Source organism: Streptomyces sp. NPDC002623 (assembly GCF_053592635.1).
Genome location: NZ_JBSFWB010000004.1, coordinates 270,584 through 384,600 on the forward strand (window position 1 = coordinate 270,584; position 114,017 = coordinate 384,600).

At 69.9% G+C, this 114,017-nt stretch carries 101 protein-coding genes and 4 tRNA genes; 53 read left to right on the forward strand and 52 right to left on the reverse strand.

The genetic code is table 11. The annotated features are described in order from the left end of the window. Window positions 1-169 precede the first annotated feature (169 nt). Entirely contained in the window at window positions 170-1,828 is a 1,659-nt protein-coding gene (locus ACWD4O_RS09280; protein ID WP_451278943.1) for a globin domain-containing protein, read from the forward strand. A 42-nt stretch (window positions 1,829-1,870) separates the two neighbouring features. Here ACWD4O_RS09280 and ACWD4O_RS09285 read toward each other — a convergent pair whose 3' ends face one another. The 5 genes from ACWD4O_RS09285 to ACWD4O_RS09305 form a co-directional block, all read right to left on the reverse strand. Beyond that, entirely contained in the window at window positions 1,871-2,353 is a 483-nt protein-coding gene (locus tag ACWD4O_RS09285) for an NUDIX domain-containing protein (protein WP_451278945.1), read from the reverse strand. An 88-nt stretch (window positions 2,354-2,441) separates the two neighbouring features. After that, window positions 2,442-3,347: a LysR family transcriptional regulator gene (locus tag ACWD4O_RS09290; RefSeq protein WP_451278947.1), complete on the reverse strand. Its 906-nt coding sequence runs from the start codon at window positions 3,345-3,347 to the stop codon at window positions 2,442-2,444. A 229-nt stretch (window positions 3,348-3,576) separates the two neighbouring features. Further along, a complete protein-coding gene (locus ACWD4O_RS09295) occupies window positions 3,577-4,734 on the reverse strand; it encodes a cystathionine gamma-lyase (protein WP_451278949.1) in 1,158 nt (385 codons plus the stop codon). Further along, complete coding sequence (locus tag ACWD4O_RS09300) at window positions 4,731-5,222, reverse strand: low molecular weight protein-tyrosine-phosphatase (protein ID WP_451278951.1); 492 nt, start codon at window positions 5,220-5,222, stop codon at window positions 4,731-4,733. The genes ACWD4O_RS09295 and ACWD4O_RS09300 overlap by 4 nt, the downstream gene beginning before the upstream one ends. A gap of 7 nt (window positions 5,223-5,229) precedes the next feature. Further along, window positions 5,230-5,607 carry a phage holin family protein gene (locus ACWD4O_RS09305; protein ID WP_451278953.1) on the reverse strand — a complete coding sequence of 126 codons (378 nt, stop codon included), beginning with the start codon at window positions 5,605-5,607 and terminating at the stop codon, window positions 5,230-5,232. A gap of 58 nt (window positions 5,608-5,665) precedes the next feature. Between ACWD4O_RS09305 and ACWD4O_RS09310 the strand changes: the two genes are divergently transcribed. The 4 genes from ACWD4O_RS09310 (at window position 5,666) to ACWD4O_RS09325 (ending at window position 7,989) form a co-directional block, all read left to right on the forward strand. Then, window positions 5,666-5,983, forward strand: coding sequence for a cupin domain-containing protein (locus ACWD4O_RS09310; protein WP_358802225.1), 318 nt, complete (start codon window positions 5,666-5,668; stop codon window positions 5,981-5,983). A gap of 184 nt (window positions 5,984-6,167) precedes the next feature. Then, entirely contained in the window at window positions 6,168-6,380 is a 213-nt protein-coding gene (locus tag ACWD4O_RS09315) for a DUF5326 family protein (RefSeq protein WP_351907652.1), read from the forward strand. 198 nt (window positions 6,381-6,578) lie between these two features. Next, on the forward strand, window positions 6,579-7,442 hold the full coding sequence (locus ACWD4O_RS09320; RefSeq protein WP_451278955.1) for an IclR family transcriptional regulator: 864 nt from the start codon (window positions 6,579-6,581) through the stop codon (window positions 7,440-7,442). 100 nt (window positions 7,443-7,542) lie between these two features. Then, window positions 7,543-7,989 carry an SsgA family sporulation/cell division regulator gene (locus ACWD4O_RS09325; protein ID WP_020130693.1) on the forward strand — a complete coding sequence of 149 codons (447 nt, stop codon included), beginning with the start codon at window positions 7,543-7,545 and terminating at the stop codon, window positions 7,987-7,989. A gap of 308 nt (window positions 7,990-8,297) precedes the next feature. On the opposite strand, the gene ACWD4O_RS09330 is transcribed toward ACWD4O_RS09325, so the two are convergent. Continuing rightward, entirely contained in the window at window positions 8,298-9,551 is a 1,254-nt protein-coding gene (locus ACWD4O_RS09330) for a YibE/F family protein (RefSeq protein WP_451278958.1), read from the reverse strand. 1,060 nt (window positions 9,552-10,611) lie between these two features. On the opposite strand from ACWD4O_RS09330, the gene thiC reads away from it, so the two are divergent. The 3 genes from thiC (at window position 10,612) to ACWD4O_RS09345 (ending at window position 14,938) form a co-directional block, all read left to right on the forward strand. Further along, window positions 10,612-12,414, forward strand: coding sequence for a phosphomethylpyrimidine synthase ThiC (gene thiC / locus ACWD4O_RS09335; RefSeq protein ID WP_451278960.1), 1,803 nt, complete (start codon window positions 10,612-10,614; stop codon window positions 12,412-12,414). Window positions 12,415-12,500: 86 nt separating this feature from the next. Next, window positions 12,501-13,514: a hypothetical protein gene (locus tag ACWD4O_RS09340; RefSeq protein ID WP_451278962.1), complete on the forward strand. Its 1,014-nt coding sequence runs from the start codon at window positions 12,501-12,503 to the stop codon at window positions 13,512-13,514. Beyond that, on the forward strand, window positions 13,511-14,938 hold the full coding sequence (locus ACWD4O_RS09345; protein ID WP_451278964.1) for a VWA domain-containing protein: 1,428 nt from the start codon (window positions 13,511-13,513) through the stop codon (window positions 14,936-14,938). The genes ACWD4O_RS09340 and ACWD4O_RS09345 overlap by 4 nt, the downstream gene beginning before the upstream one ends. Window positions 14,939-15,011: 73 nt before the next feature. Here ACWD4O_RS09345 and ACWD4O_RS09350 read toward each other — a convergent pair whose 3' ends face one another. From ACWD4O_RS09350 to ACWD4O_RS09360, 3 genes are all read right to left on the reverse strand, one after another. Further along, window positions 15,012-15,884 carry a hypothetical protein gene (locus ACWD4O_RS09350; protein ID WP_451278966.1) on the reverse strand — a complete coding sequence of 291 codons (873 nt, stop codon included), beginning with the start codon at window positions 15,882-15,884 and terminating at the stop codon, window positions 15,012-15,014. A 193-nt stretch (window positions 15,885-16,077) separates the two neighbouring features. Beyond that, window positions 16,078-17,172: a metallophosphoesterase gene (locus ACWD4O_RS09355; protein ID WP_451278968.1), complete on the reverse strand. Its 1,095-nt coding sequence runs from the start codon at window positions 17,170-17,172 to the stop codon at window positions 16,078-16,080. Window positions 17,173-17,870: 698 nt separating this feature from the next. Continuing rightward, window positions 17,871-18,983: a LacI family DNA-binding transcriptional regulator gene (locus ACWD4O_RS09360; RefSeq protein WP_450946592.1), complete on the reverse strand. Its 1,113-nt coding sequence runs from the start codon at window positions 18,981-18,983 to the stop codon at window positions 17,871-17,873. Window positions 18,984-19,434: 451 nt separating this feature from the next. Between ACWD4O_RS09360 and hisC the strand changes: the two genes are divergently transcribed. The 4 genes from hisC to cydD all read left to right on the forward strand — a co-directional run bounded on the left by hisC (window position 19,435) and on the right by cydD (window position 26,768). Next, window positions 19,435-20,514 (forward strand): histidinol-phosphate transaminase, encoded by a 1,080-nt coding sequence (hisC, locus tag ACWD4O_RS09365; RefSeq protein WP_451278970.1) that lies wholly within the window; start codon window positions 19,435-19,437, stop codon window positions 20,512-20,514. A gap of 138 nt (window positions 20,515-20,652) precedes the next feature. Next, on the forward strand, window positions 20,653-22,161 hold the full coding sequence (locus ACWD4O_RS09370) for a cytochrome ubiquinol oxidase subunit I (protein WP_451278972.1): 1,509 nt from the start codon (window positions 20,653-20,655) through the stop codon (window positions 22,159-22,161). Window positions 22,162-22,181: 20 nt separating this feature from the next. After that, a complete protein-coding gene (cydB, locus tag ACWD4O_RS09375) occupies window positions 22,182-23,186 on the forward strand; it encodes a cytochrome d ubiquinol oxidase subunit II (protein ID WP_451278974.1) in 1,005 nt (334 codons plus the stop codon). A 93-nt stretch (window positions 23,187-23,279) separates the two neighbouring features. Next, window positions 23,280-26,768 (forward strand): thiol reductant ABC exporter subunit CydD, encoded by a 3,489-nt coding sequence (gene cydD, locus ACWD4O_RS09380; protein ID WP_451278976.1) that lies wholly within the window; start codon window positions 23,280-23,282, stop codon window positions 26,766-26,768. A gap of 37 nt (window positions 26,769-26,805) precedes the next feature. Here the strand turns inward: cydD and ACWD4O_RS09385 are convergent, their stop codons facing one another. The 6 genes from ACWD4O_RS09385 to ACWD4O_RS09410 form a co-directional block, all read right to left on the reverse strand. Beyond that, window positions 26,806-27,672 carry a Cof-type HAD-IIB family hydrolase gene (locus ACWD4O_RS09385; RefSeq protein WP_451278978.1) on the reverse strand — a complete coding sequence of 289 codons (867 nt, stop codon included), beginning with the start codon at window positions 27,670-27,672 and terminating at the stop codon, window positions 26,806-26,808. Window positions 27,673-27,770: 98 nt separating this feature from the next. Then, the gene (locus ACWD4O_RS09390) at window positions 27,771-28,673 is read right to left on the reverse strand and encodes an LLM class flavin-dependent oxidoreductase (protein ID WP_451278980.1); all 903 of its coding nucleotides are present in this window, start codon (window positions 28,671-28,673) and stop codon (window positions 27,771-27,773) included. Between the two features lie 106 nt (window positions 28,674-28,779). Beyond that, a complete protein-coding gene (locus ACWD4O_RS09395; RefSeq protein WP_451279343.1) occupies window positions 28,780-29,328 on the reverse strand; it encodes an RNA 2'-phosphotransferase in 549 nt (182 codons plus the stop codon). Between the two features lie 151 nt (window positions 29,329-29,479). Beyond that, complete coding sequence (locus ACWD4O_RS09400) at window positions 29,480-30,442, reverse strand: MerR family transcriptional regulator (protein ID WP_451278982.1); 963 nt, start codon at window positions 30,440-30,442, stop codon at window positions 29,480-29,482. Window positions 30,443-30,518: 76 nt separating this feature from the next. After that, complete coding sequence (locus ACWD4O_RS09405; protein WP_451278984.1) at window positions 30,519-32,330, reverse strand: SDR family oxidoreductase; 1,812 nt, start codon at window positions 32,328-32,330, stop codon at window positions 30,519-30,521. Window positions 32,331-32,338: 8 nt separating this feature from the next. After that, entirely contained in the window at window positions 32,339-33,181 is an 843-nt protein-coding gene (locus ACWD4O_RS09410; RefSeq protein ID WP_451278986.1) for a M24 family metallopeptidase, read from the reverse strand. Between the two features lie 232 nt (window positions 33,182-33,413). On the opposite strand from ACWD4O_RS09410, the gene ACWD4O_RS09415 reads away from it, so the two are divergent. From ACWD4O_RS09415 to ACWD4O_RS09435, 5 genes are all read left to right on the forward strand, one after another. Beyond that, window positions 33,414-34,409 (forward strand): ABC transporter ATP-binding protein, encoded by a 996-nt coding sequence (locus ACWD4O_RS09415; protein ID WP_450951946.1) that lies wholly within the window; start codon window positions 33,414-33,416, stop codon window positions 34,407-34,409. Beyond that, the gene (locus tag ACWD4O_RS09420) at window positions 34,399-35,307 is read left to right on the forward strand and encodes an ABC transporter permease (RefSeq protein WP_451278988.1); all 909 of its coding nucleotides are present in this window, start codon (window positions 34,399-34,401) and stop codon (window positions 35,305-35,307) included. Before ACWD4O_RS09415 ends, ACWD4O_RS09420 begins: the two co-directional genes overlap by 11 nt. Beyond that, window positions 35,304-36,215 (forward strand): ABC transporter ATP-binding protein, encoded by a 912-nt coding sequence (locus tag ACWD4O_RS09425; RefSeq protein ID WP_451278990.1) that lies wholly within the window; start codon window positions 35,304-35,306, stop codon window positions 36,213-36,215. The genes ACWD4O_RS09420 and ACWD4O_RS09425 overlap by 4 nt, the downstream gene beginning before the upstream one ends. A gap of 11 nt (window positions 36,216-36,226) precedes the next feature. Next, entirely contained in the window at window positions 36,227-36,946 is a 720-nt protein-coding gene (locus tag ACWD4O_RS09430; protein WP_351907694.1) for an ABC transporter permease, read from the forward strand. Between the two features lie 114 nt (window positions 36,947-37,060). Further along, on the forward strand, window positions 37,061-37,303 hold the full coding sequence (locus ACWD4O_RS09435; RefSeq protein WP_451278993.1) for an SGM_3592 family protein: 243 nt from the start codon (window positions 37,061-37,063) through the stop codon (window positions 37,301-37,303). 358 nt (window positions 37,304-37,661) lie between these two features. Here the strand turns inward: ACWD4O_RS09435 and ACWD4O_RS09440 are convergent, their stop codons facing one another. From ACWD4O_RS09440 to ACWD4O_RS09480, 9 genes are all read right to left on the reverse strand, one after another. Next, window positions 37,662-38,465 carry an HAD family hydrolase gene (locus ACWD4O_RS09440; protein ID WP_451278995.1) on the reverse strand — a complete coding sequence of 268 codons (804 nt, stop codon included), beginning with the start codon at window positions 38,463-38,465 and terminating at the stop codon, window positions 37,662-37,664. Further along, window positions 38,462-39,739 carry a serine--tRNA ligase gene (gene serS / locus ACWD4O_RS09445; RefSeq protein WP_451278997.1) on the reverse strand — a complete coding sequence of 426 codons (1,278 nt, stop codon included), beginning with the start codon at window positions 39,737-39,739 and terminating at the stop codon, window positions 38,462-38,464. The genes ACWD4O_RS09440 and serS overlap by 4 nt, the downstream gene beginning before the upstream one ends. Window positions 39,740-40,304: 565 nt before the next feature. After that, on the reverse strand, window positions 40,305-41,237 hold the full coding sequence (gene pheA / locus ACWD4O_RS09450) for a prephenate dehydratase (protein WP_451278999.1): 933 nt from the start codon (window positions 41,235-41,237) through the stop codon (window positions 40,305-40,307). Between the two features lie 231 nt (window positions 41,238-41,468). Continuing rightward, the gene (gene efeB, locus ACWD4O_RS09455) at window positions 41,469-42,773 is read right to left on the reverse strand and encodes an iron uptake transporter deferrochelatase/peroxidase subunit (protein WP_451279001.1); all 1,305 of its coding nucleotides are present in this window, start codon (window positions 42,771-42,773) and stop codon (window positions 41,469-41,471) included. A 7-nt stretch (window positions 42,774-42,780) separates the two neighbouring features. Further along, a complete protein-coding gene (locus ACWD4O_RS09460; RefSeq protein WP_451279003.1) occupies window positions 42,781-44,847 on the reverse strand; it encodes a copper resistance CopC/CopD family protein in 2,067 nt (688 codons plus the stop codon). Window positions 44,848-44,860: 13 nt separating this feature from the next. Continuing rightward, window positions 44,861-45,328, reverse strand: a complete 468-nt coding sequence (locus ACWD4O_RS09465) for a copper chaperone PCu(A)C (protein WP_451279005.1) — start codon at window positions 45,326-45,328, stop codon at window positions 44,861-44,863. A 59-nt stretch (window positions 45,329-45,387) separates the two neighbouring features. After that, window positions 45,388-46,041 carry an SCO family protein gene (locus tag ACWD4O_RS09470; RefSeq protein ID WP_450951922.1) on the reverse strand — a complete coding sequence of 218 codons (654 nt, stop codon included), beginning with the start codon at window positions 46,039-46,041 and terminating at the stop codon, window positions 45,388-45,390. Between the two features lie 68 nt (window positions 46,042-46,109). Continuing rightward, window positions 46,110-46,871, reverse strand: a complete 762-nt coding sequence (locus tag ACWD4O_RS09475; RefSeq protein WP_450951923.1) for a YcnI family copper-binding membrane protein — start codon at window positions 46,869-46,871, stop codon at window positions 46,110-46,112. Between the two features lie 127 nt (window positions 46,872-46,998). Then, a complete protein-coding gene (locus ACWD4O_RS09480) occupies window positions 46,999-47,907 on the reverse strand; it encodes a hypothetical protein (RefSeq protein WP_451279007.1) in 909 nt (302 codons plus the stop codon). A 244-nt stretch (window positions 47,908-48,151) separates the two neighbouring features. Here ACWD4O_RS09480 and ACWD4O_RS09485 point away from each other — a divergent pair, with 244 nt between their 5' ends. From ACWD4O_RS09485 to ACWD4O_RS09495, 3 genes are all read left to right on the forward strand, one after another. Next, window positions 48,152-48,613 (forward strand): ATP-binding protein, encoded by a 462-nt coding sequence (locus ACWD4O_RS09485; protein WP_351907718.1) that lies wholly within the window; start codon window positions 48,152-48,154, stop codon window positions 48,611-48,613. 148 nt (window positions 48,614-48,761) lie between these two features. Further along, the gene (locus ACWD4O_RS09490) at window positions 48,762-49,697 is read left to right on the forward strand and encodes an intradiol ring-cleavage dioxygenase (protein ID WP_451279345.1); all 936 of its coding nucleotides are present in this window, start codon (window positions 48,762-48,764) and stop codon (window positions 49,695-49,697) included. A 9-nt stretch (window positions 49,698-49,706) separates the two neighbouring features. Further along, a complete protein-coding gene (locus ACWD4O_RS09495; RefSeq protein WP_451279009.1) occupies window positions 49,707-50,540 on the forward strand; it encodes a triphosphoribosyl-dephospho-CoA synthase in 834 nt (277 codons plus the stop codon). Window positions 50,541-50,624: 84 nt separating this feature from the next. On the opposite strand, the gene ACWD4O_RS09500 is transcribed toward ACWD4O_RS09495, so the two are convergent. Both ACWD4O_RS09500 and ACWD4O_RS09505 read right to left on the reverse strand, forming a co-directional pair. Then, window positions 50,625-52,106 carry an aminopeptidase P family protein gene (locus ACWD4O_RS09500; protein WP_451279011.1) on the reverse strand — a complete coding sequence of 494 codons (1,482 nt, stop codon included), beginning with the start codon at window positions 52,104-52,106 and terminating at the stop codon, window positions 50,625-50,627. 82 nt (window positions 52,107-52,188) lie between these two features. Next, window positions 52,189-53,715: a PP2C family protein-serine/threonine phosphatase gene (locus ACWD4O_RS09505; protein ID WP_451279347.1), complete on the reverse strand. Its 1,527-nt coding sequence runs from the start codon at window positions 53,713-53,715 to the stop codon at window positions 52,189-52,191. A gap of 524 nt (window positions 53,716-54,239) precedes the next feature. Here ACWD4O_RS09505 and ACWD4O_RS09510 point away from each other — a divergent pair. Both ACWD4O_RS09510 and ACWD4O_RS09515 read left to right on the forward strand, forming a co-directional pair. Next, complete coding sequence (locus ACWD4O_RS09510) at window positions 54,240-54,905, forward strand: bifunctional DNA primase/polymerase (protein ID WP_450951928.1); 666 nt, start codon at window positions 54,240-54,242, stop codon at window positions 54,903-54,905. A gap of 56 nt (window positions 54,906-54,961) precedes the next feature. Next, window positions 54,962-55,579 carry a hypothetical protein gene (locus tag ACWD4O_RS09515; RefSeq protein WP_451279014.1) on the forward strand — a complete coding sequence of 206 codons (618 nt, stop codon included), beginning with the start codon at window positions 54,962-54,964 and terminating at the stop codon, window positions 55,577-55,579. A 301-nt stretch (window positions 55,580-55,880) separates the two neighbouring features. On the opposite strand, the gene ACWD4O_RS09520 is transcribed toward ACWD4O_RS09515, so the two are convergent. From ACWD4O_RS09520 to ACWD4O_RS09530, 3 genes are all read right to left on the reverse strand, one after another. Further along, the gene (locus ACWD4O_RS09520) at window positions 55,881-56,846 is read right to left on the reverse strand and encodes a DUF5926 family protein (protein ID WP_451279016.1); all 966 of its coding nucleotides are present in this window, start codon (window positions 56,844-56,846) and stop codon (window positions 55,881-55,883) included. A gap of 134 nt (window positions 56,847-56,980) precedes the next feature. After that, window positions 56,981-57,619, reverse strand: a complete 639-nt coding sequence (locus tag ACWD4O_RS09525) for an ATP-binding protein (RefSeq protein ID WP_451279018.1) — start codon at window positions 57,617-57,619, stop codon at window positions 56,981-56,983. A 263-nt stretch (window positions 57,620-57,882) separates the two neighbouring features. Beyond that, window positions 57,883-58,734, reverse strand: coding sequence for a glycerophosphodiester phosphodiesterase (locus tag ACWD4O_RS09530; protein WP_351907732.1), 852 nt, complete (start codon window positions 58,732-58,734; stop codon window positions 57,883-57,885). 291 nt (window positions 58,735-59,025) lie between these two features. On the opposite strand from ACWD4O_RS09530, the gene ACWD4O_RS09535 reads away from it, so the two are divergent. The 3 genes from ACWD4O_RS09535 to ACWD4O_RS09545 all read left to right on the forward strand — a co-directional run bounded on the left by ACWD4O_RS09535 (window position 59,026) and on the right by ACWD4O_RS09545 (window position 61,798). Continuing rightward, window positions 59,026-60,648 (forward strand): trypsin-like peptidase domain-containing protein, encoded by a 1,623-nt coding sequence (locus tag ACWD4O_RS09535; protein WP_451279020.1) that lies wholly within the window; start codon window positions 59,026-59,028, stop codon window positions 60,646-60,648. Between the two features lie 114 nt (window positions 60,649-60,762). Further along, window positions 60,763-60,849, forward strand: a tRNA-Ser gene (locus ACWD4O_RS09540). Window positions 60,850-61,105: 256 nt separating this feature from the next. Beyond that, window positions 61,106-61,798, forward strand: coding sequence for an LAETG motif-containing sortase-dependent surface protein (locus ACWD4O_RS09545; protein ID WP_451279022.1), 693 nt, complete (start codon window positions 61,106-61,108; stop codon window positions 61,796-61,798). A 12-nt stretch (window positions 61,799-61,810) separates the two neighbouring features. Here the strand turns inward: ACWD4O_RS09545 and ACWD4O_RS09550 are convergent, their stop codons facing one another. Continuing rightward, window positions 61,811-62,728, reverse strand: a complete 918-nt coding sequence (locus ACWD4O_RS09550; protein ID WP_451279024.1) for a bifunctional DNA primase/polymerase — start codon at window positions 62,726-62,728, stop codon at window positions 61,811-61,813. Between the two features lie 373 nt (window positions 62,729-63,101). On the opposite strand from ACWD4O_RS09550, the gene ACWD4O_RS09555 reads away from it, so the two are divergent. The 6 genes from ACWD4O_RS09555 to ACWD4O_RS09580 all read left to right on the forward strand — a co-directional run bounded on the left by ACWD4O_RS09555 (window position 63,102) and on the right by ACWD4O_RS09580 (window position 68,775). Beyond that, entirely contained in the window at window positions 63,102-63,416 is a 315-nt protein-coding gene (locus ACWD4O_RS09555; RefSeq protein WP_451279026.1) for a hypothetical protein, read from the forward strand. A gap of 236 nt (window positions 63,417-63,652) precedes the next feature. Continuing rightward, the gene (locus ACWD4O_RS09560; protein ID WP_451279028.1) at window positions 63,653-64,639 is read left to right on the forward strand and encodes a bifunctional MaoC family dehydratase N-terminal/OB-fold nucleic acid binding domain-containing protein; all 987 of its coding nucleotides are present in this window, start codon (window positions 63,653-63,655) and stop codon (window positions 64,637-64,639) included. Then, the gene (locus ACWD4O_RS09565; protein WP_451279030.1) at window positions 64,636-65,097 is read left to right on the forward strand and encodes a MaoC/PaaZ C-terminal domain-containing protein; all 462 of its coding nucleotides are present in this window, start codon (window positions 64,636-64,638) and stop codon (window positions 65,095-65,097) included. The genes ACWD4O_RS09560 and ACWD4O_RS09565 overlap by 4 nt, the downstream gene beginning before the upstream one ends. Continuing rightward, window positions 65,094-66,263, forward strand: coding sequence for a lipid-transfer protein (locus tag ACWD4O_RS09570; RefSeq protein WP_451279032.1), 1,170 nt, complete (start codon window positions 65,094-65,096; stop codon window positions 66,261-66,263). The genes ACWD4O_RS09565 and ACWD4O_RS09570 overlap by 4 nt, the downstream gene beginning before the upstream one ends. 157 nt (window positions 66,264-66,420) lie before the next feature. Then, a complete protein-coding gene (locus ACWD4O_RS09575) occupies window positions 66,421-66,969 on the forward strand; it encodes a SigE family RNA polymerase sigma factor (RefSeq protein ID WP_451279034.1) in 549 nt (182 codons plus the stop codon). Between the two features lie 126 nt (window positions 66,970-67,095). Beyond that, entirely contained in the window at window positions 67,096-68,775 is a 1,680-nt protein-coding gene (locus ACWD4O_RS09580; RefSeq protein WP_451279036.1) for a long-chain fatty acid--CoA ligase, read from the forward strand. 132 nt (window positions 68,776-68,907) lie between these two features. Here ACWD4O_RS09580 and ACWD4O_RS09585 read toward each other — a convergent pair whose 3' ends face one another. Both ACWD4O_RS09585 and ACWD4O_RS09590 read right to left on the reverse strand, forming a co-directional pair. After that, complete coding sequence (locus tag ACWD4O_RS09585; protein WP_451279038.1) at window positions 68,908-73,428, reverse strand: PAS domain-containing protein; 4,521 nt, start codon at window positions 73,426-73,428, stop codon at window positions 68,908-68,910. A 392-nt stretch (window positions 73,429-73,820) separates the two neighbouring features. Continuing rightward, window positions 73,821-74,342, reverse strand: a complete 522-nt coding sequence (locus ACWD4O_RS09590) for an SSI family serine proteinase inhibitor (protein ID WP_451279040.1) — start codon at window positions 74,340-74,342, stop codon at window positions 73,821-73,823. Window positions 74,343-74,499: 157 nt separating this feature from the next. Here ACWD4O_RS09590 and ACWD4O_RS09595 point away from each other — a divergent pair. Beyond that, window positions 74,500-74,590 (forward strand) — tRNA-Ser (locus tag ACWD4O_RS09595). A 205-nt stretch (window positions 74,591-74,795) separates the two neighbouring features. Continuing rightward, window positions 74,796-74,868 (forward strand) — tRNA-Arg (locus ACWD4O_RS09600). Window positions 74,869-74,973: 105 nt separating this feature from the next. Here the strand turns inward: ACWD4O_RS09600 and ACWD4O_RS09605 are convergent. The 4 genes from ACWD4O_RS09605 to ACWD4O_RS09620 all read right to left on the reverse strand — a co-directional run bounded on the left by ACWD4O_RS09605 (window position 74,974) and on the right by ACWD4O_RS09620 (window position 77,372). Next, window positions 74,974-75,114, reverse strand: coding sequence for a hypothetical protein (locus ACWD4O_RS09605; RefSeq protein WP_451279042.1), 141 nt, complete (start codon window positions 75,112-75,114; stop codon window positions 74,974-74,976). A gap of 413 nt (window positions 75,115-75,527) precedes the next feature. Beyond that, on the reverse strand, window positions 75,528-76,364 hold the full coding sequence (locus tag ACWD4O_RS09610) for a protein kinase domain-containing protein (RefSeq protein WP_451279044.1): 837 nt from the start codon (window positions 76,362-76,364) through the stop codon (window positions 75,528-75,530). A 70-nt stretch (window positions 76,365-76,434) separates the two neighbouring features. Next, window positions 76,435-76,878: a glycine-rich domain-containing protein gene (locus ACWD4O_RS09615; protein ID WP_451279046.1), complete on the reverse strand. Its 444-nt coding sequence runs from the start codon at window positions 76,876-76,878 to the stop codon at window positions 76,435-76,437. Window positions 76,879-77,129: 251 nt separating this feature from the next. Next, complete coding sequence (locus tag ACWD4O_RS09620) at window positions 77,130-77,372, reverse strand: hypothetical protein (protein WP_451279048.1); 243 nt, start codon at window positions 77,370-77,372, stop codon at window positions 77,130-77,132. A gap of 114 nt (window positions 77,373-77,486) precedes the next feature. Here ACWD4O_RS09620 and ACWD4O_RS09625 point away from each other — a divergent pair, with 114 nt between their 5' ends. Continuing rightward, a complete protein-coding gene (locus ACWD4O_RS09625; RefSeq protein ID WP_451279050.1) occupies window positions 77,487-78,827 on the forward strand; it encodes a hypothetical protein in 1,341 nt (446 codons plus the stop codon). Here ACWD4O_RS09625 and ACWD4O_RS09630 read toward each other — a convergent pair. Next, window positions 78,805-79,338 (reverse strand): NUDIX hydrolase, encoded by a 534-nt coding sequence (locus ACWD4O_RS09630; protein WP_451279052.1) that lies wholly within the window; start codon window positions 79,336-79,338, stop codon window positions 78,805-78,807. The two genes, ACWD4O_RS09625 and ACWD4O_RS09630, sit on opposite strands and share 23 nt — an antisense overlap. Before the next feature lie 514 nt (window positions 79,339-79,852). On the opposite strand from ACWD4O_RS09630, the gene ACWD4O_RS09635 reads away from it, so the two are divergent. The 6 genes from ACWD4O_RS09635 to ACWD4O_RS09660 all read left to right on the forward strand — a co-directional run bounded on the left by ACWD4O_RS09635 (window position 79,853) and on the right by ACWD4O_RS09660 (window position 85,065). Then, on the forward strand, window positions 79,853-80,272 hold the full coding sequence (locus ACWD4O_RS09635) for an effector-associated constant component EACC1 (RefSeq protein ID WP_451279054.1): 420 nt from the start codon (window positions 79,853-79,855) through the stop codon (window positions 80,270-80,272). Further along, complete coding sequence (locus ACWD4O_RS09640; protein WP_451279056.1) at window positions 80,269-81,744, forward strand: caspase family protein; 1,476 nt, start codon at window positions 80,269-80,271, stop codon at window positions 81,742-81,744. Before ACWD4O_RS09635 ends, ACWD4O_RS09640 begins: the two co-directional genes overlap by 4 nt. A 115-nt stretch (window positions 81,745-81,859) precedes the next feature. Next, on the forward strand, window positions 81,860-83,098 hold the full coding sequence (locus ACWD4O_RS09645; RefSeq protein WP_451279058.1) for a hypothetical protein: 1,239 nt from the start codon (window positions 81,860-81,862) through the stop codon (window positions 83,096-83,098). A gap of 505 nt (window positions 83,099-83,603) precedes the next feature. Continuing rightward, window positions 83,604-84,053 carry a DUF5959 family protein gene (locus ACWD4O_RS09650; protein WP_451279060.1) on the forward strand — a complete coding sequence of 150 codons (450 nt, stop codon included), beginning with the start codon at window positions 83,604-83,606 and terminating at the stop codon, window positions 84,051-84,053. Between the two features lie 175 nt (window positions 84,054-84,228). Then, entirely contained in the window at window positions 84,229-84,453 is a 225-nt protein-coding gene (locus ACWD4O_RS09655; RefSeq protein ID WP_451279062.1) for a cold shock domain-containing protein, read from the forward strand. Window positions 84,454-84,645: 192 nt separating this feature from the next. Next, the gene (locus tag ACWD4O_RS09660; RefSeq protein ID WP_451279064.1) at window positions 84,646-85,065 is read left to right on the forward strand and encodes a hypothetical protein; all 420 of its coding nucleotides are present in this window, start codon (window positions 84,646-84,648) and stop codon (window positions 85,063-85,065) included. 4 nt (window positions 85,066-85,069) lie between these two features. Here ACWD4O_RS09660 and ACWD4O_RS09665 read toward each other — a convergent pair whose 3' ends face one another. After that, a complete protein-coding gene (locus ACWD4O_RS09665) occupies window positions 85,070-85,759 on the reverse strand; it encodes a hypothetical protein (RefSeq protein WP_451279349.1) in 690 nt (229 codons plus the stop codon). 196 nt (window positions 85,760-85,955) lie between these two features. Then, on the reverse strand, window positions 85,956-86,927 hold the full coding sequence (locus ACWD4O_RS09670) for an SGNH/GDSL hydrolase family protein (protein ID WP_451279066.1): 972 nt from the start codon (window positions 86,925-86,927) through the stop codon (window positions 85,956-85,958). A gap of 561 nt (window positions 86,928-87,488) precedes the next feature. On the opposite strand from ACWD4O_RS09670, the gene ACWD4O_RS09675 reads away from it, so the two are divergent. From ACWD4O_RS09675 to ACWD4O_RS09685, 3 genes are all read left to right on the forward strand, one after another. Beyond that, window positions 87,489-89,363, forward strand: a complete 1,875-nt coding sequence (locus ACWD4O_RS09675) for a protein kinase domain-containing protein (protein ID WP_451279068.1) — start codon at window positions 87,489-87,491, stop codon at window positions 89,361-89,363. 94 nt (window positions 89,364-89,457) lie between these two features. Further along, window positions 89,458-91,455, forward strand: a complete 1,998-nt coding sequence (locus ACWD4O_RS09680; protein WP_451279070.1) for an FHA domain-containing protein — start codon at window positions 89,458-89,460, stop codon at window positions 91,453-91,455. A gap of 55 nt (window positions 91,456-91,510) precedes the next feature. Then, complete coding sequence (locus ACWD4O_RS09685) at window positions 91,511-92,089, forward strand: YciI family protein (protein ID WP_451279072.1); 579 nt, start codon at window positions 91,511-91,513, stop codon at window positions 92,087-92,089. 29 nt (window positions 92,090-92,118) lie between these two features. Here ACWD4O_RS09685 and ACWD4O_RS09690 read toward each other — a convergent pair whose 3' ends face one another. Further along, window positions 92,119-92,622, reverse strand: a complete 504-nt coding sequence (locus ACWD4O_RS09690; RefSeq protein WP_451279074.1) for a MarR family winged helix-turn-helix transcriptional regulator — start codon at window positions 92,620-92,622, stop codon at window positions 92,119-92,121. A gap of 114 nt (window positions 92,623-92,736) precedes the next feature. Here ACWD4O_RS09690 and ACWD4O_RS09695 point away from each other — a divergent pair, with 114 nt between their 5' ends. The 8 genes from ACWD4O_RS09695 to ACWD4O_RS09730 all read left to right on the forward strand — a co-directional run bounded on the left by ACWD4O_RS09695 (window position 92,737) and on the right by ACWD4O_RS09730 (window position 102,871). Then, the gene (locus ACWD4O_RS09695; protein ID WP_451279076.1) at window positions 92,737-93,162 is read left to right on the forward strand and encodes an HGxxPAAW family protein; all 426 of its coding nucleotides are present in this window, start codon (window positions 92,737-92,739) and stop codon (window positions 93,160-93,162) included. Continuing rightward, window positions 93,083-93,967, forward strand: coding sequence for a DUF2797 domain-containing protein (locus tag ACWD4O_RS09700; protein ID WP_451279078.1), 885 nt, complete (start codon window positions 93,083-93,085; stop codon window positions 93,965-93,967). The genes ACWD4O_RS09695 and ACWD4O_RS09700 overlap by 80 nt, the downstream gene beginning before the upstream one ends. Before the next feature lie 255 nt (window positions 93,968-94,222). After that, the gene (locus ACWD4O_RS09705; protein ID WP_351907830.1) at window positions 94,223-94,963 is read left to right on the forward strand and encodes a response regulator transcription factor; all 741 of its coding nucleotides are present in this window, start codon (window positions 94,223-94,225) and stop codon (window positions 94,961-94,963) included. After that, the gene (locus ACWD4O_RS09710) at window positions 94,960-96,591 is read left to right on the forward strand and encodes an ATP-binding protein (RefSeq protein ID WP_451279081.1); all 1,632 of its coding nucleotides are present in this window, start codon (window positions 94,960-94,962) and stop codon (window positions 96,589-96,591) included. The genes ACWD4O_RS09705 and ACWD4O_RS09710 overlap by 4 nt, the downstream gene beginning before the upstream one ends. A 14-nt stretch (window positions 96,592-96,605) precedes the next feature. Then, window positions 96,606-98,210: a glycosyltransferase gene (locus ACWD4O_RS09715; protein ID WP_451279083.1), complete on the forward strand. Its 1,605-nt coding sequence runs from the start codon at window positions 96,606-96,608 to the stop codon at window positions 98,208-98,210. Beyond that, complete coding sequence (locus ACWD4O_RS09720; RefSeq protein WP_451279085.1) at window positions 98,207-100,468, forward strand: ArnT family glycosyltransferase; 2,262 nt, start codon at window positions 98,207-98,209, stop codon at window positions 100,466-100,468. The genes ACWD4O_RS09715 and ACWD4O_RS09720 overlap by 4 nt, the downstream gene beginning before the upstream one ends. 95 nt (window positions 100,469-100,563) lie before the next feature. After that, window positions 100,564-101,967, forward strand: coding sequence for an MFS transporter (locus tag ACWD4O_RS09725; RefSeq protein WP_451279087.1), 1,404 nt, complete (start codon window positions 100,564-100,566; stop codon window positions 101,965-101,967). 145 nt (window positions 101,968-102,112) lie between these two features. Further along, window positions 102,113-102,871 (forward strand): TetR/AcrR family transcriptional regulator, encoded by a 759-nt coding sequence (locus tag ACWD4O_RS09730; RefSeq protein ID WP_451279090.1) that lies wholly within the window; start codon window positions 102,113-102,115, stop codon window positions 102,869-102,871. An 87-nt stretch (window positions 102,872-102,958) separates the two neighbouring features. Here the strand turns inward: ACWD4O_RS09730 and ACWD4O_RS09735 are convergent, their stop codons facing one another. The 4 genes from ACWD4O_RS09735 to ACWD4O_RS09750 all read right to left on the reverse strand — a co-directional run bounded on the left by ACWD4O_RS09735 (window position 102,959) and on the right by ACWD4O_RS09750 (window position 107,507). After that, window positions 102,959-103,429 carry a PPOX class F420-dependent oxidoreductase gene (locus ACWD4O_RS09735; protein ID WP_351907840.1) on the reverse strand — a complete coding sequence of 157 codons (471 nt, stop codon included), beginning with the start codon at window positions 103,427-103,429 and terminating at the stop codon, window positions 102,959-102,961. A 49-nt stretch (window positions 103,430-103,478) separates the two neighbouring features. Further along, window positions 103,479-104,300 carry a YceI family protein gene (locus ACWD4O_RS09740; protein WP_451279093.1) on the reverse strand — a complete coding sequence of 274 codons (822 nt, stop codon included), beginning with the start codon at window positions 104,298-104,300 and terminating at the stop codon, window positions 103,479-103,481. Window positions 104,301-104,383: 83 nt separating this feature from the next. After that, entirely contained in the window at window positions 104,384-106,954 is a 2,571-nt protein-coding gene (locus ACWD4O_RS09745; protein WP_451279095.1) for an MFS transporter, read from the reverse strand. Window positions 106,955-106,967: 13 nt separating this feature from the next. After that, on the reverse strand, window positions 106,968-107,507 hold the full coding sequence (locus ACWD4O_RS09750; RefSeq protein WP_451279097.1) for a MarR family winged helix-turn-helix transcriptional regulator: 540 nt from the start codon (window positions 107,505-107,507) through the stop codon (window positions 106,968-106,970). A 247-nt stretch (window positions 107,508-107,754) separates the two neighbouring features. Between ACWD4O_RS09750 and ACWD4O_RS09755 the strand changes: the two genes are divergently transcribed. Next, window positions 107,755-107,952 carry a hypothetical protein gene (locus ACWD4O_RS09755; protein ID WP_451279099.1) on the forward strand — a complete coding sequence of 66 codons (198 nt, stop codon included), beginning with the start codon at window positions 107,755-107,757 and terminating at the stop codon, window positions 107,950-107,952. Window positions 107,953-108,008: 56 nt separating this feature from the next. Here ACWD4O_RS09755 and ACWD4O_RS09760 read toward each other — a convergent pair whose 3' ends face one another. The 5 genes from ACWD4O_RS09760 to ACWD4O_RS09780 all read right to left on the reverse strand — a co-directional run bounded on the left by ACWD4O_RS09760 (window position 108,009) and on the right by ACWD4O_RS09780 (window position 111,742). Next, complete coding sequence (locus ACWD4O_RS09760; RefSeq protein WP_451279101.1) at window positions 108,009-108,809, reverse strand: hypothetical protein; 801 nt, start codon at window positions 108,807-108,809, stop codon at window positions 108,009-108,011. A 65-nt stretch (window positions 108,810-108,874) separates the two neighbouring features. Beyond that, a complete protein-coding gene (locus ACWD4O_RS09765; protein WP_451279103.1) occupies window positions 108,875-109,777 on the reverse strand; it encodes an RNA polymerase sigma factor SigF in 903 nt (300 codons plus the stop codon). A gap of 360 nt (window positions 109,778-110,137) precedes the next feature. Continuing rightward, on the reverse strand, window positions 110,138-111,010 hold the full coding sequence (locus ACWD4O_RS09770; RefSeq protein ID WP_398421109.1) for an RNA polymerase sigma factor SigF: 873 nt from the start codon (window positions 111,008-111,010) through the stop codon (window positions 110,138-110,140). Between the two features lie 250 nt (window positions 111,011-111,260). Then, window positions 111,261-111,554 carry a Dabb family protein gene (locus tag ACWD4O_RS09775; RefSeq protein ID WP_450950334.1) on the reverse strand — a complete coding sequence of 98 codons (294 nt, stop codon included), beginning with the start codon at window positions 111,552-111,554 and terminating at the stop codon, window positions 111,261-111,263. A 17-nt stretch (window positions 111,555-111,571) separates the two neighbouring features. Further along, window positions 111,572-111,742, reverse strand: a complete 171-nt coding sequence (locus ACWD4O_RS09780; RefSeq protein ID WP_351907891.1) for a hypothetical protein — start codon at window positions 111,740-111,742, stop codon at window positions 111,572-111,574. Between the two features lie 235 nt (window positions 111,743-111,977). On the opposite strand from ACWD4O_RS09780, the gene ACWD4O_RS09785 reads away from it, so the two are divergent. Continuing rightward, window positions 111,978-112,223: a PLDc N-terminal domain-containing protein gene (locus ACWD4O_RS09785; RefSeq protein ID WP_451279105.1), complete on the forward strand. Its 246-nt coding sequence runs from the start codon at window positions 111,978-111,980 to the stop codon at window positions 112,221-112,223. Here ACWD4O_RS09785 and ACWD4O_RS09790 read toward each other — a convergent pair. From ACWD4O_RS09790 to ACWD4O_RS09800, 3 genes are all read right to left on the reverse strand, one after another. After that, window positions 112,218-112,302, reverse strand: a tRNA-Ser gene (locus ACWD4O_RS09790). The two genes, ACWD4O_RS09785 and ACWD4O_RS09790, sit on opposite strands and share 6 nt — an antisense overlap. Window positions 112,303-112,369: 67 nt before the next feature. Then, window positions 112,370-112,801, reverse strand: a complete 432-nt coding sequence (gene tadA, locus ACWD4O_RS09795; protein ID WP_451279107.1) for a tRNA adenosine(34) deaminase TadA — start codon at window positions 112,799-112,801, stop codon at window positions 112,370-112,372. Between the two features lie 56 nt (window positions 112,802-112,857). Then, window positions 112,858-113,403: a tRNA adenosine deaminase-associated protein gene (locus ACWD4O_RS09800; protein WP_451279351.1), complete on the reverse strand. Its 546-nt coding sequence runs from the start codon at window positions 113,401-113,403 to the stop codon at window positions 112,858-112,860. Window positions 113,404-114,017: the final 614 nt, after the last annotated feature.

Sequence of the window (114,017 nt, forward strand, 5' to 3'; positions counted from 1 at the left end):
CTGTCGCACTCTCGCCCTACGTGTTCGTGCGGAGCAGAAATACGGGTGGACCGCGGCCGTTTCGGGCGCGGAGCCGAACGGAGAAGCAAGCCGTCTGCGGGGGAAGCAGGCACCTTCCGATCCAGGAAGTGCGCAGACCGACCTAAAGATGTTCGAGGCGAGGCACACCATGGACGCTCCGACCACCAGGTCGGCCGACAACGGCACGTCCGGCGGCGGGGACGGATGGTTCACACCGCGCAAGCAGCCGGAGCCGGCCGCAGGGGGCGAGCAGGGGGCTATGGGCGGCCGTCGCCTCGCCGGCCTGCGTCCTGTGGGCAGGAACACGGCCGATCCGCACGGCGGCAACGAGCCCCAGGACCGCACCACGGACGCCGGCTCCCGAATACAGCCGGGCTCGTCGGCCCCCGCCCCGTCGGCTGCCACGCCGTACCCCGCGACGACGGCTACCCCTGCGAGCGCACCGCCGCCGTCGCCAGCCGGGCCGCAGCCCCTGGTCGAGGGCCCCGTCCAGGCTCAGGCCCCCATCCCGGCTCAGGCGCAGGCGGCCCCTCCTCAAGCCCTCGCCGCCCCTCAGGGGCCCGCCGAGTCGCGTCTGCCCACTCAGCAGCGCACCGCGCTGGCCGAGCCTCGTCCGCCTGAGTGGCAGCAGCCCGCTGTCCCGCCCGCCGAGCCTCTCGTGCCCGCTCAGCGGTCCGCGCAGATGAAGGCCGCATCTCCGGACGCCGTGCTCGTCCGGCGCACCATGACCGAGGTGGGCCCGGTGGCCGACAAGGTCACGTCGTACTTCTACGCGATGCTCTTCGTCCGCCACCCCGAGCTGCGCTCGCTCTTCCCGCCCGCGATGGACGCCCAGCGGGACCGGCTTCTCAAGGCGCTGCTCACGGCCGCCGAGCACATCGACAACACCCCGGTCCTCGTCGAGTACCTGCAGAACCTCGGCCGCGGTCACCGCAAGTACGGCACGCAGGCCGAGCACTACCCGGCCGTGGGCGAGTGTCTGATCGGCGCGCTGAGCAAGTATGCGGACGCCGTGTGGGACGCCGAGACGGAAGCCGCCTGGGTCCGGACGTACACGACGATCTCTCAGGTCATGATCGATGCGGCGGCCGTCGACCAACTGCGCGCCCCGGCCTGGTGGCACGGGGAGGTCGTGTCGCACGACCTCCGAACACCGGACGTCGCGATCCTCACCGTCCGCCCGAACCAGCCCTATCCGTTCCTCGCCGGGCAGTACGCGAGCCTGGAGACGCCGTGGTGGCCGCGGATCTGGCGGCACTACTCCTTCGCCTCAGCGCCCCGCTCCGACGGTCTGCTGACCTTCCATGTGAAGGCCATCCCCGCGGGCTGGGTCTCCAACTCCCTGGTGCACCGCGCACGGCCGGGCGACGTCATCCGGTTGGGCCCGCCGGCCGGTTCGATGACCGTCGACCACACCAGGAACAGCGGGCTGCTCTGTCTCGGGGGCGGCACCGGAATAGCGCCCATCAAGGCGCTGGTCGAAGATGTCGCCGAGCATGGAGCGCGGCGCCCGGTCGAGGTGTTCTACGGCGCCCGCAGTGACCACGACCTGTACGACATCGACACGATGCTCAGGCTTCAGCAGTCCCACCCATGGCTGCAGGTCCGCCCGGTGGTGGACCGGCACGGGCTGCTCCAGCTGCCCGACGCCATACGCACCTTCGGGCCCTGGACCGAGTACGACGCCTATGTCTCCGGTCCGCCCGGCATGATCCGCAGCGGTGTGGACGCCCTGCGCGGGGTCGGCATCCCCGCGGAGCGCATACGCCATGACTCGGTCGAGGAACTCGTCGCCGCGGGCAGCTGACTCCACGCCGCCCACAGGCCACGCCGGCTCAGGACCGGGACGTCAGCCCAGGTCAGGAGCGTGCATGGCGCGGACGCCCTCGATGTTCCCGTCCAGGTAGTGCCGCAGCGACAACGGGACCAGGTGGACCGAGGCGATCCCGACCCGGGTGAAGGGCACGCGGACGATCTCGTATTCGCCGGCGGGCTCCTCGATCTCGGGGCCGTGCCGCAGGGCCGGGTCCATGGACTCCAGGCGGCAGACGAAGAAGTGCTGCACTTTCACACCGGTCGCGCCGCCGTCCTCGCCGATGTGCTCGACGGTGTCGACGAAGCAGGGGACGACATCGGTGATCTTGGCGCCGAGTTCCTCGTGCACCTCGCGGTGCAGGGCGTCCACGACGGTCGCGTCGTCCGGCTCGACCCCGCCACCGGGCGTGAGCCAGTACGGATCCACACCTGGTTTGGTGCGCTTGATCAGGATCAGGTTGTCGCCGTCCAGCAGAACGGCTCGTGCGGTGCGCTTGGCCACGGGTCGGACGGTCATGGAAGAAATGTGGCCCGGCTGGTTCCACGTGAAACATCGCGAAACGTCACCGGGCGAGCTCATACCGTGACACCCCGCGGGAACGGGGTCAGCACCACTCGGCGGCGGCCCTCAGCAGCCACTCGTGGGCCCGGGCCACATGCGGCATCGCCAGCGTTCCGGTGCGCACCACGAGGACGTACGTCCGCAGCGGCGGTACCGCGGGTTCGTGCAGCGCCACGACGTCACCGCGCTCGAGAGCGGTCGCGCACAGATAGCGGGGCAGGACCGCCAGACCGGCGCCCGCGATCGCGCAGGCGAGCACCGCGCGCAGGTCGGGAACGATGACGGTGCCGGAGGCGGCGGGGCGGGAGTCGAAGACGGAGGCCCAGTAGCGGGAGACCAGGGGCAGAGACTCGTGGACTTCGACGACGGGGAGGTTCTCGAGGGCGGACGCGCCCTCGCGGCGCAGTTTCCCGGAGTCGATACGGCCGTCCCACTGCGGGCCGGCGATCAGGACGTGCTCCTCGTCGCACAGCGGGATGGCCGTGAGCAGCGCTCCGCGCGGCCGGGCCGTGCTGATGGCCAGGTCGTGGTGACCGGCGGCCAGGCCCTCCAGGACCTCCTCGGCGGTGCCGAAGGAGGCGCGCAGGGCGAATCCCTGTCCGTCGTCGCCGGACAGCTCTGTGAGCGCGGGAAGGGCCCGCTCGGCGGTGAACTCGGGGGGACCGGCGAGGTGCAGTGTCCGGACGGCGGACTCGTCGTCGAGGCCGGTCTCGGCGATCTCCACCAGGGCATCGAGATGGGGAGCGGCCTTGTGGGCGAGTTCGTCGCCGATGGTCGTGGGTGTCACGCCGCGAGCCTGGCGCAGGAACAGCGGCCGGCCGAGCTGGCGCTCCAGCGTGCGGATCTGGGAGGTGACGGCCGGCTGGGACAGGCCCAGCAGAGCGGCTGCGCGGGTGAAGGAGCCGGCCCGGTGCACGGTCACGAAGGTGCGGAGCAAGGCCAGATCCATCGGGCGTCCTCCCCCTTCCCTGCCTTTCTCCCGGCTCCGAGGCAGGGCCCAACTATAAATAAGTCGATAGGTTTCTGTCGCTACAGTGATTGGACACTGACACAGAGTCAACTAGCCTTGTTCGCGCGGTTCTTCGCGTGCAGAACCGAGGGCGGTCCGAGCCACGAGGGGGGAGGCTCGGACCGTCCGCTGTGCATGACGGATCCCCGACGGGGCGTCCCTAAGGCGGTCACCGCGCCGACTCCTCCAGCGCACGCAGCACATCCGCCACCAGGTCCTCGGGGTCCTCGGCACCGACGGACAGCCGGATGAAGCCCTCCGGCACCGCGTCCCCGCCCCAGCGCCCGCGTCGCTCCGCGGTGGAGCGCACCCCGCCGAAGCTCGTCGCGTCGTCCACGAGCCGTAGAGCCTCGAGAAAACGCTCGGCACGCGCGCGCGTGGGCAGCGTGAAGGAGACCACGCACCCGTAGCGCCGCATCTGCTGGGAGGCGACTTTGTGGGACGGGTCGTCAGACAGTCCCGGGTACCGCAGCCCGCTCACCTCGGGCCTCCCCCGCAGCGCCTGCGCCACGGCCAGGGCACTGGCGTTCTGCCGGTCGACGCGCAGCTGGAGCGTGGCGATCGAACGGTGCGCGAGCCAGGCCTCCATGGGCCCGGGAATCGCCCCGACGATCTTGCGCCAGCGCCGTACGGCCGTCATCGGCTCACCGGCCCGCCCCGTGACATAGCCGAGGAGGATGTCTCCGTGGCCCGTGAGCTGCTTGGTGCCACTGGCCACGGAGAAGTCCGCGCCGAGTGCCAACGGGCGCTGTCCGAGCGGGGTGGCGAGCGTGTTGTCCACGGCCACCAGAGCGCCACGCGCGTGTGCCGCCTCGACGAGCCGCCGGATGTCGCACACATCGAGCCCGGGGTTCGAGGGGGACTCGATCCACAGCAGCTTCGCGCCGTCGAGGACGTCGAGCTGGGCGTCGTCACGGGTCGGCGCGGTGCGCACCTCGATGCCGTAGGCCTCCAGCTGCGCGCGCACCAGCGGCAGCGCCTGGTAGCCGTCGTCGGGCAGCACGACGGTGTCCCCGGCCCGCAGCTGGGAGAAGAGCACCGACGAGATCGCGGCCATGCCGGAGGCGAAGACGAGCGTCTCGACGTCGTCCTGCCCCGGTGCCTCCAGCTCGCCGATGGCGTGCTCCAGGTGGGTCCAGGTCGGGTTCTCGTCACGGCCGTAGGTGTATGGGCCCGTGGGCTCGCCCGGCAGATGGAAATGCGCCGCGAACACCGGACCGGGCAGGGTCGGCTCGTATTTCACCGGCTCGGGCAGCCCGGCCCGTACCGCGCGCGTGCCCTCGCCGGCGCCTCCGGGAGGCCCCTGGGCCGCAGCGGAACCGCTCATGTCAGTCGTCCTTCCACATCGTGTCGTACCGCGGCGAGCAGACCGGCGCTCGCCTCCTCCACCATCTCAAGGCACTCCTCGAAGCCGTCTTGGCCCCCGTAATAGGGGTCGGGGACGTTCAGGTCGCCCTCGGCCGCGGGGTCGTAGGAGCGCAGCAGCCGTACCTTCGCCGCGTCCTCCCGCGTGGGAGCCAGGAGGCGCAGTGCCTTGAGATGGCCGGAGTCCAGAGCGATCACGAGGTCGAGGCGGGCGAACCACGACGGCTCGAAGCGCCGGGCCGTGTGGTCGAGGGCGTATCCGTGCCCCTCCAGGACGGAGAGGGTGCGCGGGTCGGCGTTCTCGCCCTCGTGCCAGTCGCCGGTGCCCGCGCTGTCGACCTCGACCAGACTCTCGAGGCCCGCGTCCGCCACGCGCGCGCGAAAGACCGACTCGGCCATCGGCGAGCGACAGATGTTGCCGGTGCAGACGAAACAGACGCGGTAGGTCATCGTGGTCTCAGTCCCCGTCGGGCAGGACGACGTTGAGCGCCCAGGAGACGACGGAGATGATCAGGCCGCCCAGGACCGCGGTCCAGAAGCCGTCCACATGGAAGCTCAGGTCGAGTTTGTCGGCCAGCCATGAAGTGAGCATCAGCATCAGGGCGTTGACCACCAGGGTGATCAGACCGAGCGTGAGGATGAACAGGGGAAAGGTCAGCACCTTGACGATCGGCTTGACCAGGAAGTTCACCAGGCCGAAGAGCAGTGCGACGACTATGAGGGTGCCGATCTTCTTGCCCGTGCTGTCACCGGTCAGGGTGATCTTGTCGAGCAGCCAGACGGCGACCGCCAGGGCGCCTGCGTTGGCGATCGTCTTGACTACGAAATTCTTCATGTGTCTGATCGTGGCAGAGAGATCGCAAACGAGCACCGGACGAGGGCGGACAAGGTCGATGAAGGCATTCCGGTTGGATGAACTGGAGGCGGAGCGAGCCGCCAACGACGGTGCCTACCTGCAGTTTCTGCATGAACGGAACATGTCGGTCGGGCTGTACGCACTCGACGCGGGCACGCATGATCCACAGAATCCGCACAATCAGGACGAGGTGTACTTCGTCGTGAGCGGACGCGCCTCGATCACCGTCGGCATGGAGACCACCCAAGTGGCGCGTGGCAGCGTGGTGTACGTCCCGGCCGGAGTGGCTCACAAGTTCCATCACATCAGCGAGGACCTGCGGGTCCTGGTCATGTTCTCGCCGGCCGAGGGCTGAGCCTCTCCGTCTCACAGCCGATGCGTGGTCTCGGGGTTCCCTAGGGGATCGGTCAGGGGAGGACAAGGGGTCCGAGGCCTCCGCCGGCACCCTCTTCGGATCTAGCATCGACGGCAGGACATCGAAATGATCCGGCCCGACAGGGGTGCCGGACATCGACCGAAGAGGATGAGGAACCAGAGCGATGCAAGAGATCTTCACGGGACTGCCGTGGTGGGTGAAGTGGGTCGCGGTGCCGGTCATCGCGCTGGTCGTGTTCGGCGGGCTGATAGCCAGCGTCGTCGGGTTCGTGATCGGCCTGCTCTTCAAGCTGCTGATCTTCGTGGCGCTGGTCGGCGGACTGATCTACGTCGTACGGAAGTTCATGTCGAGTTCGTCCTCGCGCAGCGACTGGTGATCGGTACGGGAGGCCGGTGATCGGTAACAGGAATCGCCGGTTCCCTCGGCCGGGGGAAGTTTTCCCGACAGCCCGTCTGCAAGCGGTGGTGGACGGTTAAAGTCCGGAATTCGACGCGGGGACGACCCCGCGAGCGGCGTACACCCCCCTCCCGTGTTCCCCCGCACGGACCGCCCCCTCGCGCTTCGGGAGTGACCCTTGGCCACGGTTGACACCGCATCCGCAGAACCGTTCGCACCTCCCAGCCGGCCGCGTTCCTCCGCACCCCCGCTCCAACGCCCGCCGAACACGGCCGTCCCCGAGCATCCGCACCCCGCGGCCACCCTGATCGGCTCCGTCCAGCGCGCCATGCGTCTGCTGGAGTCCGTCGCCGAGCACGAGTACGGGGCCCCGGCGAAACAACTCGCCCGGGAGACCGGCCTCGCTCTGCCCACGGCCTACCACCTGCTGCGCACCCTTGTGCACGAGGGCTATCTGCGCCGGGACAAAGGGCTGTTCTTCCTCGGCGAGGCCGCCGAACGGCTCGGCAGCAGCGGGGCGGCGCAGAAACGTCGCAGCACGGTCGCCGACACCCTTGCGCAGTGGCGCGATTCGATCGGTGTCCCCGTGTACTACGCCCAGTACCGCGACGGCGAGATCGAGATCATGTGCGTCTCCGACACCCCGGGCAATCCGGCCGTCGAGGAGTGGGCGGACTTCCGCGAGACCGGACACGCGCACGCGATCGGCCAGTGCCTGCTCGCCCAACTGGACCAGGACACCCGACGCGACCATCTGGACCGCTACCCGGTGGAGTCGATCACTCCGTACACCGTGCGTGACGACCACACCCTGTTGCGTCGCCTGGAGCGCATGCGGCGCATGGAACCGGTCGTGGAACGACAGGAGTACGCGCTGGGCACCGTATGTGCCGCCATTCCGATCACCGTGGGCACCACAGCGGCGACGATGGCGATCTCTCTCCCCTCCCACCATGCCGACCGGCTGCTCCCGGCGGCCCGGCAACTGCAGAACGAGGTCGGGCGACTGTTGGGGGCGCTCGCGATCTCTATCAGTATCTGAAAACTCACTCCTTGTGATCTGTTGTGTACGTTCAGCAAGATGCCTGCAGTGTCAAAAGGTTCATTCCCGGCCAGTCGACGGCAAATGACGGGGTAAGGCGATGCGCGAGTCCGTGCAGGCAGTACAGGCAGAAGTCATGATGAGTTTTCTCGTGTCCGAGGAGCTCTCGTTCCGCATCCCGGTGGAGCTCGGGTACGAGTCGTGCGATCCCTATGCCGTGCGGCTCACCTTTCACCTGCCCGGCGATGCCCCGGTGACCTGGGCCTTCGGGCGCGAACTGCTCATCGACGGGGTGGGCAGGCCGTGCGGTGAGGGTGACGTCCGGGTCTCGCCCGTCGATCCCGACGTGCTGGGGGAGGTCCTGATCCGGCTTCAGGTCGGCGGCGACCAGGCTCTGTTCCGCTCCTCGGCAGCGCCGCTCGTGGCCTTCCTCGACCGCACCGACAAGCTGGTCCCGCTGGGCCAGGAGGGTGCACTCGCCGACTTCGACGCCCATCTGGACGAGGCACTGGACCGGATCCTCGCCGAGGAGCAGAGCGCCGGCTGACGGGACGGCGGCGAGCGGTGGCAGAACGCTTCGCCACTGGTGAAGCTATGCAGGAACGCTTCTCCTGTGGTGCTGCGGCCGTTCGGCCGAAGGGGCCTTCTCGGGCCTTCTCAGGCTTCCTGGAGGCTCTTTCCGGTTTTGCCGGGGTGCCCTTGGGGTCCTTGGCCGGGTGCTCCCCCCGGCGGACCCTGCCGAGGGCCTGACGGAGAGCCGGTCGCCCGCCCGAGCCTGCCGCCGCTCCGGCTCTCGGGCGCTCTCCCGCCCTCGCTCCCGCTCTCCCGCCCTCGCTCTCCAGCCGCCCTCTCGTCCTAACGCTTGCGTCGCCTGCCGCGGCCGCCCCGGCCCTGGGCAGGACCAGTGGTCGTCGCTGCCACAGCGGCGGCCGGAGCCGTCGGAGTCGTCTCCTGGGCCGGTACGGACGCCGTTCCCGGACCCGGCCGGTCGGCGGCGACCACCAGGGCGGCCAGGGCAGTCGTGACGGGCACGGAGGCGACCAGGCCGATCGACCCCACCAGCGTGCGCACGATCTCCTCGGCGACCAACTCACTGTTGGCGACGCCGCCCACGCTGCTCTGCGCGATCGAGAAGAGCAGCAACAGCGGCAGCGCGGCACCGGCGTAGGCGAGGACGAGCGTGTTGACCACGGACGCGATGTGGTCCCGGCCGATGCGGATGCCGGCCCGGTACAGCCCGCGCCAGCCCATCGACGGGTTGGCCTCGTGCAGTTCCCAGACAGCCGAGGTCTGGGTGACCGTCACGTCGTCGAGGACACCGAGCGAACCGATGATGATGCCGGCGAGCAGCAGACCGCTCATGTCGATCGACGGGTACAGGCCGTGGATCAGGCCGGTGTTGTCGTCCGTGTTGCCGGTGAGCGCCGCCCAGTCGATGAACACTGAACCGAGGATGCCGATGAGCAGCAGTGAGATGAGTGTGCCGAGCACCGCGACGGATGTGCGGGCCGAGAGGCCGTGACACAGATAGAGCGCGATCAGCATTATCGCGCTCGCCCCCACGACCGCCACGACCAGTGGGTTCGAGCCCTGCAGGATCGCGGGCAGCACGAAGAAGTTCAGCACCAGGAAGCTGATGGCCAGCGCGACGAGCGCCATGACGCCCCGAAGCCGCCCGACGACCACGACGGCGACCGCGAAGATGATGGCCAGCACCCCCATGGGGATGCGCCGGTTCACGTCGGTCACCGAGTACTGCAGGTCCTTCGGCGCGGACGGCTCGTAGGCGACCACGACCTTCTCGCCCTGTTCCAACTGCCGTGACTGGTCCGGCTGGACGATCTCCGTGAATGTACGGCCCTTGTCGTTGCCGGTGTCCACGCGGATCGTGGCCCTCTTGCAGGAGCCGCTCGCCTGCTGCTGCGCGGATGAGCCCTCGGCCGTCGAGGTGTCGCCGGTCGGGGTGTCGCCCGAGGCGTTCACCGACGCGCAGCTCACCTTCACGACCTTGGTGACCGTGGCCTGCTGGGTCTGCCGGTCGAAGCCGACTCCGGTGCGTTCGTGCGCCGGAGCGCCGCCTGGCCACAGCACGACGAGCCCGACCAGCACCGCCGCACCGAACGGGATGAGGATGGCCGCGATGACCTTGCGCAGGTGCTGGGAGACGGGGGCGGCCGGGCCATGACTGTGGCTGTGACCGTGGGAATGCCCCTGGCCCCCGCCGGAACCCGGCCCGTGCCCGTCGCCCGGGCCTGAGCCGTGCCCCCCGCCGGAACCGGGGCCATGACCGTGTCCGCCGCCGGAGCCCGACCCGTTGCCGTGGCCTTCGCCGCGGCCATGGTCGTGTCCGCCGCCGTGGCCGCTGCTGTGGGCTTCGCCCGGGTCGCCCCGAAGACCGTCACCCCGACCGTTGCCATGACCGCGGTCGGGGCTCTGCCCATGACCGTGCTCGCGGTCACGGCCGTATTCGTCGCCGGGGCCAGGGCCGTACCCATACCCTTGGCTGCGCCCGTTGCCGTTGCCGCTGCCGCTGCCGCTGCCGCTGCCGCTGCCGCTGCCGCTGCCGTTCCCGTATTCGTAGCCGCTTCCGCGCCCGTTGGCGGGTGGCCTCTGCCCGGGCCCTCCGCCAGAGCCTGGCCCCCGGCCCTGTCCCGGACCCTGACCTCTGGGAGCACCGCCGCGCGGCCGTCCGTCCAGCCCACTCAGTCCACCCAGCCCACCGGCGTATCCCGGCCCCTGATCGAGGCCACGCCCGTGGTTGTGGCCGGGAGCGTGACCGCCGTTGAAAGCGTGGTCCTCACCGGGGCCGCCTCCAGAGCCGTTGCCATTGCCGGGGCCGCTGCTCGGGCCGTTTCCGGCGCCGGGCCGACGGGGCGGCTCGGGCGGTGGGTACGGAGGCTGGTGTGTCGTGGTCACCGACCGATCATCGCAAGAACGACAGGGGCCCTCTGTTCACCGCGCCCGAATTGACGCTAGCGTGGAGGCACCTTTGCACACGCGGGAGCTCGGAGCACCGGGCTGAGAGGGCGCTGACCTCCGTCTTCGCGATGTTTCACGTGGAACGTCTCTTGAGTCGAGTGATGTTTCACATGAAACGTCGGCAGGCGGTAGCCGCTGCGTCGACCGCCGAACCTGTTACCGGGTAATGCCGGCGTAGGGAGTAGGTCTCATGACCAACAAGGACGCACGCACGCCTGCCTCCGTTCGGGATGAAACGTCCCAAGAGGCCGGGAAGTCCATCGGCTGGCACAAGGGATACGTCGAGGGCACCCGCCCCGACCTGCGGGTGCCGGTCCGACAGGTGCATCTCACCAACGGGCAGTCGGTCGCGCTGTACGACACCTCTGGTCCGTACAGCGATCCGCTCGTCGACACCGACGTCCGCAGGGGACTGCTGCCGCTGCGCGACAACTGGATCATCGCCCGTGGTGACACCGAGGAGTACGCGGGCCGTCCCGTCCGCCCCGAGGACGACGGCATCAAGCACACCTCGCCGCGCGGCGGTCTGCGCAATCTCGACGCGGTCTTCCCGGGGCGGCCGCGGCTCCCGCGCCGTGGCCGCGACGGCAAGGCGGTCACTCAGCTCGCGTATGCGCGCCGGGGGGAGATCACACCCGAGATGGAGTTCGTGGCCATCCGAGAGAACGTTTCTCCCGAGGTGGTCCGGGAGGAGATCGCGGCGGGCCGCGCGGTGTTGCCGGCCAACGTCAACCACCCGGAGATCGAGCCGATGATCATCGGCAAGCGCTTCCTGGTGAAGGTCAACGCCAACATCGGCAACTCGGCGGTGACGTCCTCCATCGAGGAGGAGGTCGAGAAGATGACCTGGGCGACCCGTTGGGGCGCCGACACCGTCATGGACCTGTCCACCGGCCGCAACATCCACACGACCCGCGAGTGGGTCCTGCGCAACTCCCCCGTCCCCATCGGCACGGTGCCGCTGTACCAGGCGCTGGAGAAGGTCGACGGCCGTGCCGAGGAACTGACCTGGGAGATCTACAAGGACACGGTCATCGAGCAGGCCGAGCAGGGCGTGGACTACATGACGGTCCATGCCGGTGTCCGCCTGCCGTACGTCCCGCTCACCGCCAACCGGAAGACCGGCATCGTGTCGCGCGGCGGCTCGATCATGGCGGCTTGGTGCCTCGCGCACCACCAGGAGTCGTTCCTCTACGAGAACTTCGAGGAGCTCTGCGAGATTCTCGCCGCCTACGACGTCACGTACTCGCTGGGCGACGGGCTACGGCCGGGTTCCATCGCGGACGCCAACGACGAGGCGCAGTTCGCGGAGTTGAGGACGCTCGGGGAACTCAACCGGATCGCGAAGCGTTTCAATGTTCAGACGATGATCGAAGGCCCGGGCCATGTCCCGATGCACAAGATCAAGGAGAACATCGACCTTCAGCAGGAGATCTGTGATGAAGCTCCGTTCTATACGCTCGGCCCGCTGACGACGGACGTCGCGCCGGCGTACGACCACATCACTTCCGGCATCGGTGCCGCGATGATCGCCTGGTGGGGCACGGCCATGCTCTGCTATGTCACGCCCAAGGAGCACCTGGGCCTGCCCAACCGTGACGACGTCAAGACGGGCGTCATCACCTACAAGATCGCCGCCCACGCAGCCGACCTCGCCAAGGGGCACCCCGGTGCGCAGGAATGGGACGACGCGCTGTCCGACGCCCGCTTCGAGTTCCGCTGGGAAGACCAGTTCAACCTCGCCCTCGACCCGGACACGGCACGGGAGTTCCACGACGAGACACTCCCGGCGGAACCGGCGAAGACGGCACACTTCTGCTCGATGTGCGGGCCGAAGTTCTGTTCGATGAAGATCAGTCAGAGCATCAACGAGCGGTTCGGTGGAGGGGCCGCCGACGGGGCCTCGGCCGAGGAGATCGCCGAGGGGATGCTGCAGAAGTCGAAGGAGTTCGCGGCGAGCGGAAGCAGGGTGTACCTGCCGCTGGCCGACTGACGCCCCTGGATTGGCGCTGCCCGATCAGGCTCGATGCCTGGCCGACGGCAGCGCCATGAGAGGCGACCGTGACGGGGGGATGCAACATGGAGTATCTGAAGACGACGAAGCCGGTCCGGTCATTGGTCTGGCAGGGCGGTGACCTGGTCGATGTCGTGGGCGGCCGGGCCTGGAACCGCGCCGGTGCGGAGCGCCGTACGGCTACCGATCACGGTTCGGGGTTCGACCAGTTCGACAGATGCGTCGTCTCGCCCTCCGGCCGCTACAGCGTCGTCCATACCGAACGTGGTGCCAGAGCCCTCTTGCTCGACGGAACAAGTCCCGTCCGTGAGCTGACTCGTAGCTCGGACCACGACGAGGACTTCGACTACCCCGTGGCGCTGGCAGTTCTGCCGGACGGCCGGGAGGTCCTGGTCCACTGCCCGGAGGAGTGCAACGTGCTCCAGGTCGAGGAGGCGGCGTCCGGACAGCGCCTCACGACCGGAGCCCGCGAGGCGAAGGATGTGTTCCATTCCCGTCTGTCGGTGAGCGGGGACGGCAGACATCTCCTGGTTGCCGGCTGGGTGTGGCACCCGTACGGAATCGTCGAGGTGTTCGACCTGGAGGCCGCGCTGACGGACCCGGCCGTGCTGGACGGATACGGGGTGCTTCCGATGGATCCGGGGATCGATGCCGAGGTGGTGTCGGCGTGCTGGCTCGACGACGACCGCCTGGCGGTGGCGACCGGAGAGGAGTTCCTCGACGACGAGGAGGTTCTCGCGCTCGGACCCCGTCAGATCGGTGTGTGGTCACTGTCCGACCGTGCCTGGGTACACCGGAGCTCGGTCGACTTCGAGGTCGGCACGATGATCGCGGGAGGCGGTCGAGTCGTCTCGTTGAAGGGACATCCCCGGCTGATCGACGTCAGGACCGGGGAAGTGCTGGAGGAATGGCCCGAGGTGGCGGTTCCCCACCGTGAGGGGGCGTACGGCGTCACCCACATACCGACACCGGTCGCGGCGCTGCATCCGGACGGCACGCACTTGGCGGTCGCTCAGGACGAGAACATCGCGCTCGTTCGGTTGCCGTCGGCCGCAGGCTCGGCAGACTTGCCCCCATGACAGCGCGATCCATGAGCAAGGGCGCCAATCTGCCGGTCGACGCACCGGACGTCCGGGTGGAACTCAGCTGGGCCGAGGGGGTCGGTGCGCCGGACATCGACGTCTCGGCGCTGCTGTTGACGAGCGACGGACGGGTTCGTGACGACGGGGACTTCGTCTTCTACAACCAACCGCTTCATACGTCCGGCGCCGTGAGACACGTCGGCAAGCGGCGGGACTCCGGCGTCATGACCGACTCGGTCCATGTGGACCTCCGCTCGCTGGAGGCCGCCATCACGCGGGTGGTGCTGTGTGCGTCGGCCGACGGCGGCACGTTCGGGCAGGTGACCGGTCTGACGCTGCGGCTGTTCGGCACGGGCGGGCGGTCCGAGGTGGCACGCTTCGAGATGCAGGCCGACACGGAGACGGCGTTCATCGGCGGCGAGCTGTACCTGCGCGAGGGGCGCTGGAAGTTCCGGGCGGTCGGGCAGGGGTATGCGTCCGGTCTCGCGGGAGTGGCCACCGACTTCGGGATCACGGTCGACGAGGATCAGACGGAGGCATCTGCCCCGCCGACTCCGCCTGCTCCGCAGAACCCGCCCAGCCCGCCGAGCCCGCCGGTCTCGCCGAGACCCACTCGTCCGGACTCAGGGGTGATGACCCCAGCTCCAGGTCCTCGGCTGACCAAGGGGGAGGAGCGGCTGCCCGTGGACATGCGCAAGCGGCTGTCGCTGCGCAAGGAGCAGGTGGCCATCAGTCTGAGCAAGCGGGGCGCGGCGGGGATCACCGCGCGGATCGTGCTCGTCCTGGACGCCTCCGGTTCCATGGCGTTCCTGTACTCCCGGGGCGTGGTGGCGGACGTCGTGGAGCGGATGGCGGCGGTGGCGGCACAACTCGACGACGACGGGGAGATGCAGGCCTGGACGTTCGCCAGTGAGTCCGCTCGTCTCCCCGACCTTCGCCTGGGCGAACTCCCCGAATGGCTGCGGCTGCATGTGCGCGTGGGCGAGATCAGTCTGTTCCGGCGCAACAGGAAGCCCCGCAAGGGGATGGAGCCGGGGCAGGTCGACATGCGCGCGGTCGGCATCCAGAACGAGGAGCAGAAGGCGATCGCCCAGGTCAGATCGTATGTGCGGGAGAATCCGGCGACCGCCCCGACCTTGGTGCTGTTCTTCTCCGACGGAGGGGTCTACCGAGACGCGGCGATCGAGCGGGAGTTGCGGGCGGCGGTGGAGGAGCCGATCTTCTGGCAGTTCGTGGGGCTCGGCCGGTCCAACTACGGGGTTCTCGAGCGGTTCGACACGCTGCCCGGGCGTCGGGTCGACAACGTGGGCTTCTTCGCCGTGGACGACATCAGTACCGTCCCGGACCAGGAGCTCTACGACCGGCTGCTGTCCGAGTTCCCCAGCTGGATCACGGCAGCGGGCCGCGCAGGCATTCTCTGACGGCCGCCAGGGGCGGCCCGGCGTACGGCTTGCGCTCCCCTCGGCGGGGTCGGCGGGGGCGCAAGCCGAGTGCCTATTCCGGCTGGTGGTCCGGGCCGCCGAAGTCCGGGCTGGTGTAGTCCGGGCTGCTGAAGCTCGGCCGCTGGCCGGTCGAGCGGCCGTCGTCCGGGCTGCTGAAGCCCGGGCGGTCGTAGCCGATCTTCGGCAGACGGCCGGTCGGAGCCGGTGGGGGTGGGTCGGTGTGCAGGGCGGTCGCCGTGGCAGGGCTGGCCAGGGCCTCCCGGAGAAACGGCAGGATGCCGCGTTCCAGTAGGGCCTCGCGCCAGGCTTCCCTGGCCAGGGCGACCTCCTCGCTCAGTTCGCCGTACGGTTCGGCCTCCAGGGAGGGCCGGTTGCGCAGGGCGGTGAGCAGCAGCGCGACGGTGGCGACGAGGATCGCGGCCACGGCCACGGCCCCGAACGTCCAGCCGGCCGTGAGCATGGTCCGGGCGAACGCCTGCTCGGGGTCGAGCACGCTGAGGATGTAACCGACGAGCAGGAAGATCACCGCGGCGGTCCCGGCGAGAACGGGGGTGAGGACGGCGGCGACGGCGCCCGCCCCGGCGGCCTCGGCGGCCTGGGCCGCCTCCCCCATGGTGGTGGCGAGCCCCATCGCCGCGTTCGGCTCGGCGGAGCCGGTCTCGGACGTGGACGACGGGGTGGACGGCGCCGGATGGCGCAGTTCCTCGCGGACCTTCACGTAGTGCTGGTACTCGGCCGCCGCGGCCACCGTGATGAGTGCGGAGGCGTTGAGCGCCATGGTGCGCAGTTGTTCGGGGTTGAGCCGCTGTCCGACAGCGGCCAGTTCCGGGTGGTGTGGTGCGGAGCGCAGCGCCTCGTCGAGGATCCGCTCGTATTCCTGGCGGTCCTCGCTGTGCAGGTGCTGCGGAACGCTGTTCATGTGCATCCCCCGATGCTCCGTAGGGCTTGGGGCTCGCATGCCAACGAGCCGTCGGGCAGAAACGGAGGGGAGCCTGCTACGGATAGACCGATGGTAGAGCGGCGACGGCATGGGGTGACAGGGGGTTTGCCGAAATTGGCCCCTGGCCTGCGGTGTCACCGAAGGGGTCAATGGGGGGCACAGCATGCCCCGGAAACGGTCAGATATCCAGGGGCAGTTGCTGGACCAGCAGTTTTCCGGCCATCGTCACGCCGCCGTCCATCGCGATGGCCAGTCCCTCGGCGTAGACATGTGGTCCTTCGACATGCGGACCGCCGCTGTCCTCGCCCTCCTCCGAATCCGAGCCGACTTCGCCCAACAGGTAGGGAATCGGGCTGTGGCCGTGAACGATTCGGGTACCGCCGTACGTATCGAGCAGGGAACGGACGGCGTCGGCTCCACCTTCGTCCCGGAAGGAGAAGCGCTTGGTGAACTTGCGGAACAGGTCCCACACCTCGTCCGCGTCGTTGCGCGTGATCGTCTCGCGGACGGTGTCGTTGACCGCCTCGATCGAGTCGCCGTAGTCGAGGTAGGCGGTGGTGTCGGAGTGGACGAGCAGATGGCCGTCGACCTCCTCGACGGCGTCGAGGCGGGCCATCCACTGCAGGTGGTGGTCCTGGAGGCGGTCCATGTCGTACTTCTGGCCGCCGTTGAGCAGCCAGGCCGCCTGGAAGGTGGCGGTGCCCGCGCCGGAGTTGACGGGGGTGTCGCCGAAGCGCTTGGCGCCGAGCAGCAGCAGTTCGTGGTTGCCCATGAGGGCCTTGCAGTATCCGCCGGCCGCGGCGGCCTCGGCGGACAGCCGCATGACGAGGTCGATGACGCCGATGCCGTCCGGTCCGCGGTCGGTGAAGTCGCCGAGGAACCACAGCCGGGCGGTGCCCGCGGCCCAGTTGCCGGCGGCGTCGATCAGGCCCTTCTCCTGCAGTGCGGCCATCAGTTCGTCGAGGTATCCGTGCACGTCGCCGACGACGAACAGCGGGCCCGGGCCGGTCGCGGGCAGCGGAGCCTGGACGGCCGCCGGGTCCACGGCCACCTGAAGGGTGTCGCCGCGTCGGCTGATCACGGGCAGATCGCGCTGGGTGGGCGTGTAGCCGTCCGGATGCTCCAGCGGATCGTCGACGGCCGGCGCGGCGTTGCCCGGATGTGTGTCGTGGTCGTACGGACCGGTCTCGTGGACGTACGCGGGCACCCGGAAGTCGCGCAACGTCGCCGTCCGCTCCACCTCGTCGGGTCCCTGACCGGCCCCCTGAGTCATCAGACCCCTCCACCATCGCGCCGCATCTGCACTCTTCGGGCCGCCTGGTCGCAGCGGCCCGTGGTGCCGTGCGCCCATCATAGGAATGCGGATCGTGCCGTGTGATGACCCAGGGGTGGTGAATCGGAGCAAGGCTCCAGTTCATCGCGGCTTTCGCCCCGATTGGGCCGGGCTTCGGCAGCCCGCACTCACCCGGCGCACACCATGCCCACACCCGTACGGCCGGTTCCGACGGAGTGTACGGGGAGCTGTTTCGGCCGGGGCGGGGGTGAGTTCCGCGGCTGGGGGAGAGGTGCCTCGGTGGCTCGCCGGCTTGCCGAGAAGGGTGATTTCGCCGGATATGACCGCGAGTGGCCGAGGGTGACCGACAGCGGCGGAGTGGTCCCGCACGACGGATTTGCGCTGCCCGGCGCGGCCAGGCCTGCCAGGCACCGCCAAGCGCTGCCTCGTCGCCGCCGGGCACGGCCAAGTGCCGCCGGGCCCGTCAGGAGGCCCGCCCCCGGAGATTCCCGACACCCCACGCACGCACCCCCACCCCCGCGCTGTCGGAAAACGCCCGTACGTGCGTGCCGCCCACCTACGTTGACGCGAATCGCCCGCTCCGGCCGCCCGCGAGCCCCCGGCACCCCGTAAGCCGCCCCCCGCCCGTCCCCCACGGCAGAGTGGGGGACGGGCCGGGGGCGGCCTGGGGTACGGGGTTACTTGCCTTCCGGGGTTCTTGGGGGGCTGACCGTGGTTCGAGGGGGGCGTCGTTGGGAAGACGTCCGCACGATCAGTTCGGTCGGTATTACCTGCTCGACCGGGTGGTCGGATTCCGCCCCCTCGATCGCGTCGATGAGGAGTTGGACCACCGCCGTGCCGATGCGGCGCGGTTTCAGCGAGAGGGTGGTCACGGGCGGCTCGGTGTTGGCGTACACCGTGGACTCGCTGCAGCAGACGATCAGCAGGTCCTCAGGGACCCGCAGTCCGTAGCGGCGGGCGGCGGCCAGCAGATCGGTGCCGTTGGGGTCGAACAGGCCGTAGACGGCGTCCGGGCGGTCGGGGCGGGCCAGCAGCCGGTCGGCGGCCACAGCGCCCGCGCACGGGTCGTGTGCGGGGTAGGCCTCGTAGACCGGGTCCTGGCCGACCCGCTCGCACCACCGCAGGTACGCGCTGGTGGACAGATGCGTGTACGTGTCCGTCGTGGTGCCCGTGAGCAGGCCGATGCGGCGGGCGCCGGCGTCGGCCAGGTGGTCGAGGATGTCGAGGACGGCGGCCTCGTGGTCGTTGTCCACCCATGCGGTGACCGGGAGCGTGCCGGCCGGGCGGCCGTCGGAGACGACCGGTAAACCCTGCCGGACGAGCTCGCTGACCACCGGATCCTGGTCGGAGGGGTCGATGACGACCGTGCCGTCCAGGGCGACGTTCGACCACACGTCGTGGCGTGAGGTCGCCGGGAGGATGACGAGTGCGTAGCCGCGGGCGAGCGCTGCCGACGTCGCGGCGCGCGCCATCTCCGCGAAGTACGCGAACTCGGTGAAGGTGAAAGGTTCATCCCCGTACGTGGTCACGGTCAGGCCGATGAGTCCTGACTTGCCGGTACGGAGTGTTCGGGCGGCCGCTGAGGGGCGGTAGCCCAATCGGTCGGCGACCTCGCGGACATGGCGTCGGGTGGCGTCGGGGAGCCTGCCCTTGCCGTTGAGGGCGTCGGAGACGGTCGTGATGGAGACTCCGGCGGCGGCGGCCACGTCCCTGATGCCCGCCCGGCCCGGCCGGCTGCCTCGGCGTGAGGTTTCCGCGCGGCTCACCTGGTGCTTCCCTGCTGCTGTCATGGCGAGCCGATAGTAGGGCTCATTCGGTGGGGTAGGGCGGACGCATATGCACGCGTTGACAGGCACGTTTCTGCAAGGCTGTAGGACAGTAAGTGCCTTGGAAACAAAGGCAGTTGGCCGTTCCAATGCCAAGACGTGACGTGTCGACACGCATGAGCCTGCCAAGGCACCGATGTTTCGAAGAGGTCTCAACTCACCTGCACGAGGGATGCGCGCCACGGCGTGAGCCACCGGCGCGTAGATATATGTGCGGCGCGCCCCCTGGGGCGTACGCCTTCGTACGCCTTCGTCCTCAGAAGTCGCGGAGGTCCCTCCGATCCGTGCCGAGGTCCCTCCTCGGCCGTACGCAAGCTGTACGCAGCCGCAGCTGTACGCAGCCGCGCCGAATCCTCATAAGGTGAGCAGTATTGAAGCCGGTGGTGGTCCGGTGGTGGTCACGAGGAGGACTGCGGTGAGCGAGACGAGCCCCAAGCTGCGCGCCGAGCTGGAGGGGATCCCCACCTACAAGCCGGGCAAGCCGGCCGTGTCCGGTGGTCCCGCGGCCTACAAGCTTTCGTCCAACGAGAACCCCTATCCGCCGCTGCCGGGCGTGCTGGAGAGCGTGACGGCCTCGGCCGCCTCCTTCAACCGCTACCCGGACCTGGCCTGCACGGGCCTGGTGAACGAGCTCTCCGAGCGCTTCGGCGTCCCCACCTCCCACCTGGCCACGGGCACCGGCTCCGTCGGCGTGGCCCAGCAGCTCGTCCAGGCGACCGCGGGCCCCGGCGACGAGGTGATCTACGCCTGGCGGTCGTTCGAGGCGTACCCGATCATCACGCGGATCAGCGGCGCGCGGGCCGTGCAGGTGCCGTTGACGCCGGGTGATGTGCACGACCTGGACGCGATGGCCGACGCGATCACCGACCGGACCCGGCTGATCTTCGTCTGCAACCCCAACAACCCCACGGGCACCGTTGTGAAGCGGGCCGAGCTGGAACGGTTCCTCGACCGGGTGCCCAGTGATGTGCTGGTCGTGCTCGACGAGGCCTACCGGGAGTTCATCCGTGACCCCGAGGTGCCGGACGGCGTCGAGCTGTACCGGAAGCGGCCCAACGTCTGCGTGCTGCGGACCTTCTCCAAGGCCTACGGCCTCGCGGGGCTGCGCGTGGGCTTCGCCATCGCCCACGAGCCGGTGGCGGAGGCGCTGCGCAAGACGGCGGTGCCGTTCGGCGTGAGCCAGCTCGCACAGGAGGCCGCGGTCGCCTCGCTGCGCGCCGAGGACGCGCTGCTCGGCCGGGTGGGCTCTCTGGTGTGCGAGCGGCTCCGGGTGGTCGAGGGGCTGCGGGCGCAGGGCTGGACGGTGCCCGAGACACAGGCCAACTTCGTGTGGCTGCGGCTGGGCGAGCAGACGGTCGCCTTCGCGGCGGCGTGTGAGCAGGCGGGCGTCGTGGTGCGGCCGTTCCCGGGCGAGGGCGTGCGGGTGACGGTCGGGGAGAACGAGGCGAACGACATCTTCCTGAAGGTGGCGGAAGGGTTCCGCAACGAGCTGTAGCCGGCGCTGCACTGGGGGGTTTCCGCGGGTAAGCGGGACCCCCCTTTCCCTGTCGAAAATCGGTACTGCATACTAGCTTGTGAATGTGAACGCTTTCACAAGCGGCTCTCGCAAGCGTCTGAGGTAAGGAGTGACGACGTGGACCTGGCTCTGGCGCCGGAGACACTGGCGCGCTGGCAGTTCGGCATCACCACCGTCTACCACTTCCTCTTCGTGCCCCTGACGATCTCCCTCGCGGCCCTCACCGCCGGGCTGCAGACCGCCTGGGTGCGCACGGAGAACGAGAAGTACCTGAGGGCGACGAAGTTCTGGGGCAAGCTCTTCCTGATCAACATCGCGATGGGTGTCGTCACCGGCATCGTGCAGGAGTTCCAGTTCGGCATGAACTGGTCCGACTACTCGCGCTTCGTCGGCGATGTCTTCGGCGCCCCGCTCGCCTTCGAGGCCCTGATCGCCTTCTTCTTCGAGTCCACCTTCATCGGCCTGTGGATCTTCGGCTGGGACAAGCTGCCGAAGAAGATCCACCTGGCCTGCATCTGGATGGTCTCGATCGGCACGATCCTGTCCGCCTACTTCATCCTCGCGGCCAACTCGTGGATGCAGCATCCGGTCGGCTACCGGATCAACGAGGAGAAGGGGCGGGCCGAGCTCACCGACTTCTGGGCCGTGCTGACCCAGAACACCGCGCTCACCCAGGTCTTCCACACCCTGACCGCGGCCTTCCTCACCGGCGGCGCCTTCATGGTCGGCATCGCAGCCTTCCACCTGTACCGCAAGAAGCACATCCCGGTGATGAAGACCTCGCTGCGACTGGGCCTCATCACCGTGGTCATCGCCGGTCTGCTCACCGCCGTCAGCGGCGACCTCCTCGGCAAGGTCATGTTCAAGCAGCAGCCGATGAAGATGGCAGCTGCCGAGGCACTGTGGGACGGCGAGGCGCCCGCGCCCTTCTCGGTCTTCGCCTACGGCGACGTCGAGAAGGGGCACAACAAGGTCGCCATAGAGATCCCCGGTCTGCTGTCCTTCCTCGCGAACGACGACTTCACCTCGTACGTCCCCGGCATCAACGACGTCAACAAGGCCGAGCAGGAGAAGTTCGGGCCCGGCGACTACCGGCCCAACATCCCCGTCGCCTACTGGGGCTTCCGCTGGATGATCGGCTTCGGCATGACGTCCTTCGCGATCGGCCTGGCCGGACTCTGGCTGACCCGCAAGAAGTTCCTGCTGCCCCAGCACCTGAGGGTCGGCGAGGACGAGGTGCCGCATGTGGTGCTGTTCAGGAACAAGGCGCTCAACCCGAAGCTCACCAGGCTCTACTGGCTGACGGCGATCTGGACCCTGGGCTTCCCGCTGATCGCCAGTTCCTGGGGCTGGATCTTCACCGAGATGGGCCGCCAGCCCTGGGTCGTCTACGGCGTCCTGCAGACCCGCGACGCGGTCTCCCCCGGGGTCTCCCAGGGCGAGGTCATCACCTCGATGATCGTCTTCACGACGCTGTACGCGATCCTCGCCGTCGTCGAGGTCAAGCTGCTGGTGAAGTACGTGAAGGCCGGCCCGCCCGAGCTGACCGAGGCCGACCTGAACCCGCCCACGAAGATCGGCGGCGACCCCCGTGACGCCGACAAGCCGATGGCCTTCTCGTACTAGGCCGAGGGAGCTGCACAGTCATGGAACTGCACGACGTCTGGTTCGTCCTGATCGCCGTCCTGTGGACCGGATACTTCTTCCTGGAGGGCTTCGACTTCGGGGTCGGCATCCTCACCAAGCTGCTCGCCCGCAACCGGCCCGAGCGGCGCGTGCTCATCAACACCATCGGACCCGTCTGGGACGGCAACGAGGTGTGGCTCCTCTCGGCGGGCGGCGCGACCTTCGCCGCCTTCCCGGAGTGGTACGCCACGCTCTTCTCCGGCTTCTACCTGCCGCTGCTGTTCATCCTGGTCTGCCTGATCGTGCGGGGCGTCGCCTTCGAGTACCGGGCGAAGCGGCCCGAGGAGAACTGGCAGCGCAACTGGGAGACCGCGATCTTCTGGACCTCGCTCCTCCCCGCGTTCCTGTGGGGCGTGGCCTTCGGCAACATCGTGCACGGCGTGAAGATCGACCGGAACTTCGAGTACGTCGGCGGCTTCTGGGATCTGCTCAACCCGTACGCGCTGCTCGGCGGCCTGGTGACGCTGACGCTGTTCACCTTCCACGGTGCGGTGTTCACGGCCCTCAAGACCGTCGGTGAGATCCGGGAGCGGGCGCGGAAGCTGGCGTCCCAGGTCGGTCTGGCGACCGCTGTGCTCGCGCTGGTCTTCCTGTCGTGGACGCAGGTCGACGGCGGGGACGCCAAGAGTCTGGTCGCGCTGGTCGTGGCGGTCGCCGCCCTGGTCGCGGCGCTGGTGGCGAACCAGGCGGGGCGTGAGGGCTGGTCGTTCGCCTTCTCCGGTGTCACCATCGTGGCCGCCGTGGCGATGCTCTTCCTGACGCTCTTCCCGAACGTCATGCCGTCCTCGCTCAACGAGGACTGGAGCCTCACGGTGACCAACGCCTCGTCGAGCCCGTACACCCTGAAGATCATGACCTGGTGCGCGGCGATCGCCACACCGCTCGTGATGCTCTACCAGGGGTGGACGTACTGGGTGTTCCGCAAGCGGATCGGTACGCAGCACATCGCCGAGCCTGCGCACTGAGTCCCCGTTGGGGTGTGTTTCACGTGAAACACACCCCATGAGGAGAGGGCGTGTTTCACGTGAAACATGCTCTTTGAGAAGAGGGTGTTTCACGTGAAACCGATCGACCCGCGTCTGCTTCGGTACGCCCGCGCCACTCGCCTCTTCCTGGTGGCGGTCGTCGGTCTGGGTGTCGTCGGAGCGGCGCTGGTCATCGCTCAGGCGATGCTCATCGCCGAGGCGGTGGTCGGCGCCTTCCAGCACGGCATGTCGGTCGCCGAGCTGCGCACTCCCCTGCTGCTGTTGGCGGCGGTCGCGCTCGGCCGTGCGCTGGTCGCCTGGCTCACCGAACTCGCCGCACACCGCGCGAGCGCGGCGGTGAAGTCGGAGCTTCGGGGGCGGTTGCTGGAGCGGGCCACCGCGTTGGGGCCCGGCTGGCTGAGCGGGCAGCGCACCGGCTCGCTGGTCGCCCTCGCCACGCGGGGCGTGGACGCTCTCGACGACTACTTCTCGCGCTATCTGCCGCAGTTGGGGCTGGCGGTGGTCGTCCCGGTCGCGGTGCTCGCGCGGATCGTGACCGAGGACTGGGTGTCCGCCGCGATCATCGTCGGGACCCTGCCCCTGATCCCGGTCTTCATGATCCTCATCGGCTGGGCCACCCAGTCGCGGATGGACCGTCAGTGGCAGCTGCTGTCCCGGCTGTCCGGGCACTTTCTGGACGTCGTCGCCGGGCTGCCCACGCTGAAGGTGTTCGGGCGGGCCAAGGCGCAGGCCGACTCGATCCGGCACATCACCGGTGAGTACCGGCAGGCGACCATGCGGACCCTGCGGATCGCGTTCATCTCGTCGTTCGCGCTGGAACTGCTGTCGACGCTCTCGGTGGCCCTGGTCGCCGTGACGATCGGCATGCGGCTCGTGCACGGGGAGATGGACCTGTACATCGGCCTGGTGATCCTTGTGCTCGCGCCCGAGGCGTACCTCCCGCTGCGGCAGGTCGGGGCGCAGTATCACGCGGCGGCCGAGGGACTGGCGGCCGCCGAGGAGATCTTCGAGGTGCTGCAGACGCCGGCACCGGCTCCGGGAACGGTCGAGGTCGTCGAGGGCGGGGTCGCCTTCGAAGGCGTTACCGTCCGCTACCCCGGACGCTCCGCCGATGCCGTCTCGGACGTCTCCTTCACCGTCGACGCCGGCGAGACGGTCGCGCTCGTCGGACCGAGCGGCACGGGCAAGTCGACCCTCCTGAACGCCCTGCTGGGCTTTGTGCGGCCGGCCGAGGGCCGGGTGCTGGCCGGGGGAGTCGACCTCGCAGCGGCTGACCTCGAGCAGTGGCGGTCCCGGATCGCATGGGTGCCGCAGCGCCCGCACCTCTACGCTGGCACGATCGCCGAGAACGTCCGGCTGGCCCGTCCCGACGCCGACGACGCAGCCGTCCGCAGTGCGCTGGCGGATGCGGGGGCGCTGGAGTTCGTCGACGCGCTGCCCACCGGGGCCGACACCGTGCTCGGCGAGGACGGGACCGGGCTGTCCGCCGGGCAGCGGCAACGGCTCGCGCTGGCCCGGGCGTTCCTCGCGGACCGGCCCGTGCTGCTCCTGGACGAGCCGACGGCCGCGCTCGACGGGGAGACCGAGGCGGAGGTCGTGGCGGCCGTACGGCGGCTCGCGGCCGGGCGGACGGTCCTGCTGGTCGTGCACCGGCCGGCACTGCTGGCGGTGGCGGACCGCGTCGTGCGGCTGGCCGACGCCGAGACACGCGGGCCCGTGGAAGCCACCCCCGGGCACGCTCCCGCACCGCGGGAAGAGGCGGCTGCGGTATCCGTCGCGAGCGATGCCGAGCCGGGCCCCGCCGTGACCGGGGGCAGCGTCCTCGCCCGGGTCCGTGCCATGGCCGGAGCCCGGCGCGGTCGGCTCGGCCTGGCGCTGCTGCTGGGAAGCCTCGCCCTCGGCAGTGCCGTGGGACTCATGGCCACCTCCGGTTGGCTCATCTCGCGGGCCTCGCAGCAGCCGCCGGTGCTGTACCTGATGGTGGCCGTGACGGCGACCCGGGCCTTCGGCATCGGGCGGGCGGTGTTCCGGTACGCGGAGCGGCTCGTGTCGCACGACGCCGTGCTGCGGATGCTGGCCGACACCCGGGTCGCCGTCTACCGGCGACTGGAGCGACTGGCGCCCGCCGGGCTGCGGGCGACCCGCCGGGGCGATCTGCTCAGCCGGCTGGTAGCCGACGTGGACGCCCTGCAGGACTATTGGCTGCGCTGGCTGCTGCCCGCCGGGGCCGCCGTGGTCGTGGCGGTCGGGTCCATCGCCTTCACGGCCTGGCTGCTGCCCGCGGCCGGGGCCGTGCTCGCCGCCGGGCTGTTCATGGCAGGGGTGGGCGTCCCGCTGGTCACCGGCGCCGTGGCGCGCCGGGCCGAGCGTCGGCTCGCGCCCGCCCGAGGGGTGCTCGCCACCCGTACGGCCGACCTGCTCACCGGCACCGCCGAACTGACCGTCGCGGGCGCCCTGCCCGCCCGCAGCGCCGAGGTGCGTGCGGCGGACTCCGTGCTCACCCGGATCGCCTCGCGCGCCGCGACCGCCACCGCGCTCGGCGACGGACTGATCGCGCTGCTCTCCGGGCTGACCGTCGCGGCGGCCGCCCTGGTGGGGGCCCAGGCGGTCGCCGACGGTCGACTGAGCGGCGTGACCATGGCCGTCGTCGTCCTCACCCCGCTGGCCGCCTTCGAGGCTGTCCTGGGGCTGCCGCAGGCCGTGCAGTACCGCCAGCGGGTCCGCAGAAGCGCGGAGCGGGTGTTCGAGGTGCTGGACTCCCCCGAGCCGGTGCGCGAGCCGGAGCGGCCCCACCAGAGCCCCGCGTCGCCGTTCCCGCTCGTCGTCGACGGGCTGGCCGCGCGCCACGCCGGAAAGGACCGGGACGCGCTCACCGGAGTCGGTCTCACCCTGACGCGCGGGCGCCGGATCGCGGTCGTCGGACCCTCCGGCTCCGGGAAGACCACGCTCGCCCAGGTGCTGCTGCGCTTCCTGGACGCGGGCGCGGGCTCGTACACGCTCGGTGGAGTGGACGCCCGCTCCCTGGACGGCGACGACGTACGCCGGCTCGTCGGGCTGTGCGCGCAGGACGCACACCTCTTCGACAGCTCGGTCCGAGAGAACCTGCTGCTTGCCAGGAAGGGGGCGAGCGAGGAGGAACTGCGGGACGCGCTGGCGCGGGCCCGGCTGCTGGAGTGGGCCGACGGGCTGCCCGACGGGCTCGACACCCTCGTGGGCGAGCACGGTGCCCGGCTGTCCGGCGGGCAGCGGCAGCGGCTGGCGCTGGCCCGGGCGCTGCTCGCGGACTTCCCGGTCCTGGTGCTCGACGAGCCCGCCGAGCATCTGGACCTGCCGACCGCCGACGCACTCACCCAGGACCTGCTGGCCGCGACCGAGGGCCGCACGACGCTGCTCATCACGCACCGGCTGGCCGGTCTCGAGGCGGTCGACGAGGTGGTCGTGCTGGACGAGGGCCGCGTGGTGCAGCGCGGTCCCTACCTGGCACTGGCCGCCGAGGAGGGGCCGCTGCGGAGGATGGCCGAGCGGGAGGAGGCCTCGGAGCTGCTGGTGGGCGCGCGGTGACCGGCGCGCACCTGCACTTCGAGTCCGGACAGCGTGACTACAGCTCGGCGAGCAGTTGCTCGATGACGACGGCCACGCCGTCCTCGTTGTTGGCGACCGTGTGTCCGGAGGCCGCCGCGAGCACGTCCGGGTGTGCGTTGCCCATCGCGTACGACCGGCCGGCCCAGGTGAGCATCTCGACGTCATTCGGCATGTCCCCGAACGCGACGACCTGCTCGTGGGAGATGCCGCGCTCCGCACAGCACAGGGCCAGCGTGCTGGCCTTGGAGACGCCGGGGCCGCTGATCTCCAGCAGGGCGCTGGGGCTGGAGCGGGTGACGTTGGCGCGGTCGCCGATGGCCAGTCGGGCGAGTGTGAGGAAGGCGTCGGGGTCGAGCGTGGGGTGGAAGGCGAGGATCTTCAGCACCGGCTCGCCGTCCCCGGGTCCGTCCGGCGCCAGCAGTTGCTCGGCCGGCGCGAGATGGTCGGGGATCTCCATGTGCATCTTGGGGTACTCCGGCTCCTGGTTGAAGCCGTAGGTCTGCTCGATGGCGTACATGGTGCCCGGCGCCGCCTCACGCAGCAGCCGTACGGCGTCCAGCGCGTTCTCCCGCGCCAGCTCGCGCACCTTCACGAACCGGTGGGCGCCGGGGCCGCCGTGCAGGTCGACCACGGCGGCGCCGTTGCCGCAGATCGCCAGGCCGTGCCCGTGGACGTGGTCGCTGACGACGTCCATCCAGCGGGCCGGGCGGCCGGTGACGAAGAAGACCTCGATGCCCGCCTCCTCGGCGGCGGCGAGGGCGGCGACGGTGCGCGGCGACACCGACTTGTCGTCGCGCAGCAGGGTGCCGTCGAGATCGGTGGCGATCAGCCGCGGCGGGAGGGCGGCGGCCGGGGTCTCGGGCTGTCGAGTCGCTGAGGTCACCGGGTCATTCTCGCGCATATGTCCGCACGGCCGTGCGGCAGTCCGCACACATGAGGCACGGAGCGGCACAGAGCGGCACCGTTGGCCTGCTGCCGAGGTCAGCGCAGCTGAGCCGGGGCCTCCATGGCGATCTGCTCGAAGATCTTCTCGTCCACGGCGAAGTCGGATTCCGGGATGGGCCAGTGGACCACGATCTCCGTGAAGCCGAGTTCCTGGTGGCGGCCCGCGAAGTCGACGAAGGCGGCCAGGGACTCCAACGGACGGCCGCGGTCCGGCGTGAACCCGGTGAGCAGGATCTTGTCCAGCTCCTGTACGTTCCGCCCGCGCGCGGCACAGGCGTCGGCCAACCGCTCGGCCTGGCCGCGAAGGGCCTGGACCGACTGCTCGGGGGTGCCGTTCTCGTACAGCTTGGGGTCGCCCGTGGTCACCCACGCCTGTCCGTACCGAGCCGCGAGCTGCAGCCCACGCGGTCCGGTCGCGGCGACCGCGAACGGCAGCCGGGGGCGCTGGAGGCAGCCGGGGATGTTGCGTGCCTCGTGCGCCGAGTAGTAGTTGCCCTCGTAGGACACGGAGTCCTCGGTGAGGAGCCGGTCCAGCAGGGGTACGAACTCGGCCAGCCGGTCGGCCCGCTCGCGCGGGGTCCATGGGTCCTGGCCCAGAGCGGTGGCGTCGAAGCCGGTGCCGCCCGCGCCGATCCCCAGGGTCACCCGGCCGTCGGAGATGTCGTCCAGGGAGATCAGCTCCTTGGCGAGGGTCACCGGGTGCCGGAAGTTCGGCGAGGTCACCAGCGTGCCCAGGCGCAGGCGCTCGGTGGCGGACGCGGCGGCGGTCAGCGTCGGGATCGCGCCGAACCACGGGCCGTCGCGGAAGCTGCGCCAGGAGAGGTGGTCGTAGGTGTACGCCGTGTGGAAGCCGAGCTGTTCGGCCCGTGTCCATGTGGAACGGCCTCCCTCGTTCCAGCGGAGGTACGGGAGGATCACGGTGCTCAGGCGCAGACTCATGTCATCGAGCGTATGCGGACGACCGTGTTTCACGTGAAACAGTCACCGCACGCGGCCGCGCAGCCACGGGCTGAGGCCGACCAGGCCTCAGTGGTCGGCAGGGGGCTCAGTGCTGCTCGGGAAAGCGCAGGTAGCGCGGAGGCACGGCCTGCGTCAGCCACACTCCGTTCTCGCTGACGTGGAAGACATGGCCGTCACGGTGCATGGCGCTCGCGTCGACGGAGAGCACCACGGGGCGGCCGCGGCGGGCGCCGACGCGGGTCGCGGTCTCCCGGTCGGCCGAGAGGTGCACGTCGTGCCGGTTCATGGGCCGTAGTCCCTCGGCCCGGATCGCGTCCAGGGAGCGGGCCACGGTCCCGTGGTACAGGTACGACGGTGGGGTCGCCGGGGGGAGTCCGAGATCGACCTCGATGCTGTGGCCCTGGCTGGCGCGGATCCGGGTGCCGTCGATCGCGAAGCGCTTCTTGTCGTTGGCGTCGACGACGTGGTCCAGTTCGTCGCGGGTGAAGTGGAAGCCGTGCGCGGCGCACGCCGCGATGAGCTCGTCGATCTCGACCCAGCCGGCCTCGTCGAGGGAGAGGCCGATGCGCTCGGGCTGGTGTCGCAGGTGCTTCGAGAGGTACTTCGACACCTTCACGGTGCGTCTCTCGTCCATGCCCGTTTTCTGCATGTCCTTTTCGTTCATTCGCTCAGCATGACGTGAGAGACGCGGATCACGCATTTTGTTTTGGGGGGAGGTTTGATCCACAGCCAACTGTAGTTATCCACAGGCTAATTGGCGATTCTGTGGACAACTGGCGGACGATTCAACGGCCTTCGTCAAGATCATCTGACGGGCGGTGGCTTGAGGCAAGGCGGTCCAAGGCGCGGGCCCGCACTTCCTGTTCGGCCGCGAGCGCGAGGAACTCCGCGGCACGCTCCGCGCCGACCAGCGTCTCCACGGCCCGCATTGTGGCGGCCGGGATCCGCACGGAGCGCTGCTCGGCGGAGGCAGCGGCACCGGGCGGAGGATGGTCGCCGTCGAGGTGCCGACGCAGCTGACGGGCGGCGAACAGACGCATGGCACGGGCCAGTTCGGCGTCCACGGTCTGCTGGGCGAGCGGGCGCAGCCGTCGTACGAGCGAGGCGGCCTCGGCCGCGTCCGCGTCGGTCGGACGGTATGGACCTTGGAGGTACCGCGCGAAGACGTGCTCGGTGGTGAACTCCAGGAAGCGGGAGGCGATGTGCTCGACCTGGACCCTCAACTCCCGCAGATGCGCGGTGATTGCCCCGAGCGGAACCCCCGCCGCGTGCAACTCCACTGCCACGGCCAGTTCCTGGGGACTGGGCACGCGGAAGGCGTCGTCGTCGCCGGGCACCGGCTGCAGCACGCCCAGCGCCACGGCGTCGGCGATCGCCGTGTCGTCGGCGGTGCCGGCGAAGCGGGCGGCGAGGTCGGTCCGGGAGACCTGGGAAGGCTCTTCGTCGGTCCAGGGGCCGTCGACCTCGGCGACCAGCCCCAGGACGCCGCCCAGGCCACGGCCGGTGTCATGGGCGTCGAGGAGTTCCTTGATGGAGGCGAGGGTGTAGCCGCGGTCGAGGAGGTCGGCGACCTGGTGGAGCCGGGTGAGATGGACGTCGGAGTAGTGGTTGGCCCGCCCACGGCGCTCGGGGCGGGGGAGCAGACCGCGGTCCTGGTAGGCGCGGATGGTCCGGACGGTCGCCCCGGAGAGCTGGGCGAGGGCCTCGATGCGGTACGGGGGCCTGGCCGCCGAGGGGGCGGCGGTCAAAGTGCCGCTCCCCGGACCGTCGTTGTCGCCGCGCGGGCCGAACCGGCTCCCGCGCGTGCTCGATCGACGCGGTGGCTCACAGGGGCGGTTCCAGGCGCGCCAGTGCCCTCAACGCCCGCGGCAGGAACCGCGACAGCGCGTACGCGCCCTTCGCCTCCACCGTGACCGGAACCAGCGCCTCGTTGCGCGTGACCGCCCGCAGGATCGCGTCCGCGACCTTCTCCGGCGGGAAGTTGCGCAGCCCGTACACGCGCGTGGAGCGTTCCTGGCGGCGGCGCTCCTCCTGCGCGTCCACGCCCACGAAGACGGCCGTGGCGGTGATGTTGGTGTTCACCAGGCCGGGACAGATCGCCGTGACGCCGATGTCCCGGCCGGCCAGTTCCGCGCGCAGGCACTCGCTCAGCATCAGGACCGCCGCCTTGGAGGTGCTGTACGCGGGCAGTGCCTTGGAGGGCTGGTAGGCGGCCGCGGAGGCGATGTTGACGATGTGGCCGCCCTGTCCGCGCTCGGCCATCCGCCGGCCGAAGAGACGGCAACCGTGGATGACGCCCCACAGGTTGACGTCCAGCACCCGGCGCCAGTCGTCCGACGACGTGTCGAAGAAGGAACCCGAAAGACCGATGCCCGCGTTGTTCACCAGCACGTCCAGCACGCCGTGGTCGGTGTGGACCTTCGCCGCGAGCTTCTCCATCGCCTGCTCGTCGGAGACGTCCACCGCCTCCGCCCAGGCCTCGGGCGCGCCGATCAGACGGGACAGCTCGGCGGTGCGGGCCGCGCCCTCCGCGTCCCGGTCGACGGCGATCACCCGGGCCCCGGCCTCGGCGAACGCGAACGCCGTGGCCCGCCCGATACCGCTGGCCGCGCCGGTGACCAGCACCAGCCGCCCGCCGAAACGCTCGGCGTACTCGCCGGCCGCGGCCTTGCGCACCGGCCCTGGACCGCTGCTCTCCCGGTCCTCCCCCGCGTTCTCCCGGTCCTCCCCCGCCCGTTCCCGCTCGATCGACGTGACGAAGTCGTCGATCCAGGAGGCGAGCTGGTCGGGGCGGGTGCGCGGGATCCAGTGCCCGGCGGGGAGGGCGCGCCGGGTCAACCGCGGCACCCACTCCTCCAGTTCGTCGTACAGCCGCTCCGACAGGAACCTGTCCCCCAGGGGCGTGATGAGCTGCACGGGCGCGTGCGCGTACGCGTCGGGGCGCGGGCGGCGCAGCCGGGTCCGTACGTTGTCCCGGTACAGCCAGGCGCCGTGTGCCGCGTCCGACGGCAGCGACGGCGTCGGGTACGCATCGCCCCGGACCTTCTCGACGCGTCGCAGGATGCCCGGCCAGCGCTTGCCGAGCGGCCCGCGCCAGGCGAGTTCGGGCAGCACGGGGGTGTGCAGCAGGTACACGTACCAGGACTTGGCCCCCTGGCCGAGGAGTTGACCGACCCGGCGCGGAGTCGGCCTGGTCAGACGCTTGTTGATCCAGTGGCCGAAGTGGTCGAGGGACGGTCCGGACATCGATGTGAAGGACGCGATCCTGCCCTCGGCGCGGCGCACGGTGACGAACTCCCAGGCCTGCACCGATCCCCAGTCGTGTCCCACCAGGTGCACCGGCCGGTCCGGGCTGACCGCGTCCACGACCGCCAGGAAGTCGTCCGTCAGTTTCTCCAGGGTGAAGCCGCCCCGCAGCGGCTTAGGCACGCCGGAACGGCCGTGGCCCCGGACGTCGTAGAGGACGACATGGAAGCGGTCGGCCAGCCGGGGCGCGACCTCGGACCACACCTCCTTGCTGTCCGGATAGCCGTGCACCAGGACGACCGTCGGATCCGAGGGGTCCCCCAGCTCGGCGACGCACAGCTCTATCCCGCCGGTCCGCACCCGGCGCTCGCGCGCACCTTCGAACGACACCGCTGCCGTCACCTCTCCTCCGCCCAGCGCCGCGTGTGCGGCAGATCGTCGTCCAGCCAGAAGGCGCTCTCCTCGGGATCCTTCGAGTCCGTCACGACGAGGATCTCCTCGAACTTCGCGCCGGTGCCCCGGAAGCCCAGGTGGGGCTCGACCGCCCACAGGCCCGGGCGGGGCGGATGGTCGGAGAAGCGGTACGGCGACCACAGCGGGGACCAGCCCTCACGGTGGCCGTGCAGCGCGTCGGCTGCGAGGCCCTTCAGGGACTGCGTCCCGAACCCGAAGAGACGCGGGGACCAGCGGCGCGGTGCGACCCGGTCCACCTTGTGCGCGATCACGCCGAAGGGGTACGCGCGATGCCGGTTGGCGTAGCCCTGGCGGGCCATGAGGCGATCCACGTCCTCGTAGATCTCCCGCAGCGACCGGCGCTCGCGCACCTCGCGAAGGATCAGCTCGCGGTGCGCCTCCAGGTCGGCCATCAGCTGCTCCTGCACCGGGTGGCGGCCGAGCGCGCCCGAGTAGCCGACGTCCGCCGTGCAGCCCCGGTACACCGGGGCCAGGTCGAGGATGAACGGCATCCCGGGCTCCAGCCGGCGGCCGGTCGGGAAGAACTGGAGCGGGATGCGGAAGTCCACGAACGCCGTGCGGTCGCCGAACCAGGCGAAGGGGAGATGGAACCAGTCCCGGACCCCGCGCTCGCGCAGCCACTCCCGCTGCATCCGAGCCGCTTCGCGCTCCGTCACCCCCGGTCGCAGGTCGGCCGCGACCGCCTCCGCACACTCGTACGCGAGCCGCTGGACCTGCCTGAACCCGTCCAGTTCCGCGGCGAGTTCGCTGTTCACTGCCGTCGTCATGCCGCCCCGTCTTCATCGACTGCGGTACGTGTCCGTAACTTGACACCGGCGAATGTGACAGTTGTTAGAGTCGGCGTCAATAGGGGGTGATCGCAGCTGTGGACAAGTCAGGGACGGGTAGCTCTCAGGTTGGGGATCCCCTAGGGTCCCGTACATCTGAGGTGTGATGCGAAGACGGCTCTCCGGGGTGACGCCCGGAGTGGTCCAGGTCACTACCGTTTGTGCCGTGACTGTGATCGCGACCGAAAGCCTGAGCAAGCGGTTCCCCCGGGTGACCGCTCTTGACCGGCTCTCCGTGGACGTCGGGCCCGGTGTGACCGGGCTCGTCGGAGCCAACGGGGCCGGCAAGTCCACGTTGATCAAGATCCTGCTGGGTCTGTCGCCCGCCACGGAGGGCCGAGCCGAAGTGCTCGGTCTCGACGTCGCGAGCAAGGGCGCCGACATCCGCGAGCGGGTCGGCTACATGCCGGAGCACGACTGTCTGCCGCCCGACGTCTCGGCCACCGAGTTCGTCGTGCACATGGCGCGCATGTCCGGCCTCCCGCCCACCGCCGCCCGCGAGCGCACCGCGGACACCCTGCGCCATGTCGGTCTGTACGAGGAGCGCTACCGCCCCATCGGCGGCTACTCGACCGGCATGAAGCAGCGGGTGAAGCTCGCCCAGGCCCTCGTCCACGACCCCCAGCTGGTCTTCCTGGACGAGCCGACCAACGGCCTCGACCCGGTCGGCCGCGACGAGATGCTCGGCCTGATCCGCCGTATCTACACCGACTTCGGCATCTCGGTCCTGGTCACCTCCCACCTGCTGGGCGAACTGGAACGCACCTGCGACCACGTCGTCGTCGTGGACGGCGGCAAGCTCCTGCGCTCCAGCTCCACCACCGACTTCACCCAGACCACGACCACCCTCGCCATCGAGGTCACCGACACCGACGACCACCCGGACGGCACCCGCGCGGTGCGCGAGGCGCTCCACGCGCGCGGGGTGGACGTCCTGGACGCCAACAGCGGCCTGCCGGGCGCCGGGCACATCCTGCTGCTGACCGCGCAGGGCGAGGAGACGTACGACGTCGTCCGGGACGTGGTCGCCGACCTGGGCCTCGGCCTGGTGCGCATGGAACAGCGCAGGCACCACATCTCCGAGGTCTTCACGGACAGCGACACCGCCGCAGGCACCGGCACCGGCAACGACCAGCAGCGAAAGGAGGCCGTCGGCCATGGCAGTTGAGCACCCGGTCACCGCCCCCTCGGGTGACCAGACCCGGATCCACAACATCGGCTACCGCAGCTACGACGGCCCCCGGCTGGGCCGCGCCTACGCCCGGCGCTCCCTCTACTCGCAGTCCCTGCGCGGCTCCTACGGCCTCGGCCGTTCGGTGAAGTCCAAGGTGCTGCCGATGCTGCTGTTCGTCGTGATGTGCGTGCCCGCGGCCATCATGGTCGCCGTCGCCGTCGCCACGAAGGCCAACGAACTCCCGGTGGACTACACGCGCTACGCGATCGTCATGCAGGCCGTGCTCAGCCTGTACATCGCCTCCCAGGCGCCCCAGTCCGTCTCACGCGACCTGCGCTTCAAGACCGTGCCGCTGTACTTCTCGCGGCCCATCGAGACCGCGGACTACGTACGCGCGAAGTTCGCCGCGCTGGCCTCGGCGCTCTTCGTCCTCACCGCCGCCCCGCTGCTGGTGCTGTACGTGGGCGCACTGCTGGCCAAGCTGGACTTCAGCGACCAGACCAAGGGATTCGCTCAAGGACTCGTCTCCGTGGCACTGCTCTCGCTGCTCTTCGCCGGCATCGGCCTGGTCATCGCCTCGGCGACCCCGCGGCGCGGCTTCGGCATCGCCGCCGTCATCGCCGTCCTGACCATCTCCTACGGCGCCGTCTCCACGCTCCAGGCCATCGCCGAGGCCCAGGACAGCAGCAGCTCCATCCCCTGGATCGGCCTGTTCTCGCCGGTCACGCTGATCGACGGCGTGCAGTCGGCCTTCCTGGGCGCCTCCTCCGCCTTCCCCGGCGGAGTCGGCCCGTCCGACGGAGAGGGCGTGGTCTACGTCCTCGTCGTCCTCGGCCTGATCGCCGCGAGCTACGGCCTTCTGATCCGCCGCTACCGGAAGGTGGGCCTGTGACCACGCTCAACATCGACCACGTCTCCCGCTGGTTCGGCAACGTGGTCGCCGTCAACGACATCACCATGACCATCGGCCCCGGCGTCACCGGCCTGCTCGGCCCCAACGGCGCCGGAAAGTCCACCCTCATCAACATGATGGGCGGCTTCCTGGCCCCCTCCACCGGCACGGTCACCCTCGACGGCCAGCCGGTCTGGCGCAACGAGGACATCTACAAGCACATCGGCATCGTCCCCGAGCGCGAGGCGATGTACGACTTCCTCACCGGCCGCGAATTCGTCGTCGCCAACGCCGAACTGCACGGCCTGGGCGCCAAGGCCGCCCAAAGGGCCCTGACCACGGTCGAGATGGAGTACGCGCAGGACCGCAAGATCTCCACGTACTCCAAGGGCATGCGCCAGCGCGTGAAGATGGCGTCCGCCCTGGTCCACGACCCGTCGCTGCTCCTGCTCGACGAGCCGTTCAACGGGATGGACCCGCGCCAGCGCATGCAGCTCATGGACCTGCTGCGGCGCATGGGCGACGAGGGCCGCACCGTGCTGTTCTCGTCCCACATCCTCGAAGAGGTCGAGCAACTCGCCTGGCACATCGAGGTGGTCGTCGCCGGGAGGCACGCGGCCAGCGGCGACTTCCGCAAGATCCGCCGCCTGATGACCGACCGCCCGCACCGCTACCTGGTGCGCTCCAGCGACGACCGCGCCCTCGCGGCCGCGCTGATCGCCGACCCGTCGACCTCCGGCATCGAAGTCGACCTGGCGGAGGGCGCGTTGCGCATCCAGGCCGTCGACTTCGGCCGCTTCACCGCGCTGCTGCCGAAGGTCGCCAGGGACCACGGCATCCGGCTGCTCACGGTCTCGCCTTCCGACGAGTCCCTCGAGTCCGTGTTCTCGTACCTGGTCGCGGCGTAGGAGGCCCAAAGATGTACGACCCCACAGTCGCCCGACTCACCTACCGGGCCCTGCTCGGCCGTCGCCGGGCCCTCATCCTGAGCGCCCTGCCCCTGCTGCTGATCGCGATCTCCGTGGTCGTGCGCGGCCTGGCCGGCGCCGACGACCAGACGGCGTCCGACCTGCTCGGCGGGCTCGCGCTCGCCACGATGGTCCCGATCATCGGCGTCATCGCCGGCACGGGCGCGATCGGCCCGGAGATCGACGACGGCTCCGTCGTCTACCTGCTGTCCAAACCGCTGAAGCGGCCGACGATCATCTTCACCAAGCTGATCGTGGCGATCGCGGTGACGATGGTCTTCTCCGCCCTGCCGACGCTGATCGCCGGGTTCATCCTCAACGGCAACGGCCAGCAGATCGCCGTGGCCTACACGGTGGCCGCCCTGGTCTCGTCGATCGCCTACGCCGCGCTGTTCCTGCTGCTGGGCACGGTGTCCCGGCACGCGGTGGTCTTCGGTCTCGTCTACGCCCTCGTCTGGGAGGCGCTGTTCGGCTCCCTGGTGCCGGGTGCGCGCACGCTCAGCGTCCAGCAGTGGTCGCTGGCCGTCGCCCACAAGGTGGCCGGCGGGGACCTCGTCACCTCGGACGTCGGCCTGACCACGGCGACCGTGCTGCTGGTCGCGGTGACCGTGCTGGCCACCTGGTACGCGGGCCAGAAGCTGCGGGCGCTCACGCTCGCGGGTGAGGAGTGAGGAGCCCTGCCGGGTGGGCCGTTCGTTCTTGACGGCGGCTTCACCCGCGTCTCTGCACACTGGGCGAAGCGGACACCGCGCGGACGGTGCGCGGACATTGCTGGGAGGACGGGGATGGCGGACGACAAAGCGGTGAGCGGCGGTCGCGGGCCGTCCGAGGGCGAGGTCTGGGACGACCTCGTCCTGGACGAGGACTTCATACGGGCCGCCGAGACGTCCGAGCCGTCCGCCCGGGCCCGGATGCTGGCCGCACGGTGGCGGGCGGAGGAGCCGGAACCACAGCCATGGCGCTCCGACGATCCGCCCGCGGGCTGGTTTTTCAGCAAGGCGCGTCGACGCAGGTGGCGCCGCCGGTAGTGCGGTTGTGGTTCGCGCCGGGTCCTGCGCGTCGCACGGGTGTTTTATTCGGTGGCGTCCAACTCGTCCCTCGGGCAGAGTGGTTGTAGCCCCAGGGCCGGGAATGAACCGGCGTCACAGACCGGGAGAGGAAGCTCGGCGATGTCCATGCACGGCATTGCGTCGAGCTACCTTCAGGGCAGCCAGTGGTGGGTTCGGGTTCCGGAGTAGTTACCCCTCCGTCGAACCCGTCCCGCACAGGGGAGCTGCCCGGGGCGGCCGCTTCGAGCACGCGATGTCGCTCTCGCGTGGGCCGCCCACCCGGCTGGGGGCATACGTCAAAGACGGATCGCCTGCGGCGATCGGGTGACCGCCGGAGTCAGCTCAGCAGGCGTTCCAGGACGACCGCGATGCCGTCGTCCTCGTTGGACGACGTCGTCTCGTTCGCCACTGCCTTCAGTTCCTCGTGGGCGTTGGCCATGGCCACACCGTGCGACGACCAGCCGAACATCGGGATGTCGTTGGGCATGTCGCCGAAGGCGATCGTGTCGGCGGCCTTCAGACCCAGCCGGCGGGCCGCCAGGGAGAGCCCCGTGGCCTTGGAGAGGCCCAGGGGGAGCAGCTCCACGATGCCCTCGCCGGCCATCGCGACCGTGACGAAACCGCCCGCGGCCTGCCGGGCCGCCTCGGCCAGCGCATCGTCCGACAGCTCGGGATGCTGTATGTAGATCTTGTTCAGCGGCGCGGACCACAGGTCGGACACGTCCGTGAAGGGGGTCGAGGGGAGCGCGCCGGTGACCGCGTAACCCGGTCCCACCAGCACGTCTCCGTCCAGGCCGTCCCGGCTCGCCGCCAGGTACAGGGGTCCGACCTCCGCCTCGATCTTGGCCAGCGCCACGCCCGCCAGCTGCCGGTCCAGGGTCACCGACGTCAGCAGCCGGTCCTCGCCGGCGTCGTACACCTGTGCGCCCTGGCCGCAGACCGCGAGGCCCTCGTAGCCGAGGTCCTCGAGGATGTGCTTGGTCCAGGGGACCGCGCGGCCCGTCACGACGATGTGCGCCGCGCCCGCCGCGGTGGCCGCGGCGAGGGCGTCACGGGTGCGCTGCGAGACCGACTGGTCGGAGCGCAGCAGCGTCCCGTCGAGGTCGGTCGCGATCAGGCGGTAGGGGAACGCGGTGGTCACTTGGCCACCGGCTCCAGGAGCTCCCGGCCGCCGAGGTAGGGGCGCAGCACCTCGGGCACGTACACGGAGCCGTCGGCCTGCTGGTGGTTCTCCAGGATCGCGACGATCGTGCGCGGGACCGCGCACAGCGTGCCGTTGAGCGTGGCCAGCGGGCGGACCTGCTTGCCCTCGCGCACGCGGATCGACAGCCGGCGGGACTGGAACTCGGTGCAGTCCGAGGTCGAGGTCAGCTCGCGGTACTTGCCCTGCGTCGGGATCCAGGCCTCGCAGTCGAACTTGCGGGCGGCCGAGGAGCCGAGGTCACCGGAGGCGACGTCGATGACGCGGAACGGCAGCTCCAGCGAGGACAGCCACTGCTTCTCCCACGCCAGCAGCCGCTGGTGCTCGGCCGCCGAGTCCTCGGGCGTGACGTACGAGAACATCTCGACCTTGTCGAACTGGTGGACGCGGAAGATGCCCTTGGTGTCCTTGCCGTGCGAGCCCGCCTCCCGGCGGAAGCAGGGCGAGAAGCCGGCGTAGCGCAGCGGCAGCTTGTCCGCGTCGATGATCTCGTCCATGTGGTACGCGGCGAGAGGGACCTCGGAGGTGCCGACCAGGTAGAGGTCGTCCTTGTCGAGGTGGTAGACGTCCTGGGCCGCCTGGCCGAGGAAGCCGGTGCCCGCCATCGACTGGGGGCGGACCAGGGCGGGCGTCAGCATCGGGGTGAAGCCGGCCGCCGTGGCCTGGGCGATCGCCGCGTTGACGAGGGCGAGCTCCAGGAGTGCGCCGACGCCGGTGAGGAAGTAGAAGCGGGAGCCGGAGACCTTCGCGCCGCGCTCGACGTCGATCGCGCCGAGGATCTGGCCGAGCTCCAGGTGGTCCTTGGGCTCGAAGCCCTCGGCGCCGAAGTCGCGGATCTCGCCGTGCGTCTCCAGCGTGACGAAGTCCTCCTCGCCGCCGACGGGCACGTCGGGGTGCACGAGGTTGCCGAGCCTTTGCAGGAGCTCCTGGGTCTCGGCGTCTGCGGCGTCGCGCTCGGCGTCGGCGACCTTGACGTCGGCGGCGAGCTGGCTCGCCTGCTTCAGCAGCTCGGCCTTCTCGTCCGCGGAGGCTTTGGGGATGAGCTTGCCGAGCGACTTCTGCTCGGCGCGCAGCTCGTCGAAGCGGACGCCGGACGACCTGCGCCGCTCGTCGGCAGACAGGAGAGCGTCGACGAGCGCGACGTCCTCTCCACGGGCGCGCTGGGACGCGCGCACACGGTCGGGGTCCTCACGGAGCAGGCGAAGGTCAATCACGCGGCCAAGGCTACCCGTGCGGGCTTGCGGCTCACGACTCCATTCTGACGCGCGCCTGCTCGCCGTTCCGGCCTTTGTCCTGAATGATGCCTTACGTTCCACTATGGGGTAATTGCCGAGCGTGTCAATAAAAAGTGTCTCACTCCCTGGGACGGGGCATGCGGCGGGCGTTGCGTTGACTCGATTCCCTTGTGGAAAGCGGGACTTGGAGGCGGTGTTGTCCACAGGTGTCCACACGCTCGGAATAGTTATCCACAGGGTGTGCGAAAGATCTGTGGACATCGGAATTGATCATTCCGATACCGCTGTACGGGGTCGTCAATTCCTTGGCCAAACCCGCTCCGGACACACTTTCGGGTGGAAAAGGGTCGCCCCAAAGGATTGATCCAAGGAAACAGGTGGACGAAGGGTGACCCGCGGGGCGAGGGCCTCGAGTGGAGGCGGTAGGGCGATTTGTCGACCGGATGGCACTTCGTTGTCGACTTGTCCCCAGGTCGAGAAGCAGTCCTGTGGATAACTTCTGTGGATAACGAAGATGTGCAGATAGGACCGGACCGGAACCGGGCTAGAACCGGCCGTCCTGGCAGCGCGCGACCCAGTCCGACGCCGCCACGAACTCCCCGTCCGAGGTCCCGGACAGCGGAGCGGCGACGTCCGCAACGCTCACCTCCGCACGCGGGTACGAGCCGAGGAAGCGCACCTCGCGGCAGATCCGCTTCAGCCCCATGAGCGCCTCGGCCATCCGACGGTCGGAGATGTGCCCCTCGGCGTCGATGCAGAAGCAGTAGTTGCCGATGCCGGCGCCCGTCGGACGGGACTGCAGCAGCATCAGGTTGACGCCCCGGGTGGCGAACTCGCCCAGCAGGTCGCGCAGGCCGCCGGGATGGTCGTCGCTCTGCCACAGCACCACGGACGTCTTGTCCGCACCGGTCGGCGCCGCCGGGCGGGCCGGCCGGCCCACCAGCACGAACCGGGTCTGGGCGTTCTCGGCGTCGTGGATCCCGGTCTCCAGGGCGGTCAGCCCGTACCGTGCGGCCGCGAACTCGCCGGCGAAGGCCGCGTCGTAACGGCCCTCCTGGACCAGCCGGGCGGCGTCCGCGTTCGAGGCGGCCGACTCCCAGAGGGCGTCCGGGAGGTTCGCCTTCAGCCAGTTGCGCACCTGCGGCTGCGCGGCCGGATGCGCGGAGACCGTCTTGATGTCCGCCAGCTTCGTGCCGGGCCGCACCAGCAGCGCGAAGGTGATCGACAGCAGCACCTCGCGGTAGATCATCAGCGGCGCGCCCGCGACCAGCTCGTCCAGCGTGGTCGTGATCCCGCCCTCGACGGAGTTCTCGATGGGCACGAACGCGGCCTCGGCCTCGCCGCCGCGCACCGCGTCGAGCGCGGACTGCACCGACACATACGGGATCAGCTGCCGGGTGGCCGCCTCCGGAAGCGTGCGCAGGGCGACCTCCGTGAAGGTGCCCTCGGGGCCGAGATACGCATAGCTCGCTGGCATGACCTCACCCTAATGGCCCTTGCGGAGACAGGCGTACGCATCTCACGGCAGCCCCTGGAAGGAATGAATCCGCCCGAGGGACCGTAACTTCACGAGAACCGTGACTTCCGGTGGCGCCGTGACTTTCCGTGGGGCCCTGGCGTCACGCCACCTCGGCTCATGCTGCCCGGCTCGCGCCACCTCGGCTCGCGCCCGCTCAGCTCATGGCTGCCCGGCTCGCGCCCGCTCGGCTCATGCCTCCAGCAGGCGCTGCCCCACGTACTCCCCCTCTGCCGCGCCGCCGGGCACCGCGAACAGGCCGCTCGCCTCGTGGCGGATGTACTTCGACAGGGCGTCGCCGCGGTCCAGCTTGCGCTGCACGGTGACGAAGGCGCGCAGCGGGTCCGCCTGCCAGCAGACGAACAGCAGGCCCGCGTCCGGAGTGCCGTCCGGGTCGATGCCGTCGTGGTAGGAGAAGGGCCGCCGCAGCATGGCCGCGCCGCCGTTCTGGTCGGGCCGGGTGATACGGGCGTGCGCGTTGATCGGGACGACCAGATCGCCCTTCGCGTCGGTCTTCTCCAGGTCCATCTCGGTCGTCTCGCTGCCCCCGGACAGCGCCGCCCCGTCGGACTTCCGCCGCCCGACGACCTGCTCCTGCGCCTTGAGCGACAGCTTCTCCCAGTCGTCGAGGAGCATGCGGATACGGCGGACGACGGCGTAGGAGCCGTCGGCCATCCAGGCCGGGTCCTTGGTGCCGGACGCCGGGACGAAGATGCGCTCGTCGAAGTCGGAGTCGGTCGGCTTGGGGTTGCGGGTGCCGTCCATCTGGCCCATGAGGTTGCGGGCCGTCATGGGGTGGGCCGTGGCCCCAGGGGTCCGGTTGAAGCCGTTCATCTGCCAGCGAACCTTCGCCGCGCTGCCCGCGTCCTTCTGGATCGCGCGCAGGGCGTGGAAGGCGACCAGAGCGTCGTTCGCGCCGATCTGCACCCACAGGTCGCCATTGCTGCGGGTCTTGTCGAGATGGTCGGAGGAGAAGTCCGGGAGCGGGTCCAGCGCGACCGGACGCTGCTTCTCCAGCCCGGTGCGGGCGAAGAAGCTGTTGCCGAAGCCGAAGGTGACCGTCAGCGAGGAGGGGCCGGCGTCCCGGGCCACATCGGTGTCGTCGTTCGCGGTCGCCTCGCCCGCCATCAGCCGTCGGGCCGTCTCCGACCAGCGGCGCAGCAGTGCGGCGGCCTCCTTGCGGCCCGAGCCGGCCGCGAGGTCGAAGGCGACCAGATGGCCGCGGGCCTGGAGGCCCTGGGTGATGCCGGGCTGATGTTTCACGTGGAACATCGCCTGCCCGGCCCCGATCGAGGAGAGCGGGGTCGCCTGCGCGGGCGCTGCCGCATAGCCCGCGGCCGCGCCCGCCGCGCCGAGGACGAGCCCGGTGGCTCCGGCCGTGCCGAGCAGCTTGCGCCGCGTCAGCCGCTCGGGGGAGGGGGACTCCGACGAAACACTCGAATCGGCGCGTGTGGGGGTCTCGGGTGTGCGGGCCTCTGGAATGGACTGGTCGGGCATGGTGCGGTCAGCCGATCTGCGCGTTCTTGGAGACGGTCACCTGGTCGATGTCGGAGGTCCGTACGGTCACGGCGATCTTCCACTCGCCGGCCATGGGGATCTGCACTCCGCTCGCCGACCAGTGGCCGGTGGTGATGTGGTCGGGGACGACGGGCAGCGGCCCGATGTCCTGGGCTTCGAGGGTGAAGGCGACCTTGACCTCGGGCACGTCGAACGCACGGCCGTTGGGCCGGGTCACATAGACGTGCATCTCGTTGGCGCCGGCGCGTGCGGGGTCGAGGTCCACGCTGACCACGCCCTTGCCGTCGGCGCCGCCCGTGTCGAAGGACATGTCCAGCGTCAGGGCGCCCGAGGTGGAGTCCGAGGAGTCCGCGGAGGGGTCCGTGGAAGAGGACGAGGAGGAGCGGGTGGCCTTCGCCGCGTCCTGCTCCGTACGGCCCGGCTCGGTCGACGTCAGGACGGTGGTGACGGCGAGCAGCACCACGGCGACGCCGGCCTCGGCGAGCACCGAGCGGCGCAGGCCGAACCGGTCGGCGTCGGACTCCCGCAGCCGCTTCTGCCGCGTGGCGTCGACGGCGGCCTGCTGCCGGGCGAGCTGCGTGGCCCGCTCGGAGCCCGAGCCCCCGGAGCCGGTCTTGCCGCCCCCGGAGGCCGACTTCGCAGCAGCAGCGGCGGCGGCGTCGATCGTCCCGGCCGAGGCGGCGACGGGCTCCTTCTCCGACGCGGACGCCTCGGAGGCGGATGCCGCGGACACCACCGCCGCCTCGGTCGTCGTATCCCCCGCAGCGCCCGCCGCAGTGTCCCCGGCGGTATCCGTCGCGGTGTCCGCAGTCGTGTCCGCCGTCGTATCCGCCAGCCGCGCCGTCCACCGTCGCGAGATCCACGCGATGCCGACGAGCAGCGCCACGAGACAGATCTTGATGAGCAGCAGTTGGCCGTAGCGGGTGTCGGTGAAGGCGGACCAGGAGCCGAGCTGGCGCCAGGACTGGTAGACGCCGGTGACGACCACGGCGAGGACGCTGCCGAAGGCGACCTGGGAGAAGCGGCGGACGGCGGTGCCCTCGACGGGCCGGTCGGCGGGCGCTCGGTACAGCGCGACGAGGAGCGCGGTGAGTCCGCCGAGCCAGGTCGCGACCGCCACGAGGTGCAGCACGTCGACCGGCATCGCGATGCCCGGCTGCAATCCGGTCGACGCGTGCTCGGCCATGGCCCAGCTCGCCGCGAGCCCGGCTGCCACGACCGTTCCGCCGATGGCGAGCCCGAAGGTCAGATCCCGCTTCTCCTCGCCCTCGCGCTTGTCGTAGGCGCCGAAGAGCACGGCGATGAACAGCGCGGCCGCGGCGAGCAGCAGCAGCCGGGAGACCAGGGCCGCGCCGGTCTTGGTCTGCAGGACCTGGCCGAGAAGTGCGAGGTCGAAGACGTCGCCGACCTTCCCCGAGCTGGTGTAGGCGCCGCGCAGGAGCAGCAGGAACAGGGTGGCCGCGGTCATCGCCAGCCAGCCGGAGACGACGAGCCGCTGCAGCGCCCGTACCCCGGTGCCGCGCTGCCAGCAGGCCAGCACGAAGGCGGCCCCGCCGACCATCACGATGAACCCGGCGTACGACACATACCGGCCGAAGCCGTAGAGCCAGCCGACGACTCCGCCGCCGGCCGTCTGGTCGGACACCGAGACGCTGGTCTGGGAGGGGGCGCCGATGGAGAAGGTGTAGGCGCCGGCGACGGGATGGCTGTCGGCGGACACGACCTGGTAGGTCACGGTGTACGTGCCGTCGGGCAGCCCGGAGTGCAGTTGCACGGCGTAGGTGGTGCCGCTGAGGTTGCTCGGTTTGCCGGTGTCGACCCGCGCGCCCTTGGGGTCGAGGACGCGCAGCGAGTCGTCGCTCAGCGAGACCGTCTCGGAGAAGGTCAGCGACACCTGAGTGGGCGCCTTGTCGACCACCACCCCCTGCGCGGGGTCGCTGCCGGTCAGCGCGGCGTGCGCGGACGCGGGTCCGGCGCCGGCGAGGAGCGCGCCGGCGACCGCCAGGAACAGCAGCACGAGCATCCGGACGCGGGGGGCGATGGTCTGCGTCAAGGTGGTCCCTCCCTCAGTGGCCGGTCTTCGGGTTGTACACGGCGGACTTCACCGGAATCTCGACCTTCACGGGGTCGGAGGCGGCGAAGTGCAGCTCGACGGTCACCGTCTCGCCCTGCACCGGCTTGCTCTTCAGCTTCTCGAACATCAGGTGGTTCCCACCGCTCTTGAACACGAGTTGACCGTGTGCGGGGACGTCGAGGGACGTGACCTCCTCCATCGAGGACCCGACGGTCTCGTGGAGGGTGACGCTGCCCGCCGCGGCACTGGTGACGGAGGTCAACTCGTCCTTGGTCCCGCCGTCGTTGACGATGGTCAGGAAACCGGCGGCCATCGTGTCGGAGACGGGCTGCGGAATGTAGGCGGCCCGGACGGACAACTCCGCCGCACCGCCCGAGCCCTGGCCGCCCGAGTCCGACCCGCACCCCGCCAGCAGCAGCGCCCCGGCGACCAACGCGGACGGCGCCGCGAGAAGCCTCACAGACCTCGCAGACCTCACAGCACTCACAGACCTCACAGCACTCACAGACCTTGCAGACCTCACGGGTTCTCGCCCTTGATGATCTTGGGGAGGTCCTTGGTGTAGTCGTCGACCGTGGCGTCCTCGCCGTACAGGAGGTATCCGCCGTTCGTCTTCGGGGAGAAGGCGACGACCTGGGTGCCGTGGGTGGAGACGATCTTGCCGTTCTTGTCCTTGTGCGGCGCCTCGACGGAGATGCCGACGGTGCGGGCGGCGGCCTGGATGGTCGCGAACTTCCCGGTCAGGCCGATGACCTGGGAGTCGATGCCCTTGAGCCACTTGCCGAGCGCGGCCGAGGTGTCGCGGTCCGGGTCGGTGGTGACGAACACGACGCGCAGTTCGTCCTGTTCGGCCTGGGGCAGCTGCTTCTTGGCGATGGCGATGTTGTTCATCGTCAACGGGCAGACGTCCGGGCAGTTGGTGTAGCCGAAGTAGATCAGCGTCGGGTGGCCCGCGGTCTCCTTGCGCAGGTCGTAACTCTTGCCCTGGGTGTCGGTGAGCACCAGGTCGGGCTTGGTGAAGGGCTGGTCCAGCACGGTCGCGGCCTGCTGCGAGGAGTCCTCGGAGACGACGGCGACCGGGCTGCTGCTGTCGTCGCCGCCGTTGCCGCAGGCGGAGAGGGTGAGGGTGGCGGCGGCGAGCAGTGCGGCCACGGCGAACGTCTTCTTGCGCATAGAGAAATATCCCAGATGTGTGAAATCCGGCGTCGGGCGACCGCGGCCGCCCGATGCCGGAGTGGGGCTCAGGCCTCGGTCGTCGTGGTCCGGCGGCGGCCGGCGAGCACGCCGTACGCCACACCCGCGGCGCCGACGACGATGCCGACCACACCGAGGACCCGGGCGGTGGTGTCGCTGCTGTCGGAGTCGGAGGCCGCCACGGTCGTCGCGGCGGCCGCCTTGGCGTCTTCGGACTCGTCGGAGGCCGCTTCGGCGGCCGTGCCGTGGTGGCCGTCCTCGGTGGCGGCGGTCAGGGCCAGCACCGGGGCGGGGTTCTCCGGCTCCTCGGCGCCGTCCTCCTGGACCTCGATCCAGCGCACGACCTCCTTGTTGGAGTACGTCTGGATCGCCTTGAAGACGAGTTCGTCGGCGTCCTCGGGGAGCGCGCCGACGGAGACCGGGAACTTCTGGAAGAAGCCGGCCTCGATGCCCTTGCCGGTCGCGGTCCAGGTGATCTTGGAGACGGCCTCGGAGATCTGCTTGCCGTGCACTGTGAGGGGCTTGGCGAGCTTGGCCTTGGTGACGACGATCGTCCAGCCGTTGATCGGCTCCGGCAGTGCGGAGGCCAGCGGGTGGTCGGTCGGGAAGGTGACCTCGAGCTTGGTCGTCGAGGCGTTGTCCCGCTCGTTGGGGACCTTGAAGTCGACGACCGCGTAACCGCCCTTGGCGGCGGTGCCCTCGGCGGCGACGCTGACGTGCGCGAAGGCGGGCGCGGACAGGGCGAGCACGGCGGAACCGGCGACGGCAGCGGCGGCGGCGACGCGGGAGGCGATACGAGAGGCCTTCATGACAGCGAGCACTCCACTCTGAGTGAGTCTGTGGGTGAGGAGGCGTGAGCACGGACGTACGCACGCGCGCGTGCCGCACGACAGCGGCCGTCCCCCCCAGGTGTGGTGGAGTGCTGGTCGTGTCGCGTCAGGCAGCGAGGACGAGAGCGGATGCGTCCGGTGGGCCTCGTCTGATCACCGAGTGCTGCAGTGCGGTCGTCCGGGGCGCCGCCGACGGGAACAGCGCGGTGGGCGGGACGCGCGGTCCCGCCCCGGGCGTGGCGGGCAGCCCCGCGAGCAGGGCGCGCACCAGCGCGAGCGCCCCGCGCAGGGACCGTACGAGCGCTCCCTCGGCGACGCCGTGGGCCGACAGGGCGAGCAGCCGCAGCAGGGCCGTGTCGCCGCGCCGCAGCAGCCAGCCGGCGGCGACGGCCGCGAGGACGTGACCGAGCAGCATCGGCAGGGACGGCAGCAGGGCCATCGATGTGCCGGCGGTGGACAGGGCGTCGGCGGGATGGTGCATGGAGTCGCCCATCCCGGCCATGCCGCTCATGGCACTCGTGGCGCCGCCGGTCCCGCTCCCGGCGCCGGTGGCATCGGGGTAGAGGCGTGCGTCGACCAGGATCTGCTGGGCGCGGGCCGGGCTGATCGCGCCCGCGGCGGCCCCGCACACCAGCCGGGCCGCGCGGGCGACGAGCGTGGCGTCGGACGCGGAGAGCGCGGCCGAAGCCGACGTCGAAACGGAAGCCGAAGCGGAAGCCGAAGCCGACGCCGAAGCGGAGGCGGTGTGCTGGCCGAGTCCGAACAGCGTGTGCAGCACGGTCTGTCCGACGGCGAGCAGCGCCGCGATGCCCGGCAGCGAGCGCTCGCGTCCGGCGAGCGGCGCCACGACCGCGAGGACCCCCAGGAACCCCGCGCCCAGCGTCCACGGCGGGACGGTGGCGCAGGAGGCCAGCGTGTGCCCGGCAGCGGCCAGCACGACGCAGACCGCGGCGAACACCGCGGCCCGCAGCAGCCGTAGATCGCGACCGGAGCGCTCGCTGTGGGGGGCAGACATGGCGGGCTCATCATCGCACTGGCCTTACCGCCGCCATACGGCAGGTCCACAAGGTTCCCTACGATGCGGAAGATCAGCTTCTGTTACGACTGATGCTACTGATGTCTGTTGAGTCCCTACATACACCGATTCCAGGCCCGAGTGCATCCCCCATATGGGCGGCATCACGTGGAATTCGCGCTTACATACGCCCGCGCGCGGCAATACGTATCGGTATGTCGAGCCGCGGCCAGGAGGCTGGAGCATGAGCATCTGGTGGTCACTCCATCTGCGGCGCGAAGCCGCGAGCGTTCCGCTCGCCCGCCGCCTGTTGCTCGGCACCATGGAGACGGCGGGCGTCGATCCCGACGTCAGCTACGACCTCTCGGTGGCCCTGAGCGAGGCCTGTGCCAACGCCGTCGAGCACGGCGGGGACACCGCGCACGGCGGCTGTTCGGAGGCGTACCGCGTCACCGCCTACCTCGACGGCGAGAAGTGCCGTATCGAGGTCGCCGACTCGGGGCCCGGGTTCACCGGCGGGCGTTCCGCGCCCGCGCCGGGGCCGGTGCGCATGAGCACCGACGCAGAACAGGGCCGGGGCCTCTTCCTCATCCGGGAACTCGCCGACCACGTCCACATCGGCAACAAGCCGGGGCGCGGCGGTGCGGTGGTGAGCTTCGACAAGATGCTGAAGTGGCGCAAGGACGCACCCCTCATGGCCGTCTGACCAGGCGTCAGTCGGTTTCGCACGTACAGGATCCGGCGTCGCTCGACGCCGGATCCTGTACGTGCGACGGGGGACTTCAGGTTTCCCAGCACTCACAGGTTCCTCTCAGCGTTCGCCCATGTCGCTGACTGGTGGCGTTCCTACGTTCATGCTCATGACGGGAAATCGCAAAGACACCACCATCACCCGGCGCCGCGCCCTCGTGGTGACCGGCGGCACGGTCGCGGCGGGCGGACTCGCCGTCGCCGGTTACCAGTCGGCCTTCGCCGACACGTCCACGGAGGCCGAGGCGAGCGCGTCGGCGTCCGCCACCTCCACGAGCAGCAGTTGCATGACGCTGATGACGAGCGTCACGGAAGGGCCCTACTACCTCGACGGCGCCTTGGTGCGCAAGGACATCACCGAGGGCAAGAGCGGCGTGCCGCTGACCCTGCGGCTGACCGTCGTCGACGCTACCGACGGCTGCACGCCGGTCGCCGGCGCCGCCGTCGAGATCTGGCACTGCGACGCCTGGGGCTACTACTCCGGCTACACGACCGCCAACCCCGGCGGTTCGGCCCCGGCGGAGAGCGAGGACGGCTCCACCGCCAACGACAACACCTACCTGCGCGGCTACCAGATCGCCAACGCCAACGGGGTCGTCAAGTTCGAGACGATCTTCCCCGGCTGGTACACGCCCCGCACCTGCCACATCCACCTCAAAGTGCACACGGGCGGCGAGAAGGAGGACGGCACCTACGAGGGCGGCAAGGTCAACTACACCGGGCAGCTGTTCTTCCCCGACGACGCGGCCCAGGAGATCTTCACGCTGGAGCCCTACTCCCAGCACTCCGGCAGCTACACCACCCTCGACAACGACATGGTCTACGACGGCGGCGGCACCTCCAGCGGCCTGCTGACGCTGAAAGCGGTGCACAAGGCGGACCCGTCCAAGGGCTACAAGGGGTCCATCACCCTGGGCGTCGACCCCGACGCGGAGAACACCGGCGCTGGCGGCGGCGGAGGCGGCGGCACGCCCCCGAGCGGCGACGCCCCCACGGGCACCCCGCCGAGCGACGCCCCGTCGGCCTCCGCGTCCTCCTGAGGCCGGGCCATGACAAGCCGTGAGGACGATGCGCTCGCGCAGGCCGCGGTGGCCGCGCTGACCGGTCAGCTGGCCCTGGCTCCCAAGCCGGGCCTGCCCGACCCTCGTGACCTGGCCGCCCGCGTCACCCGCAAGGACCACTGCGGGCTGCGCTGGTCGGCCAAGGCACTCGCACCCGGCCTCGCGGCGATGGCCGCGGCGGCCCGCCGCACCGGCGAACCCACGCTCCCGCTCCGGGCGGAGCTGGGCGCGATCGGGAGGTGCACCGAGCACTCGGTGGGCCTCGCCGGCGGCGGGCACCGGGGGGCGCTGTGGACGCTCGGCCTGCTGGTCGCGGCGGCCGCGCTCGACCCCCGCGCGCGGGGCGTCGAGGTCGCCGCGACCGCCAAGCGGATCGCCGCGCACCCCGACCGGGGCGCCCCGCGGCGGCCCTCCCGGGGCGCGACGGTCTCGGCGAAGTACGGCGCGGCCGGCGCCCGCGGCGAGGCCCGCGCCGGGTTCCCGCACGTACGGCGGGCCCTGGACGCGCTCGCCGCGGCCCGCAAGGCCGGTGCGGACGAGCCCGCGGCCCGGCTCGACGCCCTGCTCACCGTGATGTCCACCCTCCAGGACACCGAACTCCTGCACACCGCGGGCCCGCTGGGCCTGCGCCATGTGCAGGCCGGCGCGCGCGGAGTCCTGGAAGCGGGCGGCACCACGACCCCGGCAGGCCGCAAGGCCCTCGCCGAGCTCGACACCGACCTCCACACGCGCGCGTGGAGCCCCCGGGGCAGCGCGGGCCTCCTGGCAGGAGCCCTGTTCGTGGACGCCCTCCCGGTCACCGCGCTCGCCCGCGCCGCCTGAGGCCGCCGTCCTGCGCGCTGCCTTGCGGACGCACGCCACAGCCCCGCACCCCGAAGGGCGCGGGGCTGTGGCCCGAGCGGCGGATCAGCTCTTGTCCCCCTGGGGACCCTTGAGCGCCGCCATCCACGCCTCGACCGCGTCGGAGCGGCGCGGCAGCCCGTCCGACAGGTTCCGGTTGCCGTCCTCGGTGACGAGGATGTCGTCCTCGATGCGGACGCCGATCCCCCGGTACTCCTCGGGCACCGTCAGGTCGTCGGCCTGGAAGTACAGCCCGGGCTCGACGGTCAGCACCATGCCCGGCTCCAGGGTCCCGTCGACGTACGACTCCACGCGCGCGGCGGCGCAGTCGTGGACGTCCAGGCCGAGCATGTGACCGGTGCCGTGCAGCGTCCAGCGGCGCTGCAGACCGAGCTCCAGGACCCGCTCCACCGGGCCCTCGACCAGGCCCCACTCGACGATCCGCTCGGCCAGCACGCGCTGTGCGGCGTCGTGGAAGTCGCGGTACTTGCCGCCCGGTCGGACGGCCTCGATACCGGCCTCCTGGGCGTCGTACACGGCGTCGTAGATCTTCTTCTGGATCTCGCTGAAGCGGCCGTTGACCGGCAGCGTGCGCGTGACGTCGGCGGTGTAGTACGTGTGCGTCTCGACGCCCGCGTCGAGCAGCAGCAGGTCGCCGGAGCGGACCGGGCCGTCGTTGCGCACCCAGTGCAGCGTGCAGGCGTGCGGGCCGGCGGCGGCGATGGTGCCGTAGCCGACGTCGTTGCCCTCCACACGCGCGCGAAGGAAGAACGTTCCCTCGATGTAGCGCTCGCTGGTGGCCTCCGCCTTGTCGAGGACCTTCACGACGTCCTCGAAGCCGCGCACCGTCGAGTCGACGGCCTTCTGCAGCTCGCCGACCTCGAAGTCGTCCTTGACCAGACGGGCCTCGGAGAGGAAGACGCGCAGCGCCTCGTCGCGTTCGCCGGTGACCTTGTCGGTCAGGGCGGCCTCGATGCCCGCGTCGTGGCCGCGCACGACCCGCACCGGGCCGGTGGCCTCGCGCAGCTTGTCGGCCAGCTCGCGCACGTCGGAGGCGGGGATGCCGTACACCTGCGCGGCCTCGGTGAGCGAGTGCCGACGGCCGACCCACAGCTCGCCCTGGCCGGACAGCCAGAACTCGCCGTTCTCGCGGTCGGAGCGCGGCAGCAGGTAGATGGTGGCCTTGTGGCCGCCGGCGACCGGCTCCAGGACGAGGACGCCGTCCTCCGTCTGGTTGCCGGTGAGGTACGCGTACTCGACGGAGGCGCGGAAGGCGTACTCCGTGTCGTTCGAGCGGGTCTTCAGATTGCCCGCGGGGATCACCAGGCGCTCGCCCGGGAAGCGGGCGGAGAGCGCGGCGCGGCGGGCGGCGGTCTCGGCGGCCTGGGCGATCGGCTGCAGGTCGTGCAGCTCCGTGTCGGCCCAGCCGGACTTCATGTTCTCGGCCAGCTCGTCGGACACGCCCGGGTAGAGGCTGTTCTTCCGCTGCTTGATGGGCTCGTCCTCGGCAGTCTCCGGGGTCTCCGGAAGCTCCTCCGCCACGGTCATCCTCCTTGATACGGCACTGGACCCCCTCCATCGTACGGTCGCACGTAAGGGGGTCCAGGTGGGGAAGACCTGTCATGGCCGGCTACTCGAAGCGGGCCGCCAGCAGCACCACGTCCTCGTCGCTGTCCTGCTCGTCCAGGCCGTCCGGCAGGACCGTGCGCAGCACGTGGTCGGCGATCGCGCCGGGGTCGTTCCGCAGCGGCCTCGGCACCCCGGCGGCGGCCGCGTGCAGCCGGGCGAAGGCGCGGTCCACGGGGTCGCCGGTGCGGTGCAGCAGGCCGTCGGTGTAGAGCAGGACCGTCTCGCCGGGCTCGGCCTCCAGTTCCACGCTCGGCGCCTCCCAGCAGGCCAGCATGCCCAGCGGCGCGGAGACGGACGTCTCGGCGAACTCCGTGCGCCGCTCGCCGACCAGCAGCGGCGGGCAGTGCCCGGCGCCGGCCAGGGTGATCTTGCGCAGGGCGGGTTCGCAGTAGGCGAACAGGGCGGTGGCGGACCGGGCGGGCTCGGTCAGCCGCAGCAGCAGCTCCAGGTCGGACAGAACGGCGACGGGATCCTCGCCCTCCATCACCGCGTACGCCCGCAGGGAGGCGCGCAGCCGGCCCATCGCGGCGACGGCGCTCGGCCCGGACCCGGTGACGGACCCGACGGCGAGGCCCAGTGCGGCGTCCGGCAGCGGCAGCGCGTCGTACCAGTCGCCGCCCCCGCGCGGGCCGGTGCGGTGCCGGGCGGCGAGCTGGACGCCGGGCACACGCGGCAGCCGGGACGGCAGCAGTTCCTCGGTCATCGTCTTCATGCACACGCGTGTGCGCTCGAGCTCCACCAGCCGGGCCAGGTGCTCGGCGGCGTACCGGACGTACAGGCCGACCAGGTGGCGCTGGCGCTCGCCGGGCTCGGCTGGCTCGTCGTAGAGCCATACGGCCGCGCCCAGGCGGCCCGCCGCCTCCTCGGCCTCCAGCGGCAGCGCGTAACTGGCGGCGTAGCCGAGCCGGGCGGCCACCTCGCGGTGGCGGGGGTCCAGGCCGTCCCCGGCGAACAGGTCGGGCTCGGCGATCTCCCCCTCGCCGCCGGGCAGGCCGTCGAGGATCCGTCCGTAGGACAGGGCGCTGCGCGGCACGGTCTCGATGTGGCCGAGATCGGCGCGGCCGAGGCCCAGCCCGATCGTGGTGTCGGGCCCGAGACGGTCGGCGGGTTCGAGGACGACGAGACCGCGTCGGGCGCCCACGAGGGCGGCTCCGGCGTGCAGCAGTTCCTGGAGGGCTTCCGGCAGTGCGTCCGTGCGGGCCAGGCGTTCGGTGAGTTCGTGGAGGGTTGTGAGATCCGACACCCAGCCGGCGAGCCGGTCCGTCAGCAGAGCGCCCGGGCCGGAGGAGCCGGGGGAGGCCGCGGGGACCGTCGGGGCGCCCGGGGAGGCGGGCGCGGGCGGGACAGTGTGTGCGGGCGAGGGAACCGTTGAATCGATTCCAGCCACTTTCGGAGGGTGAGGGGCGTTCATGGCGTCCGGCTCTCGGACCGGAGCGTATTGCTCAAAAGCATCGCAAACCCCCATGTCATTCTGCGCCGCTAGCGGTGTCTCCACATGTACACGCACTCGTGAGGGGATGTCCAGCATTGTCCTGCTGGGATTGCTGGTGTCCGTGGGGTCTTCGGGGGAATCGCGCACGCCTCTGACGGCTCCCTTGCGGAATCGTAAAGTTGGCTTAAAACTGCCTCGGGTAACGGGTGATTGCGGTCGACTGGGTTTGCTCCACGGAGCGTCACAGCGGTCGTGATGGGTACGTACTCGGTAAGGGCCAGGGATCGTTGGGAGCTCGTAGGGAGCCTTCCGGAACCTGGTGACCGGCCCGGGCGTCATAGTCATCGACGACCGTGCCCCATCCTCCCGTGGCGGAGGCGAAGAGAAATACGTGCGACGTTAAACGCCAGACTTCGCCACCCCACGCCACGCCCAGGCATCAGACGGACGCAAGTCGAACGGAGTGGCCGCGCAAGCAGCCACCGCTCGACCCTGAGGGGTTCCCCTTGTCCAGGACAGGGGTGTGATGCGCCAACAGGTACGCACAGTGAAGTGATCGACACATGGTGTGATGTGACCCACGGTGTTGCCAGCGGTGCAACGGAAAGGAACGAGCGCTCATGCGCGAGATCCTCGGAAAGCGACGCAGGCTCCTGTCCCAGCGCAGCGACGGGGGGCCTGAGTTGATCGACTCGGCCCTCACCTTCGCGACGGAATGGCAGTGGCCCGTCCTCCCGGGGGCGACGGCGGACCAGCGGAGTGCCTCCCGCTGCACCTGCCCCGACCCCGAGTGCACGGTCCCCGGTGCTCACCCCTTCGACCCCGGCCTCCTCGCGGCCAGCACCGATGCGCGCATGGTGCGCTGGTGGTGGACAAACCGGCCGGCCGCACCGATCGTCCTGGCCACCGGGGGCACGGCTCCCTGCGCGGTCAGCCTCCCCGCCCTCGCGGCGTCGCGCGCGCTCGTGGCGCTCGACCGGCAGGGCATGCGGCTCGGCCCGGTGGCCGCCTCGCCGACCCGCTGGTTCATCCTTGTCCGGCCGTACACGATGGAGCAGCTGGGTGAACTGCTCTACGCCAAGGACTTCGTGCCCGGCTCCCTGCGCTTCCACGGCGAGGGCGGCTACATCGCCCTGCCCCCGTCCGAGACGGGCCGCGGCGACATCAGGTGGGAGCGCGCGCCGCTGCCCGGCTCGGCCTCGCCCTGGGTGCCCGACGTCGAGGCCGTGGTGGACGCCGTGGTGGACGCCCTCACTCGTACGGGTGTGAGCGCCCCCGAGTTGTAAGGGTGTCGGGCGTGCGGCGGACGGCACGCCCGGGTTCGCCCTCTATCTTCCGCTACATGAACCTTCGTCTCCTCGCCCTCGGGGGCGCCGTGGCATGCGCGATCGTGCTGCCTCTGGCCATGGCGTCCGCGGGGCCGGTGGGCGACGAAGGGCGCGCGGCCGGCACGTATGCGTCCGGCACCCGCGCGGCTGACGTGGCCGATACGCGTGCCGCCGGGCAGGCCGGGCGGACCGGCCAGGCCGGGCGTACGGATCCCAAGGCGCCGCCCGCCGAGCCCTCCCGGTCCCCGCTGACGCTCGGGCTGGGGCTGGCCACCGCCGCCCGCTGCGGCCCCGAACTCACCTCCCCCGACGGCGTGGAGGCGCAGACCTGTGTGCTGTCCCAGGGCGAGGACACCTGGGCGCGCACCTACTACCGCAACGCCACCGGACGCGCACTGGACGCGTTTCTGAGCCTCATGGGGCCCGCGGGCCGCACGATGCAGACGCACTGCGCCGTGGGCGCCGAGGACGAGCCGGAATCCTGCGAGACGCCCCATGAGCGGACCCGGGGGGACCTGGCGGCGTACACGGCGGTCGCGGAGTTCGCCCGAGCGGCCGACGGCGGGCCGCTGCTGCTGCGTGCCGGGAGCAACTCCCGGTCGATCAACTCCCGGGAGAGCGCGGGGAGTTGACGTGCGCCGGCGCCCTGTAAACGGAGTCGCGCACGGAGCGGGGCCGGCGTCCGGGCACAGAAAAACCCGGTTGCTGGCGACGGGGGATGCACCAGCAACCGGGCTCCTCGAACGTTAACAAGAGATCGGCGCTACGCAAATTCGATCTCTTGTTTTCATCGGCTTTCCGGACACCGGTGAATCGGCGCTTCTGGCGTCGACTCGCCTTGTGTGGACGGCAGTTGTGAGCAGGCTCACGTCAACTGCGGGCGCCGGGGCTGCTGACCGGTCGGTCAGTGCGGCCGGGTTCCGTCCATGTGCGTCAGCTGAGCGTCACCTGTCGGTTGGTCAGGCCGCCGCGCGCGCGACGCTCGTCGGCCGTGAGCGGTGCGTCCGAGGCCAGAGCGGTCGCGAGTCGCTCGGCGAACTCGGCGGCCGGCTTCTCCACGTCGTCCGCGGTGAGCGCGCTGGGCAGGTCCCAGACCGGCACCGTCAGACCGTGCGCCCGGAAGGAGCCCACCAGTCGGGTGCCCTCCCCGAGACCGGCGCCGCCGGCCGCGTGCAGCCGCGCGAGGGCGTCCAGAAGCTGCTCCTCCGGGTGCGGCATGACCCAGCGCAGGTGGTTCTTGTCCGGCGTCTCGCACCAGTACGCGGCGTCCACACCGGTCAGCTTCACGGTCGGGATCGCGGCGGCGTTGGCCCGCTCCAGGGAGGCGGCCACCTCCGGAGCGGCGTTCTCCGGGTCCGGCACCCAGAACTCGAAGCCGCTGTGCACAACTGGCTCGAACGCGCCTTCGGGGTCGAGCAGATCCTGCATCCGCGGACCGTCCGCCGGGGCGCGGCGGGCCTGCACCGGAGTGCCGGGGTCCGCGGCCAGGGCCCGCAGCAGGGTGTCGGCCAGGTCGCGGCTGATGTCGCCGGACGGCGTGTCGTTCTGCAGGCCGAGCAGGACCGAGCCGTCGTCGCGGCGCAGGGCGGGCCAGGCCATCGGCAGCACGGTGGCGAGCGTGACCGACGGGACGCCCTCGGACAGGCCGTCCTTCAACGGCAGCTCGACGGTGGCGGCCGGGACCAGCTCGCGCAGGGCCACCCAGTCGCACTCGCCCGGCAGGCCGTCGAACGGGCGCTGCACCAGCTCGGTCACGGCATGCGCGGCGGCCCGGCCGTGACAGGCCTTGTAGCGGCGGCCACTGCCGCAGGGGCAGGGCTCCCGCGCGCCGACGACCGGGATGTCCGCGTCGTTGAGCTGCGGCCGCTTGGCCGTCGTCTGGGGTCGCTTCTTGGCCATCTGGGTGTCTCCCGGGTACGGCTCGTCTGGTACGGCGGGAGCCTAGCCGCTCGTACGCTCCGTCACGGGAACCTGTGGACAACCCATGGCCTGTGGAAACCGGCGCGGACCGGCTCGTCCGGTGTCGCGTGCCGCTAGTCCAGGTCGTCGAAGGCGTCCGCGAAGTCGAGGCCGGGCATCGACGCCACCGAAGGGGCCGCGACCCGGGACGCGAAGTCGTCGCGTCGACAGCCCGCGTCGGGGTCGTACACGTCCGCGTGGACGACGACCCACACCGTGACCTCGCCCCGGGCGTCGTCCCGGACGCCCCAGTCGTCGGCCAGCGCCGTGATGATGTTGAGCCCGCGGCCGCCGTGCGCGGTCACGGAGGGAGTGGCCGGGGACGGGCGGGTCGGGCCGCCGCCGTCGGTCACCTCGACCACCAGCCGGCCGCCCGTTTCGACACGCCACGCGGCCCGGACGTCGCCGTCCCCGGCCAGGGCCTCGCCCAGCGGCCTGCCGTGCTTGCAGGCGTTGCTCAAGAGTTCGGAAAGGATCAGTACGGCATCGTCGATGACCGATTCCGACACCCCGCCCCTGCGCAGTTGATCACGCATGCGGTGTCTTGCATTCCCCACGCCCGCAGGGCCATGGGGTACGGCCATGCTCGACGACGCGGGCACCTCCTGTGCCACCACCAACGCCACCCCCGAGACCTCCTTCGCCCCACGCCACGGTTTGGATGCCCCATTGGCCTGTACCGGAAACCGGCCAATGCGGGTCCGGCGACGCATTCGGAATGACCGAACACGGACCGAACGCGCCGGAGCACTCCCTGTGATGGACCTGTCAGCGAGTGGCTGGATTTGGACGGTATGGCTGAGAACGGAGAATGCTGTAGTGGTGCGGGCGGGGTCAAGAGGTGTGGATGGTGTGGATGGGGCTTCTGGGACTTCTGTGAGGCTTCTGTTACTTCCTCGGCCGTCGCTCGCCTCCCTCGGCCGCTGCTTTCGCGGCTGCCGTTTCGGCGACCGCCGCGTCCTCGGCCGGCGCTTCCTCAGCGGCCCAGTCGTTGCAGTACCGCGCGGGGGCGGTTGGTGATGATGGCGTCGATGCCCAGTTCGGCGCAGAGATCGACGTCTTCCGGTTCGTTCACGGTCCACACGTGCACCTGGTGGCCGGCCCGCTTCAGGCGCTCGATGTACGCCGGGTGGTTGCGCACGATCCGGATCGAGGGGCCGGCGATCCCGACCCCCGCGGGCAGCCGCCCGTCGCGCAACCGGGGTGAGACGAACTGCATCAGGTAGACCGTCGGCATCGTGGGCGCGGCGGCACGCACGCGATGCAGCGAACGGGCCGAGAAGCTCATGATCCGCACCGGGGAGTCGGCCGCCGAGGCCGGCGCGTCCAGCCCGAACCGCTTCAGGAGCACCAGGAGCCGCTCCTCCACCTGTCCGGCCCAGCGCGTCGGATGCTTGGTCTCGATGGCCAGCTCCACCCGGCGTCCCGCGTCGGAGACGAGCTCCAGCAGCCGCTCCAGGGTCAGGACGGAGGTCTCCTCGCGGTCCTCCGGGCGGACCTCCCAGTCGGGATCCTCCTCGCGCGCGTGCCAGGCCTCACGCGCCTCTCTCGTCTTCCAGGAACCCGTCTTCCAGGAGCCGAAGTCCAGCGCCGCGAGGTCGGCGAGTTCCAGGGCGGAGACCGCGCCGCGGCCGTTGGACGTACGGTTGACGCGGCGGTCGTGTACGCAGACGAGATGGCCGTCCGCGGTCAGCCGTACATCGCACTCGAGGGCGTCCGCACCGTCCTCGATCGCCTTCTTGTACGCGGCCAGGGTGTGCTCGGGGGCCTCCTCGGAAGCCCCTCGGTGAGCGACGACTTGAATGTGGTGCTGCCGTGCGTGGGTCACCGCGTCATGGTGCCACCGGGGTGCGGTCGTCTGAGAACCCTCTGAGATGTTTCGAGGATGCGCACTTATTGTGCGTAATGGGCCATATAAAGGATGGTCACGGACCCACAGCCACCGCTTATGGTGCTCTGACGGCCCGTGGGAAAAGCTGGGACATGCAAAAGCACCTGCACAGCTTCAGCGCGCCGGGTCGAGGACAAAGCGTGCGACGAAGCGCGACGAGCGCGGACGAGCGCGAGCTGAGTGCGACCTAGTGCGACCGACGACAGCCGTGGATCGAGGAGAAGAGCTGTGAGCACCGAGAACGAGGGCACCAACGAGGGCACCCAGGTACCCCCGGCCCCGTCCGCACCCCCCGTGCCGGTGGATTCTCCCTCGGCCTCCCCGCAGTCGGCCGCGCCGGACTCCGGCGCGCCCACGACTCCGCTGCCGGTGACGTCCGAGCAGGCGCCGGAAGCCGCGCCTGCCCCCGCGGGAGGCGCGCCGGAGGGTGGCTGGCCGCCGCCCACCGTGCCTCAGACGGCGCCGGCCCCGGTCGACGGCGACTGGCCGCCACCGACCGCTCCGCAGACCTCCACGGCCCCGCAGGGCTCCCCGGTCGCCTCCGGAGGCGACTGGCAGAGCCCGCCCCCGGCCACGCCGCTGTACGCCGAAGCCGGCGTGGGCGTCGGCGCGGCCACGCACGCGTACGGCGAGACCGCCCCCTCGGACGCCGGCGCGGGCGGCGCCGGCGGCGCGGGGGGTGTCGACGGGACCGTCTGGGGCGCCGCGTACCAGCAGCCGGCGCCCAAGCCCTCCCGGGGCCGCGGCGGGCTCGTGGCCGCGGTCCTGGTGGCCGCGCTGGTCGCGGGCGGCCTGGGCGGCGGCCTCGGCTACACGCTGGCCAAGAACGACGACGACAGCGGCTCGACCACCGTCTCCGCCTCCACCAACGGCGGCGACGTCAAGCGCGAGCCGGGCACGGTCGCCGGGGTCGCGGCCGGCGCCCTGCCCAGCACGGTCACCATCGAGGCCGAGTCCAGCAGCGGCGAGGGCGGCACCGGCACGGGCTTCGTGTTCGACACCCAGGGGCACATCGTCACCAACAACCACGTCGTCGCGGACGCGGTCGACGGCGGCAAGGTGACGGCCACCTTCCCGGACGGCAAGAAGTACGACGCCGAGGTCGTCGGGCACGCCCAGGGCTACGACGTCGCCGTCATCAAGCTGAAGAACGCCCCCACGGACCTGAAGCCGCTTGCCCTCGGCGACTCCGACAAGGTGGCGGTCGGCGACTCGACGATCGCGATCGGCGCCCCCTTCGGGCTGTCCAACACGGTCACGACCGGCATCATCAGCGCGAAGAACCGCCCGGTCGCCTCCTCGGACGGCACCGGCAGCTCCTCCTCCTACATGAGCGCCCTGCAGACGGACGCCTCGATCAACCCGGGCAACTCCGGCGGCCCGCTGCTGGACGCCTCCGGCAACGTCATCGGCATCAACTCAGCGATCCAGTCCACCGGCAGCGGCGGCCTGGGCGGTACCACCCAGTCCGGCTCGATCGGCCTCGGCTTCGCCATCCCGATCAACCAGGCCAAGTACGTCGCCCAGCAGCTGATCAAGACCGGCGAGCCGGTGTACGCCAAGATCGGCGCGTCGGTCTCCCTGGAGGACTCCACGGGCGGCGCGAAGATCACCGACACGGGCGCGGGCGGCGCTTCCGCGGTCGAGTCGGGCGGCCCGGCGGACCAGGCCGGCCTCAAGCCCGGCGACGTCATCACCAAGCTCGACAGCATGGTGATCGACAGCGGCCCGACCCTGATCGGCGAGATCTGGACCCATCAGCCCGGCGACAAGGTCAAGATCACCTACGAGCGCGACGGCAAGTCCAACACCGTCGAACTCACCCTGGGCTCCCGCAAGGGCGACAGCTGACGCCCACGCGCGCGTACCCACCGACGTCAGCGGACCCCATGTGGACCACGGCCCCCGCGAAACGCCGACGGCCGGTACTCTGTACCCGCTCCGCCCCTGGTGGGCCGGGGCGCAGGTGGGTTGCCCGAGCGGCCTAAGGGAACGGTCTTGAAAACCGTCGTGGCAGCGATGTCACCGTGGGTTCAAATCCCACACCCACCGCGTGGTGAGCAGTGCGAACGGCCCCTGACCTGGTGAATCGGTCGGGGGTCGTTGGTGTGTGCGGTGGGTGGTCGGTGCTGGGGAGAGCGGCCGGTGCTGGGCGTGACTGTTTCTTGACCGGTCCTGCGTTCGATCATGACCGCCTGTTAGGCGTGCCTTGAACGGCTGTGATGTGTCTTTGACGGGGGCTCTCCGGGGCTCGCTCAGCGGCCCTGGGGCCGTCTCGTCGCATCCTGATCGATCGTGAAGGACAAGCGTGTCTCGTTCATCTCGTGCCGCCGTGGCGGCCCGCGCCATAGGAACTCTCGCGGCTTCGGCCGCGCTCGCCGTCGGCGCCGCCCATACGGCGCTCGCGTGCACCATCGGTGACTTCTCCGCCGCCGCCGTCTGCGGTGGCGACGGTCACGGTGTCATCCGAGTCACCGACAAGGACGCCTCCGGCACTCCGGCCACCGTCTCGCTGTACCTGCAGTTGGATCAGCCGATCAACAATCAGCGGCTCGTCGACACCAAGACCATCGCGCACCCGACCGCTCAGGGTGTCACCGTCGATCTCAACCCCCTCGAATGGCATGCAGGGGCGACGTTCCGGGTCCACGTCAAGGCGGGCGACCTCGTCGACGACGACATCCAGCCCCTGGTCGTCGTGGGGGACGAGAGCTGCTCGTCCACCAGTCCTTCCGCCGGTCCTTCCGCCACTTCTTCCGCCAGTCCTTCCATCAGCCCATCCGCTTCGGCTTCGGCCACGTCGGTGCCGGCCTCCTCGCCCTCGTCCTCCGCGTCCCCGGTCAGCGTTCCGTCGGTCCTCGGCGGGGGCGGCAAGCTTGCCGAGACCGGGGCGAGCAGCGGTACTGCCGTCATCGCCGGTGTCGCCGGGGCGTTCGTCGTGGTCGGTGGCGGCATCGTCCTCGCGTTGCGTCGCCGGGCGGATCGGCGGATCGCGCGCTGACGTGCGCGTAGCTCAGTGAAGGTCCGGGCGGTGTGTTGTCATCCGGGCCGCCGAGGCGATCGTCCCCCTTGCCTCCCTGGCCGTCAGGCCCGTTCGTACGGCGGCCGACACCAGGTCCTCGGTCAGGTCCGGGCCGATGCCGTCCTCGTAGGCCCGGCAGGCCGCCCAGAACAGGCGGGTGTTGCGTTGGCCCTCGTGGGCGGCCAGGACGAACTGGACCAGGCCTCGGCCGTGTGCGCCGCCCGCCGTGGACGCCTGTGCCTGGCCGGCCTGGGGGGAGCGCGGGGGCGGGAGCAGCAGGCGCAGGAGGGAGCGTGGGCAGGGGGCTGGGGCGAGGTGGCTCGTGCCGGGGGCGGTGGCGTAGACGCCGTGGGCGGTGCGTGAGCCGGGGCCGACCAGGTAGCCGCCGGCGCCCCGGATGTCGATCCCGGGGGCGAGACGGCCCGCCGAGTTGGGGACGACGACGTCCGGTGGGCCGGTGAGCCAGAGATGCCGGCCGCCGGACGGGGTCAGGACGACGACCGTCGGCGGGATCGTGAAGAGGTGGCGCAGGGCCAGTTCGCGCAGGGCGGAGGTGGAATCGGTGTCCGACTTCGTGTCCAGGTCGACGCCGATGAGGTGGTGCGGGGGCAGGCCGCAGGCGATGCCGTAGCCGGTTGCCCAGGGCGCGGCGGCGAACAGCGCGCGGATGCGGGCCGGGTCGGTGGAGGCGTCGTACACCCCGTGGCCGGGGCGGCCGCACTCGCCGTGGCAGGGCGGGCCCGGGGCGGGTTCCGGGGCGGGTTCCGGGGCGTCGCGGTGCGGGGAGCGCAGGGCCGGGAGCTTCGTTCGGGACAGGGGGATGACGGCCAGGCCGCGTTCGGCGGCCGACAGGGCGTGGGCGAGGGCCAGCGTGGTGGCCTGCCGGGGGTACCGGTCGGTGGTGGCCATGAGTTCAGTATCGTACGCGTGTTCGAAGAAGGGAAGAGGGTGCGGTGCGACGCGCCCGAGGGCGCTCGGGTGATCCGGGAAATGGCGGGCAAGTGCCGTAACGCTTCGCCCCTTGTGGGGCCTGAGGGGCGGGTGTCCGACTTGCCGGGGGTTGTGTGGGCAAGGGAAGGAAAAGTGGCGATAGGGGTTTATCGACTTGTCATCACGCTTGAGTGCTAATCATGGCTTGCGGGGTGGTTCGCCGGGGATTCGGTGGGCAACTCTGGTCCTGCGACGTCGTCACACAGCGCCGAGACGGTCGGCCAACCGTCCTGGTGGAAGCCGTAATTCAGGTACTTCGGGTACTCACGCACTTCCTTTCTGGAGGAAAAACATGGCAAGCATCCGTACCGCCCGCGTCATCGCCGCCGTCGCCGCCCTTCCGCTGGCAGCCGCCCTCTTCAGCGGCGTCGCGGTGGCGGACAACGGCGGATTCGCGGACGACGGATCGAATGCCGGCGTCGCGAGCATCGTCGGCAGCGGTGTCGGGAAGGACAACAACGGCAACTCGGCCACGACGCAGCAGAACGCCGTGGGATCGGGCGCCTCGAACCAGAGCAACACCGCGCAGGTCAACGGCTCGGCGTTCACCGCGATCAACCAGGGCAACAGCAACGTGGCGGTCTCCTTCACCCCGCTGTGGTGGTGATCTGAGGGGGCCGGCGCTCGGGGCCGGCTCCCTCGGGGAGTGCCGTACTGGGTGTGCTTTGTGGGGTGGTAACGCGTCTGCGCGGCGGGGCTTCGGCTCCGCCGCGCAGACGTTTTCGCGTTCCGCCTCGCCCCACCGCGTCCCACCGGCGTCCCTCTGCCGCGACCTTGACACGCCCCTCTATCTGACGGACAGTCAGAAACCCCTCCCGTATCGGTCCTGGAAGGAGTGCTGTCGTGGACGACGACGATCTCCACCCGCTGCTCAAGGCCTACGAGGGTCTGCCCGCCGCGGTCGCCGGCACCGGCCGGGACCCCGTCAACGCGCCCATGATCCGGCACTGGTGCGAGGCGATGGGCGACCTCAACCCGGCGTACACCGGCCCCGACGCGATCGCCCCGCCCACCATGCTCCAGGCGTGGATCATGGGCGGCCTGAGCGGTCACGAAGGGCGTGCGCAGGCCTATGACGAACTGCTCCGTCTGCTCGACGAGGCGGGCTGCACCTCGGTCGTCGCCACCGACTGCGAGCAGGAGTACGCGCGCCCGCTGCGGCCCGGGGACGAGGTCGCCTTCGACACGGTGATCGAGTCGGTCTCGCAGCGCAAGAAGACCAAGCTGGGCACCGGGTACTTCGTCACGACCCGGACGGACGTACGCGTCGGCGAGAGTCTCGTCGGCACGCACCGCTTCCGCATCCTCAAGTACGCCCCCGCCGCCCCCGCCCGCGACCGTTCGCGGAAGCCCCAGGAACCACAGCAGACGCAGCAGACGCAGCAGACGCAGCAGACGCAGCCGGCGGAGCCATCTCAGGCCCTCCGCCCCCGCCCCGTCGTCAATCGCGACAACGCCGGTTTCTGGGAGGGCGTGCGCGACCACCGGCTGCTGCTCCAGCGCTGCGCCGCCTGTGCCGTCCTCCGCTTCCCGTGGCTGCCCGGCTGCCAGTCCTGCGGGTGCCCGGAGTGGGACACCGTCGAGGCGTGCGGCGAGGGGACCGTGTTCTCGTACGTCGTCATGCACCATCCACCGTTCCCGGCGTTCGATCCGCCGTACGCGATCGGGCTGGTCGAGCTGGCCGAGGGCGTGCGGATGGTCAGCAACGTGGTCGGGACGCCGTACGACAAGGTGCGGATCGGGATGCCGGTGCGGCTCGAATTCCGGGAGTACGACGACGAGTTGACGCTGCCCGTGTTTCACGCGCTGTCCGAGGGGGTGACCGTGTGAACGCCGGTGACGTGCTGCCGCCGCTGGAGATCGAGGTCACCCGCACGCTGATCGTCGCCGGGGCTCTCGCCTCGCGCGACTACCAGGACGTCCACCACGATCCCGAGGCGGCCCGGCGGAAGGGGTCCCCCGACATATTCATGAACATCCTCACCACCAACGGGCTGGTCGGCCGCTACATCACCGACCAGTTCGGCCCGCAGGTGGTGTTCCACAAGGTCGCCATCCGGCTGGGGGTGCCCAACTACCCGGGGGACGGCCTGGTGTTGAGGGGCACGGTCGAGGAGGTCCGGGACGGGGACACGTTCGTGGTGCGCATCACCGGCGACAACGGCATCGGCCGGCATGTGAGCGGCACGGTGACGTTCACCGTGCCGGGGTGGAGCGCGCAGGCGAAGGGCGAACGGCACGGCATCGGCACGGTGACGGTCACGGTCCAGGACGGAGGCCCGGCGTGAGCGTACGCACGCGTGACGACCTCGGCGGGCGCGCCGCGATCGTCGGCATCGGCGCCACCGAGTTCTCCAAGGACTCGGGGCGCAGCGAACTGCGGCTGGCGGCGGAGGCGGTGCGGGCGGCCCTCGCCGACGCGGGGCTGACGCCCGCCGACGTGGACGGCCTGGTGACGTTCACGATGGACACCAGCCCCGAGATCACCGTGGCCCAGGCCTGTGGAATGGGCGAGCTGTCCTTCTTCTCGCGGGTCCACTACGGAGGCGGGGCGGCCTGCGCGACCGTCCAGCAGGCGGCGCTCGCCGTCGCGACCGGCGTGGCCGAGGTCGTCGTCTGCTATCGCGCCTTCAACGAGAGGTCGGGGCGCCGGTTCGGCTCGGGCGTGCGGCATCGCGAGCCCTCGGCGGAGGGGACGGCGCTCGGCTGGACGCTGCCGTTCGGGCTGCTCACCCCCGCCTCCTGGGTGGCGATGGCGGCGCAGCGGTACCTGTACGCGTACGGGCTGACCGCGCAGGACGCGTTCGGGCCGGTCGCCGTCACGGCCCGTCGGCACGCGGCGGGCAACCCGGCCGCCTATTTCCACGGCCGGCCGATCACCCTCGCCGACCACGCGGCCTCCCGCTGGATCGCCGAGCCGCTGCGGCTGCTCGACTGCTGCCAGGAGACGGACGGCGGCCAGGCCCTGGTCGTCACCTCGGTGGAGCGGGCCCGCGACCTGCCGCAGCCGCCCGCCGTGGTCGCCGCGGCCGCCCAGGGCGCCGGCCGGGCCCAGGAGCAGATGACCAGCTTCTACCGCGACGACCTGACGGGCCTGCCGGAGATGTCCGTGGTCGCCCGCCAGCTGTGGCGCGGCTCCGGGCTGGCGCCGGCCGACATCGACGTGGGCATCCTCTACGACCACTTCACCCCGTTCGTGCTGATGCAGCTGGAGGAGTTCGGCTTCTGCGCCCCCGGCGAGGCCGCGGCGTACGTGTCGGAGGACCGGCTGCCGCTCAACACCCACGGCGGCCAGCTCGGGGAGGCCTATCTGCATGGTATGAACGGCATCGCCGAAGCCGTACGGCAGCTGCGCGGCACATCCGTGAACCAGATACCGGGGGCCGCCCGCACCCTGGTGACGGCGGGCACCGGAGTGCCGACCTCGGGCCTGGTCCTGACCGCCGATGTATAGGCAGGGATGAGCCCCCAGGGGTCATCCCGTAGTAGTCGGCGTGTTCTCGTCCACCTTCAGGAGGTGGGGCAGGCACCACCCCTACAACCTGAGACGGAGTCGGCTTCGGGACCTGCGGCCGATCCGCCCGCGCGGGATCCGAACCTAGCGTGGAGCCATGACCACACTCGTCTGCACCAGCGCTTCGAACGGCAGGACGCGGCCTGCGCCGTACCCGTCCTTCGCGTCGTACGTCAGAGCCCGTCAGCCGGTGCTGCTGCGCACCGCCCGGTCGCTGACCGCGAATCCGAGCGACGCGGAGGACCTGCTGCAGACCGCGCTCACCAAGACGTATGTCGCGTGGGAGCGGATAGAGGACCATCGGGCGCTCGACGGCTATGTCCGCCGGGCGCTGGTGAACACCCGCACGTCGCAGTGGCGCAAGCGCAAGGTCGACGAGTACATGTGCGACGAGCTGCCGGAGCCGGATCCGGCGCCGGACGGGAACGACCCGGCCGAGCAGCAGGCGCTGCACGACGCGATGTGGCGGGCGATCACGAAGCTGCCCGCGCGGCAGCGCGCGATGGTAGTCCTCAGGTACTACGAGGATCTCAGTGAGGCCCAGACGGCCGAAGTGCTCGGGGTCTCGGTCGGCACGGTGAAGTCGGCGGTCTCCAGGGCCCTGGGCAAGCTCCGCGAGGACCCCGAGCTGGTACTTGTCCGATAAGCGGACGCCGCGCCGACGTGGTGTTTTGACCCGGGCTTTAACGTGACCTGATCGATCGTCGCCACCTAGTGACATACCGCGCGGTATGTGCGCAGAATCAGCACAACCGTTACCACCGCGTAGGCAATGTCGCCGCCCTGGGAGGACGCCGTGCTGAGCACCATGCAGGACGTACCACTGCTGATCTCGAGGATTCTGACCCATGGGGCGAGGATCCACGGCACATCACAGGTGACCACCTGGACGGGCGAGGGCGAGCCGCAGCGCCGCTCCTTCGCCGAGATCGGCGACCGCGCCGCCCAACTGGCGCACGCCCTGCGCGACGACCTCGGGGTAGCCGGCGACGACCGCGTGGCCACGCTCATGTGGAACAACGCCGAGCACGTCGAGGCCTACTTCGCGATCCCCGCCATGGGCGCCGTGCTGCACACCCTCAACCTGCGGCTGCCCCCCGAGCAGCTGGCGTGGATCGTCAACCACGCCGCCGACAAGGCCGTCATAGTCAACGGCTCCCTGCTGCCGCTGCTCGCCCCGCTGCTCCCGCACCTCAAGACGGTCGAGCACGTGGTCGTCTCCGGCCCGGGCGACCGCTCGCTCCTGGCGGACGTCCGCCCGCAGGTCCACGAGTACGAGGACCTGATCGCCGGCAAGCCCACCGTCTACGACTGGCCCGAGCTGGACGAACGCGCGGCCGCCGCCATGTGTTACACCTCCGGCACCACCGGCGACCCCAAGGGCGTGGTCTACAGCCACCGCTCGATCTACCTGCACTCCATGCAGGTCAACATGGCCCAGTCGATGGGCCTGACCGACCAGGACACCTCGCTGATCGTGGTCCCGCAGTTCCACGTCAACGCCTGGGGACTGCCGCACGCCACCTTCATGACCGGCGTGAACATGCTGATGCCGGACCGCTTCCTGCAGCCCGTGCCCCTCGCCGAGATGATCGAGAGCGAGAAGCCGACCCACGCGGCCGCCGTCCCCACCATCTGGCAGGGCCTGCTCGCCGAGCTCATCGCCAGGCCGCGGGACGTCTCCACCCTCACCCAGGTCACCATCGGCGGCTCGGCCTGTCCGCCGGGCCTGATGGCGGCCTTCGACGACCTCGGCATGCGGGTCTGCCACGCCTGGGGCATGACGGAGACCTCCCCGCTCGGCACGATCGCCCGCCCGCCGGCCCACGCGGTCGGCACCGACGCGGAGTTCGGCTACCGCCTCACCCAGGGCCGCTTCCCGGCCGGCGTGGAGGCCCGCCTGAGCGGCCCCGGCGGCGAACGCCTCCCCTGGGACGGCGAGTCCGCGGGCGAGCTGGAGGTGCGCGGCGCGTGGATCGCGGGCGCCTACTACAACGGGCCCGACGCCGAACCCCTGCGCCCCGCCGACAAGTTCAGCGAGGACGGCTGGCTCAAGACGGGCGACGTCGGCACCATCTCCCCCGAAGGCTTCCTCACCCTCACCGACCGCGCCAAGGACGTCATCAAGTCCGGCGGCGAGTGGATCTCGTCGGTGGACCTGGAGAACGCGCTGATGTCCCACCCGGCCGTCGCCGAGGCCGCCGTGGTCGCCGTCCCGGACGAGAAGTGGGGCGAGCGTCCGCTGGCCACGGTCGTCCTCAAGGAGGGCACGACCGCCGACTTCGAGTCCCTGCGCGCCTTCCTCGCCGCCGAGGGCGGAATCGCCAAGTGGCAGCTCCCGGAGCGCTGGACGATCATCGAGGCGGTCCCGAAGACCAGCGTCGGCAAGTTCGACAAGAAGGTGCTGCGCAGGCAGTACGCCGAGGGCGAGCTGGACGTCACCCAACTCTGACGATCGGCCCCCCGTCCGGCGGCCCCTCGTCCCACCCCCGGTCCGTACGCCGGGCAGGTCACCTCGCGGCACCTGTCCGGCGTACATCTGTCCGGCGTACGCCTGTCTGGCGGTACCCCGGTCGGGCGTACTTCAGTTGGTGCCGATGCGGGCCAGCAGATCCACGATCCTGCCCTGCACCTCGGCACTGGTGGACCGCTCGGCGAGGAAGAGAACCGTCTCCCCCGACGCCAGCCGCGGCAGGTCCGCCGGGTCGACTGCGGCCGTGTAGACGACCAGCGGAGTGCGGTTGAGCTGCCCGTTCGCCCGCAGCCAGTCCAGGATCCCGGACTGGCGACGGTGCACCTGCATCAGGTCCATCACCACCAGGTTCGGCCGCAGCTGCCCGGCGAGCGTGACGGCGTCCGCGTCGCTCGCCGCCCGCGCCACCTGCATCCCGCGCCGCTCCAGAGTCGAGGTCAGCGCGAGGGCGATCTCGGCGTGCTCCTCGATGAGCAGCACCCGTGGCGGATGCTGCTCGCTGTCGCGCGGCGCGAGCGCCTTCAACAGGACGGCGGGGTCGGCGCCGTACGCGGCCTCGCGCGTCGCCTGCCCGAGCCCGGCCGTGACCAGCACCGGCACCTCGGCGGCCACCGCGGCCGTACGCAGCGACTGCAGCGCGGTGCGGGTGATCGGCCCGGTCAGCGGGTCCACGAACAGCGCGGCCGGGAAGGCGGCGATCTGCGCGTCGACCTCCTCGCGCGAGTTCACGATCACCGGACGGTAGCCACGGTCGCTGAGCGCCGCCTGCGTGCTGACGTCCGGCGCCGGCCACACCAGCAGCCGACGCGGATTGTCCAGCGGCTCCGGCGGCAGCTCGTCGTCCAACGGCTGCGGGCGCGGCGGATCCGCCACCTCGACGGCCCCGCCGGGCCCGTCCAACGGCTCCGGCCCCTCGGCGGCGTTCTCGTCCGGGGCCCCTATGGCGTACGACCGCCCGGCCCCCTCGGTGTTCGTTCCACCGGGCACGAGCCGCACCTGCCCGGCGAGGGAGGGCTGCGGCACGGCCGGAGAGGGCGCGCCGGGTGCGACCGGGGGCTGAGCCGCCGGTGCCGCCGCGGCGGCGGCCTGCGGCACCTGCGCGGACGCCGGGGGCTGCGGGGGCCTCGGGACCTGCGGGACGACGGGCTGCTCGGCCGACGGGTGCGGACGGGCCGTCTGCTCCGGGCGCGTCGCCGGATCGGGCGGGGTCCCCAGCTTGCGGCGCCGTCCGGAGCCGCCGGGTCCGTGCGGGGCGGGCGTGGCCGTGGCCTGTGCCGCCTGGGCCTGCTGCACCGGCGTCGGCTGGGCGGGCTGTGCGTGCTGGGTGTGCTGCGTGTGTTGGGCCTGCTGTGTCTGCTGCAGTTGCTGCACCTGCGCGGCCTGGCGGGTGAAGGGCACGCCTTGCCCCAGCGTCCGCACGCTGATCGCCCGCCCCTGCGTCGAGTGGGGGTCCATCGGCGCGGCGGCGGCCTCGGCGGGCAACGGCTGAGCCGCCCGCGGCGGCCCGACGACGGCCTCCGGCGGCAGCGGGGTGCCGCCACCGGGAGTCGACGTCGCCGTGACGGCGGGCGCGGCCTGCGCGGCGGCGGGGGAGTTCTGGGCGGGACTCGGCACCGCCTCGGCCGGCAGCGGCTGCCCGACGCCGTCCTGCGCCTGAGCCTGAGCTTGTGCCTGTGCCTGCGCCTGCAATTGGGGCTGAGGCAGGGGCTGAAGTTGCGGCTGAGGCTGTGCCTGGACCTGTGCCTGTGCCGGGACTTGCGACTGGAGCTGGGCCTGAACCTGTGCTTGTGCCGGGACGGCGGCCTGGGCCACCGCGGGGACACCCTGCCCGGGCGCACCGACGGCCTCCGCGGCCTCCGCGGGGTGCGCGGCGGCCCGTCGGCGGCGGCCCGTGGGCGCGCTGGTGGGGTGCGGTTGCGGCGGGGTGTGGTCGTCCGCCTGGTCGAGCGGGACGGCGTCGTGACGTCCGTGGTCGATCGCGGAGTCCTCGACGGATCCCGCGCCGGGCGGCTGGGCCTGGACCTGAGCCTGGACCTGAGCCGGAATCGGAGCCTGGGCCGGCATCGGAGCGGGGGCCTGCACGGGAACGGGACCGGGGATGGGGGCGGGCGCGGGGATGGGAACCGCGACCGGAATGGGACCGGCGACCGGAACGGGACCTGCGGCAGGCACCGGCCCCGCCGCACGGGCCTGGTCGGCCGCACTCGTACCGCCGGATCCCTCCGGCACCCGGTCCGCCTCGGCGGGCGGCAGGGCGAACACCGCACGCGGCCCCGCCTCCTGCGCGGCGGCGCGCTCGTTCGCGGCGGCGAGGGCACGTCGACGGCGCCCGCTCGGCTGCCCGCTGTCCGCGTCCCCGTCCGTGACCGAGGGCTCGGACGGTGCGCTCGCGAGCGCCGGCAGTGCGGCGGGCGGCAAGGCGTTCTGCAACTGCTGAGGGCCGTCCGGCTCGCGCTGGGCCCGGCGTCCGCCCGGCGCCGGTACGCCCTGGGGCGGAACGGTGCCGCCGAGCCCCGTACCCGAGGCGGCGGTCCCCGCGGCATGCTCCGCGGCCGTGACGACGGCCCCCTCGCTCACCCCCGCGTCGGCCCCCGCGACAGCCCCGGCCCCGGCGATGGCGACCTCGGCAGACCGTCCACGCCGCCGCCCGGAGCCTCCCGCGCCTCCCGCACTCTCCACTTCGGCCGCCATCGGAAGCGACGCCTCGGCCGGCGTCTCCTCCACCGCCGCGGCCCCGGCACGCCTGCGCCGGCGCCCGGTCGGAACCGCGGCTTCCACCTCGGCGCCGCCCTCGGCGCCAGGGACGTCGCTCTCCAGGAAGGCGTCCACGGAGGACCGTCGGGCCCGCCGACGCCCACCGACAGCCTCCTCTTGCGAGGCCACACCCGTGCCGGTGCCCGAACCGGTGCCCGTACCGGCCGCGAGGGCGGGCAGGGCGGTCGCGGCCGGAGCCGGCACGGCCCCCGCGCCACCGCCCAACGGCACCTCCAGCACGTACGCGCTGCCGCTCATGCCCGGCACCTCGTGCGTCTGCAGCACACCCCCGTGCGCCCGGACGATCCCCCGCACGATCGGCTCGTGCACGGGGTCGCCGCCGGCGTACGGCCCGCGCACCTCGATGCGCACGACCTCGCCCCGCTGCGCAGCCGCGACGACGACCGTGTTGTCCATGTAACCGCCCGCCGAGACGGGCGCGTTGCCGGTGGCGTCGACGCCGGCGACGTCGGCCACGAGATGCGCGAGCGCGGTCGCGAGGAGCCGCGGGTCGACCTCCGCCTCGATGGGCGGCGCGTGCACGGCGAACTGGACCCGCCCCGGCCCGATGAGCTCCACCGCGCCGTCCACACCGGCGGCGACGACGGCGTCGAGCATCACCTTCGTACGGGCGACGGTCTCCACGCCGGTGTCGAGCCGCTGATAGCCGAGGACGTTGTCGATGAGCGTGGTGATCCGGGAGTAGCCGGCCGACAGATGATGGAGCACCTGGTTGGCCTCGGGCCAGAGCTGACCGGCGTCGTCGGCGGCGAGCGCGGCCAGCTCGCGGCGCAGCTCGTCCAGCGGGCCGCGCAGGGAGTCCCCGAGCAGCGTGAGCAGCTGATCGTGCCGCCCGGCGAGCGCCTCGTACCGGTCCTTCTCCCGCTCGCCCAGCGCGGCGTAGCGCTCCTCGCCGCCCGCGAGCTCCTCCTCGTGCTGCTCCTGCAGCTCCTCGAGCTCGGTGACGTGCTGCTGGCGCAGCGCGGTGAGGTCGGAGGCGTGCTCCTCGGAGAGCTTCTCCAGCTCCTCCGTGTGCCGCTTCTCGACGGCGTCCTTCTCCTCGGCGAGGGCGTCGTAGGACCGCCGGTCGGTGAAGGTCATGACGGCGCCGACGAGTTGGTCGCCGTCGCGCACGGGGGCGGTCGTCAGGTCGACGGAGACCTTCTCGCCGCTCTTCGACCACAACACCTGCCCCCGCACCCGGTGCTTGCGCCCGGAGCGCAGCGTGTCGGCGAGCGGCGACTCGTCGTAGGGGAACGGCGAGCCGTCGGCACGGGAGTGCACCACGAGGGTGTGCAGCTCCTTGCCGCCGAGATCGCTCGCCCGGTAACCCAGGATCTGCGCGGCGGCCGGATTGACGAGGACGATCCGCCCGTCGGTGTCGGTGCCGACGACGCCCTCGGAGGCGGCCCGCAGGATCATCTCGGTCTGCCGCTGCGAACGCGCCAGCTCGGCCTCGGTGTCGACGGTGCCGGAGAGATCGCGGACGACGAGCATCAGCAGCTCGTCGGAGGCGGAGGTGTAGCCGTAGCCGTCGTAGGCCTGCTGGCCGTTCTCCAGATTCGCGCTGGTGACCTCGACGGGGAACTCGGACCCGTCGGTCCGCCGGGCGACCATCCGCGTCGGCTTGGTCCGCCCGCGCGGGTCCATGTGATCGGGGCGCCGCATGGACCCGGGGATGAGCTTGGAGTCGAACTGCGGCAGCAGATCGAGCAGCCCCCGCCCGACCAGGGCCGTCCCCGGCGTCTCGAAGGCCTCGAGCGCGATGGTGTTCGCGTTGACGACGGTCCCGTTGGCGTTGACCAGTACCAACGCGTCGGGAAGCGCGTCGAGTATGGCTGCGAGGCGAGCAGCGCCTCGGGATGGCCTGCTGCTCACGAGTCGCTTCCTCCCTGTTACCGCACCTTGCCCACCGCTCAGGCCATCTTGCCAACCGGCCCGCAACGTGTCACGCGAGGGAGTCTAAGGGCTGGGGTCCCGCCGACGGAGCCGGATGAGAGGGAGCTCGCACGACGAAGTGACACAGAACGTCTGTCCTCGCCCGCCCTCACACACGCTGGCCTGCACCGACACCGACCCCCAGGCCCCTCCGACTCCGCGGGACCTCCGCCCCACCTTTACGGAACCGGTGCTTCCGCTATGAGTCGCGGATGAGGGCGACAGAAGGGCGGAGGTGCGATGGATGGGAGGAGGCATGGGAGGAGGTACGTGAGGAGGTACGTGAGGAGGTATGCGAGATATGCGAGGTATATGGATGCCGTGGGGCCGTGTCAGCGGGCGGCCGGGCGCAGATCGGGCAGCAGCGGCACGAGCCGGTCCCACCGCTCGATCTCGCAGCCGTTGCTGCGGTCGTACGTGGCGTCGACCGGCCGTCCGGCCCAGCGTCCGGTGACATGGGCGGTGGCCGGCCCGCCGTACCGCATCGTGCAGACCCCGCCGCCCGGCACGGGTGCGAAGGCGTCCCGGCCCCACCGGGTGTTCCGGTCAACGGCCCGACAGGCGCTTCCCACGTCCGGGTGACTGCCACGGCCCGGGTGGCAGTACACCTCGAACGTCCCGTCCGCCCGCCCGCCGGCGTGCCGCACGGTGACCGTGAGGTGATCGCCGACGACCCGGTCCTCGTCCCGGACGGGCGGCGGCGCGAGCGGGACGCCGTCGGTGAGGGCGTGGGCCGTCCCGGCGTACGCGACGGTTACGGGGCCCGCGGCGGCCGAGGCGACCACGGCGGCGCAGACGGCGGAGGCGGCGGAGGCGGTGACGGCGAGCCGTCGAAGCGGGGTGACCTGGAACATGACCGGACTAACGCGGTGCCGACGACGACGTTGCGCCCGAAGAATGCCTTTGCCCTGCGGCCCGACTCCCGAGTACCGTGGACGCCGATTGGTGACACGACGCTTGGCTGTGTCATCATCTGCACGCACCACTCGCACACACGCGAGCGGCTGTGCTGGAGGCGTCGCCTAGTCCGGTCTATGGCGCCGCACTGCTAATGCGGTTTGGGCCTTCAAGCCCATCGAGGGTTCAAATCCCTCCGCCTCCGCGCGATCACCGAAGCCCCGGTCCGACCGACCGGGGCTTCGTCGTTTCCCCCACCCCTCCGCGAGGCCTCCCAGAGCCGTTTTCGCAGGTCACAACGGGTACGGCAAACGGATTTCACATGACGGCGGCAGTCATGTAATGTTCTTCCTGTCGCCGCGAGCGGGCCAGAAGGACCGGGAGCGAAGACAGAAAAACCGAATAAACAAGCACTCGTAGCTTAACGGATAGAGCATCTGACTACGGATCAGAAGGTTGCAGGTTCGAATCCTGCCGAGTGCACACAGGTCAAAGGCCCCGGAGAGATCCGGGGCCTTTGGTGTTTCCGGGCCGTACAGCAACGGGCCTCGTGAGACGCCCGTTGTTGAACAGCCCTTCAGTGGATCCCTAGGTGACCATCACCGTCACGAGCACGACAGCCACGGCCGCGGCGAGGGTCAATGCCGGCACCGCAGTCGGGTGCTCCTTGGCGACATACGCTACAAAAGCCGCGCAGAGCAAAATGATGATCAGCCGATCGGTGGTCACGCACGTGCCTTTCGACGTGGGACCCGCCCGGAGCGCCTGGCCGCTGGGACGGGTCCCGATCTTGGGCCCACCACCGCATGCGGAGGGCCCCTCATCCCTTCGTGGGACGAGGGGCCGCTCAAGGCTTCAGCTACGGACCCACCTGTCCCTACAAGGGAGTGGTGAGGTCGTTGATCTGCAACTCGCTGGTCCGCGGGGAGGTTACGGCTCCTGCATGAGATGCAGCCTGTCGAGAGACACATAGGGGTTGAGGCTCATTGCTGAATGGATTCAGCAACCGCACTTGCGTCACTCAACGTGTGCGGCCCATAGGTGCGGACAACTTGCCCAGAGCCGCCTTCACCTCCTTCTGGCTTGCTTCCGCATGCATCTCCCTCGGCATGGTGATTTTGAGAGGGAACGGTCATTGAGGATCAGATCAGCGCTTTGCCCACCTCGTAGATGGTGGGCCGGTCCCCCGGCGCGTGGCTGAGCATCGCGTCGACCAGTTCGCCCAGCTCACCGGGCAGCTTCACGGGCCGACGCCGACCGTTGGCCACTGCCTCTCGCTGCACGGGGCGTGGAGCGTCGTCCGGGTATTCGACCGCCCGCCAGCCGGTGGCGGAGATGAGCAGTGAGGCTCCGAGGGCGTAGACGTCGGCTTCCTGCGTCGGCTCCGCTTCCCCGGTGTCGAGCACGCTGCGCGCGATCTCCGGAGCTTCGTAGTGGACGAGGCAGCCGCGGAACGGGAAGTCGTACCCCTCGGGTACCTGTCCGCCCCGGGCCAAGGCGAGGTCGATGAGGTGCGTTCGTTCCGGCCCGATGATGAAGTGGGCGGGCTGCACATCACCATGAGCCCAGCCTCTTACATGGAGATATGCCAGTGCTTCGGCACATCCCAGCGCCACGCTGGTGTGGGGCTTGATGGACGAACCCTGCTTACGGCATGGCTCCCACAGCCTGTAGAGGTCTGGCCCTTCGTGCCACGGCTGGAAGTTCCACGTGCCGTGCTCCCATTCGCCGTACGCAACGGCGTCGAGGGCGAGGCTGTGCAGGACGGCGCCCTCGCGTGCGGGCGCGAGAGCGGTCCAGGGCTGGGCGGGCCACTCGGCCGTGGCCTCGATCGGATAGCCGAGCTTCACGGCGAAGTGACCCCGGTGGCTCTCCACCTCCCACACCGTGGAGCCTCGGCGATTGATGACCATGCGCTGAGTCGTGGGCATGAGTGCGTCGAGCACCACGATCGGCAGTTCAGGGGTTGGGCCGGACAAGATCTCTTCTCCTTCCGGGCGAGCGCGGCCGACCACGATTCGAGGCCGGCCGCGTCGCTGTTGTCGGGTGCTAGTCCTGACCGTAGGGACGGCCGCAGTCTGAGTCGCACTGCGCGAGGTTCGTGCCGTCCACGGTCCACAGGTCGTCGAAGACCACGAACCCGGCCGCCTTCATGGCGCGCGCCGAGGCGGCGACCTTCTCCGGGTCTCGTGCTCCTCCACCGGGCATCGGGTTGTGGTGCAGGAAGCGGCCTGCGTGCTGCTCGCAGAGTCCGGCGTATTCCTTGGTGTGCAGGATGAGTGCGTGAAGGCCGAGGTCGACGTCGTCGGACGGAACCATGGGGACGGTGGCGGTGGCCGCCGTGACCAGGAACGCGACCGCCTGATCCGCGATCCGCTCAGCGCGCTCGGGGGACTGCCCGTTGTGGACGACCACGAAGCGGGCCAGGCTCTCGAACAGTTCTTCACCAGCCACCGCGCGACCGGCCCTCTGATCGTTCGCTGTTGCCGTCATGTGCAATCTCCTCAAGTGAGGTCGTGCAGGACACGTACGACCCGTCCCGATCGCCGAGCTCGGCTCAGAGACGATCGGGAAGCAGGCTTTGGTGGCCGGCCCCGGACGGGGACGGGAAGCCGGGCGGATCGGCACCCGTCCGGGGCGGCCGGTCTACTGGCCGGTCCCGAGGGCCATGCCGATCACCAGACCGCACGCACCGCTGATGCAGACGATGAACAGGACCCCGGCATACCGGCCGACGGCGCGCATCACAGCGGAACCTGACTGTTGCCGTTCCGCACGGCCAGGCGTGCGCTCAGTTCCTCCCGCGCACCGGGTGCCACCACATTGCCCGGCATGGCATCCCACTCCTTGCCGCCACGGACCGGCCGCATCTGCACACGGCCACCGAGCTCGCCCATGACGACGCCGATACGTCCGGTGCCGCTGTCTTTCGCCAGTTCGCCGACGGCTGGTCTGGTCTGCTGATTGCTCGCCATGCACACGAGCATCGCGAACCGGGTACCCCCGCCAAAAGGTCAGGCTGATTACCCAACTTGGGTAACATCGCGGCAAGTAGAGAATCCGCGACGTTGCGTAGCCCTCGCAGTGTGGGAGCTTGCCCAGTGCCCGACGCCGACCGGCCGCAGGAGCTTCCTGTCCGGCTGCTCACCGATCCCGAGATGATCAATGCGTGCCGGGTACGGGACTTCGCCAGAGTCTTCCGGCTGGTGAAGACCAGAGCGGGCATCTACCCGTCGATGATCGCGAGGCGCTGCGAACTGACGCCGAGCCGCGTCGGCGAAGTCATCGCTGGGCGACGCCAGTTGCTCCACATGGATGTGATCGAGCGCATCTCAGACGGCTTGCGCATCCCAGGGGGCATGCTCGGTCTTGCCCGCCGCCCCTGGGAGACGCCCCAGGCTCTCGCAGTCACCGAGCGCGAGGCACGTCAAGTGCCAGAGCCTCAGGAGCAGTCACCGGCTTCCCTACCGGGCCCGGACGTGGACAGCATCCTGGCGTTGGCCACACGGACGAACCTCAGCGCGGCCACGCTTGAAGCGTTTCGGTCCTCCATCGAGGACTACTGGCGACGGGACGACCAGCACGGCGGCGAGGCACTGCGGCCGGCCGTCGTCGGCCAGCTCCGCTATGTGGTGGGTCTGCTGAAGGAGAGCCGCCCGCCGTCCATCCAGAACGGCCTGTACGGAATCGCGGCCGAGCTCGCACGCCTCACCGGCTGGACCTACTTCGACGCCCGCCAGTACAACCAGGCCCGCGCCTACTTCACCGAGGCCCTGCAACTCGCCAAGGCCATCGACGACCGCCAGTTCATGGCCAACGTCCTGGCCTGCATGAGCTTGCAGGCGACCTACCAGGACAAGCCCGCGGACTCCCTGGCCCTCGTGACCGCCGCGCAGGACCAGGCCCGCTCAGATCTCGGGACGACACCGCGTGTGCTGTCGATGCTGTCCATGCGCGAGGCGTTCGCCCATGCCACGCTCGGCAGCCACACGTCGACTCACCGAGCGATCGGGGAAGCGCACCGCCAGTTCGAGCAGATCCAGACGAGCGACCCAGACCCGTCATGGGTGACCTACTTCGACGAACTCAAGCTCATAGTCGACACGGGCATTGCCCACGGCCGACTGGGCGAGGCAGCGACGGCTGAACCATTGATCGCGGATGCGTTGCGCCGGGAAGCCCGCACCAATCAGCGCGGCCGGGCGTTTCACGCGTTCTGGCTGGCTCGTACCCAGCTGGACCAAGGCAAGCTCGATCAGGCGTGCAGTACCGCCACACAGGCGCTGGAGTCCGCGTCGGCAGTGGCCTCCGAGCGGGTCTCGGGCCATCTCAGGGAGTTCTACGACCAGTTGGCCCCGCACAGGCAGGAGCCCGTAGCCCTGGCCTTCGAGGCACGGCTACGGGCAGTCCTCCCGCCGGTCAGCGGATCGCTTCATCCATGAGCAGGTAGAGAAGCCCGACGAGAGACCCGCTGCTGACGACCTCCCGGCGGTCGATCATCCCGCGCACCTCACTGAGGGGGATCCACTCGATCCGGTCCGACTCGTTCATTTCCGTAGGCGGACCGTCGTAAGTCGCCCCGTCCGCACGGAAAACGTGGTGCTGCGAGTCCGTGATCCCGTTGGCCGGCTCGGCATAGATCAGGGGCTTGATGGGACCAGGACGCCAGCCCGTCTCCTCCAGGACCTCACGGGCCGCCGCCTCCTCAGGAGACTCACCCTCCTCGACCAGGCCCATGGGCAACTCCCAAGCCCACGAGTCCGTGATGAAGCGATGCCGCCACATCATCAGCACCTCCTGGCGGTCGTTGACGACGGCAGCCACGGCCAAGTGCCGGAGGCGAACGACGTGGTACTCCCACCTGCGCCCGTCAGGCTGCTGGACGTCGACCAGACACAGGTTCACCCACTTGTTGGTGTAGATCTGACGCTCACCGTGGGTCTTCCACTCCATACCTGCGGCCCCTCTCGATCCGGTCTCCAGGATCTCAGACCGCCCCAGAGGAGGCGGCAAGTTCGGATCCTTTTGCGTCACACTGACGAGATGATTGCCTTCGAGTGAGGGGCCGAGCGGCCAGTTGAGGAGACCCGAACGGGCAGCAGGGGAAGTCTATTGAACCCTCAGCATGAGAGGTTTGGACCTATTTGTATCGGCTGCTCCACTGCTCTGTGGCGGGACAGTGCACGAGTGTCTGCGGATCCGCAATAAATGCCCGTTGCTGCCCGTGAGCCTCGCAAGATCTGGCACGTGGATGACACTGTTACGTCGATTGAAGCAAGCCGCCCTGGTGGAAGCGTTGCGGCAGAGCCTTCAAAGAATGATCTCTTCCACTCGCAGAGACTCTGCCTCTCTCGCGTGCCTAGGAAGGCGAAACGTCCTCGACGCCGCCGAATGGTACCGATCAGGGTGAGGGAATCACCCGAACCACCCCAACTCCCGACCCTTGACAAGTAGGATCACGCAAAACATGGAAGTGCGAACCGTGCACCTGAAGGGTAGGTCTCAGTTGACCACTGAATGGCCCATTGAGGTCCAGATTAGTGCTACTGAACTTGTCGAAAATAAACAGGTTGAGTCTCTGGAAAATTGGCTTCGACTAGATGCAAACTTCCGGGGAAGGACAAGGCTTACTGGTACGCCCTCGGAAGGGGACCTTGGGAGGGCAGGTGAACTACTTGCTGTCGCTATCGGTAGCGGCGGCGTAATCTCGGTTCTTGCGACTTCATTGAGTGCATGGATCCAGCAACCTAAGAAGTCAGACATCACTTTGAAGGTTACGGGCCCCGGTGGAGCCACGGTGGAAATTGACGCCAAGCGTGCCACTCCACAAGAGGTGAATGAGCTACTCCATAAAGCGCTTGAGGCCACCCAAGGGGAAACCGAGTGAGACTGCCGGATAGTGAAAAATCCCGCATTGTCTTGATCGGTTCGTCTCGTTATGAATCGACGGAACTCCCCGATGTCCCGGCAATTAGAAATAATGTATCGACGCTATTCGACACTTTCACAGACGCAGCCACGGGTATTATTGCTCCGGAAAACTGCACAACTCTTCTAGATCCTGCAGACCAGTCCAGTGTCGGTGAATTGGTAGCTTCCTCGTCAGAGCAAGCAGAAGATCTCCTGCTAATCTACTATGCAGGGCACGGGCTGCTTAGCACTGCCCGCCATGAACTGTTCCTGTCCACTACTAATACGTTGCCGGGGTTGCGCCTCCCGTTTACCGGAGTGGACTATTCTTATATTCGTGATGCCTGCATGGAGAGTAGCGCCAGAACTCGCGTCGTAATCCTAGATTGCTGCTATTCAGGTCGGGCGATCTCGGGCACGCTATCTGCGTCTGAATCGGACGCCGTATTCTTCAACCAGATTCAGGTAGCCGGCACGTACGTACTAGCAGCATCGCCGGGACACTCCGTAGCGAAGGCTTACCCCGGAGATCGTTTTACAGTGTTTACGGGTGAACTTCTGCGGATCCTTCGTGAGGGGATCTCAGGAGCGGAAAGCCTCCTGACTCTCAATTCCATCTACAAGCATCTTCAATCCTCGCTCCGCGCCAGCGGAAATCCAATTCCCCAGCAGCAAATCACAGAGAATTCGGACGTGATGGCTTTGGCTAAAAATGCAGCCTTCAGTCCTGAGGCCAGCGATTATTATAAGCCAAAGAGTGCATCCCCTAGCGTCATCGAGATTAATTCAAATCCCCTAAGTTCAGGTACGTTTATCGATGACGTTGTGGTGGAGATTCCCCGCGTTCCTCGAACATTGGCCGGGCGTGATGAACTGATTCGCGCCAAGCCGCCAAAGTGGGATTACCTCTTGTATGCAGCCTCTTTGCGGCTCGGGATGGAGTCTTTGAATGAGAAGTGGACGCAATATGAGGCTGGCCGCTCATCTCGATCTCGCCACATGAGTGTTGCGCAATTTTGCCACTACATCGACAATTCTCTAAAAAAACTACAAACAATTACACATCGAATCGACACATGCTTGAGTCCAGAGTTGCAGGACAGAGTATTCGAGAAGTCGGCGGAACATGCCGAACCTGATCTTATCAAGCGCATGGCTAGCGACCTGGTCGGCGTTTATGAGGACTATATGGATTGGGCCATGGCGATTAGGGGAATTGTCGCTCCCCACAAGGCGGCTCGCCTGATCGAATTGGCTGCCCTTATTGCGGATGAACCAGTCCGCGAGGTGAGAACATTCATCCAGCAGTATTTTTACGAAATTGATGCCCTGGGTGACCGCTATGCGACCAGTGACGTAGCGTCGATGAATGTTAATCTCAACCTCAAAATTACTCTAAATCAAGAGGTGCTAGACGCATTCTTGGAGGAGCGGAAAAGGCTCAACTGATCCTTCATAGTCCTTCGCCGGGCGGCCAGGACGGTAACCCATCAAGGCAGAGACGGATTATGCGCCCGTAGTGCTCCTTCTGCGAGTGTAGTTCATCTGGCTGAAAGGACATCCTGTGAGCATGAACGCGGAGTGGGTTGAGTCCGTTGGTAACTTCGAAGTGCCTTGGCAAGAGAGTGGTGCTGAGTGGTTGCAGAAGATGGCGGAGATTTCCGGCTACTCAGGTTCTGTCGGATATGTGGAAGAGGGGGGTTTTGGTGGCCCTTCCATCATCGAACTCCGGCCGGACGGTTCGAAATCAGCTAACCCGAAAGTTCTCATTATTCCTCATGAGGACGAGACAGTCACTGTTGCTCTCGCTGGAATTGGATGCGAGCCGGACGAAGCAACCAGGACGCATTGGTTGAACGTAGGGAATCAGGCTACGTCTGCTTTGGGCACTCCGGACAAGTCCTATATGTGGGTGGCGCTCATAGGAGAAAAGCCGTCCAAAGCTGCGGGTCAGACAATAAAGCTTGGGAAAGTTTCCCGAGTGCAAGGTATGAAATTGACCTCTTCTGAAGTGGAACTCTGGGAGCCAGTAATAAGTGTGGTTGCTTCGCTAGAGTCTTCTAACGTGTCGGCATCGATCCCTATTAGAGTTCAGGGAACCTGCTCGGCGCGTACCTGGCAACATGCCCGAAGGAAGGCTGCCGGAGATTTGAGTAGGCTAGTTGCTGTCCTGTCGCTAGACTGGAATGTTTGCATTGACGTGCGCGAAAGTCCTAGGCTGGCGGAATCTGGGGTGCACTACGAAACGCCCTCGTCCCCCTTTTGGGCCAAAAAGGTCTTCGCAGATCCCCCTGTGATTGACCAGGTTTCGATTGTTTCGGTGCCGCCCTGGATTGATGGCGCATGGAAGAAGCTTAACAAGAATAGAAAGCTTGATTCTGCACTTGCGATGCATATGGAAGGGCTTCGACTGACAGAAGATCATCCGAGTCTGGCTCTGGTGGCCTTTGTTTCTTGCGTCGAGGTCATCTCTCTCATGATCTACCGCGATGATAGGTGCCCTGAGTGCAAGGCGTACACGAGAATTTCAGATAAATTCCGTGAAACCCTGAAGCGAGTTACGACAGAAGCTGAGGCTAATTACCTACACCGCGTTTACAATGATCGTTCCCGCACGGTTCATAACGGTAGGCTCCATGGCGGGGAGACGCGACCTGGAATTTTCGAAATTGGCCTTTTGATGTCACCTGAAGCGGAGTTCGTCTGGGAAATTGTCTGGCGCATGCAGGCTGCTTCACGGAAGCTTCTATTGAGCGCGCTGCAAGACCAGCTGCCGCCAGGTCGAATCCACTTCGTAAAGTGATTGGACAGATGTTCTTCGAGGGGGCTCGGGGACGATCGCTCTAGCCGCGTGTACTCATTCTCTGGCATCCAGCGGCTAATTGCTGTCCGCGCGGCTCGGACGCTGGCCGGGCCAGAGCAGGACGGATGCGGGAGCGAGCTGCCTTGAACCTGTAAGGGGTTGTCACACAGTCGGTCGCGCGGAGCTCTTGCGTCTTCGCGTTGTCTCTGCGTTTGCTGAGCCCGAAGAAGCCCAACGTTGGCCTCGCTGTCTCGGATTTGACGGCAGCTCTGACGGCAACGACGGCACACCGTCGCACTCGATCACTAGCCCGAGCGCGCGAAAGATGAGGCTGTCAGCGCCAGATGCGGGGTCTTGCCCGATCCTACGGATCAGAAGGTTGCAGGTTCGAATCCTGCCGAGTGCACACAGGTCAAAGGCCCCGGAGAGATCCGGGGCCTTTGGTGTTTTGGGGCGTACGGCAGCGAAGTACGGCAACGGGTGATGTCAGCCGGAGGGGGGAGCCGTGATCGAGAACGTCGAACCGCTTGAACCGCTCGACCTGATCGTCCTGGACGACGGTGTGCAGAGCGTCGCTGTCCGGCTGATGTCTCCAGTTCCGCAGCACGGCTATTACGACGCCGAGATCATCATCCGCAGCGGCTTCGTGAACGCTGCTGTGCGAGTCGGTTTCAACACCGACGACCTCGATGACTGGGCGGCGCTCCTGGACGCTGTTGAGCAGGCCGGCACCGAGGCCGACGAGGCCGATGCCGTCTTCGCCGGCGACTGGCCGAGTGAGGGCCGCACGGCATACCTCACCTTCATTGCCGAGGACCCGTACGTGGTCGAGGTACGGGACGCGCCCGGCACCCAGGTTTCCGTTCGGGTCCCGATCGACCTCAAGGCCGAGTGGCTCGACGCAGCCCGAGAGCGGTTGGCTGCTGTTCGACGCGTGCTCGGGGGGCAGTCATGAGCGTGTCTACGCCCGAGTGACGGAGGATGCGCTGCGCCACCTACGGGTGGCTGAGGCGTGTGGGGGTGCAGCGAGGCACACGCGCGCCGGGGCGGCAACCGCCGCCAAGTAACCCCAGCTTCCCAAGCTGAGGTCCCCGGAACGTCGGCACATCCGGCGCTCGTATAGTCGCTGTATGGTGACTGCGACTGTTCGTGAGTGGCACGACGAGGAAGGGTGGGGGGTACTCGACTCTCCCGAGACGCCCGGCGGTTGTTGGGGTCACTACGCCGAGATCCGGACGAAGGGCTTCCATACGCTGTCGCCGGGGCAACGTGTAGATCTCCAGTGGGAAGCCCCTGGCTTCAAGCAAGACGGCTACGCCTACCGGGCAGTGAAGATAGTGCCTCGGTCAGCCTGACATCGACGTCTGACATCGGCGCGTGCGGTGCCTGTCCAGAGAGTTCAGGGCCGATTGCGGGCCGAGCGCTGCCAGTAGCCTGGGACTGTGGTGATGGATCAAGGGGTAGCCGGTGCTCTTCAGGTGAAGTGGGAGCTCGTGGGGCATGGTTGGGCGACATGCCGGCTGGGTCATGACTCTCAGGCGGTGTCAGTGACCGCCAGTTACTGCACTGACGCGTTGGCGGATCTTGTAGCAAGCACGGGGGAGCTGTACGGGCAGCGGCGCTCGGCCCGGTTCTTCTTCGACGCCGAGCCCCAGGAGTTTCGCTGGGTGCTCCGCGCGGCGGATGACGCGATCGACGTGACCGTCTACGAGTTCCCCGACGTCGCCGTCAGCCTCGATCGTCCGGACTCCGACGGCAAGGTCGTTTGGCGGTCGACCCATCCGCGTCCGGCGTTCGCTCACGCTGTTTGGGATGCCGCCGACACCGTGCTCAGGGAGCATGGCGAGGCCGGCTATCGCGCCAAGTGGGCGATGCATCCGTACCCCTTCGGACTGGTCCAGGATCTCCGCAGGCTGCACATGCGGGACGACGTCTGCGGCCTGCCCCACGACCTGCCGTGCCCATAGGCGGTCAGCAGGTGCGAGTGGCGGCAAGCCGCGTTCTCCACACGTGTCGGGTGTTCGGGACCTCCGGGTGGTCCAGGAGCCAGAGAACATAGCCCGCGTGGAGCTGTGCCCATGAGTCCCCCGAGTGATGCGCCCTGTGGAGCCTGCCGCGCAGTTCGTCTCCGTCGATCGCCCGGGCCACACGTACGTACTCACGGTCCTTGCACCGATAGGGGCGTTGGACGGCTAGGTCGATCAGATCGACGAGTTTCGCCTTCACCTGGTCGTCGTGGTCGGCAGTGGCCAGTTGCCGGATCAGACGCTGCTTCGTACCCCACGCCTTCGCGTGCTGTGTCCACTCCTGTGGGTACCGGGCCTCCCATTCCAGGTACAGCAGGGCGAAGGGCAGCCCCGCCCACGTGTTGATCGCCCCGGAGGCGTGCCTGCTCCCCAGGGCTTCGGGCAGGCAGCGACTCGCGGCCTCGTCGTAAGCCTTCCGGGCGGCTGCCCGGTCCCGTGCCTTGAACCTCAGCCGAGGGGTCGGCAGCCAAGCCTTCTTGATCCGGAGAAGAGCGGACTCGACTTCTTCTTGGGCACTGGTCAGTCGAGCATGGGCAGCGGTGCGTTCGGCAAGGGTCGGCGCTATCAAGCCGTGAGCCCATGCCAAACGCTCGGTCCATCCGTGGTCGGCGTCGTCGACGCCCGAGCCCGCCATCTCTGTCACGCCACAGATCATCGCCCGATCGGCACGCCGGCGCGATCCCATATGCGTGGAGCCCGTATGGCCTTCAACGACGGATCGGAATTTGCAGATTCGGATCCTGGCGTGTGCACGGCTGGCTGGCTGGCGGCCCTGAGGAGTGATCCTCAGGGCCGCATCGAAGGGATTGTGAACGGGACCCGGGTGCGGGTCAGCGCGGGGCGATGGCGTTCAGGATCGCCGACGCGACATGGTCGGCGGCGTTGCGGTGGCCCCTGGCGTTGGGGTGCACGAGGGCCGGACGGTCGTCGTGGTCGAAGATGCCCTCGACCCACTTGCCGGCGTCACAGACGCTGTGGTTCCGGGTGGAGTCGTAGAGGTTGACGAAGGTGGCGGTGTCGCGGGTGTCGGCCGACTTCTCGATGGCCTTGTTGAGGGGTTCCAGGACGTCATGGCGCAGCCAGTCCAGGTCGCCCTGGGTGATCGAGGCGAAGTGCTGCAGGTCGTTGTACCGGCACTTGGACGTGTCCTGGGGGATGATCGTGGGGTAGCCGACGGTCAGGATCTTGGCGTGCGGGGCGCGCTCGTGGAGCTTGGCGAGCATCTGGTCGTAGTCGCGGCTCACCTTGGTCAGCCTGCCGGGGATGTCGGCGGCCAGGGCGTCCCTGCACGGTGTGTCCACGCCGCCGCTGCCCGAGCCCAGTTCCAGGCACTTGAAGAGGATGTCGGCGAACCCGAGGGTGTTGCCGCCCACGCCGACGGTGATCACGTCGGTGCCGGGCTCGACCGCCTCGGACTGGGGAGGCACCGGAGGGAAGGGGTAGTCCGGGTCCTCGGGGAAGCCCGGCACGTTACGGCCGATCGGCTGCTGGGCCCGGAAGGTGACGTCCTCGATCGTGGCGGCGCCGCAGCTGACGTTGGTCAGTTCGATCAGCGAGCCGAAGTCCCGGTCGATGACCTGCGGGTAGGACTGATCGGTGCGCTCGCAGCCGTCGCGAGGGTATTCGAAGACGTCACCGGCGGCCGGGATGACTCCGGCGGTGTAGGAGTCGCCCAGGGCGACCCACTGGTAGTCCGCCGCGGCGGCGGGTTGTGCCGCGATGAGTTGTGCGGGGGCCAGGACGCCTGCGGTGAGTGCCGCGGCCGAGCCGAGCAGGACCAGTCGAGTGCGAAAGCTTGCCACGAATCCTCCGGGGATACGGTGTTGGCGACGCTTTGAACCCTATGAGGCTCGTTACTTAAAGCACTAGATCCAATACGGACAGTCACATCCCGTGGGGTTCAGGGGTGTTTACAGTCGAGGCGGCCGGGTTCTGAAAGGACGGGCCCGATATCCGGACTGCCTGGTTCCGCCGCGTGACCGGCCCTGCTCGGTATGTGCGCCCTGCGCCGTGCGCTTGCCCGACGTGTGACTGTCCGGGCCCGTGGTGCGACTCCGGCAGGCTGTCCTATTCGTGATCTTCAAGAGGCCGCGAGCGGCTGCGGCTGCCAGGGCTGACGGCCCTCGGCCGGCCGCAGGAGGTGCCGCTGGCCAACAGGCCCAGACCTGCGGCAAGTTATCCGTCAAGATGTGAACCGATCCCGTCGCCTTCTGCGTGTATCTGATAGCGGTGCCGGGGGCGGGCAGGCTCGCTGTCGAGCGCTGTGCGCGGGGGCACTGGGGTATGGGGATACGGGACAGCTGCGCGGGGGAAGCATCGGTGATCGCCCCTGCCGTCGCACGAGGAGAGGGAGAGCCGCGCGGATGCATGACAAGGAGGCCGTAGAGGTGCCACCGGACCAGGAGCGTAGGGTCGCGGGCCGCTATCGGCTGCTGTCGCGCCTCGGTGAGGGCGGCATGGGAACGGTGTGGAGTGCGCGCGACGAGACACTGCACCGCGATGTCGCCGTCAAGGAGGTGCGTGCCCCGGCCGGGCTGTCCGCCGCGCACATCGAGAGGATGTACACCCGGCTCGAACGCGAGGCCTGGGCCGCCGCCCGCATCCCCAGCCGCAACGTCGTGACCGTCTACGACGTGGCCTGGGACGAGGGCTGCCCCTGGATCGTCATGGAACTCGTGCGCGGACGCTCGCTGGGGGACCTGCTGCGCGCCGAGGGGCCGCTGGACCCGAAGCGGGCGGCGCAGATCGGCGTCGAGATCCTGTCCGCCCTGCGCGCCGCGCACGCCGAGGGGGTGCTGCACCGCGATGTGAAGCCCGCCAACGTGCTGCTCGGCACGGACGGCAGCGTCGTGCTCACCGACTTCGGCATCGCCATGGTCGAGGGCGACTCCTCGCTGACCATGACCGGCGAGGTCGTGGGCTCCCCCGAGTACCTTCCGCCGGAGCGGGCCCTCGGCCGCACTCCGGGTCCCGAGTCCGACCTGTGGTCGCTCGGCGTTCTGCTGTACGCGTCCGTGGAGGGCCTCTCCCCCTTCCGCCAGGACACCCCGCTCAGCACCCTGCGCGCGATCGTCGACGACGAGCCGCCGGCACCGCGCCGGAGCGGCCCGCTCGCTCCCGTCGTCGAGGGGCTTCTGCGCAAGGAGCCCGCCGAGCGCATGACCGCGGAGCAGGCCGAGCGGCACCTGCGGTCGATCGCGGCGGGCGAGACGGTCCCGGCAGCTACGGCAGCAACGGCAGCTACGGCAGCAACGGCGGCCACGGCAGCAACGGCGGTCTCGAAGCCCCCGACCACTACGACCGCTCCGACCGCTCCGACGGCCCTGACGGCCGCCGAGGATGCGCCGACGAGCGCCGTCTTGGATGCGCCCACGGCTGTCGACGCCCCGGAGGTCCCCACGGCCGTCGACGCTCCCACGGTCGGCGAACCCCTGACAGTCGGCGACGCTCCCACGGCCGGTGACGCACCGACCGTCGGCGTCGTACAGACCGCCGATGACACACCAACGGCGACACCGTCCCCGGCACCGGCACCAACGGCGACACCGGCACCTGCACCGACCGCGCACGCCGTGACCGTGACGTCGCTCGCCCAGCCCGCCCACTTCCCTCAGCCCGCCCAGTCCCTTCAGTCCCCTCAGCCCGCCCAACCCGTGCCCACACCCCACGCGGCCGTGCCGGTCGGTGTCTTCGGGCCGCCCATCGGCTTCGAGCCGCCGGCTGCCGACGTTCCGCGCCGTGGCCGACGCACCGCGGCCGTGATCGCGGGCGCGGTCGTGTGTGTCCTGCTCATCGCCGGGCTGAGCTACGCGCTGGTCAGCCGCGGTCAGGACGACGAAGGGGACGACAAGGCCGCGGGCACGGGCAGTTCGTCGCCGAGTCCGACCCAGCAGGACACCACGCAGAAGGTCCGGGTGACCGTGACCGGCGTCAACACGACCTACGTCGGAGCCTGTTCGCCGCCGGCCGACCAGGCCCCCACCTTCACGGCCACGTTCGCCGTGGACGAGGCACCGGCCAAGATCACCTATCGATGGGTGTCCAAGGACGGTTCGGTGGTCGATCACGAGTGGCGCTCCGTCACCTTCCCGAGCGGCGGGGACCGTACGGGCCAGGACACCGTGCGGTTGACGGCGTACTCCAAGGCCGGAACCTTCACCAGCGAGATCGGTGTGGAGGTCAAGGGCCCCTTGGGGACGACCTCGAACACGGTGCCCTTCTCGGTGACGTGCGAGTAGCCCCTCGTCGATTTCGACCGCCGTTGAGTTGAGACCGCCGTTGAGTTGAGATCGCCGTTGAATTTCGATTGCCGTTGAAAAAAGGAGAACGCAGGTGCCGTCGGTCATCGTGGGACGTACGGGTCCCTTCACTGGTCAGAGTGTGGTGCTGGACGGCACACCGCTGACGTTCGGCCGCAAGGGCGACAACAGCATCGTGCTCGTGAGCGCCAACGCCTCGCGTCTGCACGCCGAGATCGTCACGGAGGACGCCGGGTTCGTCCTGTACGACCGGGACAGCCGCAACGGCACGTACGTCAACGACGAACGCGTCACACGGCATGTGCTGCGCCCCAACGACTGCATACGAATCGGCGACGAGACCTTCCTCTACGAGGCGCAGGAGGCGATGGAGACGGTCATGGACCTCTCCCTGCTGAACTCGCCGCGCGTCGACCCGAACGCCGACAGCGGCACCCTGCGCGTCACGGTCACCGGCGGCGGGCCGGTCGGCCTCGCCTTCGCCCTGGCACTGGACGAGCAACTGCCGGGACGTGCACAGATCACCGTGTACGACGCCCGGTGGCACAAGGAGGGCTCCGCCGTCGTCTGGAAGGACGAGCGGCACGGCAACGTGCGGCGTCAGCAGGTCGTGACCGTTCAGAGCCGGCAGTACCTGGCGCTGTCCGAGGAGGTCCGCTCGGCGCTGTTCGACGACGCGGAGGGCTACTCGGAGATGTGGCCCGTCGGGCCGGACTCCGTGGACGGCCGTCCGCCGCGCAACATCCGCATCGCCCGTGTCGAGGACCAGCTGCTGGAACTGGCCAACAAGCGCGCGGCCATCAGGCTCGTCCCCAAGCGTTTCGACGTGGAGGAGCAGCAGAACCGGATCGCCCAGGACCATGTCCTCGTCATCGCGGAGGGCGGGCGTTCCCGCACCCGCGAGCACTACGCCGACCGCTTCGGGGCGGCCGACGCCTCGATCTACTCCCTCGACGGCGAGCACCTGCGGGACGTCGTGCTGGGGCTGCGGGTGAAGTCGACGCTGTCGGACCCGATGAGCGTCCTGCTCACCGTGTCCCAGAACCGTTTCCTGCTCAACTCGCTGCGCGGCGAGGGCTTCCTGAACATGCGGCTCACCCGCGAGGAGGCCGAGGACGTCATCGGCATCGACCCGGTCCGCAAGGTCTTCGAGGAGTGCATCGCCGCCCGCCCCTGTGTCATGACCCGGGGTGAGCACAACGAGTTCGTCTGTCCCACGCACGGCACCCTGTTCCTGCCGGCCCTGCTGCAGGGCTCGCCGCTGTGGAAGCGGATCCAGGAGGGGCTGAAGCTGTTCGGGGTGCCCGAGGAGGACCTGTCGGCGGTCACCTCGTTCCGGCTGGACATGGTGCAGCGCCCGCGCTTCTCGGCCCAGCTCAGCCGGCCCACCGCGAAGACCCCGGGGACCTTCGGCTTCCTGCTGGGCGATGCGGCGAACGCCATCCACTTCTGGCCCGGCCGAGGCCTCAACAGCGGTCTGGCGTCGGCCACTTCGCTCGCCCGCTCGCTCAGCCGCGTCTGGCAGGGCCGGCCGCTGCGCGACGCCGACTTCATCCGGCACGAGGCGGCGATGTCGATGCTTCAGTACCGGCACAAGTCCCGGGCCTGGAACGCGATGGTGGCCACCGACGACGAGGGCATCACTCGCGCCATCAAGGACATCGTCGCCCGCAGCATGGAGCCGGACGACGGCTCCGCGGCCCGCCGCTCCGATCTCGACCTGCTGCTCGACCGCATGGCCGCCATCCGCGAGCGTCTGTCGTCCCGCCTCCCGGGCATGCCGACCGACGACGAACTGCGCGCCCAACTCGCCGCGCTCGCGCCGGGGACGCTGCGCACGCTTCAGGAGAGCGGGGCGTGGGACACCCTGATCGTCAGCGGTGAGGAGGCCGACATCGACATCTTCTACCAGTCGGAGGTCCCTGTCTTCGTGCCCCGGCCCGCCGACCCCCGACCGGAACCCCGCCCCGACCCGCGTACCGACCCGCGTACCGATCTTCCGCCGCACGTGCCGCAGGAGGCCGGCTTCCTCAACCCGCACAACGCGGGCCCGGCCGTCTCGTCGTCGTGAGTCCCGCTCGTCGATCGTCGGGGCCTCGGCGTCGGTCTTGCTGAAGACTGCCCGCATGGAGTTCTTCTGCTATCACCGTGACCGGGTCGGCGCCCTGGCGTTGCGGCACGAGCTGTCGGAGGCGCACTGGGCCTATATGGACCGGTACGCGAAGGAGTTGATCGCCCGGGGGCCGACGTTCGGCGCCGACGCCGACGCCGACGTCGACGTGCCCTCGGGCAGTGTGCACATCGTCGATCTGCCGCATCCCGCCGCTGCCCGTGCGTTCGCCTTCGACGAGCCCAACTACCAGGCCGGCGTGTATCGGGACGTGCTGCTGCGCCGGTGGCGCAATCTGCTGGGGCGCACCATGTGGGAGTTTCCCGGCGGGCGGGACGAGGGGAGCCGGGATCGGTATCTCGTGCTCGGGCTGGGAATCGGCCCGGGCGAGGCTTCCGTCGACCTTGCCGTGCCCGCGGGGTGGGAGGACCGGCTCATCGCGTACGGGCCCTTGTCGTCCGACGACGGGACCGTCCGGGTGGGCACGGCCGCCCTGGTGCGGGCCGACGGCCCGGCGGCGGCCCGGGAGGTGCTGACCCCCGGCCGGTATGCCGACATCGAGGTTCATGCGTGGGAGTTCGGTGGACGGCGGTGAGCTCCACCGTCCCCCCTCCCCCCCCCGGCTCATTCGGCCGTGTCCTCCCGTAGTCGGAGTTCCTCGCGGTAGGCGTTCGCGAGTGTCGTCGCTCGGGTGAACCAGTCCGTGAGGACGGCGATCTCGTCCGGCGAGTAGTCGGCGAAGAGGGCGTCGAGGCGGGCGTAGTACGGCTCGTAGAGGGCGTAGGCCCTCGCCACCGCGGAGGGGACCGCCGCCACCCGGACTCGGCGGCGGTCCTGGGGATCGGGGCGGCGGGAGACGTAGCCGGCGCGTTCCAGACGGTTCAGGATGCCGGTCACCGCACCCGTCGTGACATGGACGCGGGCCGCGAGGTCGCCGGCGGTGAGGAGGTCCTCGCCGGCCTGGATGACGTAGGCGAAGCAGGTCAGGTCGGTGACGTTCAGGCCCAGGCGCTGGGCCATCTCCTGTTGGCCGACCATGCTGGCCGCGATGAGGTCGTCCATCGCCGAGAGCGCCTGTGCGGGGGTGGCGGCGGGGCGGGGCGGGAAGGGTGGTGGGGCGGGGGTCATCGCGGGGCCGGGTCCTCTCCGGTGCGTTGGTGCTGGGTCCTTGTTATCTGCTTTCCGCTTGTCTTACCTTGTAAGAAGTTTCTGCCTCTAACTTCTTAGGTGGTGAGAGATTCGGTGGCTGGGCATCAGTACGACGAAGGGCACACGATCGCCGGGTGGAGCGGGGTGGCCGTCGCGACCGTCGGGGTCTCCGTGATGGGCGTGGGGGTGTGCGCCGTCTCCGTGCCCGCGCTGGTCGGCGGGGGCGTCGTCGCCGCACTGGGCGCGCTGCTCACCTGGGGGCTGCATCTCGCCGGGTGGGGCAAGCCGCCGGGGGCGCGGCCCCGGGCGGAGTGGGGCATGCGGGTGCGGGATCCCGGGGCCCGGGCGGGGCATCCGGAGTGCCTGGGGTGCCGGCTCGCCGGACGCGGCCGGGTGGCCGGGGGCTCGTTGTCAGTGCCGGGGCCTACCGTTGCGGGTGATGGCACAGGCATGGAAGTGCGCGGGGCTGCGGTGGTCGGCGGAGAGCCCCGTGCTGATGTGGGACGGGGGGCGTCGTAGTCCGCTGTCCTGGGGGAAGCAGGTCTCCTTCCAGGTGGCGGTGGGGAGTGCGCGCAGGTGCGTCGGGGCTCGGGGGTATGCGTGTCCCCGGGGGGCGGGGGTGTCCGGGAGGGGTACCGGGGCCCGGTGCGAGGAGTGCGCGCGGCTGGACCGGGCGCACTCCGTCGCGGCGGACGGGATCGCCGACGATCCACGGCCGTACCGCGTCTATCTCGCCTGGTTCGGGCCCGGCCTCGTCAAGGTCGGGATCACGAGGGTCGAGCGGGGGTCGGTGCGGCTGCTGGAGCAGGGCGCGGTCTCGTTCAGCTGGCTCGGCGCGGGGCCGCTGATGGCCGCCCGGCGCACCGAGGAGCTGCTGCGGGCCGCGCTGCGGGTGCCGGACCGGATTCCGTACGCCGAGAAGCGGGCGGTGCGGGCCGCATTGCCGGGAACGGAGGAGGAACGGGCCGTTGAGATACGCGAGGTGTACGGACGGGCCGTGGAACTGGGCGGCTGGCCGGAGTCGTTGGAGCGCGCTCCCTTCCGACCCGTCGATCATGTGCGGGCGTTCGGGCTCGCGGCAGCCCCGGCCGCCCTCGGGGAGGTGCGCGAGCTCGTCCCCGGCGGCTCGTTGAGCGGGCGGTTGGTCGCGGCCGCCGGGCCCGATCTCCATCTGGCCACCCCGGAAGGGGTGATCGTGCTGGACACACGGCTGATGCGGGGCTGGGAGCTGGGCCCGGTGGCAGCGGACGCCGACGAGGTCGCCGTCCGCCTTCCCGTCCGCCGTTTCAAAGGCGACGACCATCGGCAGGACGGCCTGTTCTGAGCGGTCGGGCGGGTGCCGCTTCCTGTGCATCGCCCAGGTGGATCACAGGCGTCGTTCGAACGGTCGGCCCATGTGGTTTTAAGACAAGGCGGTCCGCGAGGGCGCAGAAGGTGAAATCTTCGGGCATGTCGCCCGGCGCTGTCGGGGCGGCGCAAGGAGTACCCAGGCGTTGCCTGAGAGGCGCCTGTGCGTTTCTTAGGGAAATCACAGATTAGGGAAAGGGTGTTCTCAGGGGACCCCGACAAGGTGTCCACCATGACCACGACCTCGCCCCAGGGGCGCACCGAACTGCTGAGGCCGGACGGGAGCCCCGTCCGAGTGCTTGTGGTGGACGACGAACTGTCGATCACCGAACTGCTGTCCATGGCCCTGCGCTATGAGGGATGGCAGATCCGCAGTGCCGGAGACGGCACCGGCGCCATCCAGACAGCGCGGGAGTTCCGTCCCGACGCCGTCGTTCTCGACATGATGCTGCCGGACATGGACGGGCTGACCGTCCTGGGGCGGATGCGCCGCGAGCTGCCGGACGTGCCGGTGCTCTTCCTGACGGCCAAGGACGCGGTCGAGGACCGTATCGCCGGACTCACCGCCGGCGGCGACGACTACGTCACCAAGCCGTTCAGCCTCGAAGAGGTCGTGGCCCGGCTGCGTGGGCTCATCCGGCGCTCCGGCGCCGCCGACCGACGCTCCGACTCCGTGCTCGTCGTCGGGGACCTCACCCTCGACGAGGACAGCCACGAGGTCTCGCGGGCCGGGGACAACATCCATCTGACCGCCACCGAGTTCGAGCTGCTGCGCTTCCTGATGCGCAACCCGCGGCGCGTGCTGAGCAAGGCGCAGATACTCGACCGCGTGTGGTCGTACGACTTCGGCGGCCAGGCCAACGTCGTCGAGCTCTACATCTCCTACCTGCGTCGCAAGATAGACGCCGGTCGCGAGCCGATGATCCACACCCGGCGTGGCGCCGGGTACCTGATCAAGCCCGCCGCGTCATGAGCGCACGACGACGGCCGCGTCCGCAGAAGCGACGAGCGGGACAGCCGCGCACCCTGCGGACGCGACTCGTCGTCGCGTCCGTAGTACTGATCGCCGTCGTCTGCGCGGTGATCGGAACGGTGACGACCCTGGCCCTGCGCTCCCACCTGTACGACCAGCTCAACGACAAGCTGACGGACGTGGCGAACCGTGCGGGCGGGATGGGGCCGCCGGGCGGGATCAAGGAAGGCAAGCCGACCCAGTCCACCCTCGGCGCGACCGGCTCCTCCGGCACCGTCAACCTGGACGACTTCGTCAAGGGCGGCCCCCAGCCGCAGGGCACGTTGATCGCGAAGGTCGAGAACGGGAGCATCACCGACTCCAAGCTCGGTGAGCGGGACGCCGACAGCACCGAGATCAACCCCATGGTGGCCAAGGACCTGAGCGAGGCCCAGGAGGCCGCCCTCGGCACGGTCACCCAGGACCTTTCGTCGCACAGCGTCGAACTGCCCGGGCTGGGCGACTACCTGGTCAAGTACGTCTCCGGGGACAGGGGCTCGTACTACGTGGCCATCCCCACCCAGGACACCGACAGCACCATCACCACGCTCATCCTCGTCGAGCTCAGCGTCACAGCCGCCGGTCTCGTGGCCGCCGGTATCGCCGGGTACGTCATGGTCGGCGTCGCCACCCGCCCGCTGCGCCGGGTCGCCACCACCGCCACCCGGGTCTCCGAGCTTCCCCTGCACACCGGCGAGGTCAACCTCAGCGAGCGGGTGCCGGAGTCCGAGACCGATCCGCACACCGAGGTCGGACAGGTCGGCGCCGCGCTCAACCGGATGCTGAACCACGTCCACGGCGCGCTGCACGCCCGCCAGGAGAGCGAGATGCGGGTCCGCCAGTTCGTCGCGGACGCCAGTCACGAGCTCCGCACGCCCCTCGCCTCCATCCGCGGCTACGCCGAACTGACCCGGCGCGGGCGCGAGGAGGTCGGACCCGACACCAAGCACGCGCTGGGCCGGATCGAGTCCGAGGCCAGCCGGATGACCCTCCTCGTCGAGGACCTCCTGCTGCTCGCCCGCCTCGACGCCGGACGGCCGCTGCAGTTCGAGCAGACCGACCTCGTCCCGCTCGTCATCGACACCATCAGCGACGCCCGCGCCGCCGGACGCGAACACGTCTGGCGCCTCGAACTTCCCGACGAGCCGGCCCTGGTGTCGGCGGACGCGGCCCGGCTGCAGCAGGTGCTGGTCAACCTCCTGGCCAACGCCCGTACGCACACCCCGCCCGGCACGACCGTCACCGCGCGCGTGCAGCGACGTGGGCCGTGGCTGTGCGTGGACGTCCAGGACAACGGTCAGGGCATTCCGTCCGACCTGCTCCCGCATGTCTTCGAACGGTTCGCGCGAGGCGACTCCGCGCGCTCCCGTGCCACCGGTTCCACCGGTCTCGGCCTCGCCATCGTGCAGGCCGTCGCGACCGCGCACGGCGGTGCCGTGACCGTCGACAGCGTGCCCGGACACACCGTGTTCACGGTGCATCTGCCCGCACTCGGCCCCGCTGTGCCCCAGCCGGCTCCCGAAACGAACTGGCAACTGGACTCACAGGTCGAGCACAGTGCCACCACATGGGTGCAACAGGGCGCCTGAGGAAAGTAGGTGGCATGCGAACCGACTCTTCTCCCGGCACCCTGCCGGCGCGGGAGCACCTCCCGGCCGACACAGCCGGTACGCCTGTCCTGGACGTAGTGATCCCCGTCTACAACGAGGAGAAGGACCTCCAGCCCTGTGTCCAGAGACTCCACGACCATCTGACGCGGACGTTCCCGTACTCGTTCCGCATCACGATCGCGGACAACGCGTCGACGGACACCACCCCGCAGGTGGCGCAGCGGCTGGAGGCGCGGATCCCGGAGGTGAAGAACTTCCGGCTCGAGCAGAAGGGCCGCGGCCGTGCGCTGCGGACCGTCTGGTCCGCCTCGGACGCCCCGATCCTCGCCTACATGGACGTGGACCTGTCCACCGATCTCAACGCGCTGCTGCCGCTGGTGGCGCCGCTGATCTCCGGTCACTCCGACCTGGCGATCGGCTCCCGGCTGGCCCGTAGCTCCCGGGTGGTGCGCGGGCCGAAGCGGGAGTTCATCAGCCGCGCCTACAACCTGATCCTGCGCGGCTCGCTCCAGGCGCGTTTCTCGGACGCGCAGTGCGGGTTCAAGGCGATCCGGCGTGACGTCGCACAAGTTCTGCTCCCCCTGGTGGAAGACACCGGCTGGTTCTTCGACACTGAGATGCTGGTGCTCGCCGAACGTGCCGGGCTCCGTATCCACGAGGTGCCGGTCGACTGGGTCGACGACCCGAACTCCACGGTGCACATCGTGAAGACGGCGACCGACGACCTGAAGGGGGTGTGGCGTGTGGGCAAGGCCCTGGCCACCGGTTCGCTGTCGTTGGACCGGCTCACCCGACCGTTCGGCGACGACCCGCGCGACCGGGACATCCAGGACGTGCCCAAGGGTCTGGCCCGGCAGCTCGTCGGCTTCTGTGTCGTAGGCGGCCTCTCCACCCTCTTCTACCTCCTTCTCTACAGCGGCTTCCGCCAGTTCAGCGGCTCGCAGGTCGCCAACGCGCTCGCCCTGCTGGTGTCCGCCGTCGCCAACACCGCGGCCAACCGGCGCCTGACCTTCGGGGTGCGGGGCCGCGGCGGGGCCATCAAGCACCAGGCACAGGGCCTGGTCGTCTTCGGCATCGGCCTCGCGCTGACCAGCGGCTCGCTCGTCGCGCTGAACGCGGCGTCCGCCGACCCCGCGCACTCCACCGAGCTGGCGGTCCTGATAGCCGCCAACCTCGCGGCGACGGTGCTGCGCTTCCTTCTCTTCCGCGTCTGGGTGTTCTCCGACCGGCGGGACGACGGCGAGGACCCGGCGACGACGCTGGCCACGGCCGCCGCTCACCCCCCGGTCCACCCTCCGGTCCACGCCCCGGTCCACCCCGCGGGCCCGTCCCCGGCGACGTACCCGACCGCGTCCTCGCAGGCCGGCGGCCCCTTCGTGCCGCTGCCGCAGCGCCAGGTCTCCCACCACCCCCAGCACACGCACCCCCAGCACGCGCACCACCCGCACCACCCGCACAGCGCCACCCACGCACACGGCGCCACCGACACGACGACTCAGTTCCGCGCCGGCGAAGCCGCGGACGGCACCTGGAGGGACGCCACCATGCAGCTGCAGCCGGTGCGCCCCCACGACACCGACCCGGGGGACGCCCGATGACCACGCACATCGACCAGCCGACGGCCGATCAGCCGACGGCCCACTGGGAGCCGTCGCCCGCGGCGCCCCCGCAGGAAACGCTCGTCCCGGCCCCCGAGTCGGGTGAGCCGAAGCAGCCCCTGCACCGCAGACTGTGGCGCGGCCGCCCCGAGGACCCCCGCTGGGCGCGCCCGGCCTTCCTCGGACTGCTGGCCGCCACCCTCGTCCTCTACCTCTACAACCTGAGCGCCTCCGGCTACGCCAACTCCTTCTACTCCGCGGCCGTCCAGGCCGGCAGCCAGTCCTGGAAGGCCTTCTTCTTCGGCTCGCTGGACGCGGGCAACGCGATCACCGTCGACAAGCCCCCGGCCTCACTGTGGCCGATGGCGCTGTCGGTGCGGATCTTCGGCCTGAACTCCTGGGCGATCCTCGCCCCCGAGGTGCTGATGGGCGTCGGCACGGTCGCCGTCGTCTACGCCTCCGTGCGCCGCCGGTTCAGCGCACCCGCCGGTCTGATCGCCGGCGCCGTGCTGGCGCTGACCCCGGTCGCCGCGCTGATGTTCCGGTTCAACAACCCGGACGCGATGCTGGCCCTGCTGATGGCCGTGGCCTGCTACTTCGTGGCCCGCGCGGTGGAGGACGGCCGGACCAAGTGGCTGGTGTGGGCCGGTGTCGCCATCGGCTTCGCGTTCCTCGCCAAGACCCTCCAGGCCTTCCTGATCCTGCCGCCGCTCGCGATCGTCTACGCGGTCTGCGCGCCGGTGAGCCTCAAGAAGCGCTTCGGTCAGCTGGCCGTCGCCACCGGCGCACTGATCGTGTCCGGCGGCTGGTGGGTCGCGATCGTCGAGCTGTGGCCCGCCTCCTCCCGCCCGTACATCGGCGGCTCGCAGAACAACTCCTTCCTGGAGCTGACCTTCGGCTACAACGGTCTCGGCCGCCTCAACGGCGAGGAGACCGGCAGCGTCGGCGGCGGCGGTGGCGGCGGCACCACCGGCCAGTGGGGCGAGACCGGCTGGGACCGGATGTTCAACTCCGAGATCGGCGGCCAGATCTCCTGGCTGCTGCCGGCCGCGCTCGTCCTGCTGGTCGGCGGCCTGGTCGCCACGCGCAAGCTGAAGCGGACGTCGGCCACCCGCGGTCTGTTCCTCGTCTGGGGCGGCTCGCTGCTGATCACCATGGTCGTCTTCAGCTACATGGCGGGCATCTTCCACCAGTACTACACGATCGCCCTCGCCCCCTACATGGCGGCCGTGATCGGCATGGGCGCCGGGATCCTGTGGGAGAAGCGGTCCGAGATGTGGGCCTCGCTCACCCTCGCGGCCTCGGTCGTCGCGGCGGCCGCCTGGTCGTACGTGCTGCTCAACCGCACCTCCGACTACCTGCCCTGGCTGAAGTGGCTGGTCCTGATCGGCGGCCTGGCCGCAGCTCTCGGCCTGGTCTTCGCGGGCCGGATCAACCGTCAGCTCGCCCTCGCGGCGGCCTCCGTGGGCCTGGTGGCCGCGCTGGCCGGTCCGACGGCGTACACCATCAGCACGCTGCAGGAGGGCCACACCGGCTCCATCGTGACCGCCGGCCCGGCCGGCGCGAGCATGATGGGCGGCGGCGGCCCGGGCGGTGGCGGCGGTGGCCGGGGCGGCAACGGCGGCGGCCCCGGCGGCCAGAGCCAGCAGAACGGCAACGGCAACACGCAGAACCAGCAGGGCGGCGGCATGGGCGGCTTCCCCGGTGGCGGCATGCCCGGCCAGAACCAGCAGAACGGCAACGGCAACACCAACGGCAACACCCAGAACCAGGGCCAGGGCCAGAACCAGGGCCAGGGCCAGGGCCAGAACCAGCAGGGCGGCATGCCCGGCGGTCAGACCGGTGAGGGCGGCGGCATGGGCGGCGGCGGTGGCGTCGGCGGTCTGCTGAACGGCGCCTCGGTCACCGACGAGGCCAAGAAGCTGCTGGAGGCCGACTCCGGCAAGTACACCTGGGCCGCGGCCGCGATCGGCGCCCAGAACGCCGCGAGCTACCAGCTCGCCACGGGTGACGCGGTGATGGCGATCGGCGGCTTCAACGGCACCGACCCGTCGCCGACGCTGGCGCAGTTCAAGCAGTACGTGACCGACGGCAAGATCCACTACTTCATCAGCAGCGGATCGTCCGGCGGCGGCATGGGCGGCAGCAGCAGCACCGGCACGTCCTCGCAGATCACCTCCTGGGTCGAGGCCAACTTCAAGAAGGTGACGGTCGGTTCGGCCACCTTCTACGACCTGACGCAGAAGGCGAGCAGCTGACCGTAGTGCTCTGAGCAAGGGCGGTGGCCGATTGCCACCGCCCTTGCTCGTATCTCCGTTGTGCGGTGTAGAGGAACTCTTCTACGGTGTACAGCATGTCTATGTCCTCCCAGGGCCACCCCCGACGCTGGCTGATCCTCGGCGTGATCTGCCTCGCGCAGCTCACCGTGCTGCTCGACAACACGATCCTGAACGTCGCGATCCCCTCGCTCACCCGTGAGCTGGGCGCGACCACCTCCGACATCCAGTGGATGATCAACGCGTACTCGCTCGTCCAGTCCGGCCTGCTGCTCACCGCGGGCAGCACCGCCGACCGCTACGGCCGGAAGAAGCTGCTGGCCACCGGCCTGGCGCTGTTCGGCATCGGATCAGTGGCGGCCGGACTCGCCACCACCTCGACCCAGCTGATCGCGGCGCGCGCGGGCATGGGGGTCGGCGGTGCGCTGCTGCTCACCACCACCCTCGCCGTGGCGATGCAGATCTTCACGCCCGAGGAGCAGCCGAGGGCGATCGGCATCTGGGCCGCGGTGAACGCGCTCGGCTTCGCCACCGGCCCGCTGATCGGCGGGTTCATGCTGAACCACTTCTGGTGGGGCGCGATCTTCCTGATCAACCTGCCGGTCGCGGCCCTCGCACTGGCGGCCGTGGTGGTCCTGGTCCCGGAGTCCAAAAACCCGCAGGGCGACCGGCCGGACCTGCTCGGCGCGGTCCTCTCCACCGTCGGCATGGCCTCGCTCGTCTTCGCGATCATCTCCGGTCCGGCGCACGGCTGGACGTCGGCGCGGGTGCTGGTGAGCGCGGCGGTGGCCGTCGTCGTCCTGGCGCTGTTCGCCTACTGGGAGAGCCGGATCCCGTACCCCATGCTGGACCTGGACTTCTTCCGCGACCGCGGGTTCACCGGCGCGGTCGCCGGGGCGGTCCTGATCACCTTCGGGATGAGCGGCGCGCTCTTCCTGCTCACCCAGCATCTGCAGTTCGTCCTCGGATACGGACCCCTGGAGGCGGGCCTGCGGACCGCGCCGCTCGCGCTGACCGTCGTCCTGCTCAACTTCAGCGGGGTGGCGGCGAAGCTGACGGTGCGGCTGGGGGCGCCGAGGGCGGTCCTGGCGAGCATGGTCGTGATGTCGGGCGGGCTGGTGTCGATCGCGACGACCGGCGAGGCGTACGCCGGGACCGCGGCCGGACTGGTCCTCATAGGCATCGGCTGCGCGGTCGCCAACCCGGCGATGGCCCACGCGATCATGAAGGCGATACCGCCGGCGAAGGCGGGCGTGGGCGCGGGGATCAACGGAACGCTGGCGGAGTTCGGGAACGGTTTGGGAGTGGCCGTGCTGGGAGCGGTGCTCAGTTCGTCCGTCGCATCGGGGAAGTCGCTGTCGACCGCACTCGGGGTCGGGCAGGCGGTGGGGGCGGTGGCCGTCCTGCTGGGCGGCGCGGTAGCGGCCGGGCTGCTGCGGCGGGCGGACCGGGCAGAGCGGAAGTCGGTGCTGGCCGCCTAGGGACCTGTCCTGGGCCAGGTCCTTGGGCCAGGTCCTAGGACAGATCCTGGGGAAGTCGCAGATCGGAGCGGTCCCGCGCGTCCCGTCGGCGGGACGCCGCATAGCATCTTCCTCAGCGACCAGTAGTTCAGGAAGGTGCCTCGCCATGGCCGAGACCGCCAGGGAAGCCGCGCACCACAGCGTGTGGGTGGAGGGCAGCGCGCGTCGGCGTGGGCGGGGCGCGGGGCAGGTGTCCGGGCTCGACCGGGACCGGATCACCGAGGTCACCGTGCGGCTGCTGGACGCCGAGGGGCTGGCCAGGTTCTCCATGCGGCGGCTGGCGGCCGAGCTGAACGTGACGGCGATGTCCGTGTACTGGTACGTCGACACCAAGGACGACCTTCTCGAACTCGCCCTGGACGCGGTCTTCGGCGAGATGAGCCTGCCCGACCCGGACTCCGGCGAGGACTGGCGCGGCCAACTGCGCACGCTGGCCAGGGAGTACCGCACCCTGCTGGTCCGTCACCCCTGGGTGTCGCCGCTGGCGGGCACCTTCCTCAACCTGGGCCCGAACAACCTGGCCTTCTCCCGGGTCGTCCAGCACCTCATCCGCCGCACCGGGCTGCCCCTCCACGGTCTGGCGGCGGCCACGTCCTCCGTCTTCCAGTTCGTGTACGGCTTCGGCACGATCGAGGGCCACTTCATCGCCCGCGCCAGAGCCGGGGGCATGACCCCGGACGAGTACTTCCGGCACGCCATGAGCACGGTGACGCAGGCCCCGCAGGCCGCCGACATCGTCAAGGAGTCGGAGGACATCATGGCGGCCCGGGGCGGCGGCACGGTCGAGGAGATGTGGGAGCGGGACTTCGACTTCTCCCTCGACCTGGTGATCGCCGGCATCGAGGCGATGGTCGAACGGGGTTGACCCGACGAACCGGCCGGACGGACCAGTCAAACGGATCCACCGGACGGACCAGCCGAATGGACCGGCCGGGCGGACCGGCCGGACGGACTACTGGTCGGCGACGAGTCGTGCCGGGAAGCCGCCCGTCGCGACCGGTCCCCACCGCTGCGGGGTGATCCGGATGATCGACTTGCCCTGCTTGAGCATGGCCTGCCGATACTCGTCCCAGTCCGGGTGCTCGCCCGCGATGTTGCGGTAGTACTCCACGAGCGGCTCGACGGAGTCGGGCGCGTCGACGACCTCGGCCGTGCCGTCGATCTGGACCCACGGCCCGTTCCAGTCGTCGCTCAGCACGAGGACGCCGACCCGGTCGTCCCGCTTGGCGTTGCGCGTCTTGGCCCGCTCGGGGTAGGTGGAGACGACGATCCGCCCGGAGTCGTCGACCCCGCAGGTCAGCGGCGAGGCCTGGGAGCTGCCGTCGGTCCGCCGGGTCAGCAGGATCGCGCGGTGCCGGGGGCGGACGAAGTCCAGCAGCTCGTCCAGGGAGACCTTGGTGTTCGTCGCGATGTTCGGTGCCATGGGCTCAGCCTAGGCGGCGGACGGCCGGCCGCACGTGACCCTGCCGGTCCTACGCCTGCGGCAGCGCGTCCCCCTGCACCGCCTGGACGTCGAGCTCCACCTTCAGGGTCGTGCCGATGGCCGCGATGCCCGCCTGGACGACCTGGTTGTAGTTCATGGCGAAGTCCTCGCGCCGCAGCTCCGTCGTCGCCCGGAAGGCCGCCCGGGTGCCGCCCCAGGGGTCGGAGCCGGTGCCGAGGTAGGCGAGGTCGAGGTCGACGGGCCGTACGACGCCGCGCAGGGCGAGCTCGCCGTGGACGGTCCAGCGGTCCTGGCCGGCCACCGTCAGCCCGGTCGAGCGGTAGACGATCTCCGGGTGGGTCTCGAGGTCCAGGAAGTCCGCCGAGCGCAGATGGGTGTCGCGCGTGGCGTTGCCGGTGTCGATGGAGGCCGCCCGGATCACCGCCTCCACCCGCGACTTGGCGACGTCGTCCGGGGCGACCTCGATCGCCGCCGAGAACTCGGTGAACCGGCCGCGCACGCTGCTGATGCCCAGGTGCTGGGCGACCGCGCCGACGGTCGAGTGCGCCGGGTCCACGGTCCACGGGCCGGGCGGGGGCAGCTCCGTGCCGCCCTGCCGGGCCAGCGTCACGGTCCCGAGCTCGGCCCGCCTGCTCGCCGTGACGATCGCGCTGGACGCCGTCGGCGCGTACCCGACGGCCGTGACGATCACCGTGTACGCCCCCGGGGCGAGCTCGGTGGCGTCCCGCACGGTGCCTTCCCCGTCGGCCTCGGCGCGCAGCACCTGGCCGCCCGTCATATCGGTCACCGTGACGACCGCGTGCGACACGGCCCACCCGTCCCGCGTGCGGATCTTCGCGGTCAGTGCCATCTCACGTACTCCTCAACTGGAACCGGCCCGGTGCGGGGCGAACCCCGCACCGGGCCGGAGCCGACAACTGGTGGACCGGTGGACTACTCGCCCGGGTGGGCGAGTTCGATGTCGTGCCCGTCGACGCCGGCGCCCGCGACGGTCAGCGCGGTGGCCACCGGCGGGTAGCCGGTCGCGATGACCGTGTACTCGCCGCCGTCGAGATCGGCGAAGGCGTACGCCCCGTCCGCGCCGGTGGTGGCCGTGCCGATCACATTGCCCGCCGCGTCCACGAGCGTCACGCGCGCGTCGGTCAGCGGACCGTACGGCGTCCGGACGACGCCCCGGAGCTGCGCGCCCGCGTCGAGGACGACCTCCACCCGGGTCACACCCGTGGCGCCGACCTCGACGGGCAGGGCGCGCGGCCGGAACCCGACGGCGTTCACCGCGACGGTCACGGCGCCGGGCACCAGCTCGGTGAAGGCGAACCCGCCCTGCTCACCGGTGGCTGCGGTGGCCAGCAGATCGCCGCGCACATCGGTGACGATCACCATCGCGTCCTTGACGCCGTCGCCCGACTCGGCGGCCCGCACGACACCGCTGAGCCCGCTGGTCCCGCTGAGCAGGATGTCGTACGCGACCGGCTCGCCGTTCACGACGACCGTGGAGGCCTGCGGCTGGAACCCGTCCGCGGCGGCGATCAGCACGTACGAACCCGTACCCGGCGCGTCCAGCCCGTAGGAACCGTCGGCCTGCGCGACCGACCGGCCGAGCTGCCGTCCGGCAAGCGAGATCAGCGTGACGGCGGCCTGCGGGACGGGCGCGCTCTCCGCGCCGCGCACGAAGCCGTGCACCGGGACGCCGCCCGAGGGCGCCTGCGGCGCTTCGGCGACGGCGACGGCGGCGACGGCGGAGAGCCGCTGAGCGTCCTCCGGACCGGCCGTGGGACCGGCATCCGCGGCCGACTCGGTGACGGCCCAGCTGGGGACCTTCTCCTCGGCGGCGACCGCGGCAGGGGTGGTTGTGGCAGCGACCGCGGCCAGAGTCTCCGCAGCCGGGGTCTCCGTCTGGTCCGGAGTCTCCGCCGCCTGGGCCAGCGCGCCCTTCGTCCGCAGCGGGACCTCCTTGATGAACAGGGTGATCAGGAGGGCGAGCAGCGCCAGGCCGGCCGCGATCATGAAGACGTCCGCGATGCCGTGGCCGTACGCGCTTTCCATGACCGTGCGCAGCGGCGCGGGCAGCTTGTCCATGTCCGGGATCTGGCCGGAGGAACCGGAGGCGAGGGAGGCGTACTTGGGGTCGAGGTCGGCGATGCCGTCCTTGGCGTAGTCGGTGATGCGGTTGGCCATGACGGCGCCCAGCGCCGAGACGCCCATCGCACCGCCGAGCGACCGGAAGAAGGTGACGGTGGAGCTGGCGGAGCCGAGATCCTTGGCGTCGACCTGGTTCTGCGTCGAGAGCACCAGGTTCTGCATCATCATGCCGACGCCGAGACCCAGCAGCGCCATGAAGACGGCGGTCTTCCAGTAGTCCGTGTCGTAGCGGATCGTGCCGAGCAGTCCGAGGCCGGCCGTGATGAGCACACCGCCGCTGACCAGCCAGGCCTTCCACTTGCCGGTGCGGGTGATGAACTGCCCGGAGACGGTGGAGGAGACGAACAGGCCGCCGATCATCGGGATCGTCATGACGCCCGACATGGTCGGCGACTTGTCCCGGGCCAGCTGGAAGTACTGGGCGAAGAACACCGTGCCGGAGAACATCGCCACGCCGACGAACATCGAGGCGAGGGAGGAGAGGGTGATGGTCCGGTTGCGGAACAGCCGCAGCGGGATGATCGGCTCGGCCGCCCGCGACTCGACGAACACGAAGACGAGCCCGAGCAGGATCGAACCGGCGATCATCGTGTACGTCTGCCATGACAGCCAGTCGTACTTGTCACCGGCGAAGGTGACCCAGACCAGCAGCAGCGACACCGCCGCCGAGATGAAGAACGCGCCGGCCCAGTCGACCTTGACGTCCCGCTTCACGACCGGCAGGTGCAGGGTCTTCTGCAGCACGATCAGCGCGATGACGGCGAACGGCACGCCGACGTAGAAGCACCAGCGCCAGCCGAGCCAGCTGGTGTCGGTGATGACACCGCCGAGCAGCGGACCGCCGACGGTGGCGACGGCGAAGGTCGCGCCGAGGTATCCGGAGTAACGGCCGCGCTCACGCGGCGAGATCATCGCCGCCATGACGATCTGTGCGAGGGCGGACAGACCGCCGACGCCGACGCCCTGCACGACCCGGCAGGCGATCAGCATCCCGGAGTTCTGCGACAGCCCGGCCGCCGCCGATCCCAGCACGTAGATGACGAGCGCTATCTGGACGAGCGCCTTCTTGTCGTACAGGTCGGCGAGCTTGCCCCAGAGCGGGGTGGTCGCCGTCATCGCCAGCAGGGTGGCGGTCACGACCCAGGTGTAGGCGGACTGCCCGCCGCCGAGGTCGCCGATGATCTCCGGAAGGGCGTTCGAGACGATCGTGGACGACAGGATCGCCACGAACATCCCGAGCAGCAGCCCGGAGAGCGCCTCCATGATCTGCCGGTGGGTCATCGGAGCGGCCTCGGCGGAGCCGTGGGACCCTCCGCCGTGCTTCGCATGAGCCCGCACACCGGCCGGTGTGGTCGTTGCCATGAGCTTCCTTCTCTTACGTTGCTTCTGCGGGTGTACGGGTGGTCTCTGTTCGTTCGCTTACGGGAACGGGGGGTGGGGGCACGGGTGGGGGCGCAGGTGGGGGCGACGGCCGGTGCGCGATCGTCCGGCAGTCCCCGAAGCTGGTGCGCAGCCGGGTCAGCAGCCCGATGAGCAGGCCGACCTCGGCGTCCGTCCAGTCGCCCAGCCGCTCCGCCAGCAGATCGGCGCTCCGCCGGGACAGCTCGGCGAGCATCGCGTGGCCCGCCGGGGTGAGGTGCAGGATGCGGGAGCGTTTGTCCGCCGGGTCCGGGGAGCGCTCGAGCCAGCCCCGCTCGGCGAGATGCGCGGCATGCCTGCTGGTCACCGACATGTCGACGGCGAGCAGCTCGGAGAGGTTGCTCATGCGCATGTCCCCGTGGCGGCCGAGCAGCGCCAGTACGGCGGCCGAGCCCGCGGAGCAGTCCTGCGGCAGGATCCGTCCGAGGTCCCGCTTCACGGCGCCGACGGCGCTGAGCTGTCGTGCCAGCTCCTCGTACTGGGCCTGCGCGGCCATCACACCTCCCGGTTTCGTTGCTTAGGGCAACCATAGAAGCGGTTGGTTGCTGCAGGCAAATAAAACGGGTGCGAGCGCCGCAAAAAGTTGGCAAAGGCAAGTATTGCGAGGGTAAACGTGCAGGTCGGATCGGCGGACCTGGAGTCGGCGAACCCGCTGGTCGAAGCGGCCGGACCGGTCGACCTCACAGTGCCTGTGGCGACCCCCACTTGGGCCGCACCCGTCGTTTTCGCTAGTGTCTCGGCCCATGGCTAACACGCAGGGCCCCCAGGGCAACCACGACCCCGCCGGCAGCACCCAGATGTTCCGCGCGTTCGTCGACGAGGGCGCCCCTCGGGCCGCCCAGCCGGCTCCCGCGCCGGCCGGCCCCCGCATCGGCCTGATCGTCGGCATCATCGCCGCGGTCGTGATCGTCGCGGCGGTCGCTTGGCTGGCGCTGAAGTAGGCAGTCCTCGAAGTAAGCAGTCTTTGAAGTGAGCAGTTCTTCTCGGTAAGGCCTTCTCACTCCCACCGCACGGAGACGTCCCGCGTCTCGACATGCATCCCCAGCGGGACGCGCCATGCGTCGACGCACACCCGCCAGGTCCGCTCTTCGTGCGCGCCGGCGGCGATCGGCGTCGGAAGCGGGGCCGTCGACTCACGAGTGGCCCAGTCGATGCCGAGCAGGTCGACGACGTGCGTCCCGAAGGTGACCGTGCCGGAACCCACCGCCGTGCCGCCGGAGTTGTGGAAGGCGAGGGTCACGTCCTCGCACCACCGCTGATCCGTGCCCGCGCGGACGGGCTCGCTCACGGAGAGCGCGGCCGGTCCGGCGGGCGCGCTGCCGGAGGGGGCCGGTGACGGGCCTGTGGGCGTCGGCACGGGGGCATTCGGGGTCGTACGGCCGCCCCCGCCCCCTTGGCCGCCCTGGCCGCTCTCGCCGCCCTGGCCGGTCGAGGCCTGCGGTGCACCGGAACCGGAACCGGGCTCCGTGAGACGCGAGGTGCCGTCCCCCGCCTCCTGCGCAGTTGTCCCCGTCGTCCCCGTCGTACCTGTTGTCCCCGTCGTACCGGGATCGGGCTTTGCGTCGGGGGAGCCGCCGTCCAGCGGAACGAGCCGCACCCCGCCCGTCGGATCCGCGGAGTCGCCCGCACGAGCGCCCGGCGGCGCCGGGCCGCCCGCGGCGCCGATGGCGACATAGTCGCCTCCATGGCCGCCGCCTCCGCAGCCGGCCAGCAGTCCCGCCGCTCCCACCACGACGGCGGCCGCCGACGCGCCCCATACGGCGCCCCGGCGGCCACGTGCCCGTGTCGGACTTCGCATCGCGACAGTGTCGCTGACACTCCGTCAGGAAGGAAGTCCCCTGCCCGAGCAGGAACTCGGGCGGGTCAGTCGGAGATCAGGCCCTCGCGCAGCTGGGCCAGGGTCCGGGTGAGAAGGCGGGAGACGTGCATCTGGGAGATGCCGACCTCCTCGCCGATCTGGGACTGGGTCATGTTGGCGAAGAAGCGCAGCATGATGATCCGGCGCTCCCGAGGCGGGAGCTTGGCCAGCAGCGGCTTCAGCGACTCGCGGTACTCCACGCCCTCCAGGGCCGTGTCCTCGTAGCCGAGGCGGTCGGCCAGGGAGCCCTCGCCGCCGTCGTCCTCCGGGGCCGGGGAGTCCAGCGAGGAGGCCGTGTAGGCGTTGCCGACCGCGAGGCCGTCGACGACGTCCTCCTCCGACACGCCCAGCACCGCGGCGAGTTCGGCGACCGTCGGGGAGCGGTCCAGCTTCTGGGAGAGCTCGTCGCTGGCCTTGGTGAGGGCCAGGCGCAGCTCCTGGAGGCGGCGCGGGACGCGCACCGACCACGACGTGTCGCGGAAGAAGCGCTTGATCTCGCCCACGACCGTCGGCATCGCGAACGTCGGGAACTCCACGCCCCGTTCGCAGTCGAAGCGGTCGATCGCCTTGATCAGGCCGATGGTGCCGACCTGGACGATGTCCTCCATCGGCTCGTTGCGCGAGCGGAAGCGGGCCGCCGCGTAGCGCACCAGCGGGAGGTTGAGCTCGATGAGGGTGTCCCGGACGTACACGCGCTCGGGGCTGTCCTCGGCGAGCGTGGCCAGTCGCAGGAACAGGGAGCGGGACAGGGTGCGGGTGTCGATGGCCCCCGTGGTCGTGAGGGCCGGGGCTTCGGGGGCCTCGGGGGCCATGACGTCGTCGAGCACGTCGGGCTCGACAGGCACGACGGGCGCGGATTCGCTCTTGGTGAGCGTGAGCACCTTCGAGCTGCCCTGATCTGCGGACATGCCACCCCCTTTGGGTCGCGGGACGGTCGCGGCGAACGCTCTTGCTTGAGGAACGTCAGCCTTCACCTGAATACCGGAGCCGAGGCCCCGGCAAACGCGCTTCCGGCAGAATGTCACATGTCGGCAACACGCTGTAGTGACATGTCGACATGTGAGTAACGAAACAGCCCTGGAAAGAGGGGGTGTGACGGTTTTTCAGCCCAGTTCGGCCGGGAACTGCTTTGTTGACCGATTCGCTCCAAGCGGTGACGACTCGCTCGTGCTTGCGATCCCCGATCGAGCTACGTGTCCCGAGCCCCGGATCAGGTCCTCAGGGCCGGACTCTCCGGCTCACGGGTCGACGGCTCACACGTCGACGGCTCACGCCTCGATGCGGTTGGCGGAGCGCAGTCGCTGGAAGCTGCGCGCGAGCAGCCGGGACACGTGCATCTGGGACACGCCGAGCTCGGCGCTGATCTGGGACTGCGTCAGATTGCTGTAGTAGCGCAGGAGGAGGATCCGCTGCTCGCGCTCCGGGAGCTGCACCAGAAGGTGGCGGACGAGGTCGCGGTGCTCCACGCCGTCCAGCGCCGGGTCCTCGTAGCCGAGGCGGTCCAGCAGGCCCGGCAGACCGTCGCCCTCCTGGGCCGCCTCCAGTGAGGTGGCGTGGTACGAGCGGCCCGCCTCGATGCAGGAGAGCACCTCGTCCTCGGCGATGCGCAGCCGCTCGGCGATCTCGGCCGTCGTCGGAGTGCGGCCGAAGGCGGTGGTCAGGTCCTCGGTCGCGCCGTTGACCTGCACCCACAACTCGTGCAGCCGGCGCGGCACGTGGACCGTGCGGACGTTGTCCCGGAAGTACCGCTTGATCTCGCCCACGACCGTGGGCATGGCGAACGTGGGGAACTGCACGCCCCGGTCCGGGTCGAAGCGGTCGATGGCGTTGATCAGACCGATGGTGCCGACCTGGACGACGTCCTCCATCGGCTCGTTGCGGGAGCGGAAGCGGGCGGCCGCGTAGCGCACGAGCGGGAGGTTGGCCTCGATGAGCGCCCCGCGCACCCGGTTGTGCTCCGGCGTGCCCGGCTGGAGCTCCTTGAGTTCGGCGAACAGCACCTGGGTCAGCGCCCGGGTGTCGGCGCCGCGCCGCCGCTCGGGCGTCAGGACGGCTTCGGGGGCGGGCGTCGGCACGGTCTCCGGGGCGGGTGCCGGGGGTGCCTCTTCCTGAGGCGGCGCAGTACTGGCCGACACGGTCAACGCCACCTCTTCGTCAGGTCAACATCGGTCAACTCATCCGTCAAAAGCGGTCATAGCATCACAAGACATGTGCACTGTGTGCAAGCACCCCATAACCCCGTGTTGAGGGAGAAGTTGGGGTATTCATCGCTGTTCGGACGCACAAAAGCCCCCCGCCGTTCCGGCGGAGGGCGCTGTACCGGCGAAGTACCGGCGAAGTGCCGACGAATTTCCCGCGAGGGTCCGCCGCTGTTCCGGCGGTGGGGACGCCTCAGAACTCGTAGTCGGCGACCACCCAGGTGGCGAACTCCCGCCACAGCGCGACGCCCGCCTGATGGGCCGGGTGCTCGATGTACCGCTTCAGCGCGTCCGCGTCCTCGACGGCCGAGTTGATGGCGAAGTCGTAGGCGATGGGACGGTCGCTGACGTTCCAGCCCAGCTCCCAGAAGCGCAGTTCGTCGATCTGCCCGCCCAGGCCCCGGAAGGCCGCTTCGCCCTGCGCGACCCGGGGATCGTCGCGCTCGACGCCCTCGTTGAGCTTGAAAAGGACCAGGTGGCGGATCATGGGCACTCCCGTAGGTGCTACTTCGCCCCGTCGGCGAGCCAGGTGAAGAAGTCCCCGATGGCCTTGGCGGCGTCCGATATGCCCTCGAAGCCTATCTGGACGTAGTCCGCCGCCTTGGACGGGTCCGTGATGATCACGTAGAGCACGAAGACCACGAGTACGTAGACGGCGATCTTTTTGGCGTTCACCGCCACCTGGCCTCCCCTGTATGTGCCCACTTGGGCCCCTGTTGACGGCGGCGAGTGTAACCGCAAGTGCGATTTTCACACCGCTTTTGAGCGTGTGCGGCGCGTTCGTGAACCGATCGCGAGCGGATTCGTGAACCGGACCGTGAACCGATCGGGGGCCCTCGTCCGATGAGGGGGAGAACGCGCCCGACGCGAAGGGCGCGAGGCCGAACGAGAGGGAAGAAAAATGCTGGGAATGACGGACCTGCCGCTCGCCGCGCTGATGCTGCTCGCGGCCCTGCTGATCCTGTCGGCGATCGTCGACTGCGTCCGCACCCCCGCAGAGCGGGTCCGGTACGTGCCGAAGCTGCTGTGGCTGCTCTTCCTGCTGCACGCCCCGGTCTTCGGCGGCCTCGTCTGGCTGTACCTGGGCAAGAAGCCGATATCGAACACGGCAAAGGGCCCGACCCCTGGGGTCGAGCCCTTCGCTCAAGCGCGGTAGCGGAGGGATTTGAACCCTCGGTGACTTGCGCCACACTCGCTTTCGAGGCGAGCTCCTTCGGCCGCTCGGACACGCTACCGAGACAGACCTTACAGCACGGTGAGCCCCGGTTTGAAATCGGTATTCGGAGGGGGTCGGGCGAGGACTCAGCGGTCGCGGAAGAACTCTGTGAGGAGGTCCGCGCAACTCTCTGCGAGGACGCCCTCGACGACCTCCGGGCGGTGGTTGAGCCGCCGGTCGCGGACGACGTCCCACAGGGAGCCGACCGCGCCCGCCTTCTCGTCGCGGGCGCCGTAGACGACCCGGTCCACGCGGGACTGCACGATCGCGCCCGCGCACATCGTGCACGGTTCGAGGGTCACCACCAGCGTGCAGCCGGACAGTCGCCACTCGCCGAGCGCGGCGGCCGCCCGCCGGACGGCGAGCACCTCCGCGTGGGCCGTCGGATCGCCGTCGGCCTCACGTTCGTTGTGGCCGGCCGCGAGGACCGTCGTGCCGTCCGGACCCAGCACGACGGCGCCGACCGGGACGTCTCCGCCGTCGCCGGCCAGCCTGGCCTCTTCCAGGGCGAGCCGCATCGCGGCCCGCCAGCGGTCGCGTACGGGGTCGGGCGTCCGACCCCGGTCGGGTGCGGTCAGCGGACGGTCTCCAGGACCTCCGAGGCGCCCAGGGCCTCGGCGATCTCGGTGACCGCGTCCTCGGACAGCGACCTCAGTTCCTTCTCGCCGACGCCGAGGTCGTCGAGGATGCGGGCGTCGCCGACCGGGCCGTGCGGCACGGCCTCGGCGGAGCCGGTGGCCTCGGTGCCGCCGGACTCCTCATCGTCGTTGTCGTTGTCGTTCTCACCGTCCTCGGTGCCGTCGAGGTCGAGGGCGTCCAGGTCGTCGTCGTCACCCGGATCCCTTCCGAGCAGTTCGTCGGTGAGCAGGATCTCGCCGTACGAGCTGCGGGCGGCGGCTGCGGCGTCGGAGACGAAGATGCGAGGGTCCTCCTCGCCGTCGATGCGGACGACCCCGAACCAGGAGTCCTCCTGCTCGATCAGCACGAGCACCGTGTCGTCGTCGGGAGAGGCTTCCCGGGCCAGGTCGGCCAGATCCGACAGGGTCTCCACATCGTCGAGCTCTGTGTCGCTCGCTTCCCACCCGTCTTCGGTGCGCGCGAGCAGTGCGGCGAAGTACACCGTGACTCTCCCACTGGTCATAGGCGTGCCGGTTGGGGGTCCCCCCGGCGGAGGTTACGGGCGGAGAGAGAGCTCAGGCTCCGAGCCCCACCCACTCGGAATCGTGGCAGAAACAAGGCGTTCAGGGGACGTCTTCGGCTCCCTGTGTCCGGTGGTTTTGATCGCACGTCCTTGGCGACGTCCGTGCGCGACTCACCAGCACACTCGTTGCGGCCACGAGCGGATCGTACGCGGCTTTCCCGTGCGCCCACGCACGCCCACCCCATGCGACACCCGTGACGGTGGCGATCTTCCCCGTATGCCCCAAGTCCCGTACGGCTGCGGCTACCAGCGGAAGGTGCGCATGCGCTTCGCGTGGCGCAGGCGAGCCGTCTTCGCGCGGCGCGGCGAGACCCGGTCGAGCAGTGCGCGGGCCTCGGCCGGCTCGCGCAGGAACCGGGCGCGCCGCCGACGGCGCTCGACCTCGGCCTCGACGTCAGACCTCGACCTCGACCTCGACGTCGGCCTCGGACTCGGCGTCGGACTCGGCCTCGGCGGTCCCGGCGGGCTCCGCCGCCTCCGGCACTTCGTCGTCGGGCAGGTCGGACATCAGCACACCACCCCGGGCACCCCGG

Bases quoted from the DNA above. Each gene is read 5' to 3' on its own strand.
- ACWD4O_RS09495 (WP_451279009.1), top strand. From the start codon at position 49,707: ATGACAAGCCGTGAGGACGATGCGCTCGCGCAGGCCGCGGTGGCCGCG.
- ACWD4O_RS09525 (WP_451279018.1), bottom strand. From the start codon at position 57,619: ATGCGTCGCCGGACCCGCATTGGCCGGTTTCCGGTACAGGCCAATGGG.
- thiC (WP_451278960.1), top strand. From the start codon at position 10,612: ATGACCAACAAGGACGCACGCACGCCTGCCTCCGTTCGGGATGAAACG.
- ACWD4O_RS09575 (WP_451279034.1), top strand. From the start codon at position 66,421: ATGACCACACTCGTCTGCACCAGCGCTTCGAACGGCAGGACGCGGCCT.
- ACWD4O_RS09720 (WP_451279085.1), top strand. From the start codon at position 98,207: ATGACCACGCACATCGACCAGCCGACGGCCGATCAGCCGACGGCCCAC.
- ACWD4O_RS09340 (WP_451278962.1), top strand. From the start codon at position 12,501: ATGGAGTATCTGAAGACGACGAAGCCGGTCCGGTCATTGGTCTGGCAG.
- ACWD4O_RS09635 (WP_451279054.1), top strand. From the start codon at position 79,853: ATGGAAGTGCGAACCGTGCACCTGAAGGGTAGGTCTCAGTTGACCACT.
- ACWD4O_RS09395 (WP_451279343.1), bottom strand. From the start codon at position 29,328: ATGGACGAGAGACGCACCGTGAAGGTGTCGAAGTACCTCTCGAAGCAC.
- ACWD4O_RS09735 (WP_351907840.1), bottom strand. From the start codon at position 103,429: ATGGCACCGAACATCGCGACGAACACCAAGGTCTCCCTGGACGAGCTG.
- ACWD4O_RS09730 (WP_451279090.1), top strand. From the start codon at position 102,113: ATGGCCGAGACCGCCAGGGAAGCCGCGCACCACAGCGTGTGGGTGGAG.
- ACWD4O_RS09665 (WP_451279349.1), bottom strand. From the start codon at position 85,759: ATGGCGGGCTCGGGCGTCGACGACGCCGACCACGGATGGACCGAGCGT.
- ACWD4O_RS09435 (WP_451278993.1), top strand. From the start codon at position 37,061: ATGGCGGACGACAAAGCGGTGAGCGGCGGTCGCGGGCCGTCCGAGGGC.
- ACWD4O_RS09310 (WP_358802225.1), top strand. From the start codon at position 5,666: ATGAAGGCATTCCGGTTGGATGAACTGGAGGCGGAGCGAGCCGCCAAC.
- ACWD4O_RS09305 (WP_451278953.1), bottom strand. From the start codon at position 5,607: ATGAAGAATTTCGTAGTCAAGACGATCGCCAACGCAGGCGCCCTGGCG.
- ACWD4O_RS09345 (WP_451278964.1), top strand. From the start codon at position 13,511: ATGACAGCGCGATCCATGAGCAAGGGCGCCAATCTGCCGGTCGACGCA.
- ACWD4O_RS09500 (WP_451279011.1), bottom strand. From the start codon at position 52,106: ATGACCGTGGCGGAGGAGCTTCCGGAGACCCCGGAGACTGCCGAGGAC.
- ACWD4O_RS09550 (WP_451279024.1), bottom strand. From the start codon at position 62,728: ATGGCCACCACCGACCGGTACCCCCGGCAGGCCACCACGCTGGCCCTC.
- ACWD4O_RS09300 (WP_451278951.1), bottom strand. From the start codon at position 5,222: ATGACCTACCGCGTCTGTTTCGTCTGCACCGGCAACATCTGTCGCTCG.
- ACWD4O_RS09410 (WP_451278986.1), bottom strand. From the start codon at position 33,181: ATGACGACGGCAGTGAACAGCGAACTCGCCGCGGAACTGGACGGGTTC.
- ACWD4O_RS09775 (WP_450950334.1), bottom strand. From the start codon at position 111,554: ATGATCCGCCACCTGGTCCTTTTCAAGCTCAACGAGGGCGTCGAGCGC.
- ACWD4O_RS09295 (WP_451278949.1), bottom strand. From the start codon at position 4,734: ATGAGCGGTTCCGCTGCGGCCCAGGGGCCTCCCGGAGGCGCCGGCGAG.
- ACWD4O_RS09700 (WP_451279078.1), top strand. From the start codon at position 93,083: ATGGCACAGGCATGGAAGTGCGCGGGGCTGCGGTGGTCGGCGGAGAGC.
- ACWD4O_RS09765 (WP_451279103.1), bottom strand. From the start codon at position 109,777: ATGTCCGCAGATCAGGGCAGCTCGAAGGTGCTCACGCTCACCAAGAGC.
- ACWD4O_RS09555 (WP_451279026.1), top strand. From the start codon at position 63,102: ATGGCAAGCATCCGTACCGCCCGCGTCATCGCCGCCGTCGCCGCCCTT.
- ACWD4O_RS09655 (WP_451279062.1), top strand. From the start codon at position 84,229: ATGGTGACTGCGACTGTTCGTGAGTGGCACGACGAGGAAGGGTGGGGG.
- ACWD4O_RS09430 (WP_351907694.1), top strand. From the start codon at position 36,227: ATGTACGACCCCACAGTCGCCCGACTCACCTACCGGGCCCTGCTCGGC.
- ACWD4O_RS09475 (WP_450951923.1), bottom strand. From the start codon at position 46,871: ATGAAGGCCTCTCGTATCGCCTCCCGCGTCGCCGCCGCCGCTGCCGTC.
- ACWD4O_RS09315 (WP_351907652.1), top strand. From the start codon at position 6,168: ATGCAAGAGATCTTCACGGGACTGCCGTGGTGGGTGAAGTGGGTCGCG.
- ACWD4O_RS09280 (WP_451278943.1), top strand. From the start codon at position 170: ATGGACGCTCCGACCACCAGGTCGGCCGACAACGGCACGTCCGGCGGC.
- ACWD4O_RS09630 (WP_451279052.1), bottom strand. From the start codon at position 79,338: ATGGAGTGGAAGACCCACGGTGAGCGTCAGATCTACACCAACAAGTGG.
- ACWD4O_RS09755 (WP_451279099.1), top strand. From the start codon at position 107,755: ATGGCTAACACGCAGGGCCCCCAGGGCAACCACGACCCCGCCGGCAGC.
- ACWD4O_RS09520 (WP_451279016.1), bottom strand. From the start codon at position 56,846: ATGGCCAAGAAGCGACCCCAGACGACGGCCAAGCGGCCGCAGCTCAAC.
- ACWD4O_RS09745 (WP_451279095.1), bottom strand. From the start codon at position 106,954: ATGGCAACGACCACACCGGCCGGTGTGCGGGCTCATGCGAAGCACGGC.
- ACWD4O_RS09470 (WP_450951922.1), bottom strand. From the start codon at position 46,041: ATGCGCAAGAAGACGTTCGCCGTGGCCGCACTGCTCGCCGCCGCCACC.
- ACWD4O_RS09710 (WP_451279081.1), top strand. From the start codon at position 94,960: ATGAGCGCACGACGACGGCCGCGTCCGCAGAAGCGACGAGCGGGACAG.
- ACWD4O_RS09740 (WP_451279093.1), bottom strand. From the start codon at position 104,300: ATGGCACTGACCGCGAAGATCCGCACGCGGGACGGGTGGGCCGTGTCG.
- ACWD4O_RS09725 (WP_451279087.1), top strand. From the start codon at position 100,564: ATGTCTATGTCCTCCCAGGGCCACCCCCGACGCTGGCTGATCCTCGGC.
- ACWD4O_RS09510 (WP_450951928.1), top strand. From the start codon at position 54,240: ATGCGCGAGATCCTCGGAAAGCGACGCAGGCTCCTGTCCCAGCGCAGC.
- ACWD4O_RS09615 (WP_451279046.1), bottom strand. From the start codon at position 76,878: ATGACGGCAACAGCGAACGATCAGAGGGCCGGTCGCGCGGTGGCTGGT.
- ACWD4O_RS09485 (WP_351907718.1), top strand. From the start codon at position 48,152: ATGAGCATCTGGTGGTCACTCCATCTGCGGCGCGAAGCCGCGAGCGTT.
- ACWD4O_RS09620 (WP_451279048.1), bottom strand. From the start codon at position 77,372: ATGCTCGTGTGCATGGCGAGCAATCAGCAGACCAGACCAGCCGTCGGC.
- tadA (WP_451279107.1), bottom strand. From the start codon at position 112,801: ATGCGGCTCGCCCTGGAAGAGGCCAGGCTGGCCGGCGACGGCGGAGAC.
- ACWD4O_RS09285 (WP_451278945.1), bottom strand. From the start codon at position 2,353: ATGACCGTCCGACCCGTGGCCAAGCGCACCGCACGAGCCGTTCTGCTG.
- ACWD4O_RS09675 (WP_451279068.1), top strand. From the start codon at position 87,489: ATGCATGACAAGGAGGCCGTAGAGGTGCCACCGGACCAGGAGCGTAGG.
- ACWD4O_RS09350 (WP_451278966.1), bottom strand. From the start codon at position 15,884: ATGCACATGAACAGCGTTCCGCAGCACCTGCACAGCGAGGACCGCCAG.
- ACWD4O_RS09490 (WP_451279345.1), top strand. From the start codon at position 48,762: ATGCTCATGACGGGAAATCGCAAAGACACCACCATCACCCGGCGCCGC.
- ACWD4O_RS09420 (WP_451278988.1), top strand. From the start codon at position 34,399: ATGGCAGTTGAGCACCCGGTCACCGCCCCCTCGGGTGACCAGACCCGG.
- ACWD4O_RS09360 (WP_450946592.1), bottom strand. From the start codon at position 18,983: ATGACAGCAGCAGGGAAGCACCAGGTGAGCCGCGCGGAAACCTCACGC.
- ACWD4O_RS09505 (WP_451279347.1), bottom strand. From the start codon at position 53,715: ATGCTGGACATCCCCTCACGAGTGCGTGTACATGTGGAGACACCGCTA.
- ACWD4O_RS09685 (WP_451279072.1), top strand. From the start codon at position 91,511: ATGGAGTTCTTCTGCTATCACCGTGACCGGGTCGGCGCCCTGGCGTTG.
- ACWD4O_RS09390 (WP_451278980.1), bottom strand. From the start codon at position 28,673: ATGAGTCTGCGCCTGAGCACCGTGATCCTCCCGTACCTCCGCTGGAAC.
- ACWD4O_RS09715 (WP_451279083.1), top strand. From the start codon at position 96,606: ATGCGAACCGACTCTTCTCCCGGCACCCTGCCGGCGCGGGAGCACCTC.
- efeB (WP_451279001.1), bottom strand. From the start codon at position 42,773: ATGCCCGACCAGTCCATTCCAGAGGCCCGCACACCCGAGACCCCCACA.
- ACWD4O_RS09515 (WP_451279014.1), top strand. From the start codon at position 54,962: ATGAACCTTCGTCTCCTCGCCCTCGGGGGCGCCGTGGCATGCGCGATC.
- ACWD4O_RS09325 (WP_020130693.1), top strand. From the start codon at position 7,543: ATGCGCGAGTCCGTGCAGGCAGTACAGGCAGAAGTCATGATGAGTTTT.
- ACWD4O_RS09355 (WP_451278968.1), bottom strand. From the start codon at position 17,172: ATGACTCAGGGGGCCGGTCAGGGACCCGACGAGGTGGAGCGGACGGCG.
- ACWD4O_RS09785 (WP_451279105.1), top strand. From the start codon at position 111,978: ATGACGGACCTGCCGCTCGCCGCGCTGATGCTGCTCGCGGCCCTGCTG.
- ACWD4O_RS09590 (WP_451279040.1), bottom strand. From the start codon at position 74,342: ATGTTCCAGGTCACCCCGCTTCGACGGCTCGCCGTCACCGCCTCCGCC.
- ACWD4O_RS09705 (WP_351907830.1), top strand. From the start codon at position 94,223: ATGACCACGACCTCGCCCCAGGGGCGCACCGAACTGCTGAGGCCGGAC.
- ACWD4O_RS09750 (WP_451279097.1), bottom strand. From the start codon at position 107,507: ATGGCCGCGCAGGCCCAGTACGAGGAGCTGGCACGACAGCTCAGCGCC.
- ACWD4O_RS09290 (WP_451278947.1), bottom strand. From the start codon at position 3,347: ATGGATCTGGCCTTGCTCCGCACCTTCGTGACCGTGCACCGGGCCGGC.
- pheA (WP_451278999.1), bottom strand. From the start codon at position 41,237: ATGCCAGCGAGCTATGCGTATCTCGGCCCCGAGGGCACCTTCACGGAG.
- ACWD4O_RS09480 (WP_451279007.1), bottom strand. From the start codon at position 47,907: ATGTCTGCCCCCCACAGCGAGCGCTCCGGTCGCGATCTACGGCTGCTG.
- cydB (WP_451278974.1), top strand. From the start codon at position 22,182: ATGGAACTGCACGACGTCTGGTTCGTCCTGATCGCCGTCCTGTGGACC.
- ACWD4O_RS09760 (WP_451279101.1), bottom strand. From the start codon at position 108,809: ATGCGAAGTCCGACACGGGCACGTGGCCGCCGGGGCGCCGTATGGGGC.
- ACWD4O_RS09690 (WP_451279074.1), bottom strand. From the start codon at position 92,622: ATGACCCCCGCCCCACCACCCTTCCCGCCCCGCCCCGCCGCCACCCCC.
- ACWD4O_RS09580 (WP_451279036.1), top strand. From the start codon at position 67,096: ATGTCGCCGCCCTGGGAGGACGCCGTGCTGAGCACCATGCAGGACGTA.